The organism is Streptomyces sp. ISL-10 (assembly GCF_018614575.1).
Classification (GTDB): Bacteria; Actinomycetota; Actinomycetes; order Streptomycetales; family Streptomycetaceae; genus Streptomyces.
Map to the genome: position 1 here is coordinate 1 of NZ_JAGGOJ010000014.1, position 114,615 is coordinate 114,615.

Consider the following 114,615-nt stretch of genomic DNA (forward strand, 5'->3'; position numbering starts at 1 on the left):
AGCAGGGCTGTCTGGCGAGCTTCAGCACCCGGCACGCAACCGTGACGGGCACCCCGTCCCCGGCCAGCTCCTTCACGAGCGGGTAGATCCTTTTCCCGGCAGATGCGCCTGCGACAGATAGGCCGCGGCCCGCCGCAGGACCTCGTTCTCCTGCTCCAGCAACTTGATCCGCCGACGCGCTTCCCGAAGCTCGGCGCTCTCCTGGCTGGTCGATCCGGGCTTGGTTCCGTCGTCGATCTCTACGCGACGCATCCACTTCCACAACGTCATCGGATGGACCCCGAAGTCGGTGGCCACCTGCTCGACCGTCACACCCCGCCCGCGGTTCCTCGCGACCCGCACGACCTCCTGGCGGAACTCCTCCGGATAAGGCTTGGGCACAGCGACATCCTTCCCACCCACCCCACAGGGCAAGCCAGTTCAGATGTCACCCGATCGTGCGGCAGACCCGTCGATCTCAGCGCTCAACTCATCCAGCTGCTGCTGGCTCACAGGCGGGGGCAGCAACTCCGGTCTCAGGTCCACAGCCCGGATTATGCCGGGCAGGCGTCACCATGCTGGGCGAAAGACAGCCCGCCCTTCGCTCGCAAGTCCGCGATACTCGGCCCATGGCACTGACACAGCAACTTGCGCGGGTGACACCTCAGTACCTGACTCAGTGCCGTGCAGCTGCGGCGATGTCGTCAGACGGCAACCCAGACTGGGATCCGCCTGAGGAAGACGCCGTGGACCTCGACTGGGCGATCTGGGGCCTGATCTGGTTCTGCCAGCGCATGCAGATCGAGGAGCAGTGCATCCAGAACCTTCAACGGAGCATCTCGGGGGATTCGGGTGACGATGTCGAGTTCCTGGATCATCCCGAGGTCTACGACGGCTTTGACGCCCCTCCCGCTCTCATCGCTCCTGCAGCCGTGGCAGAAGTGGCCCGCGACCTCGCCGCTATGGACATAGATGACATGCTCAGCCACCTGCCGGCAGACAGCTTCGCGGCGGCCGAAGCCTGCGGCTTCCGAGGGTTCAACGGGCACCCACGCACGTATCTCGTTGAGCATTTCGCACTGCTGCAGAGCTTCTATCGGGTTGCTAGCCAGCGTGGGCTGGCGGTTGTGGCCTGGATCGACTGAGCACCGATCCGCCACTCGCGGTCGAGCAGCAGTGAGCCAGTACCAAGGCAACTCAGCAGGACGTCAGCCAGGTCCCGAGCCATGGCCACCGGGAACCCGCAACAGGTATCCATGTCAGACCCGCCTGCGACACTGCGGCACATGTCTCTCGCCGATCTCAGTCTTGACCAGTGGCGTTCCTTCGACCTTCTTACCGCACGTCGCGTCGCCGAGAAGGCGGCGGCCCGAGTCGATGGCCGTGTGACCGTCGTCGAAACCATTGAGCACCTCGGCGCCCCGCTGCACCGCGTCCGCATCGAGCGGAACGCCCAGGAATTCGCGCTCATACCCGGTGGCGCAGTGACACTCGGATTCGACCTCGACGCCTGGCAGCCGACGCCCGAGCAGACCGCCGACTACCAGGAGAGCCTGGACCAGGGATACGGCTACGGACCCGATCTTCGAGCCCACCTTGCACAATTGCTCAGTCCACGCCGGAGCGTCGTTCTGGCCGCGGTGCTCATGGCCGTGGAGGACGAGAACCTGACCGAGCCCCCTGCCGACATGTCGGCTGTCCTCGCGGCCCGCGGCCTACGGATGCCGACCTCCGACGAGTGGGAGCACGCCTGCGGAGTCGGCGCGGACACGCTGTTCCGGTGGGGCGACACGTGCCCCATGGACCGCATCCCGTACGGGGACCGAACCGGCCCGCACACTCAGCCGAACGCCTTCGGCCTGCGCATCGCCTATGACACCTACCGCTCGGAGCTGACGAGCGACGTCACCGCGGTCCACGGCGGAGACGGCGGTGAGTCGGTGTGCGGTGGATACGGCACGCTGCTGGCCTGGCTGCCCCTGGCCACCGCGAACCGTAACCCCTTCATGGCCGAGTTCGTGTACGGCCCGGACGGCGAGGACATGTACGAGGATTCCTCCACTCGGCCTGTGCTGACGCTCTGATCCTCAGGGCACGCTTCTGGGCCACAGCTGGGCCACACGCCCTGGTCAGAAGCGGGGCACGAGCGAGAAACCGTGAGACAGTTCGAATGCGAGAGGGGTACCCGGAAGCTCCGGGCACCCCTTCTCACCTGGCCTTACGTGGCCTGCACGCGGTGGGTGTGGGATTTGAACCCACGGTGACTCGCGCCACGACGGTTTTCAAGAGGGTCGCGGTCAAGCGGCAGACACTGCTCTGACCTGCAAGGACGCGCGCCAAGCCAGCTAGTGGCGAAGTGCTGTCCCGCCGGTGGCCCACAAAGCGCCAGATTGGCTTGTCCCAGTACCGTTCCGAGCGCACTGAACCCCTACGCGCCGAGTGCACACCCACGACCTGTGTGGCATGTCCACCCCATGTAGCAACCCATCGCTTTCCCGTCCAGTGGGCCGCTCATCGGGACGGACTTAGAGCAGACCCTCGGCTGGGTGTGGCATCGGCACGTAGGCTGGATGGGTGCCCGATCAGTCCCGTGTACAAAGCAACGTGAGACGTGCAAGCCCGTACTCGACGGGCGGTGGCGGCACCGTTCTGGAGCACCGTTACGGCGCGCTATTGCTGAGTCATCTACTCACCGCGGACCCTGTGACCGAGCTCGGAGACGACGTCACCCCTCACGAGATCGGCTTCCAGGCGAGTGCCTATAGCGCCGTGGACGACCTGGTGCTGAGCGGACGTTCGGTGGATGGGACTCAGTGCCAGGTTTCGATCGGCGTCCGCAGGGACCCCTCGTTTGTGGCCAGCGACCAGGCGTCAGTCGAGCTGATTGGCTCCTACCTCCGGGTGATGCACGACCATGCGCAGGAAGTCGACGAAGGTCGATGGCGACTTGCCCTCGTCGTGGCGAGCCCGAACCCTCATGTACGACAGCTTCGAGAACTCGCTGGCATCGCTAGGGACACCTTGGATGAGAAGCAGTTTCGCTCGGAGGTTTCCCGCGCCGAACGGACAAATCGAGGTGTACGAGAGCGACTACGCCACTTCGACGCCGTCGTCGCTTCGGCCGCGATGGGCGCTGGCGCCAAGATGAATGGGATGCCCACTGCCGAGTTGACCTGGCGTCTTCTCGGCGCATTGCGAATGCGGGAGGTGCGTCTCGAAGGCATAGATGAGACGGATCGCACGATCACGGTGGGTCGGCTCCGGAGCGTTGTCGAGGCAGGCACGGCTGACGCTGCAGACCGACTGTTCAGCCGGCTATGCGAGCTCGTAGGCCGATATGCTCCAGCGGCTGCGACAAAAACTGCCAATTCTCTGCGACGGGACTTAGTCGGCTTCGCCCTCACCGAGCGTTCCGCGGAAGGCGATGACACCGAAGACTTGGACACGGCGGGGCCGCATCCTCCTGTAGTCCGCTCCGACTACCTATCTCAGGTTCGCCGCATCGCTCCAGGACGGTTGCTCTCGCGGGAGAAAGAGCTGTCCGAACTGGAACGCTTTTGCACTGATCCCGGGTTCGAGCCATACCTGTGGTTGCGGGCGCAGGCATGGGCTGGCAAATCGGCCCTGATGTCGACCTTCGTGCTAGATCCGCCGTCTGGAGTGAGGGTGGTGTCGTTCTTCGTCACTGCCCGTTGGGCCGGGCAGGCTGACAGTACGGCGTTCACCGAGGTAGTTCTCGAGCAGGCATTAGAACTGCTCGGTGAGACCATGCCGATGATGCTCACCGACGCCACACGAGAGGCACATCTTTTGGGGGCCCTCGAGCGTACGGCCGAACTCTGCCGGCGTAGAGGCGAGCGCCTGGTTCTGGTCGTGGACGGGCTAGACGAGGACTGCGGAGTGACCACAGGCGCGGATGCGCACAGCATCGCCGCGATCCTGCCAGCGAATCCCCCATCTGGCATGCGCGTGATCGTCGCGGGCCGGCCCAATCCGCCGATTCCCACGGACGTCCCTGACAACCACCCGCTGCGTCGGCCGAGCATCGTACGGAAACTGACAGCTTCCCCCCACGCCGAGGTAGTCCGTCAGGACGCCGAGCGCGAACTCAAGAGGCTTCTGCGCGGAAGCACGATTGAGAAGGACCTGCTCGGTCTACTGACTGCAGCCGGTGGAGGCCTTTCCGAAGCTGACCTCGCGCAGCTAACAGGGGTACCAGAGTGGGAGATTGAGAGTCTGCTGGGTGCGGTGTCCGGTCGCACCTTCACACCTCGGGCCGGACGCTGGCGGTCGCAGGTGGCAGTCTACGTCCTCAGTCACGAAGAGATTCAGCAACAGGCGCTGCGTTTTCTCGGAGAGACCTGTGTGGCGGAGTACCGCGAGAGGATCCACGCCTGGGCCGATGGGTATCGCGCGGACAAGTGGCCGATTGGCACGCCCGAGTACCTCCTTCGCGGGTACTTCAAACTCCTCCACGTCGCAGGGGACCGTTGCCGCATGCTGAAGTGCGCGACGGATCCCGATCGACACCGACGCATGCTCGACATCATCGGCGGCGACAGCATCGCGCTCGCCGAGATCGCGGCTACTCAGGAGGCCCTGTCCGACACACCCACTCCGGACCTGGTGGCGTTGGGCCGACTCGCCGTTCACCGTGTCAAACTCACAGAGCGAAACGACCACATCCCCACCTACCTTCCCGTGATCTGGGCCCAACTAGGCAGGCACAGCCGTGCCGAGGCCTTGGCCCGCTCGATTACGACACCGGCTCGACAGGTACGAGCCCTCGCATCCGTGGCGCGCCACATGGCAGAGGTCGGTGATTTGAAGCGCGCCAAGACCGTGGCCGAACAAGCTGAGCGGAGCATTCTCGCCATTGCGGACAGTGACGCGGAGGCACACGCGTACGCAGTGGTCGCCCGTGCCATGGCTCGTACCGGGGACGCGTATCGCGCGCAATTGCTTGTGGAGCGTGCAGAGGAGGCAGCCCATTCGCTAGGGGACGGGCCACAGCGGGCACAAGCGCTTGCCGCTGTCGCACGTGCTGCCGCAGCGGCGGGAGACATAGGGCATGCCCTTACCCTTGCGAAGTCCCTCAAGCGTTGGTCCGAGCGTGCCCAAGCCCTCTCTGCAGTGGCGATGGAGGTCGCGAGCTCTGGTGATTGGCGTCGCGGCCGATCCATAGCACGCTCAGTCAGCCCACAATCAGATCGGGCACATGCGCTCGCTGTCGTAGCGCGGGCGGCAGATGTGGCTGGCGCCCGACGCGCTGCCCTCACCATCGCTGGCCAAGCTGAAACTCTCGCATTGTCCATCCGAAACCCAGGCCGCCGAGCCTGGATCCTCGCCGCAGTCGCACGCGAGGCAGCGGAAGCGGGGAAGAGCAAGAGGGCAATGGAGCTTTTGCAAGAGGCCGAACGAGCAGGTCGCGCCGTGACACGGACATCCGTGAGAGGCGATGCCCTCATCGCGATCGCCAAAGTGATGGCTCTCTCTGGTACGCCAGACCGTGCGGAGGACCTCGCGCGCAACTTCGACAACCCCAACAGTCGGGCGAAGGCATTGGCAGTCGTCGCATCTGGCCTCGCAGCAAGCGGTGAAGCACATCGAGCCGAGGAACTCGCCAACGAGGCAGAATCGACGGCACGGACTGTTAGCAGCGTTCACCGCGTCGGCCGGGACCACGCAGTTCTAGCACAGGCCACAGCCTCTATCGGCGATCTCCGTCGAGCCCAGGAGATCGCCCGCGCTATTTCTGACGTGCCTCAGCGGGACCGTACGTTGACGGTCGTCGCGGAAGCCATCGCGCAATCTGGTGACCTGGCCTGGGCCGAAGACGTCGCCTCCTCCATCACGAATGCGGCGCAGCGGTCGACAGCGCTGCTGCGGATCGTCAAGGCGGGCGTTACTCACGACAACACGGCACGGGCTGAAGAGCTCGCGAGTTCGATCAAGGACCCGGACCACAAGGGTAAAGCTGCGGCCTTGCTGCTCCGAGCGAATGGAAGTGTAGGTGACCGCGTTGGGGATCGAAACGGGGCTGACGCTACTCCCCTAGAGCGTTCCCAGTCGGCACAGTCGCGGGAACCGAGACGCTCAATACCGGACTGTGCCGAGTCGGCGCCACCGCTCTCCTCGAACAACGCCCATCTGCAGGCCAAAGACCTGATCGACGTCACTCGCCCGGCCGCGGATGAGGGAGACGTCGAAAGGGCCAGACGGGAGATTGAATCTATTCCCGTTCCCGCGCTCCGGGTGAGGGCTCTGGTCGACCTAGCCACAGCGTTGGCCAAGACAGGAGACATACAGCGCGCTGGGGAGTTCATCGACCGTGCCATGGCCACAGTCAACTCACTCCCCAATGTCACTAGCCGAGACCAAACGATCACAGGCATCGCTCACCAGCTGTCCGTTGCGGGCAGCCCTGATCGGGCGGAACCACTCGTCCGCTCAATCACCAATCCAGCACTTCGCCAGAGGGCTTTGGGCCGCGTCGCCTCAGCCGTGGCAAGGTCCGGTCACCTCGCCAGAGCAGAACAAATCGCTCGTACGATCTCAGATGGCCCCCGGAGGGCTAAGACGCTGGCCACTGTTGCACAGTTCGCAGCAGATTCCGGTGCTTTGGACCAGGCGGAGCGCATCGCCCAGTCGATCGCCGACCCCGTCCGGCGAGCGCGCGCCCTTGGCTCTGTCGCTCGTGCTTACGCTGGTGATGGCGACCTCCAACGCGCCACGGACGTCGCCGTCTCGATTGCCGATCCCGCCGAATGCGCAAAGACCCTGACAGCACTAGCGATCGACTTTGACCCCGACAGATCCAAAATGTTACTCGCGCAGGCCCTGTCTATCGGTCACTGGAGCATCTGTCTGCCGGCACTGGTGCGTATCGAACCAAAGGTCATCACCGCCGTAGGCGAGGAGTTCCTGCACGCACACAATCAGGAGGAAAGGCCTCTTGGGGCTGCTGGCCTGAGCGGAGGACCTCCCGGCGATCGATGAGAGGATCCCCGCCATGGCAAGGGGATCGGCTCCGCGTGCTCCATTTCCTGGCCTGAGACCCGCGTCGAGCCAGGAGACCAATCGAGTAGCGCGCCAAATTGACAGCCAATTCTTCGCATGTGACGCTGGAAGAGCGGGTTGTGGGTTGTGGATTGTGGAGACCTCAACCGGAGGTTGCGGTGGCTGCGTTCAGTAGATCTTATGTGAGCTGGGTATACAACGAGACCTCGGATTGGGCCACTTGGGAACCCGGCGACCCTGTAAATGTTGGGGACATCGGCTACTTCGACCGTTCATTGAAGTTCACTCAAGCCGACACGGCTGCCCGCCTGCTTGGTAACCCTCCGGACGTCTATCAACGTCACAGAGTCGGTCGTCGTCTGCATTACAGTTCACGCTATTTTTCCGTTACTTCGAAGGTTGGTGTTGGCGCTCCGGGGATGGCAGCCGCCGAGGTTACCTTTGTCTTGAAGAGGGGAGAAGGGCATGTCCTACAGATCGGCAAGGGAATATGCGAGGGGCTTAAAAACGAAAGGGAGCTGCTAGAGGCAGCGAAGCGGGCGCTGATCGCCGAAGACTGGTGTCTTTCCTGGATTTTGATCTGCGAGCGCACCGTGGTTGACGGTGGCTTCGCCGTAGCGTGTAGGGGCCAAGGTGCGAGCTTCACAATGGGCGCCAACGTGGAGCCGCAAGCTCTCTCGCATGGTGTGCTGGCTCAAGTAGGGCTACATATGCTGAGGAGCGACGGTCACGTTAATCACTGGGAATTTGACACGGATAGCACGCCAACGTTTGACCGCGTATGGAGAGTGCGACCGAGACTCATCGATAGGCTGTATGGGGACAGCGCCGAGTGGGTCCAGCCAGATGAGGTCTATTACAGGCCGGGGCGTTCCTCCACGACTCCTGCAAATATCGAGGCTATGAAGCTTAGAGAGTTGTTCGAGAGTGGTTTCTCCGTCGCTTCCCTCTAATCGATCACCGGTCACGCTCGCCGGTACTCCCCGGACCATTAGTGGACGTACGCGGGAACAGCCTTGTGGAGATCAGAACGCGGCAGCCTCGCGTGCGGGGTAGGGATCTGGCATTGGATGCGCTCAGCCGACTTGGAGACCTAGTGGGCCAAGTTCATAGGGTCGCCAACATCTCCATCAAGGGGCGTCGCAGCGCAGGTGTAGCCGCAATCGTTGCGGCTGACATGACGTCATGCGGCGAGCCATCGACGTCCATCACCACGGCGCCGGCTTCCCTCGCAATGGCCACGCCCGCCGCCATGTCCCACGGGTGATTGCTCAGCGCGATGCTGCAGTCGACCTTGCCGGATGCCACCCACACCAAGTCGACCGCCGCCGAGCCGAACATCCGGACGCGCAGAACGCTCTCCGCCAGACAGGCAGTGAGCGCGAGTCGGCGGGCGTTCCTCTCCTGGGCGCGCTCGCCGACGGCGTAGTCGCCGATGGCCACGATGGCCTCGTTCAGCGCCGTTGTCACGCGGGGACGGATCCGGTCGTCGCCGCAGTACGCACCGTGACCCTCCGCCGCGCGGTACCGCTGGCCCAGGAACGGCAAGTCGATGACCCCTAGCACCGAGCGGTTGTCCGCGATCAGCCCGAGGGATACCCCGCAGAGCGGGATGCCGTTGACGAGGTTCGCCGTCCCGTCGACCGGATCAAGTGCCCACGTAAGCGCACCGCCGGCGCCCACTCCCCCGCTCTCCTCGCCGAGGAAGCCGATCTCCGGGGTCTCCTTCTGCAGGAAGGTGCGGACGCGATCCTCTACGGCGAAGTCGATCTCGGACACCATGTCCCGGTCGCCCTTGGCCTGCACCGCCCCCACAGCCATGTCGGTGACGAGCGCCGACGCCTGGTCCAGCGCCGCGCAGGCCACACCCAGGAGCGATCGCAGGTCAGTCATTCAGTTCTCGCCTCTCCCACAGCGTGGTGAAGATCTGGTCGAACGTCGGATAGAGCCCGCCGGCGACCCGGCGCTTCCGGACGAGCAAGGTGGGCGAGTCGACACCGCGAGTCTGCGGCAAGTACGGCTGAGCCACACACAGCTGCCCGTCGATCAAGGTGATGTTGAACCGTATGGGCTCGTCATAGACCCCGAACTCGATCCGCTGTGCGGCCTCCGGACTGACCCGCTCCACGACGCGCTCCTGCAGGATGGTCAGGTTCATCGCGGTCAGCGCGGACAGCCGGCCTTCGGGATAGCCCTCTTCGCGCTCGCGCTCCGCGATGAAGTGGCCGTACGGCTTGAGGAAAAGCGCCTTCAGGGTCGTGCCGTCCTCGACGATCTGCCGGAGCCTGGCCTCGGAGTACGACTGGCACAGGAGGTTGAGCGACAGCCCGGACATCCGGATGTCCTTGGCTTCGTCCAGGAGCTCGGAGGCAGAGACCTTGGCCTGGAACTCGGACCGGCTCGCGTAGACCCCGGCGAGGTCGGCGAACTGGTCGCCGACGATCTGCGTGAGTGCGTCGCGCGGCTCGCCGTCGGTCAGGCCGGGCGCGGACTGCCGCACGATCAGCTCTGCCGCGACCAGGACGTCACCAGGCGGCGTCGCGGTGATCTCCCAGGACTCCAGGGCCTCGGGGCTCACGTTCCAGTCGAGCATCGTGGACAGCAGTTCGGCGAACTCCCCAGGGCTCAGCCCCTTCGCGGCGCGGGCTGCGGCCAGCTGGTTGCGTGCTAATTCTGCGAGATCGGGGCGGTAGGACGCCCTGCCGTGCAGCGATACGACCGTGCCGGACTCTCTCGGGCGTTCCATATCCCCTCCACGTGCGGCTCAGCCGCCAACAGCCCTGCGTGCCTGGTCAGATGACGCCTCAGTCTTCAGCGGCGCCTTGTCGCGTGGGTACGGCTGACCCACACGCCCGTACAACTCGATCAACTGTGCCTGAAGGACGGCCACTGATCGGCGCAGTTCCGCCATCTCTTCCCGCAGTTCCTCCAGGGCGGCGACATCAGTAGGCGCTGACAACCCGGCCACACGGGTTTCGAGCTGCTGGTAGCCCTGGGTGAGTTCATCGAGCGACATGCGCTCCGCGGCTGATTCCTCCGGAGTCGCTCGGACGTACACCGCCTTGCCGGCCTGCCCGTAGACGAGACCTTCGTCCCGCAAGATCTTGAGAGCGTCCCGCACCACGGTCGTGGAGACGTCGTGCATCTTCATCAGCTGCGACGCAGACGGAAGAGCCGCACCTACGGGCAGATCACCCCGGGCGATCTGCGAGCGCAGCTCATTCGCAAGCCGCTTGTACGCGGGGCCCACCTGTGTCTCAGCCACTCCGACTTCCTCCCGCTTGCACCTGCTGCACCAGCCACAGCTAGTGCAGCACACCCGTAGAGGGCCGAGCCAGGCGGCCACGGACGTCTTTCGCGGAAACCGTTGACAACCTCATGCACTAGGTGGAACCTAATGCATGAGGTTGCGACGGAGTGAGACACCCCGAGCCACCTCGACACGACAACGGCCCCGGCAGATCCAGGTCCGGAAGGTGCGCCAACACCTGCCGATCCCCTGCCGAGGCCAGCGCATCGCCCTTTGTCAGAAGGAGTTCAACGATGCTCAACCAGCGTACTTCCGCGGCATTATCAACCGCGACCGTCTCCCCCGACCGGGATGAGCGCGTCCAGTACGTCGCCGGCCTCCGCGGCCTGGCGGACTGGCTGGAGCGCTCAGACGCCCCGGTCCCGGCCGGTCAGCGGCTCCTGCTACCGCTGCACTCGAACGCCGCCGTCGAGATCTTCGCTGCCGAGCACGACCTGGTGGTCGTGTACGACGGCGAGAGCAACGCCAGCGCCGACCTTCAGTTCGGCGGGATCGTCTATCACGCCTACGGCTACGTCGACTTCGATGAACACTGCGCCCGCGCGAACGAGCGGCAGGCGCAGGCCTGGGCGTCCGAGCACGGCCTGGTGTTGCGTCCTGCAGACGAGGGGGCGTGATGGCCATCTCGCCGTTCTATGACCATCGGCCTGTGTGTCGCCGGGCCGCCTGCCCGTGCTGCCGCCGCCCCGTGCCGGTCTCCCGCTACCACACCGCCCGTGAGCTGTGCGGACATTGCGGCCACGAGTGGGCCCAGGCCTCCCGGATCGAGCGGGCGGAGGTGTGCTGATGGCTCGCCGATACCTGCGCGGCATCGCCAATCCGCACCGCGCGCCGCTCCGCCTGGCCCTCGATGAGCACGTTCCTGCCGCCAATCCGTTGAGCGGAGCTGCGTGCACGGGGACGGACACGGAGGCGTTCTTCGACGGAACGTCGTCGGGGACCGAGCTCGCGAAGCGCACGTGCATGGGTTGCCCGGTACGTACGAAGTGCCTGGAGCTAGCGCTGGAGCGCGGTGAGGGGTTCGGCATCTTCGGCGGGCTGACCGCTGATGAGCGCCGGGCGCTGCGCCGGAGGGAGGCGCGGGCCGCATGACGTATCCGACTCCTCCCCAGCCGCAGCCAGGTGAGCCGTACGTCCTCACTGATGCCTTCGGACGCACATTCATCTCGTCGGCGCCGCCGGCCTCTGGCATGGTCCCGCTCCAGACACCGGTCGCCCCGGTCCAGCACTGCGTTCACGACCAGGCCCCGCTCCCGGCCCCGCAGCGCTCCGGCCTCTCGCCCGTGGCACTGGTCGCCGTCGGCGCGGGCGGTGCGCTCGTGGTCGGCACGGTCCTGGTGGCGCTGCTGCTATCGGTCGCCGTCGCTGCGCTGGCGCTGACCGTGTGCGCAGTGGTGCTGCGCTCGATGGTCAACAGCCAGGAGCCCCGCGGCCGATACCGCCGCTGACGCCCTCCCTTCTCTCTTCCCCGGCTACCGGTCCGTACCGGCTCTGCTCCGCGCTGCCCACGTGTGCGGCCGGCAGCCGCCAACCTCGGAGGTTCGCTCCATGTCCGACCGGACGCTTCCCACCGCCGCCAAGCCCGCGGTCACCTCGCTGACCCGCACAAACGGCCAGCTGCGCCGCCAGCTCGCCGCCCTGCGCCACGACTACACCGAGCTGCTGGCCGCCGCTCGCGCCGCGGTCAACGCGCACTACGACGGTGCCCCGCTCCCGCTCACCGTCCTTATCGACACCCTCGACCAGCTCGGTGCTCTCCCGGAGTTCACGCCGCAGATCACCGACGACGGGCTGGCCGCCCTCGCGGCCGCCGACGTCCCGCTGACCGGGAGGCGGGTGGCATGAGCGCACGTCCCCGCTGCCCGATGTGCGGCTGGCACCCCGTCCACCGCAACCAGCGCGCCGCCCGCCGGGCCGCCCGCACCCACACCTGCCACCCCGCCGAGATCCGGAAGGGAGTCCTGCGATGACAGAGCCGATCACCGTCCCCGAGCAGGACAGCGTCGTGGGCCGACTCCGGGACCTGGCTGCCCGCAGCCGCGAAGCCACCGAGCTCGACTGGGTGCGCGAGCGGAAGGACCGGCACGAACGCGAGCGCCAGGAGGCCGTACGCGGGGCCGACTGGTACGTCCGCAACCACTTCCCAAGCACGTTCGCCCTGGTCCTGACCGCCACATCGTGGCAGGGCTACCCCCGCCTGGACGACACGGAGACGGAGGCGCTGACCTCCATACCACCGGCCGCAGTTGCCCATCTGGGCGAAGGCGTGTGGATCCACCACACCCGGCGCCGGTTCGGAGGGGGCATGGCAACGCTGCTCATCGCGTGCGTCTGCGGCAACTATCGCGAGGCTGCTGTCGACGACGACTACGCGCTGGCCCGAGAGATGGACTACCTCGCCGACACCCACGACGTGTGCCTGGGCACCTGCACCCCGAGCCGCCCGGCCACGGACGGAGAGGACTGGTGACCATGTCCGCTCCTCAGCCGCCCCCGCTGCCCGAGTCCGTGGTCCTCCCAGACCTGCCGGTCATCCGCCGACGGGCCTACCTCGCGGTCTGCGCCCAGGTGCCCGGCTTGTTCTCCGAGCGCTGGCACGTCTGGCACGCGAGCGGCGCCTACGTCGGGTTCTGTACCGCCCCCGAGTTGATCGACCTCACGATCGCCCAGCACGACCGGTAGCCCCGCTCTTCCCGCCCCGCGCCCCGGCCTCAACGCGCCCGCACCGGGCGGGACCCCAACCGCCTCCCGTACTTCCTGGTTGAAGGAGTCCCTTCCCGTGAACGCCCACATGCTCGCTGCCTCCACCGCGAGCGGTTCCTCGCCCGTGGTGACCGTCTCGGTCCTCCTGGTCCTGATCGCGGCCGGCGTCGTGATGTGCACCTACATCGGCCACCGCTGGTCCACGCTGATCGTCGGCATTCTGATCGGCCTGTACCTGTCCGGCACCGTCGCCGACACCGCCAAGTCCGTGGTCTCTCAGGTCCTCACCGCCACCGCCAACGGCATCTCCAGCGCGGTCGGGTGAGCGCCGTGACCACTCACATCAACGACACTCCCGCCGAGGAACTGCCGGTACGCCGTGACTGGCTGCTGTACGCCGGGATGGGCGCCGTCGGCGCAGCCGCCGCGGCTTCCTCGTACGCGGCGCTGCAGGACCTCGCCGTACGAACCGGCTGGTGGATGCAGCTGTCCTGGCTGCTCCCGCTGACCATCGACGCCTACGCGATGACCGCGGTCCGCGTCTGGCTGGGCAAGTCAACCCGCAACGACCAAGCCCGTGCCTGGGCCAAGGCCAACGCGATCGGCGCCATCGTCCTGTCGGTCGCCGGGAACGCCGTCGACCACGCGATCGCCGCCCGCGTCATCCCGGTCGGCTGGCCGCTGATCGTCGCCGTCTCGGCAGTCCCGCCGATCGTGCTCGGGCTGCTGGTTCACATGGCGCACCTGCGCACCCTGCCGCCCACGACGCAGACAGATAGCAGCACCCCCGCCGTGCCGGAGGGTCAGCAGCCCCCGCCGCCTGCCGAGGAAGCACCCCTGCCGCCGGTGCCGCCCAAACCCCCTGCCGCACCTAGCAACCGGCAGTCCCACCGCCGGGCGAAGGGCACACCCAAGCGGCAGGAGCTGCCGCCCGGCAAGACCGACCAGGAACTGATCGACGCCGCGCGCGAGCGGATCGCCGCCGGACAGGAACCGTCCGCCACCTGGCTGATCAAGACCTACGGCGTCGGCACCAGCCGCGCCGCCCGGATCCGCGACGCCGCCCTGCAGAGCACCCCGGCGACTGCCGAGCCTGCACCCGAATCCGTACTCGCCCTCTCGGGTGCCACAGAACTGGAGTCCACACCGTGACCAATCCCTTGCCGCATGCCCTGGCGGCCCTGCCGTTACTGGGCTGGTTCATCCACAGCCTGTGGCTGTCGCGCCGCCTGTCTGCCGCCCGGCGCGACCCGCTCACCGGACTGGCCACCCGGGCCGCCTTCACTGCTCGCGCCCATCGCGCGCTCCGCCGTCCCGGCGCCAGCGTGCTGCTGCTCGACCTGGACCGGTTCAAGCAGGTCAACGACACCTTCGGGCACGCCGCCGGCGATGCCCTCCTCACCGCCGTCGGCGAGCGCCTGGCGCAGTGGAGCGCCGACCACGACGGGTTCGCCGGACGGCTCGGTGGCGACGAGTTCGCCGCGGTCGTCCACGTCGACGATGAGCGTGCGAGCGCCCACCTCGCCGACCTCTCCCGGCGCCTCTCCGAGCCCGTCCAGCTCGGGCACCGCGCGGTGGTCCCGCGAGCCTCCATCGGCATCTGCCGCCCCACGGACCGGCCCAGCGCCCCGCTGAGCAAGCGCCTGCGCGCCGCCGACGAGGCCATGTACACCGCCAAGTCCCTCGGCAGCTGGTGGCGTCCCGCCTCGGGCCACAACACCTACGCCACCGCCAATGGCCGGCGCGTCGGCCGACCCGGCACCCGTCACGCCGCACCCACCCCGTGAAAGGACCCCGTCCCATGGCCAACCGCACCCGTGCCCGCAACGCGAAGATGCCGCCGGGAACCACCGCGATACGCATCCCGCGCCAGCGCCGCCGCGGCTTCGGCCGCCGACCGGAGCCGATCATCCTGGTCGTCCCCGAGCAGCCGTTGCTGGCGGCCCGCGCCGCGTACGCGGTCGGCGGCTGGATGTGGGACCGGCGCCGCGCTTGGGCGCCGACCGGGATAGCCGTCGCCGCGTTCGTCACGGCCGCGATCGTCCATGTCCTGGCCTGGTGGACCGGGCTGGTTCTCGCGCCTGCCACGGCGGCCCCGCTGGTCTGGCTGTGGTGGACCTACCAGCACCGCCCCGCCGAGGAGCCGTCCGTACGGCGCTGGCGCCGCGGCCTCGCGCTCCTCGGCGTCGCCTCCACCGCCTGGGCCGCGCTCGCCCTCGCCTTCGGCCCCACCGCCGGCCCTCTCGAACTCCTGTGGCTGGTCAACGCGATCGCCGCGCAGGTCCTGTGGCTGCAGGTTCGCCGTACCTCCCCCGATCCGATTGAGGAGATCCGCTGATGTCGTCCTTCACCCCGCCCCCGAGCAGCGGCAACGGGTCCGGAGCCCCTCAGAGCAGTCCGACCGCCAACGGCGCCGGAGCACGGTCCTGGTTCGGTGGCGGCCCCGGACCTGACGACCCGCAGAACACGGGCGGCAACAGCCGTACGCGGACGACGAACCGGACCCGCACCCGCGAGTACCACTTCCACGTCCACGACGGCTCCGCCCGCAACGGCCAGGCCGGCCCCCGTGGCAGCAACCAGGGCGGCCAGCAGTTCACCGGTCGTGGCAACGGTGCTCGCCACGGCGGACACAGCCCGCTCGCGGACCCGGAGTTCTTCTCCAACGCCGACATCCGCAACTACTGCGAGAACGGCCGGGGCCTCTTCCTGCAGTTCGCCTTCGAACTCGCCAACGCCGCCGAGATGCTCAACGCCGTGCTCAAGGAGGTCCCGGACCCCGACGGTCGCGCATTCGGCTCGCGGATGAGGGCTCGCAGGGTCTCCCGGAAGCTCAAGAAGGCCGCTGACGACGCCCGCGACACCGCCAAGAACATGGCCGCCACCTACGCCGCGTTCCAGCGCGAGTTCGACCCCGAACTCGCGCCGTACCGAAGCCGCCAGCGCCACACCGGCCGCCGCTTCGACTTCACCAGCTGACCCAGCCCGACGAGGAGGACCCGGCCGTGTCCCAGCCCACCCCCGAGCAGCGCTATGAAGAGCAGCTGCGCGCCGCGCAGGGCAGCGGCGGCATCGTCGAATACCTGCTCCACCGTGCCAAGCCGCATCTGCCCCCGTGGCTCGCCGGGATCGGGATCGGCCTGGCCTCCCTGCCCGCCCACTACTACTGGTCGGGCAACGCTGCCGCGACCGCCGGCCTCACGCTCGCCTCCGTCGCGCTCACCGGTACGACCTGGTGGGCGGGCAAGGCCACGACTGCCCAGCGCCGCCTCCACTCCGCGATCACGGTCGCCGCGGCCTCCAGCTGGTTCACGGCAGCCGCTATCGCCGGGCCCGACGCCGGCCCCCTGCCCGGCCTGTACTTCATCGGCGCCCCCGCACTCGCTCTGTCCTGGAACATCCGCCAGATACTGCGCCGCAATCCCGAAGGCGCCGCCAGCGCTGACGGCGGGCTGCTGGAAAAGGTCGGCCTTGCCAAGGCCCAGATCACCCGCTCAACCGTGTCCCCGAACAAGGCCACCTTCGACCTGCAGCTGCCCCGCGGCGAACTCACCCAGGACGACGCGAGCAAAGCCCTTCCCCTGCTCGCCAGCGCCCTGGACGTCTCCAAGAACGCCGTCCGGCTCACCCACGACCCGGACTCCGCCTCCCGCGTCCAGCTCACCGTCGTCCCGCACGACCTCCTCAAGAACACCGTCCCCTGCCCCGGCCCGTCCCACCCCAGCGGCTCCATCGCCGACCCCGTCCACGTCGGGATCTACGAGGACGGCACCGAGGCCGTCATGTACTTCCCCGGCGACCCGAAGGCCGGCCGCAATGCCATGCACCTGCTCGTCATGGGGATGACCGGCTCTGGCAAGTCCGAAGGCGGACTCACCGCCCTGGCGGAGATACTCACCCGCCGCGACGTGATCGTCTGGGCATCCGATCCTGCCAAGGCCGACCAGACCCTGGGCCCGCTACTCCCCGCGATCGACTGGGCCGCGCTCGACATGAAGTCGACCAAGGCCATGATCGAGGCCCTCAACGCGGTCATCCCGGCCCGAACCCGCTGGCTCGCCAAGTACGGCTATAAGCAGTGGGAGCCGGCCTGCGCCAAGACCCAAGCCGACGGCTCCCCCGGCATGTCCTACCTCATCGGCTGGTTCGAGGAAGCCGCCAAGACCATCCGCGAGACCGACGACGACGTCTTCACCGGCATCGCACAGGAAGCCCGCTCCGCTGGCGTCTCCCTCGTGGTGTCCATGCAGCGCGCCTCTGGCAACCAGGTCTCCACCGACACCCGCGCCTCCCTCGGCTCCAGCTGGGTCTACGGCCTGCGCAACGACCGCGACGCCACCTTCGCCCTGGACGACGACGTCCTGGACGCTGGCGCCGCCCCGCACGCCTGGAAGGACAAGAAGCCCGGCTACTGCTACCTGGTCGCCAACGGCATCCCCGAGACCTTCTGGGCCACCCCTGCCCGCTCCTACCTCACCGCCCGCGAATACCTCGACTGGGTCGTCCTCGCCTTCGCCGCGACCCGCTCCACCGGCGACCCCGTCACCGCAGAGGCCGCCGCCAAGGCCGCCGGACGCCTCTACGCCAAGCGCACCCGCTACCCCGTCCCCGGAACCAAAGACCCCCAGCCCGCGGAGACCGCCATGATCGACCCCGGCCCATACGACCAGGACCTCGACGCCGAGAACTTCGACGACCAGGGCCAGGGCAGCCCCGACACGGACAACGACTACGACGAGGACCTGGACGACATCGACCCCGAGGCCGAACTCCCCGAGCCGAGCGGCGTGATCCAGCTCGCCGAACGTCCCGCCGCCAAGCAGAAGGTCGACCTCACCCCAGCCCAGGCCCGCCAGGCCATGGAACAGATGCTCGACGAGTTCGAGGCCGAGGGCCGCACCATCGTCCGTCCCTCCGACTTCATGGAGCACTGCGACCGTCACGGCCGCTCCCGCCCCTGGGTCTCCAGCCAGGTCGCCAACTTCGTCATGACCGGCCGCCTCGCCGAAACCAGCGAGACCGGCGTCTACCGCATCGTCCGTGAAGACGAAGCCGCCTGACGGCCCTGACGCGTCGGAAGCGTCTGACAGCCCTGACGGCAGCGGCCCCAAACGCACAGGTCATACGTGCGCGCGACCCCCGTCAGACGCGTCTGACGCCGCTTGGCTGACGCCCCTGACGCCCAGCAGCGGGCAGCCGAACGCCGAGGGTTTCTGGACTTTCTGGACCGCCCTACGCGTGCGCGCGCGTCATGCGCGAACGCCATCGCCAGGGCAGCGCGACGCCAGGGGTGTCACAGATTTCGCCCGCGGACGTACCTACACGCAGAGGCATTGATCAAGACGGCTCCGAGACGACCTGACACAGCACGACCAGGGAAAGGCCCAGCACCCAGTGACCGAACAGCCGCACGGCGAGTACGGCAACGTCCGCTCTCTGCACACCAAAGCTGACGACCTCGCAGGTTCCCCACCGAACGATATGGATGCCGAGCAGGCCGCTCTGGGCGCCATGCTCCTGCCCAGTCCCACGTTTGACGCCTTCGCCGAAGTCACCGGGTTCATCGACCCCGATGACTACTACAGGCCGGCCCACGCCACCATCCACGCCGCGATCGTCGACATGCGCAACAGCGGGCGCCCGATCGACGTCATCACGGTCACGAACTACCTGGAAAAGGCAGGACACCTCAACCGGGTGGGCGGCGCAACCTACCTCCACACCCTCGTTCAGGCCGTGCCGACCGCAGCAAATGGTGGCTACTACGCGGAGATCGTCGCGGAGAAGGCCGCGGAACGCAGACTCATCGAGACCGCCACCCGCACGATGGCGCGGGCTCAGAGCGGCAGCAGCAGCGCCGGACAGATCGCCGCCGACGCCGAGCGGGAGCTCGCCGAGCTGCGCGACACCCAGAAGTGGCCCGACCCGATCCCTCTCGGCACCCATGGTCCGCTTCCGACGTTCCCCGTCGGTGCCCTGCCGCCATGGGTTGCTGAGCACGTCGCAGCGGTAGCCGAGTTCACCCAGACTCCGCCGGACCTCGCCGCCACCATGGGCCTGGCCGCGCTCTCCACGGCTGCGGGCGGACGCGTGCACGTCCAGGTCCGGCCGGGCTGGACCGAGCAGACGAACCTCTACCTGGTCTGCGCTATGCCCCCGGCCTCCCGCAAGTCCGATGTCTTCGCTGCGATGACCGCGCCGGTCTACGAGGTCGAGAAGCAGCTACAGGAGGAATCCCGTGCCTCCCGCATCGAGGCCCAGACCGCCAAAGACGCCGCGGAAGCCGAGGCCGAAGCCCTCATGGCCAAGGCGCGCAAACCTGGCGACGGCATCGACCGCACCGCCCTCGTCGCCGAAGCCTCCGGGGCTCGCATGCTCGCTGACGAGATCCATGTCCCGCCGGTCCCTCGGCTCACGGTGTCCGGCGACATCACCCCCGAACCGCTCGCCCAGCAACTCGCCGTACACCGCTGCCTCGCGGCGCTCTCGCCCGAAGGCGACCTGTTCGACATCATCGCCGGCCGCTACAGCGCCAAGCCCAACCTCGGCGTCTTCCTCCAGGCCCACAAGGGCGAGCGACTGCAGACCGACCGCATCACCCGCGAACAGCCCTCTGTCGACAAACCCGCGCTCACCATCGGTGTCACGCCGCAACCCGCCGTCCTGCAGGACCTCGCCGACGCACACGGCGCCCGCGACCGGGGCCTGCTCGCCCGATTCCTATTCGCCCTGCCGGCCTCGAATCTCGGTTACCGCAAGACCCGCACCGCCCCCGTCCCCGAGCCCGTCGCTCAGCAGTACAGCAATCGCCTCGCAAGCCTCCTGCTTACTCTTTACGCCCTTCCCGAGCCCGTGACCGTGCCCATGTCAGCGCAGGCCGATCACGCTATCGAGAGGCTGCAGGAGGAACTCGAGGCCTCGCTTCGCCCCGAACAGCGGCTCTCCCACCTCCTCGACTGGGCGGGCAAGTGGGTCGGTGCCACCGCCCGCGTCGCCGCACTCCTCCACCTCGGTGACCACGTCGGCTCCGATACCTGGGGCCGTCCCGTGGGCGAAGAGGCAGTCACCCGTGCTGCCGAGATCACCCGCTACTACACCGACCATGCTCTGGCCGTCTTTGACCTCATCGGCTCCGACCCTGCCACGGAAGCCGCGCAGACCATCCTCGACTGGCTCCGCCGGCCCAAGGCCGACGGCACCTGGCGCACCGCCATCAAGCGCCGCGACGCCGTCGCAGCCTCCCGCCGCTTCCGCACCGTCGCCCAGGTCGAGCCCGCCCTCGCGCTCCTCGAATCTCACGGCTACCTCCGCGCCGACGAACCGACGAAGACCGGTCAGCCCTGGCGCCCGCCCACGGCTACGTACCGTGTCCACCCCTCCCTCCACTCCTCTGAGGGCGGTTCCGATGGCCGCTAACCGTCAGCAACGTCAGCAGAAGTCGCCGACCAGCGAGAACACCTGGGGACGGGGAGTCAGCAAGTGTCAGCAACGTCAGCAGAAGTACCAGCTTTCGCTGACGCTGCTGACGCCCGCTGACAGCAGTCAGCGCACCAAGGCTGCAGGTAGACGACTTCTGCTGACGTTGCTGACACCTTCCGGCCCTGGCCCTCGGCCGCCGCCTGGCCGCTCACGCTCCGCGCACAACGCCCATCGGCCGAAACCGCCCCTTGGAGTCCCTGCCATGCGAATCCGCCTCCACGGCACCGAACTCGAATGCCTCCATACGGCCCAACAGCTCGCGAGCGTGCTGGACGTCCTCGACACCAGCCAGCCCTACCCCGACCGACCGCCCAGCCGCCTCGTACGGCACTACCTCACCGTCGCCACGCCCATCGACAACTCGCAGATCTCCAAGGGGGACTGATCGCCTTGCGCCGAGAACCTCACATGAAGCTCGCCGACGTCCTGGACGAACTCGGCATGTCCCGTGCCGCCTTCTATCGCATGCGCGCCCGCGGCCAGTCCCCCAAGTGCCTCAAGCTCCCCAACGGCCAGCTCCGCTTCCGCCGCGCCGACTTCGAGAAGTGGCTCAACGATTTGGAGGAGGAACCCACTTGCTGACGTACGACGTAGAGATCTGGAGCATCAGAGAGCGGAAGGGACGCGCCAAGCCGTTTGAGCTCCGCTGGAGGACCGAGAATCAGCCCCACTCCAAGAGCTACAGGACCAAGGCCCAAGCCGACGGACGGCGGGCACAGCTGCTGAGGGCGCTCAACAAGCGCGAGCAGTTCGACGTCGACACCGGCCTGCCCGCCACCGAGCTGGCAGCGCTCAACTCACCTACGTGGTACGAGCACGCCCTCGCTTACGCCCTCATGAAGTGGCCGAAGGCTGCGGCAAAGCATCGCGCTGGAATCAGCGAGGGCCTTGCTGTCGCCACCCCTGCATTCGTCACGTCCGACCGCGGTGCCCCTGATTCAAAGACCCTTCGCACCGCGCTGCACTCATGGGCCTTCCGTATGGCTCGAACGCCCGACGGAAGGTGGGCGTCACGTAGCGAGGTCGAAGCCATGCCGGAAGAGATCGCCCAGGCGTTGACCTGGCTCTCCAAGCACTCCATAAAGGTTCGGGAGGCGGCCAAACCGGAGCACCTTCGCAAGGCGCTCGAGGCCTTGTCGATCAAGGTGAACGGCGAACCCGCGGCCGACAACACCTTTCTGAGAAAGCGTTCCGTGTTGAGCAACGCTCTCAAGTACGCGGTCGAGCGAGGCCACCTGGACTTCCATCCCCTGCCACGGGTCGACTGGGCACCTCCCGCAACTGACGACGAAGTGGACTTCCGCTACGTCCCCAACCCACGGCAGGCTCGCGGCCTGATCGGCGCTGTGAGGGCGCAGGGCCCTCGCGGGGAGCATCTTGAAGCCTTCTTCGGCTGCTTCTACTACGCGGCCATGCGTCCAGGCGAGATCGCCTCGCTCAAGGACACCGACTGCGTCCTCCCCAGCGAGGTGGATGCAGATGCCTGGGGTGAGCTGATCCTGGAAGAGAGTCGTCCCGAAGTAGGTGCTGGCTGGACAGACGACGGGAGCTCGTATGAGCAGCGAGGACTGAAACGCCGAGCCAGGGGAGCTACTCGCACTGTGCCGATCCCTCCCGTTCTCGTGAAGATGATCCGTGATCACAGGGAGAAGTACGGCATAGCAGACGATGGCAGGCTCTTTCGCGCCGCCCGAGGTGGCCGGGTACGGTCCACCGAATACTCCGAGCTCTGGGATGCAGCCCGTGGAATAGCCCTAACTCCGGCTGAAGCACGGACGCCGCTCGCAGACGTCCCATACTCGCTTCGACATGCAGGCATCTCGCTCTGGATCAAGGCAGGCGTTGACCCTGCCGAAGTAGCACGCCGAGCGGGCCACAGCCTGGCCGTCCTATACCGCTTCTACGCCAGGCTGCTGCGTGGCCAGCAGGGCCGAGCCAACGAATTGATCGCCAAAGAGCTCGAGCGATGACGCTGCCTGCAGCTGCACAGGTCGTGAACACCACTCAGAAGTGGGACTGATGCCCGATCGATCGGCGGCGCACCCCTGCCCTTGGTAGCGTCACCATAAGCGCATGTAAGTTCGATTTTGAGCTGCAGGAAGGCGGTTGACGTCATGTGGGATTGCTGCGAAAATTTCAGCCATGAACCCACAGTCGTGGCTCGACGCATTTGTGCAGCGCAATGTGGTGGACCTGGCGCGGATGCGCGAGTACTGCGAACAGGGCCTCGCTCAGGCCATGGTGCCGGAGCGCAAGAAGCGGCCGCGGCCGACCTCTATCCAGGGGGCCGTTGTCGCGATGGATATGAGGGACCGCGTACTGCTCGCGGCGGAGAACCCCGTCTTCCAGTCAGGCAGATTCAGGCTGGTCCCCCGCCCCAATCGCTCCGTGTGCCTGGTGGAGAAGGCGACTGGCATCGAGGTTCGTGTCCGCAAGATCCACGAATCGCCGGCGCTCGACCGGTCGATCTACACGAAGCCGGACGTACATCAGCCTATGATCTTCGATCCGGCAGGGGACACCCTTGGGCCAGGACTGACGCCCGTCCTAGTGTGGTGTATCGATCAGAGCGACCTGCTGAGCGACTTCCGTGCAGTGATCGTGGACAATCTCGACGAGCTGCAACGCTCGCCTATGGTGGTCTGCGCCTCTGCCGAGGTGCCTCCGCTTGCGACGCTGAAGGGTGTGGTCGGAACGGCTGCCTCCAGTGCGCCGAAGGACGACTTCGACGACCTGGTGGAGCCCCGGCGGCCTCTCAGGGCCGACGGAACGGGAGACGCGCCACCACAGGCATAGGCCCGACGAGGAACGTGATGGAGATGGGTTGCTGTGGCTGACACGATCGCCGTCTACGGACACCGCGTCCGCCAGGCGCGGACCATCCGCCACAGCCCCATCAAGCCGCTCGCAGGGCTGCTAGACATCTCGCCATCCGCGTGGACAGCGTTGGAGCGCTCGACGACAACAGACATGCCACGGATGCGGCTGAGGATGTTGGCGACGCGGCTGCAGTTCCCCATGGAGTTCTTCCTCCAGCCGCCGGGTCTTCCCATCCACCGGGGCTCGCTCCTCTTCCGGGCCAAGAAGTCGATCAAAGCGGCCCAGGTGGACGCTCTCACGACGTTCTCAGAGATGAGCGCAGAGCTCTTGGCGTCTCTTGGTGAACATGCCACCCAGCCACCCCTGCGGTTGCCTACGTCACTGCGGCCGGGAATCACGCCGGAAGAAGCCGCTCGACAGACACGCCACGCCCTTGACGTCGCGGAAGATGAGCCGATCGGACACGTGACCCACGCCCTAGAGCGCGCTGGCGTGCCGATCGTGGTTGCAGACGTGGACATGCCTGACGCTAAGCACGACGCCTTCTCCGTCTGGGCCGGCGACTTCCACGAGCAGCCACTCGTCGTGGCGAGGCCAGTCAACTCGTGGGAACGCACTCGGTGGTCAATTGCCCACGAAGCCGGTCACCTTGCACTCCACCGCGGAACCGCCGGTGAGGTGGACGAGGAAGAGGCCAACCGATTCGCTAACGAGTTCCTCCTGCCAGCAGCAATGCTGCGGGAGGAGTGGCCCACTGCTGTGACGCTCACATCGCTAATGCCTCTGAAGCAGCGGTGGCAGATGTCGTTGGCGTCCCTGATCGTTCACGGCAAGAACCAAGGGTTGATCGAGGCCGACCGCGCTGCCGGTCTGTTCAAGCAGCTCTCAGCACGACGCGACCCAACCACAGGGGTTACTTGGCGAGTACAGGAGCCAGGTTGGGCGGACCAAGAGCCCGAACGCCCAAGACTCTTGACGGTTATGGCCGAGCGAGGACTGGGCCGCCGAGCCACGCCTGAGCTGTTCTCGAGCCTTACTGGCGGCTGGGCAGTGGACCTCATGGAACAGGTGGTGTCTGGGCAGCGGGAGGCCCCGGCCGTGGTCCAAGAGCAAGCACGCACGGCGGTCTCAGCTCTCCCCGGGAACGTGGTGGAACTTCGAAGGGCATAGTCCCTTCGGGTGCTATCCCCAGCCAGACTCTGCACATGACCCCAGAGACTGGCGTGATCATCGGTGCTGCAATCGCTGCAGTGGCCGGCGTGGTCGGCTCCCTGATCGGACTTGCCAACGCCCGGACTGCTGCACGCGCGCAGATCGCCGTTGTTGAGCTGCAGGCTGCAGCGCACCTCCACACTGAAGCCACTGCTAAGCGTCGCGAAGCCTACGCGGCAGTTGGAGCCGCAGTCGAAGCGTCCCGGCGGCAGTTCTCGGAAATGGTTCGGATCATCCAGACGAGCCGCCGCGATCCGAACGATCGCGAACGCCTTGGTCAGCGGTACGACGCTGCGGAAGCAGAGCGCGATGCTCGCATCCAGGAGCTGCATAACGCTGAGTGGACTCTTCGGCTGATGCTCCCTGCAGAGGAGCAGGCTGCGCTCACAACACTGCTCAACGCGGTGTACACGGCCACCTCGGCTCTAGACGAGTGGGGTGGCTGGGTCTTCGCCGATCACTCCCCTGAGGCCACGAGGGCGGCCTATGTGGAGTACTCCAAGGCGATGTCGACGCTGCACACCGAGCTGATGGAATTCGCGGCGAGAGTGCACTCCCTGCTGTTCGCTACGCCAGCGCAGTCAGTCAGCGGGCTGTCACAGAGACTTCGCCTCCGCCGAGGGCGCCCGAGCTAGCCTCGCGGGCTTGGCCCGCCACTGGCCCACACGCCCTGATCAGGGGCGGGGCACACGCGAGAAAGCGTGAGACAGTTCGAATATAAGAGGGGTGCCGCCGGCTTGGCGGCACCCCTTCTCACCTGGCCTTATGTGCCATACGCGGTGGGTGTGGGATTTGAACCCACGGTGACATCGCTGCCACGACGGTTTTCAAGACCGTTCCCTTAGGCCGCTCGGGCAACCCACCCAGCACCCCGGGCGCCTGTCCCGGAGCGGCTACAGACTACCGGGCGGTGCCCATTGGGTGCAGCAGCGTTCCGAGTCGTGAAGGGCCGGTCAGCTGTCACCCTCGCGTTCGCCCAGGGTCAGCTCGGCCGTCCGCTCCTTGCCGTCGCGCTCGTACGTCAGCGTGACCTTGTCGCCCGGCTTGTGGTTCCAGATCTCGCTGATCAGTGTCGGGCCGCTGTCGATCGTCTTGCCGTTGAAGCCGATGATCACGTCGCCCGGCCGCAGACCCGCCTTCGCCGCAGGGCCGTTGGAGGGCACTGCCGCCGTGCCGCCCGCGCCCTCGGTGGCGATCTTGGCACCCGTGCCGTCACCCGCCATGTCGACCGTCGCACCGATCACCGCGTACACCGGGCGGCCGGTCTTGATCAGCTGCTCGGCCACCGTCTTAGCCTGGTTGATCGGGATCGCGAAACCGAGGCCGATCGAACCGGCCTGGGACTGGCCCAGGCCGCTGCCCGCCGACTGGATGGCCGAGTTGATGCCGATGACCGCACCGTTGGAATCCAGCAGCGGACCGCCCGAGTTGCCCGGGTTGATCGAGGCGTCGGTCTGCAACGCGCTCATGTACGAGTTCTTGCCGCTTGAGCCGTCGCCGGACGCGACCGGGCGGTTCTTGGCGCTGATGATGCCCGTGGTGACCGTGTTGGACAGGCCGAAGGGGGCGCCGATCGCGATGGTCGAGTCGCCGACCACGACCTTGTCCGAGTTCCCGAGGGGCAGCGGGGCCAGACCGGCAGGGGCGTTCTTCAGCTTCAGGACGGCGACGTCGTAACCGTGGGCCCGGCCGACGACCTCGGCGTCGTACTTCTTGCCGTTGGAGAACAGCACCGACAGCGTGCCGCCGTCGGCCGCGGAGGCCACGACGTGGTTGTTGGTGAGGATGTGGCCTTCCTTGTCATAGACGAAGCCCGTGCCCGTACCCGCCTCGCCTCCGCCGTCGGGGCTGTCCATGTCGCCGCTGCCCGCCTTGGCTTCGATGGTCACCACGCTCGGCAGTGCCTTGCCCGCGACCGCCGCCACCGTGCCGGGGTCGCGCTTGAGGTCCTGCGGCGAGACGGCGGAAACCGTGGTGGAACCGGCGTCGTCGTCGTTGCGTTCCGCTGCCCAGTAGCCGATGCCGCCTCCGACACCGCCCGCCACCAGCGCCGCGACAAGCACGGCCGCGACGAGTCCGCCCGTCCGCTTGCGCCGGGGCTGGGCCGGCGGGACCGGTGCTCCCCATGCGGGACTTCCGTAGGTGGGGGCGACGGGCGGGGGCGGCCACCCGGCGCCGGGGTGCTGCGATGCGGCCGGATCCGGCTGGGAGGAGTGCCAGGGTCGCTCGGCCGCGGCCGCGGCCGTTGTCGTCGGCTCGGGGGGCTCGGAGGGCTCCGGAGATCCAGCCGCCTCGGCGGCCCCAGGCGCAGGGGATTGCGCGGGAGAAGAAGGGGATCCGTCGGCGGGGGAGGGGCCCGGCCCGGGCGGAGGACCCTCGGGAGCGGTGCCCGGCCGAGGAGGTACGGACGGGGCGGCCGGAACCGCGTTGCCCTCGTTCTCGGTGCTCACAGCTCTGTCTCCTCAGATTCCACGTCGTCGTCGGTTCGTTCCGCTTCGTCGGCACGATCCGTCCGCAGACAGCTTTTCCCACAGCACGTCAGGCCACTGTAAGCAGGAGCTGTGCGTATTCCGGCAATCCTTTACTTCCGGCGAAACGGACGCATCCCCGGGCGTCCGACCGGGCTGTGCCGGCGCTGCCGGCTCCGGACGTCCAGGACAGCCGAAGGCGGCCGGGAACGATACGTTCCGCCGCCCTCCTGCATCCGTGTGCCCCCTCCCGATGACACCATGACGCGGTGACCCAAGCACGGCAGCAACACATCCAGGTCGTCGCCCACCGAGGCGCCTCCGAGGACGCCCCCGAGCACACGCTGGCCGCCTACCGCAAGGCGATCGAGGACGGCGCGGACGCCCTCGAGTGCGATGTGCGGCTCACCGCCGACGGCCATCTCGTCTGCGTACACGACCGCCGCGTCAACCGTACGTCCAACGGCCGCGGCGCGGTCTCCGCCCTGGAACTGGCAGATCTTGCCGCCCTCGACTTCGGCTCCTGGAAGGACGCACCGGAGAGCCCGGACTGGAAAGACCCGTCCCTGACCTCGGTCCTGACCCTGGAACGCTTGCTGGAACTGGTCGCCGACTCGGGACGCCCCATCGAGCTCGCCATCGAGACCAAGCACCCCACCCGCTGGGCCGGCCAGGTCGAGGAGCGGCTGCTGAAGCTGCTCGGGCGCTTCGGCCTTGACTCGCCGCCGTCGGCCGAGGAGTCCAGAGTGCGGGTCATGAGCTTCTCCGCCCGCTCCCTGCACCGGATCGCTGTGGGCGCGCCCGCCCTGCCCACCGTGTATCTGACGCAGTTCATGACTCCGCGGCTACGGGACGGACGGCTGCCCGGCGGGGCGCGGATCGCGGGCCCCGGCATCCGGCTCGTGCGCAGCCATCCCGGTTATGTCGCCCGGCTCCAGGAGGCGGGCCACGGTGTCCATGTGTGGACCGTGAACGAACCCGAGGACGTCGAACTCTGCATCCGCCTGGGGGTGGACGCGATCATCACCAATCGCCCCAAACAGGTTCTTTCCCAACTGGGCCGCCCCTGACCGTAGTCACAGGGCGTGCCCCGGCGCGTTCCGTGCGTATTCGGTGTGTCGAGTGCGTCACTCGTCCATGGTTGGCCGGTTTCCGGTCCAGTCCATTGGGGCATTCACACCGTGGCGTGGGGCAAAGGAGGTCTCGGGGGTGGCGTTTGTGGTGGCACAGGAGGTGCCCACGTCGTCGAGCATGGCCGTACCCCATGGCCCTGCGGGCGTGGGCGAGGCTCGACACAGGATGCGTGAGCAGCTGAACCACAGCGGCGTATCCGAAGCGGTCGTCGACGATGCAGTTCTGATCCTGTCCGAACTTCTCAGCAACGCGTGTCGCCACGGCAGGCCCCTGGGCCGCGCCGATGTGGGCGACGGCGACGTCCGCGCCGCCTGGCGCGTGGACGATGCGGGCGGGCTCACGGTCGAGGTGACGGACGGAGGCGGTCCGACCCGCCCGGTTCCGGCCACGCCCTCGGTCACCGCACGCGGCGGCCGCGGGCTGAACATCATCAGGGCACTGGCCCAGGAGTGGGGCGTGCGGGACGGCGTGGGCGGTGAGGTCACCGTGTGGGTGATCGTCACCAAAGGCCACCGCCGCGAGGATTTCGCTACACGCATCGCGGGCCCGTCCTTCGAATTCGCCGACGTCTTCGACGAGCTGGACTGATCCGGCGCCTTCCGTGATCCGGACCGACGCGACGCCACGCGTCCGGTCCGTCCGGGCCTCGCGTCCCGACCCGACGCAGCCCGCCTGGGCCTCCCGTCCGAACCGACCCGGGCCGCACATCCGGACCGGACCCTGCGCCGCGCTCCCACCGACCAGGCCGCACATCCGGACCCAACGCACAGCCCCGTATCGGGCCATCCGTCACCTCTCCTTCCGCCACGCCGTCGGCCCGAGGCGCGGCACCGCTCCCCCACAGCCCCGGCAGACGGCTAGGCTCGCGCCCGACACAGCACCGCCGCATCGGGAGAAAGCCGCACCATGGCCAAGAAGCGCCCCCAGACCAAGGCGACGAACCCTCGGACCAAGGCCGGGGCCACAGGCGTCGACGAGCCCGTGCCGGTCGTGGGCGCGCGTGAGCCCTGCCCCTGTGGCTCGGGCCGCCGCTACAAGGCCTGTCACGGCCGGGCCGCCGCGCACGCCGTGACCGAACTCGTCCAGCGCCCCTTCGAGGGCCTGCCGGGCGAGTGCGACTGGGTGGCCCTGCGCGAGCTGGTGCCCGCCGCCACCGTCGAGCTGTCCCTGAAGGGCGGGCTTCCGGAGGGCGTGCCGTCCGTGACGCTCGCGACCGTCCTGCCGATGGCCTGGCCCGCGCTGCGCCGCGACGACGGCTCCGTGCTGCTCGGCCTGCAGAACGACACGCCGTCCGGCGACCTCAGCCGCGACCTCGCCGGCACCCTGCAGCGGGCATTCGCCGCCGAGCCCGGCACGCCCGTCACTGCGAGCGACCAGGCGTCAGACGTACGGCTGCAGGATCTGCTCGACCTGGACGCCGCCTTCGAGCCGGCCGTCCACTCCGGCTTCGAGTTCTGGGTTCCGGGTTCGGCCGAGCAGGCCTCCCCTGATGTGGCCGCCTCCCTCGAGCGTGCGAACGCCGCGGCGATCCCGACCGCGAAGCTGTCCGGGGTCGACGCCGCCTACTGGTGCGAGACACCCGAGAAGAACCACCTGCGCTGGGTCATGCCGCACCCCGAGGAGCGGCTGCTCGACGCCCTGGCCCGGCTGCACGCCGCGGGTGCCTCCTCGCTCGGCGAGGGCACCCGTCTGGTCGGGTCCTTCCGTGCCCACGGGCTGATGGTGCCGGTCTGGGACCTGCCGCGATCCATGGGCGCCGAGGACTGCGAGAAGCCCGCCGCCGAGTTCGCGGAGCGCCTCGCGTCCGCCCTGGAGGTCGATACTCCGCTTACTCCGGAGGAGCGCCGGGCCCGCGGCGGTCTCACCAACCGCCAGGTCACCCTCAGCTGAGAGTGACGAATACTCCGGAACTTCGGGTGACTCCAGTCACAACTCGCTCTATCGACAGGTAAATCCCTGTCCGAATAACAGAGATCGAATTTGCGAACCGCAGATCTCTTGTTACCGTTCTAGAAGCCCGGTCGCTGGTGCATCCCCCGTCGCCAGCGACCGGGCGCTTCTATTTCCGGAGCGTTCGGTTCCTCAACGACCCATCCCTATACGGGAGTTGCTCCCGGACCGCAGCAGCAGCGGCGCGTCGGCGCCGGCCCATGCGGCGGCGAACTCCGCGATGGCGAAGTAGTGCGACGGCGTACCCAGCGAACCTTCCCGAGGAGTTTCGCACGTGCCCGGCTCGTCGCCCCCCTCGACCCGGCAGTTCGTCTGCCAGGTGCGCCCGCCGGGGCCCATCAAGGTCAACACGGACGTCAATTCCTCACCCGTCGCATTGCGGTAATACGTACGCGCCCAGGTCTCCCCGCCCCCGCTCAGGACGCACGTCTGCGCCACGACTCTGTCCGGGGAGGCGAGTTCCGGCCCACATCGCTCGGAGGCGTGCGGTGGGACCTGCTCGCCGACTCCAGTACCATGCGCCCCTTCGTGCCCGGCCGCCCCGTCGGCTGCACCGAGCCCCGAGAGCAGGTCCGCCGCGGATCCGGCGGCCCCGTCCCCGGCTCCGCCGGTCCTGCGGCCCTCCCCGCCGGACGACCGTGATCCGGCGCCTGGGACGCCGGCCGTTCCGGCCGACGCGGCGAGCGGGAACAGCGTGGCGACGGCCACCACAGCGGCGAGCCCGATCATGCGGAGATTCATGGGCCACCTGCCGACTGCGCGCGAATTACGGACGGTTGCGGCGAAGGTATCCACGAAATGCGCGCGCCCAGATCGGCGCGCGCCCAATTCCGTGACTAGTCGGCCCGGCTCCTACCCGTACGAGTGACGCAGCGGGCCGCGCCGCACCTCGGAGACCGGTCATCCGGCACGCGGGCCCGCCCGCGACGAACGCCTCGTGCCGAGGACCGGACGTCAGTAGGCGAGCCGGCTGCCCTCGCCCGCCTCCGGCGGGTACAGCCCGCTGTCGGGTGCGCTGCTCGCACTCGCCTCGACCAGCGCGTCCACCACCGCCTCCACGTCCGGCAGCCAGGGCGCGGCCGACCCCGGCAGCGGCGCCCGCTCCCAGCGCGCCTGCCCGGTCCCCGTCTCCGAGGGCGGCAGCACCAGATAGCCGCCCTCGCCGTGAAACCGCAGCGAACTGGGCACGCAGTCCTTGACGAAGAGCAGCTCGCCGAGTTGCTCCAAGCTGTACGGGGCGACCAGCAGCGACCACCGGGTGGGCGTGGCGACGACGGGGCCGAGGCGCATGTCCATGCCGTCGAGCACGGCCAGCGCCCGGGCCGCTGCGACGGCGGGCAGGCTCAGTGCGCAGGGCGCACGGCCGCCGGTGGCCAGCACGACGGGTGCGGTGGGCCGGTTGGTCCACCACCAGCGAATCATCTGCTCGTCGGTGGTGGCCGCCAGGAGTCCTGGGTCGAAGGGGTGCGCGCCGGGGACGACGCACTCCGGGTCGGGGCAGGCGCAGCCGCGCCCGCGGTCACCGCCGCTTCTTCCGGAGGCTTCCGGGGAGCCGCCCACCGCGGTCGTCGTTCCCACACCGGGAAGCACGGGCCAGCCCCACTCGGCGGCGCAGGTGAGGGCCGCTGCGAGTGGGAGCGGCCCCTTCTTGCGCCGGTACCGAAGCCTGCGTCGCCTTCCGAGGATCTCGCGCATGAGCGCTCGTTCCTTTCCGTTGAACGCCGGGTCCACATCACAACACGTGTGCATGACTTCACTGTGCGTACAAATGCGTACTGATCGGCGCGTCACCGCCCGTGCCACTGGCATGGGCGCCCCCTCGGTGCCTGCGGCAGGATCGCCGCCCGAGGGCCGAACGTCGGCTGTAGTCCATTAAACGCATGGCGAGGGGTGGCGCGCGCCTGGCGCTTGCTGTCCCGCTCTGAACTTCCCCGCCACTCGAGGATGGGGCGCGGCCCTTTGGCTTTGAGACGCTCGGGCCCGCTGCCAGGTTCCGGGGGCGGTCCAACTGCCCCTGGCCATCACCGTCTACGTACACGTACCCAGCACGCTTGCAATGACGCTCTCCCTGGAGTCTGCACCCCGGGGCCCCCTGCCGAACGCCCTCAGTCGACCGCAGACATCCGCCATCGGGTGCTTTTTTCAGCCAAGTTAACAGTCCTGCAGACACCATCAATCCCACCGGGACAATGCTGGACATCACCTTGCGTGTGCGTGTAGATGTGGATGCATGGGTAGCGGCGCAGATGGACATGGGGGTTTGCGATGCTATTGAGCGAAACACACCTGCCGGAAAGCCGGCAGCCGTGAGCGCCCCGCACCTGCCGAAAGTGGCCGGAATCGATTCAACGGTCCCCGCGCCGACTCATAATCCTGCTCCGCTGCCCCCCGTACATGCCGCACCGCCCGCGCCTGGTGCGGTGATCCAGGACCGGCTGGCCGGCTGGGTCTCCGACCTCACCACCCTCCATGAGCTCACCGAGCGTCTGATCAGGACCTCCACGCTCGACGACGCGCTCGACGAACTGCTGAGTGCGGGTGCCGCACTGGTCGGAGCCCGCCGCGGGATGGTCGTCCTCGAACCGCCCGGCGACCCCGCGCGCGACGGCGCGTTCAGCGCCGGAAGCGGTCCGGCGCGCACCAGGGGCCTCGGCCTCAGCCACGCCGACCTCGGCCACATCGAGACCGTGCCGCGCGAGGTCACGGCGTACGGCTCGATCCTGGACGGTCGTCACCACGGCACCGTCCACGGTCCCCCCGCCGCCGTTCCCGGACCGGTCGCCCACCCCGATCTGCTCGCCGACGACTCGCTGCATCCGCTGCACCGCGAGGTCGCCGTCCGCCTCGGCTACGCCGCGAGTTACACATCGCCGCTGTCCACCGAGGAGTCCGGCACGCTCGGCGCGGCCGTCTGGTTCTACGACGAACCGGCCTCCCCCGTCGAGCGCCAGATCCATCTCGCGGGCCTCTACATGCGCTACGCGACCGAGCACCTCGCCCGCCTGCTGGAGCTGGAGCGCGCCCGCGCCACCGCCCTGACCGTGGCCGAGGAACTGCTGCCCAGCCGGCTGCCCCGGGTGCCCGGTGTGCAGCTCGCGGCGCGGCACCGGAGCGGACCACGCGGCGGCGGCGACTGGTTCGACGCGCTGCCGCTGCCCGAAGGCGCGCTCGGGCTGGCGGTCGGATCGGTCAGCGGATCGGGCCCCAGCGCGCTCGCCGCGATGGGCCGGCTGCGCGCCTCCCTGCGGGCGTACGCCGTGATGGAGGGCGAGGACCCGGTCGCGGTCCTCTCCGATCTGGAACTGCTGCTGCGCCTGACCGAGCCCGCGCGCACCGCGACGGCCCTGTTCGCGTACGCCGAACCGGCCTCCCGCAAGATCGTCCTGGCCGGGGCGGGACACACCCCGCCGCTGGTGATCGGGGAGCGCCGCACGGAGTTCGTCGAGACCTCGCTGTCGGCGCCGCTGGGCATGCTCGCCTGCTGGGAGGCGCCCAGTGTGGAGCTGTCAACGCAGCCTGGAGAAACGGTGCTGCTGTACACCGACGGGCTGCTCCGGCGCACCGGCGACCCCATGGACCGGGCGTTCGCACGGCTGCACTCGGCCGCGGTGAGCGTGCCGAAAGCGGCCAGGAACGATCCCGCGGCGATCGCCGACCACGTGCTCCACACCATGCTGCCGCAGGGACTGGACCAGGCGGACGACGGCGAGGACGTCGTCCTGCTGGCTGCCCGTTTCGACTGATTCACCACTTCTCACAGGACCGCTCCGCCGCTCTTCCCCTCGCACATACGATGGAGACGCCCCTCCCGCCCGAACGGCGGCCGGGGCCCATTCTCGTATCGCGAAGGCCGACAGGCCCAGGAGGCAGACGTGGCGGAGGAACTCACCCCGGAGACCCCGGAAGAGGACGAGCAGCCGGTCAAGCAGCGCAAGAACGGCCTGTACCCGGGTGTGTCCGACGAGCTGGCCGAGAACATGACGACCGGCTGGGCCGACACCGAGCTGCGCGATCTCGAGCCCATCGCGCAGGCCGCGCAGACCGCCGCCCGCCGTGCGGCGCTCTCGGCGCGCTTCCCCGGCGAGCGCCTGGTGATCCCCGCGGGCAACCTCAAGACCCGCTCGAACGACACCGAGTACAGCTTCCGCGCCTCCACCGAGTACGCGTACCTGACCGGCGACCAGACGGAGGACGGCGTCCTCGTCCTCGAGCCCAGGGGTGACGGCCACGTCGCCACCGTGTACGTGCTGCCGCGCTCCAACCGGGAGAACGGTGAGTTCTGGCTGTCCGGACAGGGCGAGCTGTGGGTCGGCCGCCGCCACTCGCCGGCCGAGGCCGAGCAGTTGCTCGGCATCCCCGCCGCGGACGTGCGCGAGCTGCCCGAGAAGCTGCGCGAGGCGACCGGTCCCGTCCGTGTCGTCCGCGGTCACGACGCCGGCATCGAGGCCGCCCTCACCGACAAGGTGACCGCCGAGCGCGACGAGGAACTGCGCGTCCACCTCTCCGAGGCACGTGTCGTCAAGGACGACTTCGAGATCGCTGAGCTGCAGAAGGCGTGCGACGCGACCACCCGCGGTTTCGAGGACGTCGTCAAGGTCCTGGACAAGGCCGAGGCGACCAGCGAGCGCTACATCGAGGGCACGTTCTTCCTGCGCGCCCGTGTCGAGGGCAACGACGTCGGCTACGGCTCCATCTGCGCCGCCGGTCCCCACGCCACCACCCTCCACTGGGTCCGCAACGACGGCCCCGTCCGCTCGGGCGACCTGCTCCTTCTCGACGCCGGTGTGGAGACCACCACCCTCTACACCGCCGACGTCACCCGCACCCTGCCCATCAGCGGCCGATACACCGTCCTCCAGCGCAAGATCTACGACGCGGTCTACGAGGCCCAGGAAGCCGGCATCGCAGCAGTGAAGCCGGGTGCCAAGTACCGCGACTTCCACGACGCCGCCCAGCGCGTCCTCGCCGAGAAGCTCGTCGAATGGGGGCTCGTCGAAGGCCCCGTCGAGCGCGTCCTCGAGCTCGGCCTCCAGCGCCGCTGGACCCTCCACGGCACCGGCCACATGCTCGGCATGGACGTCCACGACTGCGCCGCCGCCCGCACCGAGACCTACGTCGACGGCACGCTGGAGCCGGGCATGTGCCTGACCGTCGAGCCCGGACTGTACTTCCAGGCCGACGACCTGACCGTGCCCGAGGAGTACCGGGGCATCGGCGTCCGCATCGAGGACGACATCCTCGTCACCGAGGACGGAAACCGGAACCTCTCCGCCGCGCTGCCGCGCCAGGCCGACGAGGTCGAGGCCTGGATGGCCGCCCTGCGCCAGGGCTGAACCGGTACCGACGACGAGGGCGCGCCGCTCAGGAGACTCCGAGCAGCGCGCCCTCGCGCCATTTGAGGATCTTGTCGAAGCTGACCACCGCGCCCCGCCCCGGTCGGCTGCGGACATGGACGTGGTCGGCGAGCTGCTCGATCAGACAGAGCCCCCGGCCGCTCTCCGCGGACGACGGTGCGGTGTGCCCGCACAGCGAGCCGCGCCGCGGGACGAAGCCGGGCCCCGAATCCGCCACCTCGATACGGCACTTCTCGCCGTCCAGGTACGCCGTCACCCGGTATCCCCCCGACGCGCCGTGTGCGTCCGCGCCGCCACCATGCTCCACGGCGTTCGCACACGCCTCGGTGAGGGCCACCGACAGGTCGTAGGAGATGTCCGGGTCGACGCCCGCGGTCTCCATCGTGCCGAGCAGCAGCCGGCGGGCGAGCGGCACGCTCGCAGCCTCACGCCGCAGATGGAGGGACCACCAGATGCTCATGCTCCAGCCTCCTGGCCGCGGCTCGACATACCGATACGTATTGCCCGTGAGCACGCTCCGTAAGCACACGGTCGCTGTGGCGGCCCTCGTTCGGCGGATGCGGAGGCGCGTTCCCCGGTGTATGTCGGCAGCCCGGGCCGAAAAGGGGATCTTCCGGACCTGCCGTACGGGCGCGAACGGCGCAGTGCGATGATGACCCGGCCATGTCGTCCACGCATCACGCACGCGCCGGAGCCGGTCTGCGGCTGCTGAGGGCCGCGGTGTTCACCGCGGTCTGCGTCGTGCTGTCCGGGACCGGACATGTGCTGGCCGCCTGCGAGGGCGTTCCGCTGTGGACGCTCGCGCTCGGGAGCGCCGGGATCTTCGCGCTGGTCGTGCCGTTCACGGGACGGCAGCGTTCGCTGCCGTCCATCGCGGCCGTACTGACCGCCGGACAGCTCGGGCTGCACTCGCTGTTCGGCATCGGACAGAGCCGGCTGCACCTGGCACAGACCGCCGACGACGCGCTGATCAGGACGGCCGCCAAGCTGATCTGCGGCGCGGGGGCCGCCTCGCTCAGCGCCACCGACGCGCGGCGCATCCTCACCATGGCCGGCATCGACCCGGCCGCGCACACCGCTCACGCGCATGTCGCCGCGGCGGCGACGGCGGGCCCCGAGATGCCCTCGCCGGCCATGGTGCTCGGCCACCTGCTGGCCGGTGTCGCGACCGGGCTGCTGCTGCGGCGCGGGGACGCGGCACTGCTGCGGCTGATGCTGCTGTCCGCCGACTCCGCGCATGAGGTCGCCGAGACGGCGCGGCTGCGCGCCCTGCGGGCGGCCGTCGTACTCGTAGGGGCCCTGCATGCCGGTCTGCCCGGCACGCCGGCGCACCTGCCCCGCCCGGCGGCGCACATGGCAGGGCCGCCTCCGCCGACGGCCGGCGAGGTTCTCCAGCACACGGTGATCAGGCGCGGGCCACCGCGCGTATTGGTGCTCAACGCCTAGTCGCGGCTCGCTCGACGGGAGCGGAGCCGCCGTGTCCGCGCACGCCGGTGCGCCGGGGCACCCTCGTCTCTCCTTCACCGTGGAGTCTTTGCCAGCATGAACGTCTACCGCGTTGCCGCCGCTGCCGTCGCCGCCGCCACATCCGTCGTCGCCCTCTCGGGCGCCGCCTTCGCGCACGTCGGCGTGCAGCCGCAGGGCGAGGCCGCCAAGGGCGGCTACGCCACCGTCAACGTCAAGGTCCCCAACGAGCGCGACAACGCCTCGACCGTCAAGGTGGAGGTCGCCATGCCCTCCGAGCACCCGCTGGCGTCCGTGATGCCGCAGCCGGTGCCCGGCTGGAAGGTCGAGGTCACCAGGGCCGAGCTCGACAAGCCGCTGGAGGTGCACGGCAAGCAGATCACCGAGGCCGTCTCCAAGGTCACCTGGACCGCCGACGGCTCGAAGATCGGCCCCGGCCAGTTCCAGCAGTTCCCCCTCTCCCTCGGCCGGCTGCCCGAGGACACCGACCGTATGGTCTTCAAGGCGATCCAGACCTACGACAACAAGGAGGTCGTGCGCTGGATCGAGGAGCCGAAGGAAGGCGGCGAGGAGCCCGAGTCCCCCGCTCCCGTGCTGAAGCTCTCCGCCGCGGCCGACGACCACCACGGCGGGGGCGCGGCAGGCGCCGCCGAAGACAGCAGGAACGGCGGCCACGACAAGGCGGCCTCGCACACCGAGGCCGCGGCCTCCTCCTCCGACGGCAGTGACTCCACGGCCCGCGTCCTGGGGGTCGTCGGCATCGTCGTCGGCGTCGCGGGCGTGGCCTTCGGGGTCCTGGCCGGCCGCCGCCGCAGCTCCTGAAGCCCCCGATCCACCACGTCTGGAAACTGAACACCATGCGTAACAAGACCCCGCTCGCGGCCGCCCTCGTCGTGGCCGCCGGGCTCTCCCTGTCCGCCTGCGCAACCGCTGACGAACAAGCGGCGGCAAAGCCCGACTTCGACATCTCGGCGCAGAAGAAGACCGAGGCCGCGACGGTGCTCGAAGAGCCGAAGACCAAGCCGGACCTCGTCCTGACCGACACCCGCGGCGAGAGGTTCGACCTGCGGGAGCGGACCAAGGGCAAGCCGACGCTGATCTACTTCGGCTACACCCACTGTCCCGACGTCTGCCCGCTGACGATGAGCAACATCGCCATCGCCAGGAAGCAGCTGCCCAAGGCCGATCAGGACAAGCTCCAGGTCGTGTTCGTCACCACCGACCCGGAGCGGGACACCTCCGCCGAACTCGCCAAGTGGCTGCCGAGCGCGGGTGATCCGTCCTTCATCGGGCTGACCGGCGACTTCCCCGCCATCCAGGCGGGCGCACGCGCGATCGGCATCGGCATCGACCCGCCGAAGAAGGAGAAGGACGGCACCGTCGTCTCCATGCACGGCGCCCAGGTCATCGCGTTCTCGCCGAAGACCGACAAGGGATACGTCCTGTACGGCGAGGACACCACGGCCGACGACTGGGCCAAGGACCTGCCGAAGTTGATCAAGGGGGAGACCCCGTGATCCGCCGGCGTACTCCGCTCGCCGTCGCCGTCGCCGTGGGAGCCTGCCTGACGCTCGCGGGCTGCTCGGCGGACGACGGCCCGGAGTTGACGGTCAGCGGCGCCTTCATGCCGCAGCCCGTCGACGACATGGCCGCCGGGTTCCTCACCGTCGAGAACAGCGGCGCCACGGCGGACAAGCTCACCTCGGTCACCAGCGACATCGCGGACGACGTGACCATCCACGAGTCGAGGAACCAGAGGATGCGGCAGGTGACGTCGTTCGACATTCCCGCCGACGGCACGCTCGCTCTCGAACGCGGCGGCAGCCACATCATGTTCATGGCGCTGAAGCAGCGGCCGAAGCAGGGCGACACAGTCGCGGTCGAGCTGCACTTCGAGAAGTCGGACCCGATCACGGTGGAGGTCCCCGTCAAGGAGACCGCCTACCGCCCGCAGAAGCACTGAGCAGTGAGGGACTGATCGCATGATGACAGCCACCGCCCCGCGCTTCGGCCCGTCCCGGCTGCGGCTGCTGCTCACGGCGGCCGTGCTCGTCGGCACGCTCATCGGCGCACTGCTCGCCGCGGCGGGCCCGGCCGCGGCGCATGCCGCGCTGCTCGCGAGCGATCCGAAGGACGGGGCGGTGGTGCCCACCGCGCCCAAGGAGGTCACGCTCACCTTCTCCGAGCAGATCGCCATGGGCGACGACTCGATCCGCGTGCTCGAACCCAGCGGAAAGCGCGCCGACACCGCCGAGGTCCGCGACCTGGGCTCCGGCGGCAGCGTCCGCTACGGCGTCGCCCTGCACGCGGGCCTGCCCAACGGCACGTACACCGTGGCCTGGCAGGCGGTCTCGGCGGACAGCCACCCCGTCGCCGGAGCCTTCACCTTCTCCATCGGCACACCGTCGAAGACCACGGTCGCGCTGCCCGACCAGGAGGCCGGCGGCGGAGCCGTCGGCGTGCTGTACGGGATCGCGCGTTACGCCTCGTACGCGGGCTTCGTCCTGCTCACCGGCGGCGCGGCCTTCGTGCTCCTGTGCTGGCGGCGCGGTGCGTCCGTACGGCCCGTGCAGCGGCTGGTCGCCCACGGCTGGGTGACACTCACCGCGGCCACCCTGGCGATGCTGCTGCTGCGGTCCCCCTACACCGGGTCGGGCGCACTCGCGGACGTGCTCGACCTCGGCCGGCTGGGGGACGTGCTGGAGACCAAGACCGGAGCCGCGCTCGTCTCCCGGCTGCTGCTGCTCGGCGCCGCCGCGCTCTTCGTCGCGGTGCTGTTCGGCGCGTACGCCCGCTCGTTGCCCACGGCCGGTCTGCCCGAGGGCGCGTCCCCTGAGGACGAGGAGTCGAAGGCGGACGAGGACAAACGCAAGGACCTCACCTTCGGGCTCGCCATGGGCGGCACCGTCGTCGCGGCCGGGATCGCCGCGACGTGGGCGCTGTCGGAGCACGCCTCCACCGGCCTCCAGCCGGGGCTCGCCATGCCCGTGGACGTCCTGCACCTGCTGGCCGTCGCGGTCTGGCTCGGCGGCCTGGCCACCCTGCTGACCGCGCTGTACCGCGGGCCGGCCGTGGAGCGCGCGGCCGTGCAGCGGTTCTCCACGGCCGCGTTCTTCAGCGTGGTCGTGCTGGCCGTGACCGGGCTCTACCAGTCGTGGCGGCAGGTCGGCTCGTGGTCGGCGCTCACCGGGACGCGGTACGGCGGGCTGCTGCTGCTCAAGATCGGCCTCGTGGCGGTGCTGGTCGCCGTCGCATGGATCTCGCGGCGCTGGACCGCGCGCCTGTCGGAGGTCAGGGAGGCTGCCGCAGAAGCGGACCAGGCGGCCACGGAGTCCGTCCGGGAAGCGGACGGCGAAGCTCCGGCCGACCCGGTCCGCGCCGCTCAACTCGCCCGTCAGAAGGCCGCCGTGGCCACCGCCGAGCGCCGACGCACCAGGGACTCCGACGCGGAACGCTCCGGACTGCGCCGTACGGTCCTGGCCGAGGCGGCCGTCGCGGTCGTGCTGCTGGGCGTGACGACCGTGCTCACCTCGACCGAACCGGGGCGCACGCAGGAGGCGGCCGCGCGCGGCGGCGAGCAGTCGTCCGCTCCCGCGCCCACCGGGCCCGCCGAGATCGAGGTCCCCTTCGACACCGGCGGCGAGCAGGGCCAGGGCACCGTACGGCTCAGCCTCGACCCCGCGCGGCCCGGTGCGAACGAGATGCATGTGTGGACTGAGACGCCGGACGGCAAGCCGCTGGACGCCCCCGAGCTGAAGGTGTCCTTCACGCTGGAGGCGAAGGAGATCGGTCCGCTGCCGATCACTCCCGACCGTGTGGCGGCGGGACACTGGAGCGCGAGTGCGGTCCAGATCCCCATGCCGGGCAGCTGGCGGGTCAAGGTGACCGTGCGGACCTCCGACATCGACCAGACCACCGTCGACAAGAACATCGAGATCGGCTGAACACCAGTGAGCAACAACGAGATCTCCAGACGCCGGCTGCTCGGCACCGCCGGCGCCGCGGGCGCGACCGGGCTGATGCTCGGCACCGCCGGCGGCGCGGCCGCGTACGCCGCCTCCTCCGACGCCCCGACGCCACTGACCGCGGTCGGCGCCACAGGTATCGCCTTCCACGGCACGCATCAGGCGGGGATCACCGATCCGCAGCAGGCCCACGGGCATCTGGTCGCCTTCGACCTGGCGCCCGGCGCGGGGCGCAAGGAGGCGGCCGCGCTGATGCGGCGCTGGTCGGCCCTGGCGGCGGACCTGATGGCAGGGCGGTCGGCAGCGGACGGTGACACGGGCATCGCGCTCGATGCCGGGCCGTCGTCGCTGACCGTCACCTTCGGGTTCGGCCGCACCTTCTTCGACCGTACGTCTCTGGTCGCCGAGCGCCCCGCCGAGCTGGACCCATTGCCTGCCTTCTCCTCCGACCAACTCGATCCCCGGCGCTCCGACGGTGATTTGTGGGTGCAGGTAGGCGCGGACGACGCGCTCGTCGCCTTCCACGCGCTGCGCGCGCTCCAGAAGGCGGCGGGCGAAGCGGCTCGCGTGCGCTGGCAGATGAACGGCTTCAACCGTTCCCCGGGCGCGACCGCCGCACCGATGACCGCGCGCAACCTGATGGGCCAGGTCGACGGCACGGGCAACCCGAAGCCGTCCGAACCGGACTTCCAGCAGCGCGTCTTCGTGCCGCCGACGACGAAGCACACCTGGATGGCGGGCGGTTCGTACGCCGTCGTGCGCCGCATCCGGATGCTGCTCGACGACTGGGAGAAGCTTCCGCTGAAGAAGCAGGAGCAGGTCATCGGGCGCCGCAAATCCGACGGCGCCCCGCTGACGGGGGGCACGGAGACGACCGAGCCCGCCCTCGACGAGACCGGTCCTGACGGCAGGCTCGTGATCCCCGAGAACGCGCACGCGCGGATCTCCGCGCCCGAGCAGAACGGCGGCGCCGCGATGCTGCGGCGGCCCTTCTCCTTCCACGACGGGATCGACACCGACGGCACGCCCGACGCGGGACTGCTCTTCGTCTGCTGGCAGGCCGATCCGCTGCGCGGCTTCGTGCCGGTGCAGCGCAAGCTCGACCGGGGCGACGCGCTGTCGGCATTCATCCGGCACGAGGCGAGTGGGCTGTTCGCGGTGCCGGGCGGTCCGGCGAAGGGCGAGTACGTGGGGCAGCGGCTGCTAGAGAGCTGAGCCGCGCGGCGGGCCGTCGCGGGGCCCGCCCGGGCCGCCCGGACCGGGGACGGCACGGCGGACCGGCCCGCCGTGCTCAGCGGCGCATTAGGGTGACGGTATGTCGGCCACGCGCTACACGTACCTCGGTCCCCAGGGCACCTTCACGGAGGCCGCCCTGCGCACCCTCCCGGAAGCCGCGACCAGGGAACTCGTCCCGATGGTCTCGGTACCCGCCGCACTCGACGCCGTACGGGCCGGTGAGGCCGCGGCGGCACTCGTGCCGATCGAGAACTCCGTGGAGGGCGGTGTCACGGCCACCCTCGACGAACTGGCGTCGGGCGAGCCGCTGATGATCTACCGCGAGGTCGTCCTGCCCATCGCCTTCGCGCTGCTGGTGCGCCCGGGGACGAAGCTCTCGGAGATCAAGACGGTGACGGGCCACCCGGTGGCCCAGCCGCAGGTGCGCAACTGGCTGCGCGCCCACCTGCCGGACGCGGTGTGGGAGTCGGCGGCGTCGAACGCGGACGGGGCGCGGCTCGTGCAGGAGGGTCGGTTCGACGCCGCCTTCGCGGGCGAGTTCGCGGCTGCGACGTACGGGCTCGAAGCGCTGGTCACCGAGATCCACGACGCCCAGAACGCCGAGACGCGGTTCGTGCTGGTGGGCCGGCCCGCCAGGCCCGCGGCCCCGACCGGCGCGGACAAGACATCCGTGGTCATCTGGCAGCGCGAGGACCATCCGGGCGCCCTGATGGAGCTGCTCCAGGAATTCGCCGTGCGTGGCGTCAACCTGATGCTGCTCCAGTCTCGTCCCACGAGCGCGGGAATCGGGAACTACTGCTTCGCCGTCGACGCCGAGGGCCATGTCTCGGAGCGCCGGGTGGGCGAGGCGCTCATGGGCCTGAAGCGGATCTGCCAGCAGGTGCGGTTCCTCGGCTCCTACCCCCGGGCGAGGGTGGCGCCGGAAGAGGTACGGACGCTGCGTGCGGGGACGTCGGACGCCGAGTTCACCGCCGCGTCCGACTGGCTGGCGCGCTGCCAGGACGGCCGCGCCCAGGACTGAGCCCGGGTCCACTGCGGCGTTTCCGGGCGGAGCCGCGCTAGGGCCGCGGTCCTACCTGCAGATTTTCGTTGTCCACAGAACTTATCCACAGGTTCGCTTCTCGCCCTGGGGACAAGTCGACAACGCAAGGCCACATCATCGACAAATCAACCCAGGGCCCCCAGTTCCCTCCACAGAACGACACGTCGGACTCTGTCACCTCAATTCCCTTGATCAACTCTTTGGAACGAGGAATTCCCACCCGAATGAGTGCGTCAGGGCGGTTTGGGTGGCGAATCCTCGGGTGCCCCCACGCCTTTCGTAATGATCAATTGCATAGTCCACAGACTCTTCGCACACCCTGTGGATAACCGGGATTGATCATGCTCCCCTGTGGACAAGCGGTCCAGAATCCGGACGGGGCCGGGGCGGCGCGGTCAAGCCGCCTCCCGTCGCGCTGCCCCTTTTCGGCGTAAAGCACTGACACAATTGACGCGCGCGGCACGGAATTGCCCCCGCCTTTCTTAATTCCGGCAATTCGGGCAAAGTGTCACGCAAGGTCATATCGGGTGGGGTGGCCCGAGTCGGCACCGGTAGCCTGGTGGGGTGATTGACCTTCGCCTGCTCCGTGAGGACCCCGACCGTGTTCGCGCCTCCCAGCGCGCCCGTGGAGAGGATGTCGACCTTGTCGACGCCCTCCTCTCCGCCGATGAGCGGCGAAGGTCCTCGGGCCTCCGCTTCGACGAGCTGCGCTCCGAGCAGAAGTCGCTCGGCAAGCTCATCCCCAAGGCCTCTCCCGAGGAGCGCGCCGAGCTCCTGAAGAAGGCCGAACAGCTCAAGGCCGACGTCAAGGCCGCCGAGGCCGCGCAGAACGACGCCGACGAGGAGACCAGGCGGCTCCTGCTCCAGCTCGGCAACATCGTCCACCCGGATGTTCCGGTCGGCGGCGAGGAGGACTTCGTCGTCCTGGAGACGCACGGCACGATCCGCGACTTCGCCGCCGAGGGCTTCGAGCCCAAGGACCACCTGGAGCTCGGCGAGGCGCTCGGCGCCATCGACGTCGAGCGCGGTGCCAAGGTCTCGGGCTCGCGCTTCTACTACCTGACCGGTGTGGGCGCCCTTCTGGAGCTCGCCCTCGTCAACGCCGCTATCGCCCAGGCGACCGAGGCCGGCTTCATCCCGATGCTCACCCCCGCGCTGGTCCGCCCGCGCGCCATGGAGGGCACCGGCTTCCTCGGCCAGGCCGCGGAGAACGTGTACCACCTGGAGAAGGACGACTACTACCTCGTCGGCACCTCCGAGGTCCCGCTCGCCGCGTACCACATGGACGAGATCATCGACGGCGACAAGCTGCCGCTGCGGTACGCGGGCTTCTCGCCCTGCTTCCGCCGGGAGGCCGGCACGTACGGCAAGGACACCCGCGGCATCTTCCGGGTCCACCAGTTCGACAAGGTCGAGATGTTCTCGTACGTCGCCCCCGAGGATGCCGAGGCCGAGCACAAGAGGCTGCTGGACTGGGAGAAGCAGTGGCTGACCGCCCTGGAGCTGCCGTTCCAGGTGATCGACGTCGCCACCGGTGACCTGGGCTCGTCGGCCTCGCGCAAGTACGACTGCGAGGCGTGGATCCCGACCCAGGGCAAATACCGCGAGCTCACCTCGGCGTCGAACTGCGACGGCTTCCAGGCCCGCCGCCTGTCCGTCCGGATGCGCGACGGCAAGAAGGTGCAGCCGCTGGCGACGCTGAACGGCACGCTGTGCGCCGTTCCGCGCACGATTGTGGCGATCCTCGAGAACCACCAGCTGGCCGACGGTTCGGTCCACGTCCCCGAGGTCCTGCGTCCCTACCTCGGCGGCCGCGAGGTGCTGGAGCCGATCTCCAGGTGAGTCCCGCCCCCTTCCCGTACAAGCTCGTCGCGACGGACCTCGACGGCACGCTGCTGCGTGACGACGACACCGTCTCGGAGCGCACGCGTGACGCACTCGCCGCGGCCACCGCGGCGGGTGCCGCGCACATCATCGTGACCGGGCGCGCGGTGCCGTGGACGCGGCACATCCTGGACGACCTCGGCTACCACGGCCTGGCCGTGTGCGGGCAGGGGGCGCAGGTCTACCACGCCGGAGAGCACCGGCTGCTGACGTCGGTCACCCTGGACCGGCAGCTGGCCGGGCTCGCGCTCTCCAAGATCGAGGCGGAGGTCGGACCGCTGCTGCTGGCGGCGAGCCGGGACGGGCTCGACGGCGACGTGCTGATCGGCGAGGGCTACCGGGTGCTGGAAGGCCCGCTGCCGTACGTGCCGATGAAGGACCCGGCCGATCTGTGGGCCGCTCCGCTGAACAAGGTCTACATCCAGCATCCGACGCTGGACGACGACGAACTGGCCACGATCGCGAGAACGATGGTCGGCAGCCTCGTGGACGTGGTGATGGCCGGCGCCGGAGTCGTCGAGATCCTGCCGCTGGGCCTGAGCAAGGCCACCGGCCTGTCGCTGGCCGCGCGGCGGCTGGGTCTGCGGGCGTCGGACACGATCGCGTTCGGCGACATGCCGAACGACATCCCGATGTTCGGGTGGGCCGCCCACGGCGTGGCGATGGCGAACGCGCACGACGAACTGAAGGCCGTGGCCCACGAGATCACGGCGTCGAACGAGCACGACGGCATCGCGGTGGTCCTGGAGCACCTGCTCCACGGGTGACGGGCCTGTTCGGCAGCTGACGGCCCAGGACGCGCGGATCGGATGCGCGCCGGGACGTGGCGCAGCGTCGGCCGCTCGGTGACAGGGAGTGTCCGGGAGGGGGGCGGCCCGCGCGGATGCGCGCTCGAAGCGGCCGCCCCCTGGGCAGCCGCTCCGGCGGCCGTACGGAGTGTGATGACTACTCCGTGGCCTGCCCGGCGTCGCCCCGACGGGAGCACAACGGACCAAGGCTCGAACTCCCGGTCATTCGCCGCGCTCCTCTCCCGGTCGGTGGCACCGGCTCCTCGCACTGATGTGCTGTACCGGCTCCATCACTGTGCCCTGCACGGGGATTCGGTGCCACCGAATATCGGTGTGGTGGTGGGCGCGTGCGGGCCCCGGCCGCATCGGCCGGGGCCCGCACGCCGTCGGGGCGCGACCGCCGTGAGGGCGCGACCGCCGTGAGGGCCCGACCGCCGGGGTGTCTACCTGCCGCTCACTCCTCGCCGGCCAGCTTGAGGACCCGCAGCTTCTGGCCCGCGTACCACGTCGCCGCCACGGTCACCCCCACCAGCAGCGCCACCGCGGCGGGCAGACCGACGTCCGAACCGATCATGCCCTCGCCGCCGATCCTCTCGGCGAGCGACAGCGACCACTGCTGGACACTGAGCGTCCGCGCTCCTGGCACCAGGCTGCCGAACAGGGTCTCCCAGACCAGGGCGTAGACGAGGCCGATGACGACCGCGTGCCGGCTGACCGTGCCGAGGAGCAGGAACAGGGCGCTGTACGCGATGGAGGAGACCAGCGCGGCGACGGTGCAGGCGATGGCGATCTGCTGTCCGTTGCCGTTCAGGATGAAGCCGGCGACGAACGTGGGCACGGCCGAGAAGGCCATCGTCACAGCGATCGCCACGATCAGCTTGGTGAAGATGATCGTGGGCCGCTTCACCGGCTTGGCGAGCAGGTAGACGATCGAACCGTCGTCGATCTCGGGCCCGATCGCGCCCGTGCCCGCGATCACTCCGATCAGCGGCACCATCGTGGCGAGGGCGAACCCGCTCAGCACATCGGCGGCCACCTGGTCGTCCGCGCCGTTGAAGGCCCGTACGGCGACGGCGATCAGCAGCAGCAGACCGGGCAGCACGAACAGGATGGCGGCGCGGCGCCTGCCGAGCACGGCCCGATAGGTGAGCCGGGCGACTGTGGGGTTGTACATGGACGTCACAGCTCCTTTCAGGCCGCTACGAGGTAGGAGAAGACGGATTCGAGGGACTCGTCGGACGGAGAGACCGTGAGAAGCCGGATGGAGTGCTCGCGGGCGACCTTCGGCAGCAGCTCGGTGAACCGGCCGAAGTCGACGGCCTGGATGCGCAGCGCCCCCTCGGCGAGGTCGACCTCGATGCCGGAGGTGGACGGGTCGGCGATCAGGGCAGCGGCGAGCGCCCGGTCGTCGCTGGAGCGCACGAGGTAGCGGTGCGGACGGTCCGTCATCAGGCGGCGGATCCGGCGGAAGTCGCCGCCCGCCGCGTGCCGGCCGGCGACGATCACCTCGATGTGGGAGGCCAGTTGCTCGACCTCCTCCAGGATGTGCGAGGAGAACAGCACCGTGCGGCCGTCCGCGCCCATGTGCCGCAGCAGCTCCATCAGCTGCATGCGCTGGCGCGGGTCCATGCCGTTGAACGGTTCGTCGAGCAGGAGCACGGAAGGGTCGTGGACCAGCGCGGAGGCCATCTTCACCCGCTGCCGCATCCCCTTGCTGTACGTCGCGATCTTGCGGTCCTGGGCGTACGCCATCTCGACCGTGGCGAGCGCGCGTGCGGCCTCCCGATCGCCCAGCCCGTGCAGTTCGGCGTTGGCGACGACGAACTCGCGGCCGGTGAGGAAGTCGTACATCGCCTCCCGTTCGGGAACGACGCCGATCTGCCGGTAGACCGCCTCATTGCGCCAGATCGGGCGGCCGTCGAGCGTGACGGAACCGGTGGAGGGGGCGAGGAAGCCGCCCATCATGTTGATGAGGGTGGACTTCCCCGCGCCGTTGGGGCCGAGGAGACCCGTGACACCCGGACCGATCTCCATGGTGACGTCGTTGACGGCCACCACGTTGCCGAACCAGCGCGACGCGTGCTCGATGTGAAGAGTGCTCATGAGCGCAGCCCATTCCTTGGAAGGGTGGTGGTGGGCTGGGGGTACCACCCAGCGGTAGCTGGGGGAGGGTGGGCGGTCACAGGCCGACCTTCCGGTAGCGGCGCATCAGCACGGCGTAGGAGCCGGTGACGAGCGCGAGGACGACGAGGAGATAGACGACGCCGGCACCCGCACCCGGGCCCTGGCCGCCCGGGAAGGCGGACGTGGCACCGAGGAATGCGGTCTGCGCCCCATCGATGAGCGTGACCGGCGAGAACAGGCCCAGCCACTGGACGGCCCCGGGCGAACCGGTCTCCCAGGCGATGGCCTGGACCGTGGACACGGCCCCGTACGTGATGGTGAGCGTGGCGATCACGGCGGCGACGCCGAAGCCGCGGCGCGGTGTGAAGGCGGCGAGCACCAGGCCGATGCCGCCGAAGAGGACGGAGAGGAGAGCGACGGAGACCATGCCCTGCGCGAAGCCCTTCGTCTGGTCGGCGAAGTCGAACTTCGCCAGCAACGCCCCCAGATAGAGGATGACCAGCGGCGCGCCAGTGAGGACGAAGAGTGCCGAGGCCATCGCCGCGAACTTGGCGAGCACGTAGTCGACGCGTTCGATCGGACGCGAGAAGTACAGCGGGACCGATTTGAAGCGCAGATCGCGCGAGACGGACTGCGGTGCCTGCGCCGCCAGGAACAGGGCGATCAGCGCCTGCATGATGATCGCGTACCGGGTGTACTCCACCGGCAGGTCCTTCATCGTGGGCACCGAGATCGCCACTGCCACCATGATCGCCGCGACGGCGCACATGATGCCCAGCAGGATCATCGGCAGCACCTTGGACTTGGCCGAGCGGCCGAGACCGTAGGCGCCGCGCAGCGACTGGGAGTAGAGCGAGCGGCGCGCGTAGGCACGGCCGAGACGGGGGCCGTCGTAGGTGCGGTACCCGATGTTGTGGATCCGCGTGGTCTCCGCGGCTCCGGGGGTCTGCGTGCTCACCGGGCCTGCACCTCCTCGGTCCGTGCGGCCGTCTCCGGGCGGAAGACCTCCGCGATGTGGTGACGGCGCTGTTCCATCCGGACGAGACCGAGGCCGAGGTCGGCGACCGTGTCCCGGACGATGTCGTAGGTCTCCTCGCCGGCCGTCTCCAGCAGCAGGATGTGGCCCGCACCGGGCAGGCCCTCCTCCGTCCCCTCCTGCAGTGCGACACCGGCCGCGGCGAGCGCCTTCCGGAGCGCGGCGGTGCCGTCCGGGTGCGCCTCCGAGTCGGTGACCTCCACCGCGAGGGTGGCCGTGGTCTGGGTGAAGTCCTTGGTGGAGCTGGAGCGCAGCAGGGCGCCGCCGTCGATGACGACGACGTGGTCGCAGGTGCGCTCCAGTTCGCCGAGCAGGTGGGAGGTGACGAGGACCGAGATGCCGAAGTCGGTGTGGACCCGGCGGATCAGGCCGAGCATCTCGTCGCGTCCGACCGGGTCCAGTCCGTTGGTCGGCTCGTCGAGGAGGACCAGCCGCGGATCGTGGACGAGGGCCTGCGCGAGCTTCACGCGCTGCTTCATACCGGTCGAGTAGCCGCCGATGGGGCGGTAGCGCTCCTCGTACAGACCGACATGGCGCAGGGTGTCGGCGGTGCGCTCGCGGGCGGCCGTCGGCGGCAGGCCGGACATGCGCGCCATGTGCACGACGAACTCGGTGGCCGAGACGTCGGGCGGCAGGCAGTCGTGCTCGGGCATGTAGCCGACGCGCTCGCGGATCTGCGCTCCGCTCGTGGCCACATCGAGGCCGAGCACGGCGGCCCGGCCCTCGGTGGCGGGGGACAGACCCAGCAGGATCTTGATCAACGTGGACTTGCCGGCTCCGTTGGCGCCCACCAGGCCGGTCACACCGGGGCCGATGTCCAACGAGAGCCGGTCAAGCGCGGTCACCCTGGGGAACCGCTTGCTCAGGCTTTCGGTCGCGATCACAGTCACGCTTCGACGGTAGTGGCGCCCGCCACACCCGGCGTCAGCCTCGCGGCCCGATGTGCATCAGACTCGAGAGGTACGGACCCGTAGGGGCGATGCGACCTGAGGAAGACCTGCCGTCGGGGACAGCTGCGCTCGGGGGTGGCGATCTGCGCCGGTGCCGACGGGGACGGGTGGCGATACCGGTGCCGCCAGAGGTGGGCGCCGGTGCCGTCGGGGACGGGTGGCGATACCGGTGCCGCCAGAGGTGGGTGCCGGCGCCGTCGGGGACGGGTGCCGGTTGCTCCCGGCGCCGTCAGGGACCGATGCCGGTGCCGTGCGGGCGAGGACATGTGCGCCGAGGCCGTGGAGCTCGGTGTGCCGGTACCGATCACGGGGTGCGGGGACGCGTTACTGATGCTCAGGTCGCAAGGGCTGGCGATTGCCGCCGAGTTGCACGCCGCGGGTGTTCACCTGGCCGCAATCTCCGGTCGCCCACTGGTGCTTCGTGGTCCGGCCGAGCACATCGCCGCCGTTTTATGGGAGTTCACGGCCGAGCATGCCTTCACCGTCATCCGGGAAGGAGGAGGCCCACGGACACCGATGCGGCACAAGCGGCCGCGCCGGGCCGGGGGCTGCGCCCGCTCGCACAGCAGGACAGTCGACGCCGAACTGACCGGACTGCTAGGAGCGTTCGTCATACGGCAACTCCCTCGGCACCTGTCGGCCCGCCGCATCCCGCCTGCCGGAAAGGAGCATCCACCTCGTACCGCTGTCTGCGGACAACGGACGGTGTCCGCAGGCTGGTCGGTGAGGAGAAGGGTGCGGCATTCGTCGCCGGTGCCGCCGAACGCGGAGTGCACGCCGACAGGTTGGATGCCATTGCGGCAACCCACAAGGAGAGCGAGCGGTTTGATCAAATGGGGGGAACGACATAGGAGTTGTCCACAGGGTGGTCAAATTGCCTGTGGATAAGCCGAGTTGGTTGTGGATCAAACATCCGGGTCCATAATTTTTTCAGTGGCGTGGGCGACATCCGCGGGGCACGCTGGAGAGATGAATGCAGGACCAACGGGTGCCTCCCCGGACGACCGGCGCACCGTGAAGGTGTCGAAGTACCTCTCGAGGCATCTGCGGCACCAGCCCGACCGGATCGGCATCACCCTCGACGCGAACGGCTGGGTGTCGATCGACGAGCTGATGCGTGCGTCAGCGGCGCACGGCTTCCGCTTCAGCCGAGCCGAGCTGGACCGTGTCGTGGCCGTCAACGACAAGAAGCGGTTCACCATCGACGGATCCCGTATCCGCGCCAACCAGGGCCACACCGTGGCGGTGGACCTCGACCTCCCGCCCGCCGAACCGCCCGAGTACCTCTACCACGGGACCGTCTCCCGCAGCCTGGACGCGATCCGCGCCGAGGGACTGCGCCCGATGACCCGCCACGACGTCCACCTCTCGCCCGACCGGGAGACCGCCACCCGCGTCGGCGCCCGCCGCGGGCGGCCCGTGGTGCTGTCCGTGCACGCCGGCGCGCTGCACCGCGCTGGCCACGTCTTCCGGGTCAGCGCCAACGGCGTGTGGCTGACGGCCTCGGTGCCCCCGGAGTTCATCCGCTTCCCGGGGGCGTAGCAGCCGTCCCCCGCGCGGAGCGGGGACGGCAGGCAGCGCCTCAGCCCCGGGCCACACCCGCGGCACGGCGACGGCAGCCCCTCAGCACCGGCCACCTCCCGCTCACCGGCCCCTGTGGCGCGCGTCAGCGGCGGAGCTGCGCCGGCGCCTCCGTGACGATCTGCTCGAAGACCGCCTGGTCGGCGGCGAAGTCCGAGTCGGGGATCGGCGCGTGGACCACGATCTCGCTGAAGCCGAGCGCGAAGTGCCTCCCCGCGAAGTCGACGAACGCGTCCAGCGACTCCAGCGGGCGCCCGCGGTCGGGGGTGAACCCGGTCAGCAGGATCTTCTCCAGGTCCGCCTCGTCCCGGCCGATGTCGGCGCAGGCCTTGGACAGCTTGTCCAGCTGCCCTCGGATGGCCTCGCGCGACTGCTCGGGCGTGCCCGTCTCGTTCACCTTCGGGTCGCCGGTCGTCACCCAGGCCTGCCCGTACCCGGCCGCCAGCTTCAGCCCGCGCGGCCCGGTCGCCGCGATGGCGAACGGCAGCCGCGGGCGCTGGACGCACCCGGGGATGTTGCGGGCCTCGACCGCCGAGTAGAAGGTCCCCTCGTGCGTGACGGCCCCCTCGGTCAGCAGCCTGTCGAGCAGTGGCACGAACTCGGCGAACCGGTCGGCCCGCTCCCGCGCGGTCCATGGCTCCTGCCCGAGCGCGGTGGCGTCGAAGCCGATGCCGCCCGCGCCGATGCCGAGCGTGATCCGCCCGCCGGAGATGTCGTCCAGCGAGATCAGTTCCTTGGCCAGGGTCACCGGGTGCCGGAAGTTGGGCGAGGTCACGAGCGTGCCCAGCCGCAGCCGCTCGGTCGCGGCGGCGGCCGCTGTCAGCGTCGGTACGGCGCCGTACCAGGGCCCGTCCCGGAACGTCCGCCACGACAGGTGATCGTAGGTGTACGCGGCGTGGAAACCGAGCTGCTCGGCGCGCAGCCACTGGTCGCGGCCGCCGTCATGCCAGGGTCGGACAGGAAGAATCACGGTACTCAGACGCATGCCGTCGAGCGTACGTGGCACAGAGCGGAGTCGTACCGACGTACGGCTCAGCCCCGGCCGCCGTGCCGCTCAGCACGAGCCGCCGTACCGCACCGTATTCGGCCGCTGCACCGCCTCCTTTCCGGCCACCGTGCCGGCCCGCACTCAGATGTGCGCCCTCTCGCACGCCCGTGCAACACGTACGGGAGAATGTCCCAGTGACCTCAGCTACCGATCCCCGCCACCTGCCCGCCACGCCCCGGCTGATCGCCACGGACCTCGACGGCACCCTGCTGCGGGACGACAAGTCCGTCTCCGAGCGGACGATCGCCGCACTCGCCGCCGCCGAGGAGGCCGGGGTGGAGGTCTTCTTCGTCACCGGCCGCCCGGCCCGCTGGATGGACGTCGTGAGCGACCACGTCCACGGCCATGGCCTGGCGATCTGCGCCAACGGCGCGGCCGTGGTGGACCTGCACGCCGGTGGGCGGCTGCTCAAGGTCCGTGACCTGCCTCGGGCGAACGCTCTCCAGGTCGTGACCGCGCTGCGGGCCGCGGCCCCCGGCACGTCGTTCGCCGTGGAAATGACCACCGGCATCCACTACGAGCCGGACTACCCGCCCTTCCAGCTCGACCCGGGCGCGACCGTGGCCGCCGCCGAGAAGCTGCTCCACGAGGCACAGCCGGGGGAGGGCGCCCCCGTGATCAAGCTGCTGGCGCACCATTCCGAGCTCACGCCCGACGGCTTTCTGACTCTCGCCCGCTCCATCACCGCGGACCTCGCCTCCGTCACCCGTTCCAGCCCGACCGCGCTGCTGGAGATCAGCGGCCTCGGAGTGAGCAAGGCCAGCACGCTCGCCCTGTGCTGCGCGGAGCGCGGCATCTCCGCCGACGAGGTCGTGGCCTTCGGGGACATGCCCAACGACGTGGAGATGCTGACCTGGGCCGGCACCTCGTACGCGATGGGCAACGCCCATCCGGACGTCGTCGCCGCCGCCTCCGGGCGGACCGTCGCCAACAACGAGGACGGCGTCGCGGTGATCATCGAGGAGATCCTCACCCGCCGCCTCCAGGCGGGCTGATCCGGCGGAGGGCACCGGGCGGCCCGGCTACAGCTGGACGCCGTGCTCCTGCAGCCAGGCCACCGGATCGACCCCCGACCCCAGATAGGGCGTGAGCCGCACCTCGAAATGCAGGTGCGGGCCGGTCGAATTGCCCGTCGTGCCGGCCTGGCCGATCCACTGCCCGGTGCGCACCTGCTCACCCTGGTCCACGCTCACGCCCGCGAGATGCGCGTACTGCGAGTAGTAGCCGCCGGGGTGCTGGACGACGATCTCGATGCCGAAGCCGCCGCCGCACGACACCGAGACCACCCGGCCCGCACCGACGGAACGCACCGGCGCGCCGATGTCCACGGCGAAGTCCTGTCCGGTATGCCGTCGCGCCCAACGCTCACCGGTGCTGTTGAACCCGGCGGACAGGCTGTAGCGCTCGACGGGCGTGACCCACTCCGGCCCCGCCGGTTCGGCGGGCTGCTCCAGTCGTACGGCCCCCGCGCACTTGCCCGCCGCCACGCTGCTGTCCGCCTCGCTCTGCAGCTTCCACTGCGCGGTCTCCAGCTTCGTCTCGATACCGCGCTTGACCACCGCGAGCCGTTCCTTGCGCACCGCGAGGTTCCGCCAGGCCGCCCGCGCCTTCTCCTCGGCCCGCGCGAGTTGTCCCTCGGCCCGCCGCGCCTGCTCCAGCAGCCGCTTCACCGCCCGTTCCGCCTGTGCCGCGAGGAGGTAGCCGCGCAGCAGGGTGTCGGGGCTGTCGGCGAGCAGCAGCCGAGCCGTGTTGGCGAGCGAACCGCCGGTGCGGTACTGCTCGCGCGCGACGCCGCCGATGGAGTCGTGGATCGCGCCGAGCCGGGCCCTGTGCTCGCTCAGCCTGGACTGGAACTGCTCGGCCGTGACCCGCTGGGCGTCCGCCGCCCGCCTGCCCCGCTCGTACTCGTCGGTGGCCTTGGCCGCATCCGCGTAGAGCCGCGCCACCTCGACGGCGGTGGGCAGCTCGGGCTGGTCGGCCCCTGCCGCGGGAGCGGCGGGCTCGTCGGCCCCGCCGGCAGGGGGCGCGGGCTCATCGGCCCCGACCGCAGGGGGCACGGGCTCATCGGCCCCGACCGCAGGGGGCGCCTCTCCGGGCGGCGGCTCCGCCGCGGGGAACGGCGTGAAGGGCGGGTCGGCCGCGGGGAACGGCGTGAAGAACGGGTCCGCCGCAGGGAACGTGAAAGGCGGGTCCGCCGCAGGGAACGGCGTGAAGGGCGCGTCCGCCGCAGGAAACGGGGCGGGCGCGTCCGACAGGATGGCCGGCGGCTCCGGCTCCTCGGACGCCACGGCGGATGCCGGCGCACCGAGGAGCGTGCACAGCACCACCGGAACGATCAACAGCCGGTCACGGTGTCTCAAGCGCATTCCGCATCGTTACCCGGCTCCGCCGCCGAGCCGGGCATCGGTGCGGTGTCGTACGGCCACCTGGCCCAGCAAGCACCGCAGCGCGGGCTACAACCACCCGCCGAACGGGCCTGCGGCGGTACCCGGCCCTCGCCAAGAGCCCTTCAGCCGCGCGTCCCCGGAACACGGTCGTGCTCGCGCCTCCGGACCGATGCCCGATCCGCTGCTGCTCGATCCGCCCAGCTACTCGGCCCGCCGCCCCGGATTCAATGAGCCATGCCTGAGGCAGAAAGTCGGGCGCTGTGGGCGTCGGTGGCCGTCTCCCGCTCCAGCATCGACCGCAGCGGCCCCTCGATCAGCGCGAGTTCGTCGTACTGACCCCGCTGCACGACGCGCCCTGCCTCCAGCACCACGACCTCGTCGACGGCTTCAAGACCGCGCAGGCGATGGGTGATCAGCACGGTCGCCGGGCCCGCGCCGCTCCGTTTCTCCGCCGCTGCCAGCAGGTCGGCGGTGAGCGCGTCGGCGGTCGCCAGGTCGAGATGCTCGGCCGGCTCGTCCAGGACGAGCACCGGGAAGTCCGCGAGCAGGGCCCGGGCCAGGGCGAGCCGCTGCCGCTGACCGCCGGAGAGCCGGGCACCGTGCTCGCCGACGAGCGTGTCGAGCCCTTCGGGCAGCGCGTCGGCCCAGTCCAGCAGCCGCGCCTCGGCCAGCGCCCGCCTGAGGTCGTCCTCCGTGGCCTCCGGCCGCGCCAGGCGCAGGTTCTCCCGCAGTGAGCTGTCGAAGAGATGGGCGTCCTGAGCGCACAGGCCCACGAAGCGCCGTACCGCGTCACCGTCCAGCGCCTCCGCGGGAACACCTCCGAGGGTGTACGTCCCCGAGCCCGCGTCGAGGAAACGGAGCAGCACCTGGGCGAGGGTGGTCTTCCCCGACCCGGACGCGCCGACGACGGCCACCCGCCTGCCCGCCGTGAGCGTCAGGTCGACGCCGCTCAGCGCGTCCGCCTCCTGGCCGCCGTACCGGGCACCGATCCCGCGCAGTTCCAGCGGGAAGGCGGTGGCGGGCGGTGCCGCCGGGTGCCGCGGCTCGTGGACGGGCACGGGCGCGTCCAGCACTTCGTGCACCCGCTCGGCACTGCGCTCCACCCGTCGGCGGTACTGCACGGCGAGCGGCAGTCCGGTGACCGTCTCGAAGGCGGCGAGCGGCGTGAGGACGACGACGGCCAGGCAGACGCCGGTGAGCCGGCCGTCGTGCACCGCCTGGATGCCGACGAGCGCGGCGCCCACCACCGTCAGTCCGCAGATCAGCGAGGAGAGCCCACCGCCGAGCGCCGTGGCGGCCGCACCCCGCGCGGCAATACGGGTCAGCTTCCGGTCCGCGTCGCGTGCCGTCTCCAGCCGCTGCGGCAGTGCCCCGGCGACGCTCAGTTCGGCCGTTCCCCGCAGCAGGTCGGTCACCATGGTGGCGAGTGCTCCGCGTGCGGGTGCGAGCTGCCGCTCGGCCCGGCGGGCGACGGATCCGCTGAGCAGCGGCACGCCGACACCAGCGGCCAGCAGGCCGGCGGCGAGCACGGCGCCCGCTGCGGGCAGCAGCCAGGCGGTGAAGGCGACGGAGGCCGCGCCGACGACGATGGCCGCACCGGCGGGGAGCATCCAGCGCAACCAGTAGTCCTGGAGTGCGTCCACATCGGCGACCAGCCGCGAGAGCAGGTCCCCGCGCCGGGTCCGGCGCAGCCCCGCGGGCGCGATCCGCTCCAGCCTGCGGTAGACCGCGACCCGTGTCTCGGCCAGCATGCGTAGCACCGCGTCGTGCGAGACGAGCCGCTCCGCGTAGCGGAAGACGGCCCGCCCGATGCCGAAGGCCCGGGTCGCCGTCACGGCGACCATCAGGTACAGCACCGGCGGTTGCTCGGACGCCCGGGAGATCAGCCATCCCGAAACGGCCATCAGCCCGACCGCCGATCCGAGGGCGAGGCTGCCGTGCAGCAGCGCCAGCGCGAGCCGGCCGCGCAGCCCGTCCGCCGCCGCACGGACCCGCAGCAGCTCGGACCGTACGCCGCCGGGCGCGGAAGCCCGCGCACCGGAAGGCTCCCCATCGGCGCACTCCTCCGGCCGAACCGCCGCGGCCGCCTGAACCGGGGCGGCGGCGGGGCCGGGCGTCCGAGCGGGTGCGGAATCGGCGGCGCGGGTGAGCGTGACCACCCGGTCCGCCACTGCGAGCAGTGCCGGGCGGTGGACGACCAGCAGGACCGTGCGCCCCTGCGCCAGCCGGCCCACGGCCTCGACGATGCCCGCCTCCGTCGCGCCGTCGAGCGCGGCGGTCGGCTCGTCGAGCAGCAGCACCGGCCGGTCGGCGAGGAACGCCCGTGCGAGGGCGAGCCGTTGCCGCTGCCCCGCGGACAACCCCGAGCCGTCCTCACCGAGCACGGTCTCCTCGCCCTGGGGAAGCGCGGCGACGAAGTCGTACGCCCCCGCCTCCCGCAGCGCGGCGCACACCGCCGCGTCGTCCGCGTCCGGTCGGGCCAGCCGTACGTTGTCCGCGATCGTCCCGGCGAAGAGGTACGGGCGCTGCGGCACCCAGGCGATCTGCTGCCGCCAGAGCCCCGAGTCGATGGCGGTGAGATCGGTGCCGCCGATCCGCACCTGTCCTTCGGCCGGTTCCACGAACTCCATCAGCACATCGAGCAGCGTCGACTTCCCGACGCCGCTCTCCCCGACCAGGGCCACCGTCTCGCCGGGCTCCACGACCAGCGAGGCCGAGGAGGGAGCAGCCTCGTCGCGTCCGGGGCGGCGTACCGTCACCCGGTCGAACTCCAGCCGGAGCTCGTCGGGGACCCGCCCGCCGCCGGTGCGCCTCGGCTCGGTGCCCAGCACCTCGAAGATCTCCTCGGCGGCCGCAAGCCCCTCGGCCGCCGCGTGGTACTGCGCGCCGACCTGGCGCAGCGGCAGATAGGCCTCGGGGGCGAGGACCAGGATCACCAGGCCCGTGTACAGATCGAGTTCGCCGTGAACCAGACGCATGCCGATGCTGACGGCCACCAGCGCCACCGACAGCGTCGACAGCAACTCGAGCGCGAAGGACGACAGGAACGCGATCCGCAGCGTGCGGACCGTCGCCTGCCGGTACTGCGTGGTGATCGAACGGATCGACTCCGCCTGGGACTTCGCCCGGCCGAACACCTTGAGCGTCGGCAGGCCGGCCACGACGTCCAGGAAGTGTCCGGAGAGCCGGGACAGCAGCCGCCACTGACGGTCCATCCGGGACTGAGTGGCCCAGCCGATGAGCACCATGAAGAGAGGGATCAGGGGCAGCGTCACCACGATGATCGCGGCGGACACCCAGTCCTCGGTCACGATCCGGGCCAGCACCGCCACCGGGACCACGACCGCGAGCCCCAGCTGAGGAAGGTAGCGCGAGAAGTAGTCGTCCAGCGCATCGATGCCGCGGGTCGCCAGCGTCACCAGAGCCCCGGTGCCGGCCCCGGCCGGAGCGGCGCCTGCCACCCGGCCGGGGCCCAGCTCGGCCGCCCTCGCCAGCAGCCGGCCGCGCAGCTCGGACTTGACCGCCGCACTCGCCCGGTGGGCCGCCAGCTCGGTCAGCCAGGCGACGAGTGCCCGGCCGACAGCGACGGCCGCCAGCAGCACCAGCGGCATCGACAGCCCCGGCACGGTCAGCCCCCGCTGGAAGGCCCCGACCACCACCTCGGCGATGAGCATCGCCTGCGTGATGACGAGCAGCGCGCCGACGAGGCCGAGGACGACCACCGCGGCCAGGAACAGGCGCGTGGCGCGGGCGTACCGCAGCAGACGCGGGTCGATCGGTTTCACGTGAAACATCCCTCGCTAGTGCGAGTCGGCCAGGTGCTGCGTGCCGATCCGCTTACGGAACACCCAGTACGTCCAGCCCTGGTAGAGCAGCACCAGCGGGGTGGCGATCGCCGCCAGCCAGGTCATGATCTTCAGGGTGTACGGGCTCGACGAGGCGTTCGTGACGGTCAGGCTCCAGGTGTCGTCCAGCGTGGAGGGCATGACGTTCGGGAAGAGCGTCAGGAACAGCATCGCCACGGCCGCCGCGACGGTCACTCCCGACAGAGCGAAAGACCAGCCCTCGCGCCCGGCCTTGATGGCGGCGACCGCACCGACCAGCGCGGCCACGGCGATCGCCATGGCGATGAGGCTGCTCACGTCACCGCGCGACGCCTGCGTCCACGCCAGGAAGCCCAGCGCCAGCGCGGCCGTGACCGGTCCCAGCTTCAGCGCCAGGGCCCTGGCCTGTACCCGGATGTCCCCCACCGTCTTCAGCGCGGCGAAGACCGTGCCGTGGAAGGTGAACAGTGCCAGCGTCACGACCCCGCCCAGGAGGGCGTACGGATTGAGCAGGTCGAGGAACCCGCCCACGTATTCCTTGTGCTCGTCGATCTCGACCCCGCGCACGATGTTGCCGAACGCCACGCCCCACAGCACGGCGGGCAGCAACGACGTCCAGAAGATCGCGTGTTCCCAGTTGGTCTGCCAGCGCTCCTCGTCCCGCTTGTGCCGGTACTCGAAGGCGACGCCGCGCACGATCAGGCACACCAGGATGAGCAGCAGCGGCAGATAGAGGCCGGAGAACAGGGTGGCGTACCAGTCGGGGAAGGCGGCGAAGGTCGCACCGACCGCGGTCAGCAGCCACACCTCGTTGCCGTCCCAGACGGGCCCGATGGTGTTGATCAGCACCCGCCGCTCGGCCCGGTCCCGGGCGAGCAGTTTCGTGAGGACACCGACCCCGAAGTCGAAGCCCTCCAGGAAGAAGTAGCCGATCCACAGAACGGCGATGAGTACGAACCAAACGTTGTGGAGTTCCATGCCCCAACAGCTCCTCAGCGGTCTCAGTACGGGGACGGTCTCAGTACGAGAAGGCCATCGGCCGGTCGGCGTCGCGGTCGTCGCCGCCGATCCGGGTGGGCGGGTTGAGGTCGGCCTCCGTCAGTTCGGGCGGCCCCGCCTTGACGTACTTCACGAGCAGCTTGACCTCGATCACGGCGAGCACCGCGTAGAGCAGGGTGAAGACGGTCATCGAGGTGATGACCTCCGCCTGTGACACCCCAGGGGAGACCGCGTCCCGGGTCTGCATCACGCCGTAGACGACCCAGGGCTGCCGGCCCATCTCGGTGAAGATCCAGCCCCAGGAGTTGGCGATCAGGGGGAACCCCATCGTCCAGAGCGCCAGGAGCCAGTACAGCCGGGTGAGCCTTGCCCCGAGCGGCTTTCGCAGGAGTACCAGGTGCGGCACCTCGTCTTCCCCGGTCCGCAGGGCGGCCGGCAGCAGGAACTTCCTCCGTGTGAGCCACAGTCCCAGCAGGCCGAGGGAGAAGGAGGCCATACCGAAGCCGATCATCCAGCGGAAGCCCCAGTAGGCGACGGGGACGATGGGCTTGTAGTCACCGGGGCCGAACTTCTCCTGCAGCGCCTTGTTGGTGTCGTTGATGCCGGGCACGTACGAGTCGAAGTCGCTGTGGGCGAGGAAGGACAGCAGTCCGGGTATCTCCAGGGCGACCTTGTTGTGCCCCTTGTCGACGTCCCCGTAGGCGAACACGGAGAAGGGCGCCGGCTCCTCGCCGTCCCACAATGCCTCGGCTGCGGCCATCTTCATCGGCTGCTGCTCGTACATGACCTTGCCGAGGGTGTCCCCGCTGACCGCGGTGAGCACGCCGCCGACCGCCAGGGTGACCAGGCCGAGCCGGAGCGAGGTCCGCATCACCGGGATGTGCTTCTTGCGCATCAGGTGGAAGGCGGCGATGCCGACCATGAAGGCCCCGCCTGTCAGGAAGGCCGCCGAGAAGCTGTGGAAGACCTGGTTGAGCGTGGTGTTCTGGCTCAGGACAGCCCAGAAGTCGGTCAGCTCGGCGCGGCCCTTCTCCTCGTTGATCCGGTAGCCGACGGGGTGCTGCATCCAGGAGTTGGCCGCGAGGATGAAGTACGCCGACAGCAGCGTGCCGATTGAGACCATCCAGATGCACGCCAGATGGATCTTCTTGGGCAGCTTGTCCCACCCGAAGATCCACAGGCCGATGAACGTCGACTCGAAGAAGAACGCGATCAGTGCCTCGAAGGCGAGCGGCGCGCCGAAGATGTCGCCGACGAAGCGCGAGTAGTCGGACCAGTTCATGCCGAACTGGAACTCCTGCACGATCCCGGTCACCACACCCATGGCGATGTTGATCAGGAACAGCTTCCCCCAGAACTTGGTGGCTCTGAGGTACTTCTCCTTCTCCGTGCGGACCCAGGCCGTCTGCAGGCCGGCCGTGAGCGCGGCAAGCGAGATCGTGAGGGGCACGAAGAGGAAGTGGTAGACGGTGGTGATGCCGAACTGCCAGCGCGCCAAGGTCTCGGGCGCCAGCGCCAGGTTCAGGTCCACGTCGTCTCTCCTTACATCGGCGTGGTCACCGGTCGCCTGCCATTCCCTCCCATGAGGGACCAAACCAGGCGAGCTTGTGAACGCGTTCACATTCACAAGCCATTATGGCTGAAACGAAATCCGTAGCCTCCACCGGGGCCCCTCCAGACACCCTCTTCCCAAAATTTTCAACACATTGTTGAATTTGAGGCATGCAGATACGCATCTCATGGCCGACCGGGCAGCTGACCGCCACGATCGACGACACCCCCACGAGCAAGGCGCTCATGGGGGTTCTGCCGTTCTCCGCCACGGCACTGATCTGGGGGGAAGAGGTCTACTTCGAGACACCCGTCTCCCGCGGCCCGGAACCGGACGCCCGCCAGGTCGTGGAGCCGGGCACGGTCGCCTTCTGGACCGACGGCGACGCCCTGGCCCTGCCCTACGGCCCGACGCCGATCTCCCGCGGCTGGGGGTCTCCCCGAACGGAGTTTGGGGGAGAGTGCCGCCTCGCGAGCCCGTGCAACATCCTCGGACGCATCGACGGCGACCCGCGCCGGCTCGCGTCCGTACGCGCTGGAGACCCGATCCGCGTGGAGCCGGTCACCCCCGACCGGGCCTGACGTCGCCACGGGCCGGTCCCGAGCCGGCCAGGAGGGACGGACCGGTCCGGAGGCGGGAGCAGGTTCAGACGTAGCCGGTCGACAGGGACGGAACCGCTTCAGGCAGACGCGCGGAAGGCCTCCGCGGTGTGCAGGAACAGGTCGTTCGCCTCGCACTCACCGATGGTCACCCGCACGCCCTCGCCCGCGAACGGCCGCACCACGACGCCCGCCTTCTCACAGGCGGCCGCGAAGTCGATCGTGCGCTCACCGAGCCGCAGCCACACGAAATTGGCCTGCGTCTCCGGGACGGTCCAGCCCTGCTTGACCAGGGCCTCGTGGACCCGGTTGCGCTCGCACACCAGCGAGCCGACCCGCCCCAGCAGCTCGTCCTCCGCCTGCAGCGAGGCCACCGCCGCGTCCTGCGCGAGCTGCGAGACGCCGAACGGCACCGCCGTCTTGCGCAGGGCGGCGGCCACCGGCTCATGGGCGATCGCGAAACCCACCCGCAGCCCGGCGAGGCCGTACGCCTTCGAGAAGGTGCGCAGCACCGCCACATTGGGGCGGTCGCGGTAGATCTCGATGCCGTCGGGGACGTCCGCGTCGCGGATGAACTCGCGGTACGCCTCGTCCAGCACCACCAGCACATCCGACGGCACCCGGTCCAGGAAGCGCTCCAGCTGCGCCCGGCGCACCACGGTGCCGGTCGGGTTGTTGGGGTTGCAGACGAAGATCAGCCGGGTCCGGTCGGTGATCGCGTCCGCCATCGCGTCCAGGTCGTGCACCTCACCCGCGGTCAGCGGCACCTGCACGGACGTTGCCCCGCTGATCTGTGTGATGATCGGGTACGCCTCGAAAGAGCGCCACGCGTAGATCACTTCGTCGCCGGGGCCTGAGGTGGACTGGAGCAGCGACTGGGCGACGCCCACCGAGCCGGTGCCGGTCGCCACATGCGACGCGGGCACCCCGAACCGCTCGGCGAGCTCATTGACAAGGCCGGTACAGGCCATGTCGGGGTAGCGATTGAAGTTCTGCGCCGCGGCCACGGCGGTCTCCATGACACCGGGCAGCGGCGGATAAGGGTTCTCGTTGGAGGAGAGCTTGAAGGCGACCGGGCCGCCGGCCGCCGCGGGCTTGCCCGGCTTGTAGGTGGGGATGCCGTCCAGCTCGGCGCGCAGCTTGGGGCTCGTCTCGCTCACCGCAGGTCCTCCTCGATCATCCATGTGGGTACCGCATCAATACTCCTCACCTTATGAGGATTCCCAGCTGCTGCGAATGGCCGCAGCCAAGGAAAGGGGGAGTGCTCCGACCTGGCGCGCGCCGGTGGCTCACGCCGTGGCGCGCGTCCCTCGTAATGGTGAGTTGAGACCTCTTCGCAACATGGGCCCCCCGACAGGCCCATACGGCCGGATAACCGATACATCGAGCCAAGTAGCCCCAACTCCCTGGATTTCTATGAGGCTTGAGCGTTAATGATCATGCAGAAACGTGCCTGTCAACGCCTGCATATGCGACCGGCCAGACCCACCGCGCGAGCCCTACTATCGGCTCGCCATGACAGCAGCAGGGAAGCACCAGGTGAGCCGGACGGACACATCCCGCCGAGGCAGTCGGCAAGGCAGAGCGGGCATCCGGGACGTCGCCGCCGCAGCCGGAGTCTCCATCACGACTGTCTCCGACGCGCTCAACGGGAAGGGCCGGCTTCCGGACGCCACCCGCCGGCACGTCCGCGAGGTCGCCGACCGGCTGGGCTACCGCCCTTCCGCCGCGGCCCGCACGCTGAGAACCGGGAAATCGGGCTTAATCGGCCTGACCGTGACGACGTACGGGGACGAACCCTTCACCTTCACGGAATTCGCGTACTTCGCGGAGATGGCGAGAGCCGCGACCTCCGCCGCGCTCGCCCGCGGCTACGCCCTCGTCATCCTCCCCTCCACCTCCCGCCATGACGTCTGGTCGAACGTCGCACTCGACGGCACCGTCGTCATCGACCCCTCCGACCACGATCCCGTCGTGACCGAGCTGGTGCGCCAGGGCCTGCCCGTCGTCTCCGACGGACGCCCCGCCGGCACCCTCCCGGTCACCGCCTGGGTCGACAACGACCACGAAGCCGCCGTACTGGACCTGCTCGACCATCTCGCCGCCGCCGGCGCCCGCCGGATCGGCCTGCTCACGGGCACCACCACCGACACCTACACCCGGCTGTCGACCACCGCGTACCTCAACTGGTGCGAACGCGTCCGCCAGGACCCGGTCTACGAGTCCTACCCCGCGCACGACCCGTGCGCGGGCGCCGTCGCCGCCGACCGCCTGCTCGCCCGGCCCGACCGGCCCGACGCCGTCTACGGCCTCTTCGACCCCAACGGCACCGATCTGCTGGCCGCGGCACGGCGCTACGGCCTGCGCGTCCCCGACGACCTGCTGCTCGTGTGCTGCAGCGAGTCCACCGTGTACGCCACCACGGAACCGCCGATCACCACCCTCTCGCTCAAGCCCCGCCGGATCGGCACAGCCGTGGTCCAGCTCCTGATCGACGCCATCGAGGGAATCGACGAGGACCGGCCGGTCGAGCAGGTGATACCGACCGAACTGATCGTCAGGACGTCCTCACAGCGCCGCCCTCCGCGCACCACGGTCAGCCCGCCACGGTCCCCGGCGAAGGACTAGACCAACCCAATGTGGGGCAAAAAGGGCCGATGAACCGGGGGTGCGTAAGGATTCACCACCCCTGGTGCGTCACACACCGCCGGGCTCATTCCTATGATGGGCGAACGACACCGCGGACCACCCCGACCAGGCTGGGCCGAGAGGTGAACGGCGGCGCGACGGTGGTGGAGGGGTCGATGACTCAGGGGGCCGGTCAAGGACCCGTGGTGCGGACGGCGACGCTGCGCGATTTCCGCGTTCCGCCGTACGCGCAGGTTCCCGTTCAGTCGCAGTCCGTGGACCCCGGCCGATCCGGCCACCCCGGCAACGCGTTTCCCGAGGGCGAGCCGCCGGAGGGCTACACCCCCACCGCGCGCGACCTGCCCGTGATCACCCGCGGCGGACCGGGCGACACCGTGCAGGTCACGGTCGCCGTGGACGACCGCCCGGCACCCGACGGCCTCGGTCCGCTCTATGTCGTCGGCGACGTCCACGGTTACCTCGACGAACTCGTCGCCGCGCTCACCGAGAAGGGCCTCATCGACTCCGAGGGCCGCTGGTCCGCGGGCAATGCCCGGCTCTGGTTCCTCGGCGACTTCACCGACCGCGGTCCCGACGGCATCGGCGTCATCGACCTCGTCATGCGGCTGTCCGCCGAGGCCGCGGCCGCCGGCGGCTACTGCAAGGCGCTCATGGGCAACCACGAGCTGCTGCTGATCGGCGCCAAGCGCTTCGGGGACACCCCCGTCAACTCCGGGGCGGGTACCGCCACCTTCCAGGCGGCATGGCTCCTCAACGGCGGCCAGAAGTACGACATGGACCGCCTGCAGGAGGTCCACCTGCAGTGGATGTCACGGCTGGACGCGATCGTGGAGGAGGACAGCCATCTGCTGCTCCACTCCGACACGACCGCCTACCTCGATTACGGCTCGACCATCGAGGACGTCAACGACGCCGTACACGCGATCCTCACCCGTAACGACGCCGACGAGTGCTGGGACCTCTTCCGCAAGTTCACCAAGCGCTTCGCCTTCCGCGACGAGGGCGGCCCGCAGGCCGTGCGTGAACTGCTGTCCGCATACGGCGGAAAGCGCGTGGTGCACGGCCACAGCCCGATCCCGTACCTGCTCGGCGAGGTCGGCACCGAGGACGGCGAGGACGACGACCGCCCGGTCGTCGAAGGCCCGCATGTGTACGCGGACAACCTGGCCATCGCCATGGACGGCGGAGTGACCATGGCCGGAAAGCTTCTCGTCCAGCAACTCCCGCTGCGTGGCTGACCCGGCCGACGGCAGGCGATTTACGGAAACCCCCTGTCACGCCGTGCCGTAACCGCTCTACCATCGGCTTATCCGTAGCAGGCTCTCCTCCGTTTCCGCCCAACTGCCCGGCACCCTCGGGCGATCCGGCCCTACGGAGCATCGGGGGATGCACATGAACAGCGCTCCGCACCTGCTGAACGAGGACCGCGCCGAGTTCGAGCGAGTCCTCGACGACGCACTGCGCGACGCCCGCGACCGTCCGGATCCGGCCGCCGCGGAAGCGCGCCTGAGCACGGAACAGCTGCGCACCATGGCCCTCAACGCGACGGCGCTGATCACCACGTCCGCCGCCGACGAGTACGAGCACTTTGTGAAGGTCCGCGCGGAGATGCGCGCGCCCGACGCCGCGGCCGAGCGCGGCTCCGTGCTCGCGCCGCCGGTCGGCGAGGTGGCTGAGACGGGTGCCGGATTCGCGGCCGTCATCGCCGTCCTGGCGCCGCTCCTCGCGGGCACGGCCGCGGCGATCTTCCTGGTCGTCGGCTACCTCATCAAGATGGTGAGCCCCACCCCGTCCTTCGCCGACACGCTGGTCCGCACCGGATGGGTCTTCGGGGCGATCACGGCCGCCGCCATGCTGATGGCGGCCGTCGCCCTGCTGCTGACCGCCCTGCGCAACGGCGCGAGCCATGTCGCGGACGGCCGGTCGGCGGACGACCTCCCGGAGGAGGTCCGGATCGCCAAGGAGGCCTGGTGCGAGGCCCTGCGGGAACGGGGCATCCTCCCCTTCCTGCGCGCTGCCCTGGCCGAACCGGCCACTGCGGCGTCACCCGCCGATCCCCCGCGCCCCGTGAGCCGCATCCCGAAGATCGGCTACAGCGGACCGGACTTCTCCAGCCCGGCCGAGGGACGGGTCTCGGGCCGGCGTCCGACCTTCACCAGCCCGGACTTCTCCAGCCCCGACTTCGGCGGCCCCGAACACCAGCCGGACTGACCGCCGACGCGCGTGCTCACAGACACTGCCTTGAAGACGCCGGCGTCCCCCGGAACGTGCGCCGGGGGGACGCCGAGACACCGGACGATCAGTCCGCGATCGGCAGATAGACCCGGTTGCCCGCCGCGGCGAACTCCCTGGACTTCTCCGCCATGCCCTCCTCGATGTCCTCCTGGCTGTCGCCGTGCTGACGGCGGATGTCCTGGGAGATCTTCATCGAGCAGAACTTCGGACCGCACATCGAGCAGAAGTGCGCGGTCTTCGCCGGCTCGGCCGGCAGCGTCTCGTCGTGGAACTCCCGTGCCGTGTCCGGGTCGAGCGCCAGGTTGAACTGGTCCTCCCACCGGAACTCGAAGCGGGCGTCGGACAGCGCGTCATCCCACTCCTGGGCGCCCGGGTGGCCCTTGGCCAGGTCCGCCGCATGGGCCGCGATCTTGTAGGTGATCACGCCGGTCTTCACGTCGTCGCGGTTCGGCAGGCCCAGGTGCTCCTTGGGCGTCACGTAGCAGAGCATGGCCGTGCCCCACCACGCGATCATCGCCGCGCCGATGCCCGAGGTGATGTGGTCGTACGCCGGGGCCACGTCCGTCGTCAGCGGGCCGAGCGTGTAGAACGGCGCCTCCTCGCAGATCTCCTGCTGGAGGTCGATGTTCTCCTTGATCTTGTGCATCGGGACATGGCCCGGTCCCTCGATCATGGTCTGCACGTTGTGCCGCTTCGCGATCCGGTTGAGCTCACCCAGCGTGCGCAGCTCCGCGAACTGCGCCTCGTCGTTGGCGTCCGCGATCGACCCGGGCCGCAGGCCGTCCCCGAGCGAGTACGTCACGTCGTACGCGGCGAGGATCTCGCAGAGCTCCTCGAAGTTCTCGTACAGGAACGACTCCTTGTGGTGCGCCAGGCACCACGCCGCCATGATCGAGCCGCCGCGCGAGACGATGCCCGTCTTCCGGCGCGCGGTCAGCGGGACGTATCGCAGCAGCACACCGGCGTGCACCGTCATGTAGTCGACGCCCTGCTCGGCCTGCTCGATGACCGTGTCCTTGTAGACCTCCCAGGTCAGCTCCTCGGCCTTGCCGTCGACCTTCTCCAGCGCCTGGTAGAGGGGCACGGTGCCGATCGGCACGGGGGAGTTGCGCAGGACCCACTCGCGGGTGGTGTGGATGTTGCGGCCCGTCGACAGGTCCATGACCGTGTCGGCGCCCCAGCGGGTGGCCCAGGTCATCTTCTCCACCTCCTCCTCGATGGAGGAAGTGACCGCGGAGTTGCCGATGTTGGCGTTGACCTTCACCAGGAACCGCTTGCCGATGATCATCGGCTCGATCTCGGGGTGGTTGACGTTGGCCGGCAGGACGGCCCGGCCCGCCGCGATCTCCTCCCGCACCACCTCGGGCGAGACGTTCTCGCGGATGGCGACGTACTCCATCTCCGGCGTGATCTCGCCCCGGCGGGCGTACGCCAGCTGCGTCACCGCCTGCCCGTCCCGGCCCCGGCGCGGCTGGCGCGGGCGGCCGGGGAAGACGGCGTCGAGGTTGCGCAGTCCCCCGCGCGGCGACGTGTGCTTGATCCCGTCGTCCTCGGGCCGGACCGGGCGGCCCGCATACTCCTCGGTGTCGCCGCGCCCGACGATCCAGTTCTCCCGCAGCGGCGGCAGACCGCGCCGTACGTCGGTCTCGACGCCGGGATCCGTGTACGGCCCCGACGTGTCGTACAACGTCACGTCCTTGCCGTTGGTGAGGTGCACCTTGCGCACCGGCACCCGGAGGTCGGGGCGGGAACCCTCGACGTACCCCTTGTGCCAGCCGATGGACTTCCCGGCCTCGTCGTTCTGGTTCGAGGCAGGCGTGCGTGCGTCCGATACGGTCATGAGACCTACTCCCTACGCCGGCATTACCCGGTAACAGGTTCGGCGGTCGACGCAGCTGTCCCGTACAGATGTACGGAGGTCAGCGCCCTCTCAGCCCGGTGCTCCGAGCTCCCGCGTGTGCAAAGGTGCCACCACGCTAGCGTCATGTCTGGCGTGCTGAACAGAGGCCCCCTCTCGTTCTTGCGATGATCTGTAGGTGACCTCATCACCGCAGCGTCCCGATCCGCAGGGCCCCGCCACCGCCCATGTGCACAGTCATGGGCCCGCCGCGCCCGTCTCCCAGCACCTCCGCAAGGTCATCGCGGCGGTGCTCATTCCCTTCGCGACGGCCGTCCTCGTCGGCCTTGCCGTGCTGTGGCCGGGCGGGACGCCCGGCCATGAGCGCTCCGGCGTGGGCTTCGACCGCCAGACCGAGCAGGGCAGGGTGGTGAGCGTCGAGAAGGTCGACTGCAAGGACGTCAACGCCGGCCAGGTCCCGCCGACCGGCGACACCTCCACACCCGAGGGACGCGAGGCGGTCAACGCGCAGCGGGGCGACTGCGGAAAGGCCACCATCGAGGTCACCACCGGCAAGGACAAGGGCCGCACCTTCGTCGAGATCGTCCAGCCCGACGCGCCACGACAGCTGCGGGAGGGTCAGGGTGTCGTGGTGGCGTACGCCCCGGACGCGCCTCGCGATCTGCAGTACTCGGTGACCGATGTGGACCGCGAGTTCCCGATGGCCCTGCTGGCGGGCATCTTCGCCCTGGCGGTCGTCCTGGTGGGGCGGATGCGCGGCGTGATGGCGCTGATCGCGCTCACCGTCTCCTTCGCCGTGCTGACGCTGTTCATCCTGCCCGCGATCCTGCAGGGATCGAATCCGCTGATCGTGGCGGTGGTCGGGGCGAGCGCGATCATGCTCATCGCGCTCTACTCGTGCCACGGCATCACCGCGCGGACCTCGGTCGCCGTGCTGGGCACGCTGATCTCGCTGCTGCTCATCGGTCTGCTCGGCTCGCTGTTCATCGGCTGGGCCAGCCTCAGCGGCAACACCGACGACAACACCGGCCTGATCAAGGGGCTCTACCCGAACATCGACATGAGCGGCCTGCTGCTCGCCGGAGTCATCATCGGTTCGCTCGGTGTGCTCGACGACGTCACGGTGACCCAGACCTCGGCGGTCTGGGAACTGCACCAGGCCGACCCGGACATGGGGCCGCGCGCCCTCTACCGCTCCGCCATCCGGATCGGCCGCGACCACATCGCCTCGGTCGTCAACACCCTCGTGCTCGCCTACGCGGGCGCGGCACTGCCGCTGCTGCTGCTCTTCTCGATCGCCCAGTCCAGCGTGGGCACCGTGGCCAACAGCGAGCTGGTGGCGGAGGAGATCGTCCGGACCCTGGTGGGCTCGATCGGCCTCGTGGCCTCCGTACCGGTGACCACCGTGCTCGCCACTCTGGTCGTCTCGGCGGACCGGCCGGGCCGTCCCGCCGCCGAGGCGGCCGCGCCCGCGCGGGGCACCCGGGGCAGGCGCCGCAAGAAGTGACGGGCACGCGCCGCAGGAGTCACCCGACAGCTCCAGGTGTGGGCCGGTGGTGACCAGCCGTCAACCGGCGTTCTCCTCCGCGAGGATGCGCCCGAGCGCCTCCTCCAGACTGACCTCGAAATCGCCGAGCACGAGCTCCTGACCGAGCGGAACCAGCTTGTCCGTACGGTCCAGGAAGGCGACGAGCGGCGGAGCACCGACACGGAACAGCGCGGAGTCGCTCCCGACGCGCAGTCGGATGTGAACGTCCGACAGCGCGTCGGGCCGGGTCGGCGCGATGTGCACATCGCCGTCCCCACTCGGCGCGTTGATCCCGTCGAGCAGCAGTTCCCGACCAAAAGCCCAGGTCACGGGCGCGTCACCGGGAAGGTGGAAGGTCATCCGCACCGCATACGGGTCCGAAGTCTCGTAGCGCAGCTCCACGGGGATCCGGAAGGAGAGCTCTTGGGAAACGAGAAAACTCATCAGAACCTCGGCCTGGACCGACTCGCGCATCACGTACCTCGCAGTAGATGAAGCAATGAATGAACCGTGCTGACGACATGAAGAAAACGGCCGGGAACGATCTCTGCCGACTCTCTGGGCCTTCAGGACGCCATCGTGCTGGAAGCGCCAGCAGATCACAAGGAGTGATATTTCAGATACTGATAGAGAACGCAAGCGCCGCCATCAGGCTGCCGACCCCAGCGCTCAGCTGTTCAACTGCAGGTCCCAGCCTGGCCGCTTGGTGAGCAGGGAGGGAAATGGCCATCGCCGCAGCTATGTCACCCGCAGTGATCGGAATAGCCGCGCAGACCGTGCCGGCGGCGTACTCCTGACGTTCGACGACCGGCTCCATACGCCCGAGGGAGCCGAGCCGCTCCAGCAGCGCGTCCCGGTCACGGACCGAGTAGGGCGTCACCTGCTGCACCGGGTGGCGGTCGAGGTGGTCGCGGCGGGCGTCCTCATCGAGCCGGCTGAGCAGGCACTGTCCGATCGCGTGGGCGTGCCCCGTCTCCGGGAAGTCGGCCCATTCCCGGACGGCCGGGGCGTACGGAGCGTCCGCCACGGCGACGAGCTCGATTTCACCCTCGCGGTAGACGGCGAAGTAGACGGCGACGCCGATCGCGTCCCGCCAGTGCGTCAGCGAGTCCTCGACTGTGCTGCGACGCATCTGCACATGTCCGCTCCTGGCCAGCCGGCCGACCGCGTCCCCGAGCGTGAACACGCCTTTGTCGCGGCGGAGATAGTCCTCGTGCGTCAGTGTGCGCAGCAGGTGATAGGCGGTGGGCAGCGGAATGCCTGCCTCACGCGCGAGCTGCTTCGCAGGGGCTCCGTCCTCATGCGCACCCGCCGCCTCCAGCAGCCTCAACGCACGCTGCACCGAGCCGATCAGGGTAGGGACAGCGGCATTCGTAGCCCCGGCCAAAGGTCACCCCCAGGCGTGGTGACGGGCAGCGCGCCCGCCCGCGGGGGCCGCCCCCGCGCGGCCGCCGCGACCCGGTGCCCTGAACAGCCGGCCTGAACAGTCGATCAGCTCCGAGACACCATGGAGCGCTGATCAACGCACCGGTGCGCAGGATTTTCCGAGGGGGCGGCAGAGAGCTGCCACTCTAATGGCAGCCCCGGCCGGAGGCGGGCTTTGTCCGTGCCGTTCCCCCGGCCGGGCTAACGGGCCTCCGGCGGCCGCTCACCAGTCCTTGCTCGAGGAGCTGGAGGACGTCATGAACTTCCGTACGAGGAAGATCAGTCCACCGACCAGCGCGACGAACAGCAGCACCTTGAAGAGCACTCCGATCACAAAGCCGATGATGCTGGTGATGAGACCGCCGAACACGGCCAGGGCGATGACAGGCACCGCGATCCACTTCACCCACCAGGGCATCCCCGCGAACATCTGCCGCACGGCCATCGTCCCTACCTCGTTTCTCCGACTGCGTGCTGTCGATGCTAGGCGGCGGACCAGGGCGTGCGGGGGCCTGCGAGCCCTTGAAGTCCCCTGAGTGAACCCCTAGGGACCGTGCGGTGGCCGGCTCAGCTCTCAGGCGGAGAGAAGACCACCATGACCCGAAGATCCTCGCTGATGTGGTGGAACTTGTGCGGCACCCCGGCCGGCACATAGACGACGCTGCCCCGCCCGACCTGGGTCGTCTCCATGCCCACCGTGATCGAGGCCCGGCCGCTGACCACGAAGTAGACCTCGTCCTGGTTGTGGGGCAGCTGCGGGTCGACCTGGCCGGCGTCCAGCGCGTACAGGCCGACCGACATGTTCCGCTCGCGCAGGAACTGCAGATACGCACCGTCGTTCGCGGCGCGTTCCGCCTCCAGCTCGTCCAGTCGGAATGCCTTCATCCGCCCGCCCCTGCACTTGGTCCGACACGTCTGCCACGATCAGACACATGATGAATTTCCTAGTCAAGACGATCGCCAACGCAGCGGCTCTGCTGGTGGCCATCTGGCTCCTGCAGGACATCACCCTCACCGGTGACAGCACCGGCAAGAAGGCGTGGACACTGATCCTGGTGGCGCTGATCTTCGGCCTGGTGAACTTCCTGGTCAAGCCCCTGGTGAAGCTGCTCACGCTGCCGTTGTTCATCCTCACGCTCGGCCTGATCACCCTGGTCGTCAACGCGCTGATGCTGCTGCTCACCTCGTGGCTCGCCGACGCGCTGGACCTGAATTTCCACGTCGAGGGCTTCTGGACGGCCGTGCTGGGCGGTCTCATCATCTCCGTCGTCTCGTGGGCGCTGAACGTCGTCCTGCCCGACAAGGACTGAGCACGGTGTGAGGATCGACGTCGCAGCACACACGGTTGAGGAGCGAGCGGTATGACGGGTACTCCCCGAGGAGACGGCACGCGGGCGGTACGGGCGGGGCTGCCCGATCCGGTGAAGTACGAACCGGCCCTGCCCGGTCCCGTCTTCGCGGCCCACTTCCATCTGCCCGGTGAGCCCACCGGCCCCTACACCTACGGCCGCGACGAGAACCCGACCTGGACGCACCTGGAGCGCGCGATCGGGGAGCTGGAGGCCCCGGGCGAGGCCGTCGAAACAGTCGCCTTCTCCTCCGGGATGGCCGCGATCTCCGCCGTGCTCATGTCGCAGCTGCGGTCCGGCGACGCGGTGGTCCTGCCCGACGACGGCTACCAGGCACTGCCCCTGGTGCGCGAGCAGCTCGAGGCGTACGGCATCGAGGTGCGCACCGCCCCGACCGGCGGCGACACACAGCTGTCCGTCCTCGACGGGGCACGGCTGCTGTGGATCGAGACGCCGTCCAACCCGGGTCTCGACGTGTGCGACGTGCGACGCCTGGCCGAGGCCGCGCACGCGGCGGGCGCGCTCGTCGCCGTCGACAACACGCTCGCCACCCCGCTCGGACAGCGGCCCCTGGACCTCGGCGCCGACTTCTCGGTGGCCAGCGACACCAAGGGCATGACGGGGCACGGCGACATCCTGCTCGGTCATGTGACCTGCCGCGACACCGCGCTCGCGGCGGGCGTGCGGCGCTGGCGGAAGATCGTCGGCGCGATTCCCGGGCCGATGGAGGCGTGGCTCGCGCACCGCTCGCTCGCCACCCTGCAACTGCGGGCCGACCGGCAGTGTGCGAACGCCCTGGCGCTCGCGCGGGCCCTGGGCGAACGGCCGGAGGTGACCGGTCTGCGCTACCCGGGACTGCCCACCGACCCCTCGCACCCGATCGCGTCCCGGCAGATGCGGCGCTTCGGGTGCGTGGTCTCCTTCGTCCTGCCCGACCAGGCGCACGCGGAGCGCTTCCTGGACGGGCTGCGGCTCGTAGACGACGCCACCAGCTTCGGCGGCGTGCGTTCCACCGCCGAGCGGCGGGGGCGCTGGGGCGGGGACGCCGTCTCCGAGGGCTTCGTGCGCTTCTCCGCCGGGGCGGAGGACGCGGAGGACCTGGTGGCCGACGTGCTGCGCGCCCTCGACGAGGCCACTGAGGCGGCAGAGGAGGCAAGAACCGCGGCCGGGCGCTGACGGCGCTCCGCACGACAACCTCGAAAGGGCCGCGGGTGACCGGGCAGCTCGTGCGAACGGTCCGAGCCTCCCCCCTCGCGGCTCGGACCGTCCTGGCTCCTACGCGCGAAGAGCCGTGTGACCAAGGCTAGTTGACTCTGCGTCAGTGTCCAATCACAGTAGCGACAGCGGCCTATCGACTTATTTATGGTTGGGCGGGTTCGGGCGCAACGTCGGACCGGGAGGGACATGGCATGGATCTGGCCCTGCTGCGCACATTCGTCACGGTGCACCGGGCCGGCTCCTTCACCCGCGCAGCGGCGCTGCTCGGCCTGTCCCAGCCGGCCGTCACCGGCCAGATACGCACGCTCGAACGGCAGCTGGGCCGACCCCTGTTCCTGCGTCAGGCCCGCGGTGTCACCCCGACCACCATCGGTGACGAGCTCGCCCACCGTGCGGCCCCGCACCTGGACGCGCTCGCGGAGATAGCGGAGGCGGGACTCGACGACGAATCCGCTCTCCGGACGCTCCACCTCGCCGGCCCGCCCGAGTTCACCGCCCTGCGCGCCCTGCCCGCCCTCACCCGGCTGATCGGCCGGGGCCTTGCCCTGCGCGCCTCGTTCGGCAACGCCGAGGAGACGCTCGAAGGGCTCGCCGCCGGACGTCACGACGTCGCCATCGCCACCGCACGGCCCCGTGGACGGCTGCTCAGCGCGACCACCCTGTGCGACGAGGAGCACGTCCTCGTCGCCGCACCGCGCTGGGCGGCCCACCTCGGGCCGGACGTGCTCCGCAAGGGCCATGTCGTTCTCGAACGGCTGCCGGTGGTGGAGGTCCACGAGTCCCTGCCTCTCGTCTCCCGCTACTGGCACGCCGTCTTCGACTCCCGCCCGGCCGCCGCCGGCGCCGTCATCGCACCCGATCTGCGCGCCGTCCTGGAAGCCACCGCCTGCGGCGCGGGACTCGCCGTGCTGCCGCGCTACCTGTGCGAGGAAGCGCTGGGCCAGGGCCGCGTCGTCGCTCTCCTCGACCCGCCCGTCCCGCCACTGCGCACGTACTTCCTCGTCATCCGCACCGGGACCCTCGCCCAACCCCATGTCGCACAGGCGCACGCGGAGCTGCTGCGCGCCGCGGAAGGCTGGTGAGACGTGGACACAGGAGGGGCGCCGGGAGTTTCAGAAGCCGCGACTTGGGCCACTCTCTTGCCATGACCGAACGACCAGTGGTCAAGCGCACCGCACGTGCCATTCTGCTCGACGGGAACGACCTCGTCCTGATCAAGCGCACCAAGCCCGGTGTCGACCCCTACTGGCTCACGCCGGGCGGCGGGGTAGAGCCGGAGGACGCCACCGTCGTCGACGCACTCCACCGTGAGGTCCACGAAGAACTCGGCGCCAAGATCACCGATGTGGTGCCCTGCTTCGTCGACACGGTCGAGCACATCGCCGACGGTGGTGTGACCGGCGTGAAGGTGCAGCACTTCTTCGTCTGCCGCCTTGAATCCATGGACCCCTCCCTGCGGCACGGCCCGGAGATCGACGAGCCCTGCGGGGAGTACGAGATCGTGCGCGTCCCCTTCAGCAGGGTCGGGATCGCCGCTGTCCATCTCGTGCCGCTGTCCCTGCGCCACTACCTGGACGGCAACATCGAAGGCGTACGCGCGATGCACGCGCCCGACCTGGGCTGACGCCGACGACGGGCACCCGGAGCGGCTCCTAGTCGGCCGCCGCCACGAGCTCCTCCAGGGAGTCGTGCCGGATCCGGTCGAACGGAATCCCGATCCCGCGCAGTGCGTGCACACCGCTGCGGATCATGCCGGGCGGCCCCGAGAGGTACGCGTCGAACCCGTGCCACGGCCCGTACCGGCCGAGATCCCGCACCGCCGACGGGAACTGCGCCTGGTCGTCGACCACCGGGCGGACCGACAGCCAGGGATGCGCCTGCTGCAGCCTGAGCATGGTGTCGATGTCGTACAGGTCGTGGTCGGAGCGCGCCCCGTAGAAGACCTCGACCGTGCGCCTATCGCCGTGGGTGGCCACATCCTCGACGAGCGCCTTGATGGGCGCTATGCCGGTGCCGCCGCCGAGGCAGAGGAGACCGTTGTCGGTGGTGTGGTCCACCGTCATCGACCCCGCGGGCGGACCGAGCCGCAGGACGTCACCGGGGCGGGCGTGGTGCACCAGCGCGTTCGAGACCCAGCCCGCCGGCACGGCCTTGATGTGGAAGGACAGCAGCCCGTCGGCCCGGGGCGCACCGGCGAACGAGTAGTGCCGCCAGATCCTCGGCCACCAGGGAGTCTCCAGGCTCGTGTACTGCCCGGCGAGGAACCTGTACGGCTGGTCGGGGCGGACCGTGACGATCGCGATGTCCGGGGTACGCAGCTCGTGCGAGACGACTTCGGCGTCCCACCACGCGGGCGCGTGCCGCTCGTCCTCGGCCGCCGCGTCGATCATGATCTGCGAGATCGTGGTGTAGGTACGGATCCAGGCGGCCTCGGTCTCGGCGTCCCAGGTGGTCGTGGCGTACTTCGTCAGCGCCCCGACCAGAGCCTCGCCGACGGCCGGATAGTGCGCGGGCTGCGTGCCGTACTTGCGGTGGCCCCGGCCGAGATGGCGCAGGTAGTCGGTCAGCACCGCCGCGTTGTCCATGTGCTCGGCCGCGGTCAGCAGTGCCTTGAGCAGCCGGTCGCGCTGGGAGTCCATGGCGACGGGGAACAGGGACCGCAGCTCGGGGTGACGGATGAAGAGCAGGGCGTAGAAGTACGAGGTGACCTGGTCGGCCACGGGTCCGATCTCTGCCATGGTCCGCCGCACCAGTACCGCGTCGGGGGACGCGGGAGACGCGGAGGGCGCGGAGGGTGCGGAGTCACCGGTCGGGTCGGAGGGTGGGGTCTCGCGGGCGGGGGTTCCGGGGGACGGGTCCGATGCCTCGGGAGCGCTGTGGGGCCGTTCCGGGAACGGGCTCTCGCCGTGTTCCGGGGTGCCGTGGGACGGGCCGGAGAACTCCGTCTGCCTGGGCAGGGGGCCGCTGCCGCGCGGATGGGGCACCGAGGGCTCGAACGTCTCGGCGTGGGCGTGGGGCGCCCGTGCGGTCGGCTCGCTCTCATGGTCCGGGAGAGGTGTGGTGTGCTCGGGCGACGCCGGCTCAGGTGCGCCTCCCGGAGCGGCCGGGGCGTGGCGGTCGGATGCGGAGGGATCGGCGGCCGTGTCCGCGACCGCCTCCCGGGCGGCCGGTTCGGCGACGGCGTCCGGTTCCGCGGAAGCGGTCGGCCGCTCCGCGTGTGCCGTCTCGGGCTCGGGGACGGGTGTCGTCGGGATGTCGCGTACGACGGACAACTGCGGTCGGTTGCGGCGCGACGAGCCGGAACCGACCGGGCGTATCGCCGACACAGACCGCGTCGGCAGAGCTGCCGGGCGGCCGTGCTCGCTGCCCTCTGTCCGGCCGCTCTGACCTCCGTGCCCGCCTTCTCCGGTCTCCGAGCGATCGTCCGAACCTGCGGCCCCGGACGTCCCGCCTGGCCGGGCCGGCTTCCGGCGAGGCGTGAACCAACCGCCTCCGCCGCTTTCGCCTGACGCGCCGTTGTCGGACGACGTGGTGGCCCGAGCTTCCATGGTCTGCCTCGCCTCGAACATCTCTCGGTCGGTTCACGCACGTCCGTCTCTCGGAACGTGCCGCACTTACCTGCGCTGTCTCAGCATCGCCGCCGGCTCATCGCCGCCGCGGCCGTGCTGTGCATCAGGACGACTTACCTCCGATGAAGACTCTGCCTGAACGCCCGCCGTCGCAGCATGGCAGCCGATTCCCCGGATCGGCACAAAGAGCCGAAAGTCCGGGCAGCCCAACCCCTTTTCGCATTAGGCTCCCTTGCTCCATGTCCCCGCACCGGATCGTGCCGAGCTCCTGAACTGCTCGTGCGCTCGGGCCGGTCCCAGGCCCCGCGAAGACGGTGTGCGTACAGCTGCCTCATGATCGGCTCGAGCAAAGGGTGGTCGGCATGCGCCACCACCGCTGTGGGCACAGCTGAGGATCTCCGCGTCCGACATGGAACCACCGTATGCATGACACCCGTCCAGGCCAACCCCGGACTCTGCACAGACCCGGTCCGTGATCTTCACCGTCGCAAGGCCCGGCATACCTCCCGTTCACCCGTGTACGCCGACGCCAGTACGGACACTTACTCCCGCTGTCAGACGACCGGCCACCCTTCTGCCCGGCACCGTGTTTCACGTGAAACCACTCAAGCGCCCCGCCCGCCGGGCAATACTCGTCGTCCATGTCGCCGCCTCCGCGGGCTGGCTCGGGCTCACCCTCGGTCTGCTCGCGCTTGCACTCACCGCCTGGACCACGGGCTCTGCCCCGGCGGTCGAGGCCTCCTACCGCTCCATGAAGGTCTTCACGGACTGGTTGCTCCTGCCCCTCGCCTTCCTCACGCTGCTCAGCGGCCTCGTTCTGTCACTCGGCACGAAGTGGGGCCTCGCACGGCACTGGTGGATCGCCATCAAGTTCTGGCTGACGCTGGCGACCATCACCGCTTCCGTCTTCGCTCTGCGGCCGGGCGTCAACGACGCCGCCGACAGCGTCGCTTCGGGCACCGTGGTCGTGGACCCCCGGGATCTCGTCATGGGCCCCGCCGTGTCACTGACCGCCTATCTCTTCATGACCGTGGTCTCCGTGCTCAAGCCGTGGGGGCTCACCCGGCGCGGCCGCCGTCTGCGGGTTGCGGTCTCTGCGCCCAAATCGGTGGACGGACGATCCGCTCGTCAGACAGCCTGACCCCATGTCGACTCCGCTCTCCGAGCTGCCCATCAGGCGTCTGACCATCGACGACCTCGTCTCCTGTGCCGATCTCTCGGAAGACCGCGGCTGGCCACGCGAGGATCACAAATGGGGCCTGCTGCTGACAGCCGGCACGGGGTACGGGGTCGACGATCCGGCGGGCAAGGGACTGGTAGCCGCTTGCGTCCTGACGTCCTACGGCACCGGGCTCGCGGCGATCGGCATGGTGCTGGTCGCGGAGCGGTTCGCGCGTCAGGGAGTCGGGCGCCGGCTGATGAAGCATGTCCTGGCGGAGGCCGGGGGCACTCCCCTGACCCTCCATGCCACGCCCAACGGGCAGCCGCTGTACGAAGAGCTGGGCTTCGCCACCACCGGCCGGGCGGAGATGGTCCGGGGCCACTTCACCGCCACGGACCCGGCGACCGGAGTGCCGATCCGCCCGGCGACGGCGGAGGACATGGCCGCAGTGGTGCGCCTGGACGCCGAGGTCTTCGGCGTGGACCGCACCCATATGATCACTCGCCTGCCGGCCTTCGCCGACCAGCTCCTGGTGGCCGAACAGGACGGCGTACTGACGGGATACGCAGCCGCCTGGCCGAACATGGCCACGCATGTCGTCGGCCCTCTCATCGCCAAGGACACCGAGACGGCGAAGGCACTGATCACCTCTCTGGCGTCGAACACGGACCGTCCGCTGCGCACTGACATCGACGTGCGCCACGAGGAACTGCTCGCCTGGGTGAAGTCACAGGGCCTTGAACCGATCGCCTTCAACACGGTGATGACCTACGCCGTCCCGGCGCTGCCGGGCGACTGGACCCGCCGATTCGCACCTCTGACAGTCGCGGCGGGCTGAGGGTCCGATCCCCGGGCCCGTCCGGGCGTTCCCGCGTCCGCCCACCGCGGTACCGGCAAGCGGCCGGGAAACTCCTCGATGGATGAGCTCCTCAGCGGACGAGCTGGGCCACGCGGTCGTCGGCCGTCGCCTCGGCGGCGGCCTGCTTGTCACGCCGTTCGAGCGCCGCGGAAAGAAAAGCGAGGACCAGCGCCGAGGCCGCGAGGGCCGCGCCGACCCAGTTGGGAGCGGTCAGCCCCATGCCGGCGGCGATCACCATGCCGCCCAGCCAGGCCGCAAGGGCGTTGCCGAGGTTGAAGGCGCCGATGTTGACCGCGGAGGCCAGCGTGGGCGCGCCGTGCGCGTGGTCCAGGACGCGCTTCTGCAGCGGAGGCACCGTGGCGAAGCCCAGTGCGCCGATCAGCACGATCGACACCACCGCGAGGACCTTGTGGTGTGCGGTGACCGTGAACAGGGCGAGCACGAGTGCGAGCGCGGTCAGGGTGACATACAGCAGCGGCATCAGTCGCCTGTCGGCGTAACGGCCGCCGATCAGGTTGCCCCCGACCATGCCGGCACCGAACAGAACCAGCAGCCAGGTCACGGAGGAGTCGGCGAATCCGGCGACCTCGGTCATCATCGGGCTGATGTAGGTGATCGCGGCGAACACTCCGCCGAAGCCGAGCACCGTCATCGCCATGGCCAGCAGCACCTGGGCGTTCTTGAAGGCGGCGAGCTCATGGCGCAGCCGCACGCCCTGCGGCTTGGGCATCTCGGGCACCAGCTTGGCGACACCGGCCAGACCCAGGACACCGAGCCCGGCGACGATGAAGAAGGTGGCGCGCCAGCCGGCGGTCTGTCCGATGAAGGTGCCCAGTGGGACTCCGACGACATTGGCGACGGTCAGACCGGTGAACATCATGGCGATGGCGCCCGCCTTCTTCTCCGGCGACACCAGCTCGGCGGCGACGACGGAGCCGATGCCGAAGAAGGCACCGTGCGCGAGGGAGGCGACCACGCGTCCCGCGAGCATCACGGAGAAGTCCGGGGCAAGGGCGGAGAGCAGGTTGCCTGCGATGAAGAGACCCATCAGCAGCATCAGCATCCGCTTGCGCGACACGCGGGTACCGAGGGCGGTCATCAGAGGGGCGCCCAGCACCACGCCCAGGGCGTAGCCGGTGACCAGGAGGCCGGCCGTCGGGATCGTGACACCGAAGTCGGCGGCGACCTCGGGCAGCAGCCCCATGATCACGAATTCGGTGGTGCCGATCCCGAAGGCTCCGACCGCAAGGGCAAGAAGCGCGAGAGGCATGGAGAACCTTCCAGAGATTGCGAGTGCGCTTTACGTGCGTCCACAATAATTGCACGCGCTTGATAATTGCAAGCGCGGGCAATTGCATCGATCGTCTACTCTGATAGCAAGCCGCGCCGGCACCGAGGAGGAGACACATGACAGCGATCGACCCCGCCCTCACCGCCCTCGCCCAGGGCTGGTGCGCCCTCTCGCTGTTGCACGGAAAGATCGAGGCGCACATCGAGCGGGCGCTGGAGTCCCGGCACGGGCTGAGCATGCGCGAGTTCTCGCTGCTGGACGTGCTCAGCCGGCAGCACAGCGGCCCCGGCGGACATCTGCAGATGAAGCAGGTCGCCGACGCGGTCGTCCTCAGCCAGAGTGCGACGACCCGGCTGGTCACGCGGCTTGAGGACCGCGGTCTGCTGACCCGCTATCTGTGCGACACCGATCGCCGAGGCATCTACACCGATGTCACGGAGGCCGGCCTGGCACTGCTGGCCGAGGCCCGCCCCACCAATGACACAGCGCTGCGCGAGGCTCTCGACGAGGCCGCCAAGAACCCCGAGCTCGCCCCTCTCGTCAAGACCGTCGAAGAGCTCCGGGTCCCCGCGTAGTCTGCGGATCATGAGTGAATTGCACATACGCCCCGCGGTCGCCGACGACATCCCGGCGATCGTGGCCCTGCTCGCCGATGACCCGCTCGGCGCCCAGCGTGAATCACCTGACGACCTCTCGCCGTACACGGCGGCGTTCGAGCGGCTGGCCGCAGACCCCCACCAGCACCCGACCGTCGCCGTATGCGACGGTCGGATCGTCGGCACACTGCAGCTGACGATCATCCCCGGCCTCTCCCGGCGCGGCGCCACCCGCTCGATCATCGAGGCCGTCCGGATCCATGCCGACGAACGCGGCATCGGACTGGGCACTCAGCTCATCAAGTGGGCCGTGGAGGAGTCCCGCAGCCTGGGCTGCCAACTGGTGCAGCTCACGTCGGACGCGACCCGGCCCGATGCCCATCGCTTCTACCAGCGTCTCGGCTTCGAGCCCTCCCACGTAGGGTTCAAGCTCAGTCTCTGAGCTTCCGGCTGACCCTCTGAGCACAGCAGGCCCTCGTCGGCCCGCAATGTCAACGGGCCGGACCGTCCTGGGATGAGCCGGCCCGTTTCAAGGGTGGAACCCGACCTGTTTCACGTGAAACACGGAGCAGTCAGAGGCCGCGCCAGCCGGCTTCGGCCACGCCTCCGGGCACCGCATCACCCGGCTCATAGGGCTCGCGGGTGAACACGAACGACCCCAGGTCCAGGTGGCTCACGGAGCCGTCCTCACGACGCACCACCTTGAGCGTCTCGCCCGCGTAGTAACCGTCGAGCCCCGTCCACTCACCATCGCGACCGGCGACGAAGCGCGACCTCCTGCCTCCACCGCGCAGAGGCTCCAACTCCACGCCCCGATCGGCGACAAGACGCAACCCGTACGCATATGTCCCCCAGTACCAGGGGCCTGTGAGGTCCAACAGTTCCTGGTCGGCCTCGGGAAGCGGTCGCCACGGCTCGGGGATCCTCGGCTCGGCATCCGCCACGATGCGCACGAGATCCGCGGCGACCGTGCCGGTCAGCGGCCCGGACGTCACATTGCTCAGCGCCACAGCGGCGACCCCGTCCTCCACGCTCATCCACAGCCCGGCGAGAAACCCGGGCAGCGAGCCCGAGTGCCCCACCAGCGTGCGCTGCTCGTTTCGGACGATCTGCATCCCCAGGCCGTAGGAACTGTTCCAGTCCCCGGCTTCAGCGGGCACCGAGGGAGTACGCATCTCTCGCACGGAAGCGGCGCCCAGCACCCGGTCGTCGCCTTCGGCGAGGAACCAGGCGAACCGGCAGAGGTCTGTCGCGGTCGACCACAACTGTCCGGCGGGAGCCATGAGCCCGAGGTCCTCGACCGGCTCGGGCAGCAGAACGTCGGCCCAGGGATGCACGGCCCAACCTCCGGCATGCGGGGCCCGGGGTTGTGTGCTGGTCCGGCTCAGTCCGAGCGGATCGAGGATCTCCCTCTGGAGAGCCTCCTCCCACGGGACACCGCGGACCGCCTCGACGAGCGAACCGAGAAGCGTGTAGCCGGGGTTGGAGTAATGGTGCCTGCGGCCGGGCGGATGCATGCGCGTCTGCTCGCCCAGGACATCGGCGAGTTCGGGCCGCAGCACGCCGGGAGTCCGTTCCCACCAGGGGGCCGGGGACTCGGCGCTCAAACCGGCGCTGTGCCCAAGAAGCTGAGCGACGGTCACTTCACCGACACCCGTGCCCGACAAGTGCTTCTCCAGCGGGTCACTCAGATCGAGCAGCCCCTCGTCACGCAGACGCATCACGAGGACGGCGGTGAACGTCTTGGTGATCGACCCGATGCGGTACTGCGTATCGGCGTCGGGTGCGTGACCGTCGATCGAACTGCGACCGCCCGTCCACACCAGACGGCCGTCCCTCAGTACCGCCCCGACGAACGAAGGCGTGCGTCCCTCACTCTGCGCCACGGCGATGCGGTGCAGGAGAGCCCTGCGGGTGGCGGGGAGCAGCTCTTCCCAGGATGAAGTCATGGGGCAGGTCTATCGGTGCACGCGCGCTCCGTCGAACCGATTAACAGCGGGCCAAGCCGGCAGAGCCGATGGCTGCGGTCCGAGCCCCGCCCGGAGCGGCACCGGGGGTCACCGACGGGACCCCGCTGCGGTGCCTTCCGGAGGATTTGTAGGATCTCTCGGCTCATGGCATGAGGCAGCCCGCTGACCTGGTGCTGTGCGACCAGTCTCACCGTGTGACATAGAAGATCCGTCTCACGAGGGTGGCCATTTCCTCAGCGCAGACGGCAGACTCCGGCGGTGACCTCGAACTCCCCGCGCCCCGCTCGACACGAACCCCTTCCCGCCGACCCTGATCTCTATCCGGATCTCGCGGCTGCTGGCAGTCTGGCCGCGGCCCTGGCACTGGCTGCTGCCGAGCAGGGGCTCGATCTGGGTGCGGTGCTGAGCAACGATTCGGACCCGCTGCGGACGGTCGGCGTCACCAGCACAACCCCTGGCCGGGAACCCTGCTGGATCTTCATCGGATCGCAGAGCCGTTGGTTCAACATCAACGGCCCATGCCAAGGCGTTCAGCTGCTCTCGGGCTCGACTTCCGATCTGGGCGAGCTAGCCCGGGCTGCGGCAGGTTGGCGTGACGGGGCCAGGCTCCGCGAGATCCAGGATGATGCTGCCTTCATTGAGGTGAGCGAGCTGACCGAAGCGCATGAACTCGGTCCGGCCGAGGCAGTCACCGTGAAGTGGCGACTTCTCTTGGAAGGCTTGCACCAGGACGCCGATCGACTCGACCTCGCCCGCCAGACACTGGCGCTCGCCGAGGCTGCGTCTGCCGAACCGAAGCTGCGGCAGTTGTATCCGTTCACCAGCCACTGGTCGCTGCACTTCACGACCTGCACCGGGTTCCCGTACTCATGGGACGTGCCGTTCATCGATCCGCTGAGCGACGGTCGATATCGCGTCTGCGGTCCTTCTCGTGGAACGGTCATCGGTGAAGGCGACACCGCGGCAGCAGCCATCGCCATGGTGGTGGGCGCGCTTCCGGCGAACTGCGGGCCTGCTGTCGCAGGCACTGCAAACGATCAGCGTCAGGGCTGACTCGCGATCTGACCCTGCATGGTACTGATGGCCGCGATGACCTTCTCGCCGAAGGGAGTCAGCTTCATGGCCCGGCCGCGTTCCGCGCGTTCAAGCAGTGCCTTTCCGAGGTCCCGTTCGAGGCGGTTGATCTGGATCACCAGGGCTGACTGGTGGATGCCGAGATCTCGGGCTGCTTCGGTGAGGGTGGGATAGGACTGGGCTGCCAGTAAGCGCGAGAGTCGTTGCCGCGCGTATGGGCCGGTGATGGCTTCGCGGAGGATGGCGGGAAGAGCCTCGGCTTCGTCGGCGGTGCGGAGGACGGTCTGGTGGCTGGCTCCGCCGCGTGGCCGGAGAGGGATGTTGTGGGTGTAGGCCCAGCGGGCCATGTTCGCAGTGCTCATGCCAGCTTCTCGGGCGAGGTCCGGAAGGGTTCGGCGACGATGGACGTACTGCTCGATGAGCCATTCCCGGTCGACAGCGCCGCGGCGCCTGTAGTCCTGTGGACCCTCACGGAGAGGGACGCCGTAGTCCCTGGCGAGGTCGGTCAGCACGCTGCGGGAGAAGCCGGTGAGGGTGGCGATCTGCTGGAGGGACCGGTGTTCGTCGAGGTAGAGCTGGGTGAAGCGCTCTTCCGGGATGGTTTGCCGGGCTTGCTGCCGGATGCAGCCGGTGGCCCTGGCGGTGTTCTTCGTCAGCGGGGGTGCGGGGGCTGGGTGTTCGTCGAGGACATGACGGATGGCCTCGACGGTCGTGCCCAGGACATGGGCGGCGTGCTGAACGGGGTGCTGGCGATGGCGGACGAGCTGGTGCAGGCGGGGTAGGTCGACGTGTGCCGGGTCGGGGCCGGGAAGGGAGAGCCCTGCCAGGTGGCGGGCGGCTGCCAGGTCACGGGCTCGTCGTGAATGTGGTGTGAGGCCAGGAAGGTGAGGGCTTCCTGCTGGAGGGCGTGTGCGAGTTCGGGGGTCTGAAGCGCGGTGAACCGCAAGGACGTCGCCCGGAACTCTGCCCTGTCGAGCCCGCCCAGGTCGTCGGGGACAGATTCGGCGGGCAGGCCGCTGAGAGAGGTCGCCCCTTACGTCACCCGGAAGAGTGAACGCTCCGAGCTGCGAGTCTCATGATGGCTGCATAAATGCCATCCATATGCAGCTGGCGCTGAGATTATGAAGCTGGATTTGAGACCCTACAAATTCCTGGTCACGTCTGGGCCATGTCCACGAAGCGGGAGTAGTGCCCCTGGAACGCCACCGTGATCGTGGCCGTCGGACCGTTACGGTGCTTCGCCACGATCAGGTCCGCCTCGCCCGCGCGCGGGGACTCCTTCTCGTACGCGTCCTCGCGGTGCAGCAGGATGACCATGTCGGCATCCTGCTCGATCGAACCTGATTCACGCAGGTCCGAGACCATGGGTTTCTTGTCCGTACGCTGCTCGGGGCCACGGTTCAGCTGGGAGAGCGCGATCACGGGGAGCTCCAGCTCCTTGGCGAGGAGCTTGAGGTTTCGCGACATGTCCGAGACCTCCTGCTGCCGGCTCTCGGCACGCTTGGAGCCACCCGACTGCATCAGCTGGAGGTAGTCGATGACCACCAGCTTCAGGTCGTTGCGCTGCTTCAGCCGACGGCACTTCGCGCGGATCTCCATCATCGAGAGATTCGGCGAGTCGTCGATGTAGAGCGGGGCCTGGGAGACGTCGGGCATCCGGCGCGCCAACCGGGTCCAGTCCTCGTCCGTCATCGTCCCGGAGCGCATGTGGTGCAGCGCCACACGCGCCTCGGCCGACAGCAGACGCATCGCGATCTCGTTGCGCCCCATCTCAAGGGAGAAGATCACGCTGGGCAGGTTGTTCTTGATCGACGCGGCCCGCGCGAAGTCAAGGGCCAGAGTCGACTTGCCCATTGCGGGACGGGCGGCGATGACGATCATCTGGCCGGGGTGCAGGCCGTTCGTCAGGGAGTCGAAGTCGGTGAAGCCCGTCGGCACACCGGTCATCTCGCCGCTGCGCGAGCCGATCGCCTCGATCTCGTCGAGGGCGCCCTCCATGATGTCGCCGAGCGGCAGGTAGTCCTCACTCGTCCGCTGTTCGGTGACGGCGTAGATCTCGGCCTGAGCGGAGTTGACGATCTCGTCGACGTCGCCGTCCGCCGCATATCCCATCTGCGTGATCTTGGTGCCGGCCTCCACGAGCCTGCGCAGCACCGCGCGCTCATGGACGATCTCCGCGTAGTACGACGCGTTGGCGGCCGTCGGCACCGACTGGACCAGCGTATGCAGATAAGAGGCCCCGCCGACCCGGGTGATCTCACCACGCTTGACGAGCTCGGCCGCGACCGTGATCGGGTCGGCCGGCTCTCCCTTGGCATAGAGATCGAGGATGGCCTGGAAGACGGTCTCGTGGGCCGGCCGGTAGAAGTCGTGGCCCTTGATGATCTCGACGACATCGGCGATGGCGTCCTTGGACAGCAGCATGCCGCCGAGAACGGACTGCTCGGCGTCGAGGTCCTGCGGAGGCACGCGCTCGAAGCCGGGACCGCTGTCCCAGCCGGTGCTGTCCCGGCCGCGGTCGTGCTGGTCGTCACGGCGGCTGTCACTGCCACGGCGGCGAGATGCGGGGAGACGGTCACCCGGACTGTCGGCCGCCCACGGGTCGTCCAAGGGCTCGGAAATGCTCACCCGCGGCCACCTCCTCCGTCCGCTCCGCGGACCTTTGCCGTGGCCTCTTTCTACGGCACGACACTGACAAAACGGGTCGCCTGACTCCGCTTGCGGCGAGTCGGGCGACGGTCCACGGTAGGCCCGGCGGCACCGTCAGCCAATCTGGTTATCCACAGGCGGTGTGGACGAACGACCAGATGCTGTGGAGAACTCTGCGGAACCTGTGCACGGACCGGGGGACAGCACTGTGGATAAACTCATACCGACCTCACCACGCGGCCTCTGAGCTGCGACTTTTCCGTCCACCGGCTGTGGGGGAGAAAAACTTTGCCGTGCGGATCAAGATCAGAACAAACAGCACACAGGGCGGCGCGACAAGCGTCATGAAGTAAGGGACACAATCACATTGCATCTCTTACCTGTGGAAGATTAGATTGACGCCATGACACAGGCCCCAGCGACCACCGAGGCGCGCCGTCGACGCCACGACCGAGAGATCATCGCGCTCGCCGTCCCCGCCTTCGGCGCACTGGTCGCCGAGCCTCTGTTCGTGATGGTCGACAGCGCCATTGTCGGTCACCTCGGCACACCGCAACTGGCAGGTCTCGGCGTCGCGGCGGCCCTGCTCATGACGGCCGTGAGTGTCTTCGTCTTCCTCGCTTACGCCACCACCGCCGCCGTGGCCCGCAGGGTGGGCGCGGGCGACCTCCAGTCGGCCATCCGCCAGGGCATGGACGGCATCTGGCTCGCCCTCTTCCTCGGCATCGCCGTCATCGCCGTGACCCTTCCCACCGCTCCCTGGCTCATCGACCTCTTCGGCGCATCGGACACCGCTGCACCGCACGCGATCACCTACCTGCGCATCTCCAGCCTCGGCATACCGGCCATGCTGATCGTGCTCGCGGCGACCGGCGTACTGCGTGGCCTCCAGGACACACGCACACCTCTCTACGTGGCCATCGGCGGATTCATGGCCAACGCCGCCCTCAACGCAGGGCTCGTCTACGGCGCCGGGCTCGGTATCGCGGGCTCCGCCTGGGGCACCGTAGCCGCCCAGTGCGGCATGACGATCGCCTATCTCGTCGTCGTCGTGCGCGGCGCCCGCAAGCACGGCTCCTCGCTGCGCCCCGACGCGGCCGGGATCAGGGCGAGCGCCCAGGCCGGAGTCCCCCTGCTGGTCCGTACGCTCTCGCTGCGTGCCGTCCTGATGATCGCCACCGCCGTGGCAGCCCGGCTGGGCGACACGGACATCGCGGCGCACCAGATCGTTCTGTCTCTCTGGAGCCTGCTGGCCTTCGCCCTCGACGCGATCGCCATCGCCGGCCAGGCCATCATCGGACGCTACCTCGGTGCGAATGATGCCGAGGGAGCCAGGCAGGCATGCCGTCGCATGGTGCAGTGGGGTGTCGCCGCGGGTGTGGTCCTCGGAGTCCTGGTCGTGGCCTCCCGCCCGCTGTTCATCCCCTTGTTCACCGCGGACCAGGCGGTACAGGACACGCTCCTCCCCGCACTTCTGGTCATCGCGGTGTCCCAGCCGATCGCGGGAGTCGTCTTCGTACTGGACGGCGTGCTGATGGGCGCGGGGGACGGCCCCTATCTCGCCCGGGCGATGCTCGTCACCCTCGCCGCGTTCGCTCCGGTCGCCCTGTTGGTCCCCACATTCGGCGGCGGCCTGACGGCACTGTGGTGGGCCATGACCCTGATGATGACCGTGCGACTGCTGACCCTGTGGTGGCGGGCACGGTCCGGCCGTTGGCTCGTGACAGGCGCGACCCGCTGACGTTTCACGTGAAACTTCCGCACGAGACGTGACGCCCGAAGCAGGACGACCGCAGGACCGGTGACACTCACAGCACCCACAACACCCGCGGTCCTCGTGACACCGTGCACGAACACGGACCCCACACCACCACCCCATCGCAGGGAAAAGCAGAAGGGCCGCACCCCGAGGGGTGCGGCCCTTCCTACTGCTCAGTCGAGCGCGCTGCTCAGGCGGCGACGACCTCGACGCCAAGCTGCGCGGCAACCTCGGGGTGCAGACGCACGGACACCTGGTGCGAGCCCAGGGTCTTGATCGGCGCACCGAGCTCGACGCGACGCTTGTCGACCTCCGGGCCACCGGCAGCCTTGATCGCCGAGGCGATGTCGGCCGGGGTGACGGAGCCGAAGAGGCGGCCGGCGTCGCCGGAGCGAACAGCCAGACGCACCTTCACGGCCTCGAGCTGACCCTTGACAGAGTTGGCCTGCTCGATGGTCGCGATCTCGTGGATCTTGCGGGCGCGGCGGATCTGCGCCACGTCCTTCTCGCCACCCTTGGTCCAGCGGATCGCGAAACCGCGCGGGACCAGGTAGTTGCGAGCGTAGCCGTCCTTGACGTCGACGACGTCGCCGGCGGCACCGAGGCCGGAGACCTCGTGGGTGAGGATGATCTTCATATCTCGGTCACCCTTCCCTTATCGCGCGGTGGACGTGTAGGGCAGCAGCGCCATCTCACGGCTGTTCTTGACGGCCGTGGCGACGTCACGCTGGTGCTGCGTGCAGTTGCCGGTCACGCGGCGGGCACGGATCTTGCCACGGTCGGAAATGAACTTCCGCAGCATGTTCGTGTCCTTGTAGTCCACGTATGCGGTCTTGTCCTTGCAGAACGCGCAGACCTTCTTCTTAGGCTTGCGCACAGGCGGCTTCGCCATGGTGATTCTCCTGTGTGATCAAGAAGTGGGGGTACGAGCCGCCCTTAGAAGGGAGGCTCGTCCGAGTAGCCGCCGCCGGAACCGCCGGAGCTTCCGCCCCAGCCACCCCCGCCGCCCTGCTGGCCGCCGCCGGCCGGCTCGCTGGTGGCCCAGGGGTCGGCGGGTGCACCGCCGCCCCCCTGCTGCTGACCACCGCCGGGGCCGCCGCCCCAGCTGCCGCCGCCCTGCTGGCCGCCGCCGTACCCGCCCTGGCCGCCGCGACCGGTGGTCTTGGTGACCTTGGCCGTGGCGTTCTTGAGGCTGGGGCCGACTTCCTCGACATCCAGCTCGTAGACCGTGCGCTTGACGCCCTCGCGGTCCTCGTAGGACCGCTGCTTCAGACGGCCCTGCACGACGACGCGCATGCCGCGCTGAAGCGACTCGGCGACGTTCTCCGCCGCCTGCCGCCAGACCGAGCAGGTGAGGAACAGGCTCTCGCCGTCCTTCCACTCATTGGTCTGCCGGTCGAAGGTGCGGGGAGTGGACGCGACGCGGAACTTCGCGACCGCCGCACCGGACGGGGTGAAGCGCAGCTCGGGGTCGTCGACGAGATTGCCGACGACCGTGATGACGGTCTCGCCTGCCATGGGGGAACCTCTCGGCGGGGATTGCTTCTGGCTGCTTGCTGCTACTCGAACCCGATGACCTCTGAGCTAGAAGCTCAGTGGATCTCGGGACGGAGGACCTTGGTCCGGAGGACCGACTCGTTCAGGTTCATCTGGCGGTCGAGCTCCTTGACGACCGCAGGCTCGGCCTGCAGGTCGATGACCGAGTAGATGCCCTCGGGCTTCTTCTTGATCTCGTAAGCGAGACGACGACGGCCCCAGGTGTCGACCTTCTCCACCTTTCCGTTGCCCTCACGGACGACGGAGAGGAAGTTCTCGATCAGCGGGGAGACAGCGCGCTCCTCGAGATCGGGGTCGAGGATGACCATCACCTCGTAGTGACGCATGTGGAACCCACCTCCTTTGGACTCAGCGGCCACGGTCGTTCCGTGGCAGGAGGGTCGTGATGCGTGAGCAACGGTATCCGCCGCCACTGACAATCCCCCTCGACGAGGGGTGATCGCGTCCTGGCCTGGGCAGACACCGGTGCAGACCGTACAGACTACCCGCAGACCGGCTTCCGGTTGAAATCCGGCGGCGGATGGCCGCAATCTGTACGCATCGGGTGCGCGCGGCGCTACGATGCGCCGCCTTCCGGCACAGCCAGGAGGTGCCTCATGGCACATGCAATGCGACGACGGTCCCCCGCCTCTCTCCTCGCCACGGACGGCAAGCCTCATCCGCTTCAGGACACCCTGATGGCGGTCACTCTGGCCCTCGGCGCCATCGCATTCGTCTCGGCGATGTTCCACCACCTCCACCTGCTGAGCTCATGGACCGGCCTGGTGGGCATCTTCACGGGCGGGTACGGACAGTTCATCTCGGCGACCACCCGTGAGCGCTTCCTGCTGATCATCGGGCTGGGGGCATCGGCTGTGGGCTTCTTCCTCGGCATGGCCCACGGCGGACTCTTCGGCGGGGTCCTCGGTTAGAACACGCCGCATAGGGAGCGGGCCGCGTCCGGCCCGCTCCTGCGTACAGCCATTCGGGCCGCTTCCTGAGCGCAGTAGGCTTCGGCGCGAGAGCCGGAGCCCCTGTACCCATGGGGACACACCTGCCGAGGAGCGCCCCGCATGAGCCTGACCCTGAGGACCATCAGCCGTGAGCAGCATCTGGCGTACATCCAGAGCCTGCCCTCGGCCAGTCACTGCCAGGTCCCGGCGTGGGCGGACGTGAAGACCGAGTGGCGCTCGGAGAACCTGGGCTGGTTCGACAAGAACGGCGACCTCGTCGGCGCGGGCCTGGTGCTCTACCGGCAGCTGCCCAAGATCAAGCGGTATCTCGCGTACCTCCCCGAGGGGCCGGTCATCAACTGGTACGCCCCGAACCTGGACGACTGGCTGCAGCCCATGCTGGCGCACCTGAAGAACCAGGGCGCCTTCTCCGTGAAGATGGGCCCGCCCGTCGTCATCCGCCGCTGGGACGCCCCCGCGATCAAGGCGGGCATCCAGGACCCGGACGTCAAGCGGCTGCGTGACGTGGAGGCCACCCACATCGAGCCGCGTGCCTTCGAGGTCGCCGACCGGCTGCGCAAGATGGGCTGGCAGCAGGGCGAGGACGGCGGCGCGGGCTTCGGCGACGTACAGCCGCGGTACGTCTATCAGGTGCCGCTGGCCAACCGGTCGCTGGACGATGTTCTGAAGGGCTTCAACCAGCTGTGGCGCCGCAACATCAAGAAGGCCGAGAAGGCCGGTGTCGAGGTCGTCCAGGGCCGCTACGAGGACCTCGCCGAATGGCAGCGCCTGTACGAGATCACGGCGGAGCGGGACCGCTTCCGGCCGCGCCCGCTGTCGTACTTCCAGCGCATGTGGACCGTCCTGAACAACGAGGACCCCAACCGCATGCGGCTGTACTTCGCACGGCACAACGGCGTGAACCTTTCGGCGGCGACCATGCTCGTCGTCGGCGGACACGTCTGGTACTCCTATGGCGCCTCGGACAACATCGGCCGCGAGGTCCGGCCCTCGAACGCGATGCAGTGGCGGATGCTGCGCGACGCCTACGCCATGGGCGCGACGGTCTACGACCTGCGGGGCATCAGCGACTCGCTCGACGAGACGGATCACCTGTTCGGCCTGATCCAGTTCAAGGTCGGCACCGGCGGCGAGGCTGTCGAGTACGTCGGTGAGTGGGACTTCCCGCTCAACAAGCTGCTCCACAAGGCGCTGGACATCTATATGTCGCGCCGCTGAGGACGCCGCGGACCGCTCCGGCGGTGCGAACAACTCCGTAGTCTGTGAAGTCTCGTACCTGTCTTCGATACACCGCAGCCACCAGAAAGGTTCCGGGCCGGTCATGGCGCTCTCCCTCTACGTAGACACCGCGCGCTGGCGGGCGCACCAGAAGTCCGTGATCGACCAGTTCCCCGGCCTCGTACCTGTCTGCAAGGGCAACGGCTACGGCTTCGGCCACGAGCGGCTCTCCGACGAGGCCGCGCGCTTCGGAGCCGACATGCTGGCGGTCGGCACGACCTACGAGGCGGCGCGGATCAAGGACTGGTTCGGGGGCGACCTGCTGGTCCTCACGCCGTTCCGGCGCGGTGAGGAGCCCGTGCCGCTGCCGGACCGCGTGATCCGCTCGGTGTCCTCGGTGGACGGTGTGCACGCCCTGGTGGGTGCGCGGGTCGTCATCGAGTGCATGAGCTCGATGAAGCGTCACGGCATCACCGAGCAGGAGCTCGGACAGCTGCACGCCGCGATCGAGGACGTGCGGCTGGAGGGCTTCGCGCTGCATCTGCCGCTCGACCGCACGGACGGCTCGGACGCCGTCGAGGAGGTCATCGGCTGGATGGACCGGCTGCGCGCCGCCCGACTGCCGCTGCACTCCATGTTCGTCAGCCACCTGCGCGCGGACGAACAGGCGCGGCTGCAGCAGCAGTTCCCGCAGACCCGGTTCCGGGCGCGGATCGGCACCCGTCTGTGGCTCGGCGACCACGAGGCGACGGAGTACCGCGGAGCGGTCCTGGACGTGACCCGGGTGTCCAAGGGGGACCGTTTCGGCTACCGGCAGCAGAAGGCCGCGTCCGACGGCTGGCTGGTCGTCGTCGCCGGCGGCACGTCGCACGGCGTGGGGCTGGAGGCCCCCAAGGCCATGCACGGGGTGATGCCGCGTGCCAAGGGCGTGGCCCGCGCCGGTCTGGCGACGGTGAACCGCAACCTGTCGCCCTTCGTGTGGGCGGGCAAGCAGCGCTGGTTCGCGGAACCGCCGCACATGCAGGTGTCGATCCTGTTCGTGCCCTCGGACGCCGAGGAGCCCAGGGTCGGCGACGAGCTGGTCGCCCACCTGCGGCACACCACCACCCAGTTCGACCGCATCGTCGACCGCTAGGACAGGCCCTGCTGCCCGGCATTCGCCGGCGCTCGCAGCGGCGCCGTCACGCGGGCGGCTGCGGCCCCGTGCTCTGCGCCGTACCGGCCGGAGTGCCCCATTCCACGCGAGGTCCCTCCACGGCGGGCGCGGCATGCCGCCGCGGCCGCGCCGCCCGCCCCAGGACGAACACGTCCCCGGCCCCGTCGAGCACTCCGCCCGACGGATCGTCCGACCCGTCCGTTCGCACCACGTCGCGGTCCGGCATGAGGATGTCCCGCACGATGACGGCGCACAGGTAGAGCGTGCCCAGCAGGTGCACGGCGATGGCGACCTGGTAGCCCTCGGGCGGCAGCCCCTGGTGCTTCTCGCTGGTCGTGTACGCCAGATACATCCAGATCCCGAGGAAGTACAGGACCTCGCAGGCCTGCCAGACGAGGAAGTCCCGCCAGCGCGGCCGGGCCAGCGCGGCGAGCGGAATCAGCCACAGCACGTACTGCGGTGAGTAGACCTTGTTGGTGAGGACGAACACCGCGACGACCAGGAACGCGAGCTGCGCGAACCGGGGGCGGCGCGGCGCGGTCAGCGTGAGCAGGGCGATGCCGGCGCACGCGAGGAGCGTCAGCACCATCGCGTACGTGTTGACCGTCTCCGCCTCGATCGACTCACCGGTGCGCTGGGTGATGATCAGCCAGAACGAACCGAAGTCGACCGGCCGCTCCTGGCTGAAGGCGTAGAACTTCTTCCACCCCTCCGGTGCGAGCAGCATGACCGGGACGTTGACCACGAGCCACGCCGCCACCGCCCCGAAGGCCGCCGTGAGGAACGCCCGCCACCTGCCCGCGCGCCAGCAGAGCACCAGCAGCGGCCCGAGCAGCAGGAACGGGTAGAACTTGGCGGCCGTCGCCAGTCCGATGAGGATGCCGGCGGCGAGCACCCGGCTGCGCGACCACATCAGCATCGCCGAGGCGGTGAGGGCCACGGCCAGCAGGTCCCAGTTGATCGTCGCCGTCAGCGCGAAGGCGGGGGCCAGGGCGACGAGCAGCGCGTCCCAGGGCCGGCGGCGGTGCGTGCGCGTGACGCAGACGGCGATGACCGCGGCGCAGACCATCAGCATGCCCGCGTTGATCATCCAGTACAGCTGCTCGCGCTGCATCATGTCGTCACCGGCGAGGCCCAGCCAGGAGGCGACGTCGGCGACCCAGGACGCGACCTGCATGAACAGGCCGGTGAGCACCGGGTACTCGAGGTACTCCATGTCGCCGGGCAGCCGGTCGAAATAGGGAATGCGCCCGTCGGCGAATCCGCGGCCGAGATACAGATGCGGGATGTCCGAGTAGCAGGCGTGTGTGTACTGCGAACTGGTGCCCCTGAACCAGGCCCAGTTGTAGCAGGGCAGCTTCTGCACCATGCCGAGCGCGAACATGCCGATGGCCACCAGGGCAATGACGCGTACGGGCGTGAGAGGACCGTTGCCGCCGCGCTGTGCCCAGCGGCCCGCCGGGCCGCCGATCAGCTCGCTGCCGGCCGCGGCGATCCTGTCGCGCCGGGTGGGGCGCACATCAGGACTGTCCCGCCGTGCGGGCAGTCCACCGCGGCGGTCCTCGTTCACGCTCGTCTCTTCTGCGCTGGGCATGGTGCACATCCTGCCGTAAGGGTCGGTGCACGGAGAGGGCCGCCGTCCCTGGCGGGCACAGGCGCGGGGCGCTGCGCATGCCGGGTACGGCGGCCCTCGGGCGTTGCCGGACCTACGAGCAGGGGCTATTCGGTGCCGTCGGAGCCTCCGATGAAGCCTCCGCCGTTACCGCCGCCGTTGCCGTTGGCTCCTCCGCTGTCGGTGCCCGGTGACATCGAGGGACTTGAGGTGATCCCGCCGTTGTCGCCGCCCTGGTCGGTGCCGCTGTTGGCGCCGCCGGTGGGCTCGCAGGTCCAGTCCTCCCACGGGTTGCAGGACGCCGAGGGCTCGGGGCTCGTCGAGGGGCTCTCCGAGGGGCTCGAGGAGGGGGACTGGGACGGGCTCGAGGACGGCGTGTTGCTGGGCGTCGGCTTGGGACTGACGGCGCCGCCGCCCCAGACGGCCTCACCGTCGAGCTCCTCCGGCTCGTCGAACTCGATGACCTTGGCTTTCTTGAGCGCCTCGGACATGTACGTCTGCCAGATCTGGGACGGGAAGGACGAACCGTGGATCGTGTCCCGGCCACCGGTGCCGTACATCTTCTCGAACACGCGCTTCTTGCCGCTCTTCTCGTCGTCGTCGAGGCGGTACATGTCGATGGCGGTCGACAGCTGCGGGGTGTAGCCGACGAACCACGCGGACTTGTTGTCGTCGGTGGTACCGGTCTTGCCGGCGACCTGACGGCCGGGGAGGCGCGCGTTCTTACCCGTGCCGTCCTCGTCGTCGACGACGTCGCGGAGCACATCCGTCACATTGGTGGCGACGGCCTTGGTGAAGACCGTATCGACCTCCTCCTCGTGCTTGTAGATCGTCTGGCCCCTGTGCTCGACGGAGGTCACGGAGTACGGGTCGCGCTGCTTTCCGTTGGCCGCGAAGGTGCCGTAGGCGCCGGCCATACGGATGGCGCTGGGGTCCGAGATACCGAGGGAGAACGAGGGGACGTTCGACTTGACCAGGCTGGATTCGAGCAGACCTGCGTCGACGGCCGCCTGACGAACCTGCGGGATGCCGACGTCCATGCCGAGCTGCACGAACGGTGAGTTGGCCGAGTGGATCATGGCCTCGCGCAGGCTGATGTTCTTGAACGACTCGTCACCGTCGTTGCGCTGGAGCCACTCCTGGCCCTTCTCGTTGCGCCAGATCGAGCCGTCGTAGTTCTTGATCTTGAGCTTGTTGGCACCGTTGTACCGGCTCTTGTCCGGGTCGACGATGGTGCGCTCATCGCGCCCCTGCTCGGAGCCGAGGTCGGGGTCGCGTACGCCGTCCCGCATCGCGGCGGCCAGGACGAAGGGCTTGAACGTCGATCCGACCTGGGCACCGGTCGCGTCGGCGTTGTTGGTGAAGTGCTTCGTCGCGTCCGCGCCGCCGTAGATCGCAACGATCTTCCCGGTCCCCGGCTCCACGGATGCGCCGCCGAACTGGACGTGGGTGTCCGTCTTCGGCCGCTCCTCGGGGTCGATGTGCTTCTTGTAGATCTCTTTGATGGAGGCCTCGAGAGCGTTGACCTTCGTCTTGTCGAAGGTCGTGTGGATCTCGTAGCCGCCCTGCGCCAGCTTCTTCTCGGTCATCCCCTCGTATTTGTTGAGGAAGTTGGCCTTGGCCAGGTCCACCAGGTAGCCGATCTGCCCACTGAGCTGGGCGTTCTTCTTCGGCTTCTGCGGATTGGGGAACTCCGTGTACTTGGCGCGCTCCTCTGCCTCGAGGTGGCCGTCCTTGACCATCTCGTCGAGGATCCAGCGCCAGCGCTTCTCGGCTCGGTCCCTGTTGGCCGCCGGCTTCGCCCTTGAGTCGATCTCCGTGGCACCCGCCGGGTCGTAGTACGTCGCGCCCTTGAGGAGCGTGGCGAGGAACGCGCACTCGCTCGCGTTCAGCTTCTCGGCGTCCTTGTTGTAGTACGTGCGGGCCGCGGCCTGGATGCCGTAGGCACCCCGCCCGTAGTACGAGGTGTTCAGGTAGCCCTTCATGATGTCGGGCTTGTCCATCTCGCTGTCGATCTTGATGGAGATGAACAGCTCCTGGAACTTGCGGCTCAGGGTCTGGTTCTGGTCATCCAGCCGCGCGTTCTTCACGTACTGCTGGGTGATGGTGGAGCCACCCTGGGTCTCCTGGCCCTTGGCCATGTTGAACAGAGCACGAGCGATACCCATCGGGTCGATGCCCGAGTCCTGCTCGAACGTCTTGTTCTCCGCGGAGATCACGGCGTCCTGCATCGCCCGCGGGATCTGGTCGATGCCGACGATCTGGCGGTTGATCTCGCCACCCGTGGCGGCCATCTGGGAGCCGTCGGCCCAGTAGTAGACGTTGTTCTGGGCCGTGGCCGCCTCCGCCTCCTTGGGGATGACGACCATGCTGTACGCGATGGCCGCAGCCACGGTCAGCAGCCCGAGGAAGCCGATGCACAGCCCCGCGACGAGCTTCCACGACGGCACCCAGCGCCGCCATCCGTACTTGTTGTGGCGCGGGTAGTCGATCAGCCGCTTCTTGCCGGGAGCCCCTCCGGCTCCGGCACGTCGCCCGCCGCCGGCAGCGGCGGCCTCCGGGGCGCCACGCCTGCGACTGCCGCCCCGCTGGGCAGCGCGCCGGGCCTCGGCCCGGCTGCCGTAGGCGCGCTCTTCGCCGTGGGACGCGGGGGCTGACGGGGCAGCCCGATCATGTGCTCCGCGGCGGCCGGAAGGCTGGGCGGCGCGTCGGGCCGCGGCGCGTCCGCCACCCTGCGGCTGTGGCGGTTTGCGTCGGTGCTCGCTCATCGAACGACTACTCCTCGGGCAGGCGAGACGCCTGGAAGCGGCAGTTGAGTTCCGGTCCCCCCGAAATGGATACGGACCAGCTCCCTGGCAGAGCTCATCCGCGGTGCATCCACGGCGATGACGCGCAGGGGCGTCACATGGTTCCCAGTGGTCTGCATGCCGCACAGACTACGCACGGTCAAAACCCCCGAGCGCTGAAGTTCACCCCATATCAGGCAACTGACCACCACCGAATTGATGATGTGACGCCGCTCACGATGACCCCTCTTGTCGCATGCGGAGGTCCGCTCTATCGTGCTGATGTATCGAGTCGATACATCAGCACGACACATCGGATGTGCATACGGGCACCGACGGGCAAGGGAGGCGGCAGTGAGCAGACGCTCAGGCATCCTTGAGTTCGCCGTCCTCGGTCTGCTCCGCGAAGCCCCGATGCACGGGTACGAGCTGCGCAAGCGGCTCAACACCTCGCTGGGAATCTTCCGGGCCTTCAGCTACGGAACCCTCTACCCCTGCCTCAAGACGCTGGTCGCCAACGGCTGGTTGATCGAGGAACCGGGAAACGCACCCGAGGACGCCCTCGCCGCATCACTGGCGGGGCGCCGCGCCAAGATCGTCTATCGGCTGACGGCGGAAGGCAAGGAGCACTTCGAGGAGCTGCTCTCGCACACCGGCCCCGACACCTGGGAGGACGAGCACTTCGCAGCGCGTTTCGCCTTCTTCGGGCAGACGGAGCGCGAGGTGCGGATGCGGGTCCTGGAGGGTCGCCGCAGCCGGCTGGAGGAGCGCCTGGAGAAAATGCGCGCCTCTCTCGCCCGCACCCGTGAGCGCCTCGACGACTACACGCTCGAACTGCAGCGGCACGGCATGGAGTCCGTGGAGCGCGAAGTGCGCTGGCTGAACGAGCTGATCGAGAGCGAGCGGGCAGGGCGGGATCAGCGACGGCCCTCCCCCGAGAGCACCGCTCAGCAGGACAACACATCAGGAGCGACGGGCGGCCTGCCCCGGCGTCAGGGCAGCGAGTCTTCCGGAGGGACACCTCCCAACGGCTCCACCCCGCCGGATCCGTCCGACGACACCGCCAAGTGAGGCCCTGCGCTCCGCAGGGTTTCATCCGGAATACCGAGATCACACAGGGAGCAACCGGAATGGGTTCGGTTCGCGTAGCCATCGTCGGCGTGGGCAACTGCGCCGCCTCGCTGGTGCAGGGCGTCGAGTACTACAAGGACGCCGACCCGGCCGGCAAGGTGCCGGGTCTGATGCACGTCCAGTTCGGCGACTACCACGTGCGTGACGTCGAGTTCGTTGCCGCCTTCGACGTGGACGCCAAGAAGGTCGGCCTCGACCTGGCCGACGCCATCGGCGCCAGCGAGAACAACACCATCAAGATCTGCGACGTGCCGTCCACCGGCGTCACCGTGCAGCGCGGCCACACCCTGGACGGTCTGGGCAAGTACTACCGTCAGACCATCGAGGAGTCTCCCGAGGCCCCGGTCGACATCGTCCAGGTCCTCAAGGACAAGCAGGTCGACGTCCTGGTCTGCTACCTGCCCGTCGGTTCCGAGGACGCTGCGAAGTACTACGCGCAGTGCGCCATCGACGCCAAGGTCGGCTTCGTCAACGCCCTCCCGGTGTTCATCGCCGGCACCAAGGAGTGGGCGGACAAGTTCACCGAGGCCGGTGTCCCGATCGTCGGCGACGACATCAAGTCGCAGGTCGGCGCCACCATCACCCACCGTGTGATGGCGAAGCTCTTCGAGGACCGGGGCGTCATCCTGGACCGCACGATGCAGCTGAACGTCGGCGGCAACATGGACTTCAAGAACATGCTCGAGCGCGAGCGTCTGGAGTCCAAGAAGATCTCGAAGACGCAGGCCGTCACCTCGCAGATCCCGGACCGCGACATGGGCGAGAAGAACGTCCACATCGGTCCGTCGGACTACGTGGCCTGGCTGGACGACCGCAAGTGGGCATACGTCCGCCTGGAGGGTCGTGCCTTCGGTGACGTCCCGCTGAACCTGGAGTACAAGCTCGAGGTGTGGGACTCGCCGAACTCCGCGGGTGTCATCATCGATGCCCTGCGCGCCGCGAAGATCGCCAAGGACCGCGGTATCGGCGGTCCGATCCTCTCCGCGTCCTCGTACTTCATGAAGTCGCCGCCGGTCCAGTACTTCGACGACCAGGCGCGGGAGAGCGTCGAGAAGTTCATCAAGGGCGAGGTCGAGCGCTAAGCGTTCGACCTGTCCGATCGAGGAGGGTCCCCGGGTCATCGGCCCGGGGACCCTCCTCGTATGTGACGCTTGCTCACATGTCCGCTGTACGTGATCTGCGCGTACTACTGCGCCTGTCCGACTTCCGCCGACTGCTGGCCGTCCGACTGCTCTCCCAGGCGGCCGACGGCGTCTATCAGGTCGCGCTCGCCGCGTACGTGGTCTTCTCACCCGAGAGGCAGACCTCCCCGGCGGCCATCGCCTCCGCCATGGCCGTCCTGCTGCTCCCGTACTCCTTCGTCGGCCCCTTCGCCGGTGTACTTCTCGATCGCTGGCAGCGCCGACAGGTCCTTCTCCACGGCAACCTCCTGCGCGCCGTCCTCGCCGGCGGTACGGCGCTGCTGATCCTGTTCTCGGTGCCGGACTGGCTCCTCTACGCCTCCGCGTTGTCCGTCACGGCCGTCAACCGGTTCGTCCTGGCCGGACTGTCGGCCGCCCTGCCCCGGGTGGTCGACGCCGACCGCCTCGTCATGGCCAACTCCGTCTCGCCCACCGCAGGCACCCTGGCCGCCACCGCCGGCGGCGGGCTGGCCTTCCTGGTCCGTCTCGTCGCCGCCGAGTCCGATGCCGTGGTGGTGCTACTCGGGGCGGTGCTCTATCTCTGCTCCGCCGTGGCGTCGCTGCGCATGGCGCGTGAACTGCTCGGCCCCGACCCGGAGCTCGTGCAGCCCCGTCTGCTCGTGGCGATCGCCTCCACGGCACGTGGGCTGATGGGCGGGCTGCGGCATCTCGCACAGCGCCCTCCGGCGGCTCATGCGCTGGCAGCCATGACGCTGATGCGGTTCTGCTACGGGGCGCTCACCGTGATGGTGCTGATGCTGTGCCGGTACGCCTGGTCCGAAACCGAATCGGACGGGCTTGCCCTCCTCGGCCTGGCACTCGCCTTCTCGGGCGCGGGGTTCTTCGCCGCTGCTGTGCTGTCACCCTCGGGCGTCGGACGTCTCGGCCGGTACGGCTGGATGGTGGCCTGTGCCGCGACGGCGGCCCTCCTGGAACCGGCGCTAGGCCTGCCGTTCAGGCCCGGGCCGATGCTGGCCGCCGCCTTCGTTCTGGGGCTCGTCACCCAAGGGGCGAAGATCGCGACGGACACGATCGTCCAGACCACCACGGACGACTCCTTCCGCGGCCGGATCTTCGCTCTCTACGACATGCTGTTCAATGTGGGCTTCGTCGGAGCGGCCGGTCTCGCGGCACTCATGCTGCCCCCGGACGGCAGATCGGCTCCGCTGGTCGGGTTGGTCGCGGCGGTCTATGCGGTGGTCGCGGTGGCGCTGGCCCGCGGGAAGCGTTCCGGGGAGATGCCATAAAGCCGCCGGGGCGATGTTTCACGTGAAACACCGCCCCGCCGCAGTCGTCCCAGGCGCATGTTTCACGTGAAACATCGCACCCGTTGCTCGCTCAGCCCTGAGCCGCCCACCACTCCTTGAGCGCGGCAACAGCGGCATCGTGCTCCATCGGCCCGTTCTCCAGACGCAAATCGAGGAGGAACGCATACGCCTTGCCGATGACCGGACCCGGCCCCACGCCCAGGACCTCCTGGATCTGGTTGCCGTTGAGGTCCGGCCGGATCGCGTCCAGCTCCTCCTGCTCCTGCAACTGGCCAATGCGCTCTTCCAGCCCGTCGTACGCCCGGGAGAGCGCAGTGGCCTTCCGCTTGTTCCGGGTCGTGCAGTCCGAGCGCGTCAGCTTGTGCAGCCGGGTCAGCAGCGGCCCGGCGTCCCGCACATAGCGCCGCACCGCCGAATCCGTCCACTCGCCGGTGCCGTAGCCGTGGAAACGCAGATGCAGCTCGACGAGCCTCGCGACGTCCTTGACCATCTCGTTCGAGTACTTGAGCGCCGCCATCCGCTTCTTGACCATCTTCGCTCCCACCACCTCGTGGTGATGGAAGGAGACGCGCCCGTCCTTCTCGAACCGCCGCGTCCTCGGCTTTCCGATGTCGTGGAGCAGAGCAGCGAGCCTCAGCACCAGGTCCGGACCGTCGTCCTCGAGGTCGATGGCCTGGTCGAGCACAGTGAGCGAGTGCTCGTACACATCCTTGTGGCGGTGGTGCTCATCACTTTCGAGACGCAGCGCAGGCAGCTCGGGCATCACATACTCGGCGATCCCGGTGTCCACGAGCAGCCCCAGACCCTTGCAGGGCTGCGCGGACAGCAGCAGCTTGTTCAGTTCGTCGCGCACACGTTCAGCGGAGACGATCTCGATGCGCTGGGCCATCGCCCTCATGGCGGCCACCACCTCGGGCGCCACCTCGAAATCGAGCTGAGCCGCGAACCGGGCGGCGCGCATCATGCGCAGCGGATCGTCCGAGAAGGACTCCTCGGGGGTGCCGGGCGTCCTGAGCACGCGCGCCGCGAGGTCCCCAAGGCCTCCGTGCGGGTCGATGAACACCTTCTCCGGAAGGGCCACGGCCATGGCGTTCACCGTGAAGTCCCGACGGACGAGGTCCTCCTCGATGGAGTCGCCGTAGGACACCTCGGGTTTGCGCGACGTCCGGTCATAGGCCTCCGAACGGTAGGTGGTCACCTCGATCTGGAAGCGCTGCACCTCGTCCCCGACCCGGCCTTCCTTCTGCGCGCCGACCGTGCCGAAGGCGATGCCGACGTCCCAGACCGAGTCCGCCCACGGCCGGATGATCTTCAGTACGTCCTCGGGCCGAGCGTCCGTCGTGAAGTCGAGATCGTTGCCGAGCCGGCCGAGAAGTGCGTCACGTACCGACCCTCCGACCAGGGCGAGACTGAACCCGGCCTCCTGGAAACGGCGGGCAAGATCGTCGGCGACCGGTGACACCCGCAGCAATTCGCTCACCGCGCGGCGTTGCACCTGGTTCAGGGCGTTGGGGTTGTCTTCATTGGCGTTCGGCACAACAGAAAAGGGTACGTGCCCGGGCCGACCGGAGCGCCCCGGTTTACGGCGACCCCGGAAGACCCTTGCGATCTTGTGATGCACTCCGCGGCACTTCGACACAGCGGGCCTCGTTACCATGCCTGGACGCAAGAACCAGAGAACCACCACCGGCAAGCAGACGACGAGGGACGGGCGAGCGCGTGGCCGAGGCGGCAGACTTCCAGGGGATGCGTACTTCTCCTGCCCGCCGGTGGCTGCGTCGCTCAGCCTCCCTGCTCACCGGCGTACCTCTCGTGGCCGGGCTGCTCGGCGGCCCCGCGGCGCCGGCGGCGCATGCCGCGGAGGACGCCACCGGGTCGCGGACGGTCGATGTGTCTCTCGACACGTTCACGCCCTCGGCGCCGGGCAAGAAGGACACGATCGTCATCTCCGGCACGGTAATCAACGAGGGCAAGCAGACGATCACGGACGCACACGTCGATCTGCGAGTGGGGCAGAAGCTGTCCGGTCGGACCTCCATCGACCGTGCCGCGGAGCGCACCGGTTACTACCCAGGCCTCGACGGCCCGGAGATCGATGACAAGTACGCGGTCGAGATCCCACGGCTCGCCTCCGGCATCAGCCATGACTTCCGGCTCTCCGTCCCCGCCGACGAGCTCGACCTCGACGAGGACGGCGGCGTCTACCAGCTCGGGGTCTCGCTCTCCGGGCAGACCGCGAGCCTGCCGTTCGACCAGGTGCTGGGCATCGAGCGCACCTTCCTGCCGTGGCAACCCGAGGCGGCGGAGAAGAAGACGCGTCTGACCTACCTGTGGCCGCTGATCTCCTCCACCCATCTCACGTCCGAGACGGGCTCCGACGAGCAGCAGACGCCCGTCTTCGAGGACGAGTCGCTGGCAGCCGAGCTGTCCACCGGTGGCCGCCTCGATCAGCTCGTCTCCCTCGGCAGGGAACTGCCGGTCACCTGGGTGATCGACCCCGACCTGCTGGCCACCGTTGACGCCATGACGCGGGACTACCAGGTCAAGAAGGGGAACACCACGGTCCCCGGCAAGAACCAGGCCGTGGCCAAGCGCTGGCTGAGCGATCTCGAAGCGGCGGTGAAGGACCGCAAGGTCGTCGCCCTGCCGTTCGCCGATCCCGATCTGGCCTCCTTGGCCCACCGCGGCAAATCCGTCTCCGGCTCCCTCAGCCATCTGAAGCCGGCCACCGAGGTCGCCGCGATCACGGTGGAAACCGTCCTCCATGTGAAGGCGTCGACCGATTTCGCCTGGCCCGTGGAGGGGGCGATCGACTCCTCGATCGTCGATGTGGCCACGTCGGCCGGTGCGCACAAGGTGATCGCCCGTAGCGACAGCCTCCAGGACAGCCTGGGCTACACGCCCACCGCGGCCCGGCCCATCGGCGGCGGCACGACCGCGGTCGTCACCGACTCACGGCTCTCCAAGGCGTTCCAGGGCGACATGACCCGGTCGGACACCTCCACACTCGCCGTCCAGGAGTTTCTCGCCCAGTCACTCGCCGTGCTGCATCAGGCCCCAGCCAAGCAGCGCAGCATCGTCGTCGCCCCCCAGCGTGTGCCCACGGCCGTCCAGGCCCAGTCCATGGCTCGTGCCCTCCAGGCCCTCGGCACCCAGCGATGGACCCAGCCGCTGGACCTGGTCGCCGCCGCGGACGCGAAGCCGGACGCAGACGCCAACACCAAGGTGCCCAGCACTTCCCAGTACCCGGGCAAGCTCCGCAAGCAGGAGCTGCCCGTCGAGGCGTTCCAGGACGTCAGGGGCACTCAGGAAGGCCTCGACATGTTCGAGGGCATCCTCACCCAGGCCGACCGGGTGAACACGCCCTTCGGCAGGGCCATAGACCGCGAGCTGTCGGCCTCCTGGCGGGGCAACCCCGCGGCGGCCCAGCAGTACCGCAACGGCGTGCGGAGCTATCTGCGGGACCTCACGGAAGAGGTCCAGCTGATCGAGAAGTCGGATGTGACTCTCTCCGGCCGCAGCGCCACGATTCCGGTCACCGTGCAGAACGAGCTGGTCCAGGGCATCGACCATCTGGTGCTCCGGCTCACCTCGCACAACCCGACGCGTCTGAACCTCGACGGCGACAAGGGCATCGCCGAGCAGCGGGTCCAGATCGACGGCGGCCACAGCCAGACGGTGAAGTTCCCCGCGACGGCCAATGTCAACGGTCAGGTCCAGATGACCGCGCAGCTCTACACGCAGGACGGCAAGCTGTACGGCCAGGCCATGGACTTCACGGTGAAGGTCTCCGAGATCACACCGACGGTCATGCTGGTGATCGCGGGCGGCGTTCTGCTTCTCGTGCTCGCCGGCATCAGGATGTACACCCAGCGCAAGCGCGCCGGCGCCGACGAGACGGCGGCTGCGGAGGCCGAGGAAGCGTCGAACGACGACGACACCGCCCGGGACGGGGCGGAAGGCACGCGGCGTGACATCGACGGCCCGGATCGCGGGCAGGCGAGTGACCTCGGACCGGAAACCCGACCCGAAAGCGGCGACCCGTCGGGCGCTGGTGAGAAGGTGGACCGTTGAGCGATGTGGTGGCCGGTCGGCCGGGGACGATGAGGTGGGGTAGTGATGAACGCGCCGTACGACGGTGACCGCGGCCAAGGCACGGGTGAAGACCCGGCCGGCCAGGTCCCGCCGCCGCATCAGCCCGCTCCCGATCAGTTTCCCCAGGATCCCTACGTCCAGGACGCCTACGCCCCCGACCCCTTCCAGTCGCAGGACCTCTCGGCCCAGGACCCGGTGGCCGAGGCGCTCTACGACCGGTCGGCGCACCCCCCACCGCCTCCGGGCACCTACCCGGAACCGCAGCCGCTCTACCAGCAGCCTCCTGCCTCCGCGTACGCCCCCGACCCCCGCGTCTGGGCCCAGACGCCGCCGCCCGAGCCGGAGGGGCCCTTGCGCCATCTCCCCTACGGGGACGCGGCCCGGACCACCGAGTTCACCGGCGTGGACGATCTCGTCACCCGCGCCGGCGACAACACCCCGGAACCCGACGCATTCGCCCACCTCTTCCGGGACCAGCAGACCTCGGCGCAACCGGCTCCGGCACCCGAACCCGTGCCCGCGGCGCCCGCGCCGAAGAAGCCGGCCGGGAAGGCCTCGGGTCTGCTGAGGTCCAGCGCTGTGATGGCGGCCGGCACGCTGGTCTCCCGTCTCACCGGCTTTGTCCGCAGCCTGGTGATCACCGCGGCGCTGGGTGCGGCTTTTCTGGGTGACACATACACGGTCGCGTACACCCTGCCGACGATGATCTACATCCTCACCGTCGGCGGCGGGCTGAACTCTGTCTTCGTGCCGCAACTGGTGCGGGCGATGAAAAACGACGAGGACGGCGGCGAGGCCTACGCCAACCGCCTGCTCACCCTGGTGATGGTGGCGCTGGGCGCCATCGTCGCCCTTGCCGTGTTCGCCGCGCCGCTGCTGATCCGGCTGATGTCGGACACCATCGCGAGCGACCAGGCGGCCAACAGTGTCGCCGTCACCTTCGCCCGCTACTGCCTGCCCACGATCTTCTTCATGGGCATCCATGTGGTCATGGGCCAAATCCTCAATGCCCGTGGGAAGTTCGGCGCGATGATGTGGACCCCGGTCCTCAACAACATCGTCATGATCACCACGTTCGGCCTCTTCATCTGGGTGTACGGCACCTCCGCCGAATCACAGATGGGTGTGCAGACGATCCCGCCGGAAGGCGTCCGTCTCCTCGGCATCGGAACCCTGCTCGGACTTGTCGTCCAAGCTCTGGCGATGATTCCGTACCTGCGTGAGACTGGCTTCCGCTTCCGCCCGCGGTTCGACTGGAAGGGCCACGGCCTGGGAAAGACGGTGAAGCTGGCCAAGTGGACGGTGCTCTTCGTCCTCGCCAACCAGGCCGGTGTGCTCGTCGTCACCCAGCTCGCCACCGCGGCCGGTGAGGCCTCGGGTAAGCAGGGGGCGGGCTTCATCGCCTACACCAACGCCCAGCTCATCTGGGGCATGCCCCAGGCCATCATCACCGTCTCCGTGATGGCCGCCCTCCTGCCACGCATCTCCCGCGCCGCCCACGACGACGATCCGGGTGCCGTACGGGACGACATCTCCCAGGGGCTGCGCAACTCCGCGGTCGCCATCGTCCCGGTCTCCTTCGCGTTCCTCGCGCTGGGCGTCCCGATGTCCACGCTGCTCTTCGCGTCGAGCGGCCAGGAGGCCGCCCGGGGCATGGGCTTCATCCTGATGGCCTTCGGTCTCGGCCTCATCCCCTACTCCGTGCAGTACGTCGTGCTCCGTGGCTTCTACGCGTACGAGGACACCCGGACCCCGTTCTACAACACGGTCATCGTCGCCGCGGTCAACGCCGGTGCCTCCACGCTGTGTTACGTGCTGCTCCCGGCCCAATGGGCCGTTGTCGGCATGGGCGCCTCCTACGGATTCGCCTACGCGGTGGGTGTCGGAGTCGCCTGGCGACGGCTCAAGAAGCGCCTCGGCGGCGATCTGGACGGCCCGCATGTGATGCGGACCTACGCACGGCTCTGCATGGCCTCCGTACCGGCCGCGATCGCGGGCGGTACAGCCGCCTTCGGCGTCATCAGGGCACTGGGCAGCGGCGCGGGCGGCTCAGTGGTGGCACTGGTCGTCGGCGGAGCCGTACTGCTGGGCGTCTTCTTCGTCGCGGCGAAGAGGATGCGCATCGCGGAACTCAACGCCATGGTCGGCATGGTCCGAGGACGTCTCGGTCGCTAGGACGGACCGACCCTGGCACAACCATCGTCGGACGTCGCGTGTCGTGCATAGCGTCCGACTGTGGGCACAATTGGCATGGCGTTTGGATACGGCGCAACGGATGGGGAGGCAGGAACGACGGTGGCGGAACGTAGCACGGCTGCCGTCGACGTGGCCGACAACGGCGGGGACGAACCGCTGACCGCACAAGCGGGCAAGGCCACGACCGACGGGGCGGCAGAATCCCAGAAGACTGCGGAGACGACCGCACCGGAAGACGGCGAGGCGAAGACCGGAACAAAGAGCGCGGCGAAGGGCGGGGAGCTCTCCCACTCGACACCTGAACTGCACAGCGGCCACAAACTCGCCAGACGCTACCGCCTGGAGGAGTGCGTCACCCGTCTGGACGGTTTCAGCAGTTGGCGTGCCGTCGACGAGAAACTGCGCCGGGCCGTAGGCGTCCACCTCCTGCCCGCCGACCACCCCAGGGCTCGCTCCGTTCTCGCGGCCGCCCGCTCATCGGCCCTTCTCGGCGACCCGCGGTTCGTCCAGGTCCTCGACGCCGTCGAGGAGAACGACCTCGTCTACGTCGTCCACGAATGGCTCCCCGACGCCGTCGAGCTGACCACGCTGCTGGCCGCCGGCCCTCTGGAACCCCACGACGCCTACCAGCTCGTCGAGCAGGTGTCGTTGGCCATGGCCGCGGCCCACCGCGAGGGGCTCGCCCATCTCCGGCTCACCCCCGGCGCAGTTCTGCGGACGTCCACCGGGCAGTACCGCATCCGCGGCCTGGCGGTGAACGCAGCTCTGCGCGGCATCTCCGCCGAGCGCCCTCAGCGCACCGACACCGAGGCGATCGGCGCCCTACTGTACGCCGCGCTCACCCAGCGCTGGCCGTACGAGAACGATGCGTACGGCCTCTCCGGGCTCCCCAAGGGTGTCGGTCTTGTCGCACCCGACCAAGTGCGCGCCGGCATCCATCGCGGACTGTCGGAACTGGCCATGCGCGCTCTCGTCAACGACGGCGCCACCGCATCCCGCCAGGAGCCGCCGTGCACCACGCCGGACGAACTGGCGAAGGCGGTCGCCGCGATGCCGCGCATCCGGCCGCCGGAGCCTGCGTTCACCGCGCCGCCGGAGTACCAGCGCACCACCTATCAGCAGGGCAACTACGGCCGCCCGGCCTCCCGGCCGGGCATGGGCGTCACCCAGGCGGCGCCCACACCGCCCGCCCCGCTCGAGAGCCGTACCGGCAAGGCACTGAAGTGGGCCGTGTCCGCGCTCCTCATCGCGGCGCTGGGCCTCGGCAGCTGGCAGGTGGCCGACAAGCTGCTGGGCCAGGAGAACGGCGCCAAGGAACCCAAGACCTCGGAGACGTCCATCACGGGCGGCGAGAACGAGAAGCCCAAGGCTCCCATCCCCCTTGCCGTCCAGTCGGCACAGGAGTACGCCCCGGACGGCGCTCCCCAGAACGCGGGGAACGTCGGTGCCGCCCATGACGGCGACAGCACGACGTACTGGCGGACCAAGAGCTACTTCGACGGACCGGAATTCGCTCCCTCGGTGAAGCAGGGTGTGGGCATTGTCTTCGACCTGGGTTCTGAGAAGGACGTCTCCAACGCGTCCATAGCGTTGCGCTACAGCGGAGATCACACCACGATCAGCCTCTACGCCGCTGATTCCCTGTCGCCGTCCGGCCCGGTGGCCTCCATGACACAGATCGCCGCCGGACAGACCAGTGGATCGGCACTCACGTTGACGGCCAAGAAGCCGGTGACAAGCCGTTATGTCCTGCTCTGGATGACCGCGATGCCGCACTCGTCGAACGACGAGTACAGCGGCACCGGTTACAAGCAAGGCATCACGGACGTCACGTTCACCGGCTGACGGAGAACGAAGCGGGGAGGGGGCTCACCGTTGGACGACGCCACACTCGGCGACGCGAGCGACCAGGATCTTCTGGCCCGCCATGTCGCCGGGGACCCCGATGCCTTCGGTGAGCTCGTGCGGCGCCACCGCGACCGGCTGTGGGCGGTGGCGCTGCGCACCCTGGGGGACAGGGAGGAGGCCGCGGACGCCGTCCAGGACGCCCTCGTCTCCGCCTTCCGCGCCGCCCACACCTTCCGCGGCCAGTCCGCCGTCACCACTTGGCTGCACCGCATCACCGTGAACGCCTGCCTCGACCGGGCCCGCAAAGCGGCCTCCCGCAAGACTTCTCCCGTCGACGACACCGAACGACTGGAACAGCTGCTGGAGCCCCATGAGTCCGCCGAGGCGCCCGCCGAGCGCCACGACCTCCATCGCGAGCTCCTGGCCGCACTGGCCAAGCTGCCACCGGATCAGCGGGCCGCACTCGTGCTGGTGGACATGCAGGGCTACCCCGTCGCCGAAGCCGCGCGAGTCCTCGACGTACCCACCGGAACGATCAAGAGCCGGTGTGCCCGGGGACGAGCCCGACTGCTGCCCATGCTCACCCACCTCCGTGCGGAGAGCGGGGATGACCCCGACGTCAGCGAGGAAAGGAACCGGACGCCGGGGAAATCCGTCCCACCGGAGTCGGGAGCAAGAAGGACCGGGCCGAACGGCCCAGCGGCTGTGAAGGGCGGAGGTGGGCGCGCGTGACATCGAGCGACAGGTCCGGCACCACACAGCACCCGGACGTCTCAGAGATCTCCGACCTCAGCGAAGGTCTTCTTCCTCCCTCCCGCGCGGCCGACGTGCGCCACCACCTCGAAGACTGCCCCTTGTGCGCAGACGTCCTGAGCTCGCTGGAAGAGATCCGGGGGCTCCTGGGGACCATCCCGGGCGCAGCGCGCATGCCCGCCGACATCGCCGGCCGGATCGATGCCGCCCTGGCGGCGGAGGCGGTCCTCGCTGCCAGCGCGCCTGCCGATGCCGCCCATGTTTCACGTGAAACACCGACGCCGCCCGAGTCCACGACGGACACGAACCCTCCTGCCGCGGACCGGCCCGCGGGGCGCTCGCGTGGCTCGACCGGCCCCGGCCGCAACCGTAGGACCCGCCGTCGGCGGGTGGCCGTGCTCGGCGCCGTCTTCAGCGCTGCTGCCGTCGGGGTCAGCGTCCTGATCCTCCAGTCCGTGCAGACGCAATCGGGGAGCGATTCCGGTACCTCAAAGGAGGCCAGCGTCAGCGCCGACACCGGAGAGTTCTCGGGGGCGTCGATCCAGGACCGCGTGCAAACGCTGCTCGCGGCCGCCTCCCAGGCCGAGCCGAGGATCGAGAGGGCACCCTCGCTCGACGCCGAGACCTCCACGGTCTCGCCCAAGAGCTCGCCGGAAACCTCGGTGCCGTCATGCATCCAGCAGGGCACCGGCCGGTCGGACCGCCCCCTCGCCTTCGAGCAGGGCCGATACGCGGGCGTCGACGCCTACCTCGTCGTGATAGCGCACCCCACCGACGCAACGCGGGTCCAGGCGTATGTCGTCGATGCGGCGTGCGTCGGCAACACCGCCGCGGGTGCGGGGACGCTGTTGCACACGGAGACCTACCCTCACCACTGAACACCTTGCCTGTGCCGCTTCGACGTCCCGGGAATGCAAGCCCCGTAGGATCCGTTGGGTGGGGTGAGACCTTGTAACCCGCCCCGTAGGCAGTTGGCAGTCTGCAGAGACGAGGAAAATACCCGTGAGCGACGTCCGCAACGTGATCATCATCGGCTCCGGGCCCGCGGGCTACACGGCCGCGCTCTACACCGCGCGCGCTTCGTTGCAGCCGCTGGTGTTCGAGGGTGCCGTCACCGCCGGTGGCGCACTGATGAACACGACCGATGTGGAGAACTTCCCCGGCTTCCGCGACGGCATCATGGGTCCGGATCTGATGGACAACATGCGCGCCCAGGCCGAGCGCTTCGGTGCCGAACTCGTTCCCGACGATGTCGTGGCCGTCGATCTCACGGGCGAGATCAAGACCGTCACGGACACCGCCGGAACCGTGCACCGCGCGAAGGCCGTGATCGTCACCACCGGCTCGCAGCACCGCAAGCTGGGTCTGCCGAACGAGGACGCTCTCTCCGGACGTGGCGTCTCCTGGTGCGCCACGTGTGACGGGTTCTTCTTCAAGGACCAGGACATCGCCGTCGTCGGCGGTGGCGACACCGCCATGGAGGAGGCCACCTTCCTTTCGCGCTTCGCCAGGTCCGTCACGATCGTCCACCGTCGTGACACGCTGCGCGCCTCCAAGGCGATGCAGGAGCGCGCCTTCGCCGACCCGAAGATTTCGTTCGCCTGGAACAGCGAGGTCGCGGAGATCCACGGCGACCCGAAGCTCACCGGTCTGACCCTGCGCAACACCAAGACGGGCGAGACCTCGCCGCTCGCCGTGACCGGCCTGTTCATCGCCGTGGGCCACGACCCGCGCACCGAGCTGTTCAAGGGACAGCTCGAGCTCGATGACGAGGGCTACCTCAAGGTCGACGCGCCCTCCACGCGCACCAACCTTCCGGGTGTCTTCGCCGCGGGCGACGTCGTCGACCACACCTACCGTCAGGCCATCACGGCCGCCGGCACCGGCTGCTCCGCCGCCCTGGACGCCGAGCGCTTCCTCGCCGCCCTCTCGGACAGTGAGAAGGTCGCCGAGCCCGAGAAGACCCCCGTGGTCTGACCTGAGAACCGCACTCCCCCTACACCCCGCAAAGAAGTAAGGAGGACGCCGTGGCCGGCGACCTGAAGAACGTGACCGACGACTCTTTCGAAGAGGACGTCCTCAAGAGCGACAAGCCCGTACTGGTGGACTTCTGGGCCGCCTGGTGCGGCCCCTGCCGCCAGATCGCGCCGTCGCTTGAGGCCATCGCGGCTGAGCACGGCGACAAGATCCAGGTCGTGAAGCTCAACATCGACGAGAACCCGGCCACCGCGGCGAAGTACGGCGTCATGTCCATCCCGACACTGAACGTCTACCAGAACGGCGAGGTCGCCAAGACCATCGTCGGCGCCAAGCCGAAGGCCGCGATCATCCGCGACCTCGAGGGCTTCATCGGCGAGTAGTCATCGCCTCGATGTTTCACGTGAAACGTCGCATGGGCTCATCCCCACCTCGGGGATGAGCCCATTTCTCTTGCCGACGTCACCAGGGGGCCTGTCGGCCTCACAACGGTCGCAGCGCCGGCTCCTTCTGGACCGCGCCCAGCAACCGGTCCAGAGCCAGCTCAACGTCTTCCTTCCAGGAGAGCGTCGTCCGAAGCTCCAGCCGCAGCCGGGGGTGTGTCGGATGCGGTCGAACCGTCTTGAAGCCCACGGCGAGCAGATGGTCTGCGGGCAGTACGCATGCTGGCTCCTTCCAGCGAGCGTCCCCGAATGCCTCGATCGCCCGAAAGCCCCGCCGCAGCAAATCCTTGGCGACGGTCTGCACAATCACCCGCCCCAGTCCCTGGCCCTGATAGCCGGGCATCACCCAGGCGGTGATGAGCTGCACCGCGTCCGCGGCGACCGGACTCGTGGGAAAGGCCATCGAGCGGGGCACATAGGCAGGTGGTGCGTAGAGAACGAAGCCCACCGGAACATCATCGACATAGACGACGCGGCCGCACGAGCCCCAGTCGAGGAGGACGGCCGAGATCCAGGCTTCCTTCTCGAGCTCCGGCGTCCCCGCCTTTACCGCTGCCTCGCCGCTGACCGGGTCGAGTTCCCAGAAGACACACGCACGACAGCGCTGGGGAAGGTCCGAAAGGTTGTCCAGCGTGAGCGGTACGACTCGACGCCCCATGGAGGCTCCTCCTCACTGCCCTGATGCGCCGCGCTCCGCGCGGCAGCCAGCGCGCTCCGCTCCAGAAGCAGGCTGCTGACGAATCCGCCTACTGCCCCAAGTCCCAGACCTGCTGTCACCAGTTGGCTGCGGCTCACCGCTCGCATGGCCCCCGCCCTCCCTCTGAGGTGGCTCAAGGTGGATGCGTCATACCAGAACGCATCGTATCCACCCAGCCCCGGCACGGATACCGCACCACGGCAAAGGGCGGGTCGTGTTCCCTGAACCGGAACACGCCCCGCCCTGCCGTTGGCGGCGAACGAAAGCCTCAGACGTCTACGCCCTCGGCAGGCTCGTCGCTCAACCCGTTCTCCAGGACTCGCCCCTCACCAGGGGCCAGCGTGCCCAGGATCCTCTCCAGATCGTCTATCGACGCGAACTCGACGACGATCTTCCCCTTCTTGTGCCCGAGGTCGACCTTCACCCGCGTCTCGAAGCGGTCCGAGAGCCGGGAGGCAAGATCACTGAGTGCGGGGGACAGCCGGTTCCCCGCTCGCGGGCCCTTCGGCTTGGGCGTGCTCTTGAGCCCCGAGTTGAGCAGAGTGACGATCTCCTCGACCGCCCGCACCGAGAGCCCCTCGGCCACGATGCGATGGGCCAGCCGGTCCTGCTCGTCCGAATCATCGACGGAGAGCAGCGCACGCG

Annotated in this window: 106 protein-coding genes, 1 tRNA gene and 1 riboswitch (1 of these 108 only partly in view); of the genes, 69 read left to right on the plus strand and 38 right to left on the minus strand. The window is 69.1% G+C overall.

Annotation, left to right across the window (positions count from 1 at the left end):
* Positions 1-72: 72 nt before the first annotated feature.
* Entirely contained in the window at positions 73-381 is a 309-nt protein-coding gene (locus J7E88_RS35965; protein WP_308307530.1) for a transposase, read from the minus strand.
* Positions 382-608: 227 nt separating this feature from the next.
* Here J7E88_RS35965 and J7E88_RS17905 point away from each other — a divergent pair, with 227 nt between their 5' ends.
* From J7E88_RS17905 to J7E88_RS17920, 4 genes are all read left to right on the plus strand, one after another.
* The gene (locus J7E88_RS17905; RefSeq protein WP_215182212.1) at positions 609-1,124 is read left to right on the plus strand and encodes a DUF1877 family protein; all 516 of its coding nucleotides are present in this window, start codon (positions 609-611) and stop codon (positions 1,122-1,124) included.
* Positions 1,125-1,265: 141 nt separating this feature from the next.
* Positions 1,266-2,063: a hypothetical protein gene (locus J7E88_RS17910; RefSeq protein WP_215182213.1), complete on the plus strand. Its 798-nt coding sequence runs from the start codon at positions 1,266-1,268 to the stop codon at positions 2,061-2,063.
* Positions 2,064-2,553: 490 nt separating this feature from the next.
* Positions 2,554-6,978 carry a hypothetical protein gene (locus tag J7E88_RS17915; RefSeq protein ID WP_215182215.1) on the plus strand — a complete coding sequence of 1,475 codons (4,425 nt, stop codon included), beginning with the start codon at positions 2,554-2,556 and terminating at the stop codon, positions 6,976-6,978.
* Between the two features lie 119 nt (positions 6,979-7,097).
* Entirely contained in the window at positions 7,098-7,952 is an 855-nt protein-coding gene (locus J7E88_RS17920) for a hypothetical protein (RefSeq protein ID WP_215182217.1), read from the plus strand.
* Positions 7,953-8,106: 154 nt separating this feature from the next.
* On the opposite strand, the gene J7E88_RS17925 is transcribed toward J7E88_RS17920, so the two are convergent.
* The 3 genes from J7E88_RS17925 to J7E88_RS17935 are packed head-to-tail and all read right to left on the minus strand — an operon-like array spanning position 8,107 to position 10,264.
* Complete coding sequence (locus tag J7E88_RS17925; protein WP_215182219.1) at positions 8,107-8,892, minus strand: inositol monophosphatase family protein; 786 nt, start codon at positions 8,890-8,892, stop codon at positions 8,107-8,109.
* Complete coding sequence (locus tag J7E88_RS17930; RefSeq protein WP_215182221.1) at positions 8,885-9,745, minus strand: DUF5919 domain-containing protein; 861 nt, start codon at positions 9,743-9,745, stop codon at positions 8,885-8,887. Before J7E88_RS17930 ends, J7E88_RS17925 begins: the two co-directional genes overlap by 8 nt.
* 18 nt (positions 9,746-9,763) lie before the next feature.
* Entirely contained in the window at positions 9,764-10,264 is a 501-nt protein-coding gene (locus J7E88_RS17935) for a GntR family transcriptional regulator (RefSeq protein ID WP_215182223.1), read from the minus strand.
* 278 nt (positions 10,265-10,542) lie between these two features.
* On the opposite strand from J7E88_RS17935, the gene J7E88_RS17940 reads away from it, so the two are divergent.
* The 20 genes from J7E88_RS17940 to J7E88_RS18030 all read left to right on the plus strand — a co-directional run bounded on the left by J7E88_RS17940 (position 10,543) and on the right by J7E88_RS18030 (position 25,158).
* Positions 10,543-10,926 (plus strand): hypothetical protein, encoded by a 384-nt coding sequence (locus J7E88_RS17940; RefSeq protein WP_215182225.1) that lies wholly within the window; start codon positions 10,543-10,545, stop codon positions 10,924-10,926.
* A gap of 169 nt (positions 10,927-11,095) precedes the next feature.
* Positions 11,096-11,401 (plus strand): WhiB family transcriptional regulator, encoded by a 306-nt coding sequence (locus J7E88_RS35970; protein WP_215182227.1) that lies wholly within the window; start codon positions 11,096-11,098, stop codon positions 11,399-11,401.
* Positions 11,398-11,757: a SpdD-like protein gene (locus J7E88_RS17950; protein WP_215182229.1), complete on the plus strand. Its 360-nt coding sequence runs from the start codon at positions 11,398-11,400 to the stop codon at positions 11,755-11,757. The genes J7E88_RS35970 and J7E88_RS17950 overlap by 4 nt, the downstream gene beginning before the upstream one ends.
* Before the next feature lie 100 nt (positions 11,758-11,857).
* The gene (locus tag J7E88_RS17955; protein WP_215182231.1) at positions 11,858-12,154 is read left to right on the plus strand and encodes a hypothetical protein; all 297 of its coding nucleotides are present in this window, start codon (positions 11,858-11,860) and stop codon (positions 12,152-12,154) included.
* Complete coding sequence (locus J7E88_RS36800) at positions 12,151-12,279, plus strand: hypothetical protein (protein WP_285427559.1); 129 nt, start codon at positions 12,151-12,153, stop codon at positions 12,277-12,279. Before J7E88_RS17955 ends, J7E88_RS36800 begins: the two co-directional genes overlap by 4 nt.
* On the plus strand, positions 12,276-12,779 hold the full coding sequence (locus J7E88_RS17960) for a hypothetical protein (protein ID WP_215182233.1): 504 nt from the start codon (positions 12,276-12,278) through the stop codon (positions 12,777-12,779). The genes J7E88_RS36800 and J7E88_RS17960 overlap by 4 nt, the downstream gene beginning before the upstream one ends.
* Before the next feature lie 2 nt (positions 12,780-12,781).
* Positions 12,782-12,991, plus strand: coding sequence for a hypothetical protein (locus tag J7E88_RS17965; RefSeq protein ID WP_215182235.1), 210 nt, complete (start codon positions 12,782-12,784; stop codon positions 12,989-12,991).
* Positions 12,992-13,088: 97 nt separating this feature from the next.
* Positions 13,089-13,337, plus strand: a complete 249-nt coding sequence (locus J7E88_RS17970) for a hypothetical protein (protein ID WP_215182237.1) — start codon at positions 13,089-13,091, stop codon at positions 13,335-13,337.
* Between the two features lie 5 nt (positions 13,338-13,342).
* A complete protein-coding gene (locus J7E88_RS17975; protein ID WP_308307533.1) occupies positions 13,343-14,164 on the plus strand; it encodes a DUF2637 domain-containing protein in 822 nt (273 codons plus the stop codon).
* Positions 14,161-14,799, plus strand: a complete 639-nt coding sequence (locus J7E88_RS17980; protein WP_308307534.1) for a GGDEF domain-containing protein — start codon at positions 14,161-14,163, stop codon at positions 14,797-14,799. Before J7E88_RS17975 ends, J7E88_RS17980 begins: the two co-directional genes overlap by 4 nt.
* Positions 14,800-14,813: 14 nt before the next feature.
* Positions 14,814-15,350, plus strand: a complete 537-nt coding sequence (locus J7E88_RS17985; RefSeq protein ID WP_215182238.1) for a hypothetical protein — start codon at positions 14,814-14,816, stop codon at positions 15,348-15,350.
* A complete protein-coding gene (gene traA / locus J7E88_RS17990) occupies positions 15,350-15,991 on the plus strand; it encodes a plasmid transfer protein TraA (RefSeq protein WP_215182240.1) in 642 nt (213 codons plus the stop codon). The genes J7E88_RS17985 and traA overlap by 1 nt, the downstream gene beginning before the upstream one ends.
* Positions 15,992-16,017: 26 nt before the next feature.
* Complete coding sequence (traB, locus tag J7E88_RS17995; protein ID WP_215182242.1) at positions 16,018-18,072, plus strand: plasmid transfer protein TraB; 2,055 nt, start codon at positions 16,018-16,020, stop codon at positions 18,070-18,072.
* Between the two features lie 334 nt (positions 18,073-18,406).
* Positions 18,407-20,428, plus strand: a complete 2,022-nt coding sequence (locus tag J7E88_RS18000) for a DUF3987 domain-containing protein (RefSeq protein ID WP_215182244.1) — start codon at positions 18,407-18,409, stop codon at positions 20,426-20,428.
* A gap of 265 nt (positions 20,429-20,693) precedes the next feature.
* Positions 20,694-20,876: a hypothetical protein gene (locus J7E88_RS18005; protein WP_215182246.1), complete on the plus strand. Its 183-nt coding sequence runs from the start codon at positions 20,694-20,696 to the stop codon at positions 20,874-20,876.
* A 23-nt stretch (positions 20,877-20,899) separates the two neighbouring features.
* A complete protein-coding gene (locus tag J7E88_RS18010; protein ID WP_215182248.1) occupies positions 20,900-21,073 on the plus strand; it encodes an AlpA family transcriptional regulator in 174 nt (57 codons plus the stop codon).
* Positions 21,067-22,461 (plus strand): site-specific integrase, encoded by a 1,395-nt coding sequence (locus J7E88_RS18015; RefSeq protein ID WP_215182250.1) that lies wholly within the window; start codon positions 21,067-21,069, stop codon positions 22,459-22,461. Before J7E88_RS18010 ends, J7E88_RS18015 begins: the two co-directional genes overlap by 7 nt.
* 172 nt (positions 22,462-22,633) lie before the next feature.
* Complete coding sequence (locus J7E88_RS18020) at positions 22,634-23,287, plus strand: hypothetical protein (protein WP_215182252.1); 654 nt, start codon at positions 22,634-22,636, stop codon at positions 23,285-23,287.
* 33 nt (positions 23,288-23,320) lie between these two features.
* Positions 23,321-24,481, plus strand: a complete 1,161-nt coding sequence (locus J7E88_RS35975; RefSeq protein WP_215182254.1) for an ImmA/IrrE family metallo-endopeptidase — start codon at positions 23,321-23,323, stop codon at positions 24,479-24,481.
* A gap of 35 nt (positions 24,482-24,516) precedes the next feature.
* On the plus strand, positions 24,517-25,158 hold the full coding sequence (locus J7E88_RS18030; protein WP_215182256.1) for a hypothetical protein: 642 nt from the start codon (positions 24,517-24,519) through the stop codon (positions 25,156-25,158).
* A 142-nt stretch (positions 25,159-25,300) separates the two neighbouring features.
* On the opposite strand, the gene J7E88_RS18035 is transcribed toward J7E88_RS18030, so the two are convergent.
* Positions 25,301-25,387 (minus strand) — tRNA-Ser (locus J7E88_RS18035).
* Positions 25,388-25,476: 89 nt separating this feature from the next.
* On the minus strand, positions 25,477-26,973 hold the full coding sequence (locus J7E88_RS18040) for a trypsin-like peptidase domain-containing protein (RefSeq protein ID WP_215182258.1): 1,497 nt from the start codon (positions 26,971-26,973) through the stop codon (positions 25,477-25,479).
* A 287-nt stretch (positions 26,974-27,260) separates the two neighbouring features.
* Here J7E88_RS18040 and J7E88_RS18045 point away from each other — a divergent pair, with 287 nt between their 5' ends.
* The 3 genes from J7E88_RS18045 (at position 27,261) to J7E88_RS18055 (ending at position 30,015) form a co-directional block, all read left to right on the plus strand.
* Positions 27,261-28,061, plus strand: a complete 801-nt coding sequence (locus tag J7E88_RS18045; protein ID WP_215182260.1) for a glycerophosphodiester phosphodiesterase — start codon at positions 27,261-27,263, stop codon at positions 28,059-28,061.
* Between the two features lie 67 nt (positions 28,062-28,128).
* A complete protein-coding gene (locus tag J7E88_RS18050) occupies positions 28,129-28,713 on the plus strand; it encodes an ATP-binding protein (RefSeq protein ID WP_251022814.1) in 585 nt (194 codons plus the stop codon).
* A gap of 318 nt (positions 28,714-29,031) precedes the next feature.
* The gene (locus J7E88_RS18055; RefSeq protein WP_215182264.1) at positions 29,032-30,015 is read left to right on the plus strand and encodes a DUF5926 family protein; all 984 of its coding nucleotides are present in this window, start codon (positions 29,032-29,034) and stop codon (positions 30,013-30,015) included.
* A gap of 192 nt (positions 30,016-30,207) precedes the next feature.
* Here the strand turns inward: J7E88_RS18055 and J7E88_RS18060 are convergent, their stop codons facing one another.
* Complete coding sequence (locus J7E88_RS18060) at positions 30,208-30,816, minus strand: hypothetical protein (protein ID WP_215182266.1); 609 nt, start codon at positions 30,814-30,816, stop codon at positions 30,208-30,210.
* Between the two features lie 213 nt (positions 30,817-31,029).
* Positions 31,030-31,770: a bifunctional DNA primase/polymerase gene (locus J7E88_RS18065; RefSeq protein ID WP_215182268.1), complete on the minus strand. Its 741-nt coding sequence runs from the start codon at positions 31,768-31,770 to the stop codon at positions 31,030-31,032.
* 494 nt (positions 31,771-32,264) lie between these two features.
* Here J7E88_RS18065 and J7E88_RS18070 point away from each other — a divergent pair, with 494 nt between their 5' ends.
* Positions 32,265-33,818: a PP2C family protein-serine/threonine phosphatase gene (locus J7E88_RS18070; protein WP_215182269.1), complete on the plus strand. Its 1,554-nt coding sequence runs from the start codon at positions 32,265-32,267 to the stop codon at positions 33,816-33,818.
* A 129-nt stretch (positions 33,819-33,947) separates the two neighbouring features.
* Positions 33,948-35,408, plus strand: coding sequence for an aminopeptidase P family protein (locus tag J7E88_RS18075; protein WP_215182271.1), 1,461 nt, complete (start codon positions 33,948-33,950; stop codon positions 35,406-35,408).
* Positions 35,409-35,436: 28 nt separating this feature from the next.
* Here the strand turns inward: J7E88_RS18075 and J7E88_RS18080 are convergent, their stop codons facing one another.
* Entirely contained in the window at positions 35,437-35,889 is a 453-nt protein-coding gene (locus J7E88_RS18080; RefSeq protein ID WP_215182273.1) for an ATP-binding protein, read from the minus strand.
* Between the two features lie 203 nt (positions 35,890-36,092).
* Here J7E88_RS18080 and J7E88_RS18085 point away from each other — a divergent pair, with 203 nt between their 5' ends.
* The 9 genes from J7E88_RS18085 (at position 36,093) to J7E88_RS18125 (ending at position 45,787) form a co-directional block, all read left to right on the plus strand.
* Positions 36,093-36,875: a hypothetical protein gene (locus J7E88_RS18085; protein WP_215182275.1), complete on the plus strand. Its 783-nt coding sequence runs from the start codon at positions 36,093-36,095 to the stop codon at positions 36,873-36,875.
* 96 nt (positions 36,876-36,971) lie between these two features.
* Positions 36,972-37,715 carry a YcnI family protein gene (locus J7E88_RS18090; RefSeq protein WP_215182277.1) on the plus strand — a complete coding sequence of 248 codons (744 nt, stop codon included), beginning with the start codon at positions 36,972-36,974 and terminating at the stop codon, positions 37,713-37,715.
* Between the two features lie 35 nt (positions 37,716-37,750).
* Entirely contained in the window at positions 37,751-38,410 is a 660-nt protein-coding gene (locus J7E88_RS18095) for an SCO family protein (protein ID WP_215182279.1), read from the plus strand.
* Positions 38,410-38,856 carry a copper chaperone PCu(A)C gene (locus J7E88_RS18100; protein WP_215182548.1) on the plus strand — a complete coding sequence of 149 codons (447 nt, stop codon included), beginning with the start codon at positions 38,410-38,412 and terminating at the stop codon, positions 38,854-38,856. Before J7E88_RS18095 ends, J7E88_RS18100 begins: the two co-directional genes overlap by 1 nt.
* 22 nt (positions 38,857-38,878) lie before the next feature.
* Positions 38,879-40,837, plus strand: a complete 1,959-nt coding sequence (locus J7E88_RS18105; RefSeq protein WP_215182550.1) for a copper resistance protein CopC — start codon at positions 38,879-38,881, stop codon at positions 40,835-40,837.
* Positions 40,838-40,843: 6 nt separating this feature from the next.
* The gene (efeB, locus tag J7E88_RS18110) at positions 40,844-42,073 is read left to right on the plus strand and encodes an iron uptake transporter deferrochelatase/peroxidase subunit (protein ID WP_215182281.1); all 1,230 of its coding nucleotides are present in this window, start codon (positions 40,844-40,846) and stop codon (positions 42,071-42,073) included.
* A 100-nt stretch (positions 42,074-42,173) separates the two neighbouring features.
* On the plus strand, positions 42,174-43,115 hold the full coding sequence (pheA, locus tag J7E88_RS18115) for a prephenate dehydratase (protein ID WP_215182283.1): 942 nt from the start codon (positions 42,174-42,176) through the stop codon (positions 43,113-43,115).
* Positions 43,116-43,700: 585 nt separating this feature from the next.
* Positions 43,701-44,978: a serine--tRNA ligase gene (serS, locus tag J7E88_RS18120; protein ID WP_215182285.1), complete on the plus strand. Its 1,278-nt coding sequence runs from the start codon at positions 43,701-43,703 to the stop codon at positions 44,976-44,978.
* Positions 44,975-45,787, plus strand: coding sequence for an HAD family hydrolase (locus J7E88_RS18125; protein WP_215182287.1), 813 nt, complete (start codon positions 44,975-44,977; stop codon positions 45,785-45,787). The genes serS and J7E88_RS18125 overlap by 4 nt, the downstream gene beginning before the upstream one ends.
* Positions 45,788-46,262: 475 nt before the next feature.
* On the opposite strand, the gene J7E88_RS18130 is transcribed toward J7E88_RS18125, so the two are convergent.
* From J7E88_RS18130 to J7E88_RS18145, 4 genes are all read right to left on the minus strand, one after another.
* Complete coding sequence (locus J7E88_RS18130; RefSeq protein ID WP_215182289.1) at positions 46,263-46,982, minus strand: ABC transporter permease; 720 nt, start codon at positions 46,980-46,982, stop codon at positions 46,263-46,265.
* Positions 46,983-46,999: 17 nt separating this feature from the next.
* The gene (locus J7E88_RS18135) at positions 47,000-47,911 is read right to left on the minus strand and encodes an ABC transporter ATP-binding protein (RefSeq protein ID WP_215182291.1); all 912 of its coding nucleotides are present in this window, start codon (positions 47,909-47,911) and stop codon (positions 47,000-47,002) included.
* Between the two features lie 76 nt (positions 47,912-47,987).
* Positions 47,988-48,890 carry an ABC transporter permease subunit gene (locus J7E88_RS18140; protein WP_215182293.1) on the minus strand — a complete coding sequence of 301 codons (903 nt, stop codon included), beginning with the start codon at positions 48,888-48,890 and terminating at the stop codon, positions 47,988-47,990.
* Positions 48,887-49,852, minus strand: a complete 966-nt coding sequence (locus J7E88_RS18145; protein WP_215182552.1) for an ABC transporter ATP-binding protein — start codon at positions 49,850-49,852, stop codon at positions 48,887-48,889. Before J7E88_RS18145 ends, J7E88_RS18140 begins: the two co-directional genes overlap by 4 nt.
* A 1,035-nt stretch (positions 49,853-50,887) precedes the next feature.
* Between J7E88_RS18145 and J7E88_RS18150 the strand changes: the two genes are divergently transcribed.
* Positions 50,888-51,460 carry an RNA 2'-phosphotransferase gene (locus J7E88_RS18150; protein WP_215182295.1) on the plus strand — a complete coding sequence of 191 codons (573 nt, stop codon included), beginning with the start codon at positions 50,888-50,890 and terminating at the stop codon, positions 51,458-51,460.
* Positions 51,461-51,584: 124 nt separating this feature from the next.
* Here the strand turns inward: J7E88_RS18150 and J7E88_RS18155 are convergent, their stop codons facing one another.
* Positions 51,585-52,484 carry an LLM class flavin-dependent oxidoreductase gene (locus tag J7E88_RS18155; protein WP_215182297.1) on the minus strand — a complete coding sequence of 300 codons (900 nt, stop codon included), beginning with the start codon at positions 52,482-52,484 and terminating at the stop codon, positions 51,585-51,587.
* Between the two features lie 197 nt (positions 52,485-52,681).
* On the opposite strand from J7E88_RS18155, the gene J7E88_RS18160 reads away from it, so the two are divergent.
* Complete coding sequence (locus J7E88_RS18160; protein ID WP_215182299.1) at positions 52,682-53,542, plus strand: Cof-type HAD-IIB family hydrolase; 861 nt, start codon at positions 52,682-52,684, stop codon at positions 53,540-53,542.
* A gap of 27 nt (positions 53,543-53,569) precedes the next feature.
* Here J7E88_RS18160 and J7E88_RS18165 read toward each other — a convergent pair whose 3' ends face one another.
* The 4 genes from J7E88_RS18165 to J7E88_RS18180 all read right to left on the minus strand — a co-directional run bounded on the left by J7E88_RS18165 (position 53,570) and on the right by J7E88_RS18180 (position 61,282).
* The gene (locus J7E88_RS18165; protein ID WP_251022815.1) at positions 53,570-54,907 is read right to left on the minus strand and encodes a peptidoglycan DD-metalloendopeptidase family protein; all 1,338 of its coding nucleotides are present in this window, start codon (positions 54,905-54,907) and stop codon (positions 53,570-53,572) included.
* A gap of 251 nt (positions 54,908-55,158) precedes the next feature.
* The gene (cydD, locus tag J7E88_RS18170; protein ID WP_215182302.1) at positions 55,159-58,719 is read right to left on the minus strand and encodes a thiol reductant ABC exporter subunit CydD; all 3,561 of its coding nucleotides are present in this window, start codon (positions 58,717-58,719) and stop codon (positions 55,159-55,161) included.
* Positions 58,720-58,734: 15 nt separating this feature from the next.
* Positions 58,735-59,736 carry a cytochrome d ubiquinol oxidase subunit II gene (gene cydB, locus J7E88_RS18175; RefSeq protein ID WP_215182304.1) on the minus strand — a complete coding sequence of 334 codons (1,002 nt, stop codon included), beginning with the start codon at positions 59,734-59,736 and terminating at the stop codon, positions 58,735-58,737.
* A 40-nt stretch (positions 59,737-59,776) separates the two neighbouring features.
* Entirely contained in the window at positions 59,777-61,282 is a 1,506-nt protein-coding gene (locus J7E88_RS18180; RefSeq protein ID WP_215182554.1) for a cytochrome ubiquinol oxidase subunit I, read from the minus strand.
* Between the two features lie 197 nt (positions 61,283-61,479).
* Here J7E88_RS18180 and J7E88_RS18185 point away from each other — a divergent pair, with 197 nt between their 5' ends.
* On the plus strand, positions 61,480-61,890 hold the full coding sequence (locus J7E88_RS18185) for a cyclophilin-like fold protein (protein ID WP_215182307.1): 411 nt from the start codon (positions 61,480-61,482) through the stop codon (positions 61,888-61,890).
* Between the two features lie 98 nt (positions 61,891-61,988).
* Here J7E88_RS18185 and hisC read toward each other — a convergent pair whose 3' ends face one another.
* Positions 61,989-63,068: a histidinol-phosphate transaminase gene (gene hisC / locus J7E88_RS18190; protein ID WP_215182309.1), complete on the minus strand. Its 1,080-nt coding sequence runs from the start codon at positions 63,066-63,068 to the stop codon at positions 61,989-61,991.
* 355 nt (positions 63,069-63,423) lie between these two features.
* Here hisC and J7E88_RS18195 point away from each other — a divergent pair, with 355 nt between their 5' ends.
* The 3 genes from J7E88_RS18195 (at position 63,424) to J7E88_RS18205 (ending at position 66,768) form a co-directional block, all read left to right on the plus strand.
* Complete coding sequence (locus J7E88_RS18195) at positions 63,424-64,536, plus strand: LacI family DNA-binding transcriptional regulator (RefSeq protein WP_215182311.1); 1,113 nt, start codon at positions 63,424-63,426, stop codon at positions 64,534-64,536.
* A 161-nt stretch (positions 64,537-64,697) separates the two neighbouring features.
* On the plus strand, positions 64,698-65,795 hold the full coding sequence (locus tag J7E88_RS18200; protein WP_374196293.1) for a metallophosphoesterase: 1,098 nt from the start codon (positions 64,698-64,700) through the stop codon (positions 65,793-65,795).
* Between the two features lie 148 nt (positions 65,796-65,943).
* Positions 65,944-66,768: a hypothetical protein gene (locus J7E88_RS18205; RefSeq protein WP_215182315.1), complete on the plus strand. Its 825-nt coding sequence runs from the start codon at positions 65,944-65,946 to the stop codon at positions 66,766-66,768.
* 88 nt (positions 66,769-66,856) lie between these two features.
* Here J7E88_RS18205 and thiC read toward each other — a convergent pair whose 3' ends face one another.
* A complete protein-coding gene (gene thiC, locus J7E88_RS18210) occupies positions 66,857-68,632 on the minus strand; it encodes a phosphomethylpyrimidine synthase ThiC (RefSeq protein WP_215182317.1) in 1,776 nt (591 codons plus the stop codon).
* Positions 68,625-68,757, minus strand: a riboswitch (TPP riboswitch). Its footprint overlaps the gene before it by 8 nt.
* 71 nt (positions 68,758-68,828) lie before the next feature.
* Here thiC and J7E88_RS18215 point away from each other — a divergent pair.
* Positions 68,829-70,157, plus strand: coding sequence for a YibE/F family protein (locus tag J7E88_RS18215; RefSeq protein ID WP_215182319.1), 1,329 nt, complete (start codon positions 68,829-68,831; stop codon positions 70,155-70,157).
* A 60-nt stretch (positions 70,158-70,217) separates the two neighbouring features.
* Here the strand turns inward: J7E88_RS18215 and J7E88_RS18220 are convergent, their stop codons facing one another.
* From J7E88_RS18220 to J7E88_RS18235, 4 genes are all read right to left on the minus strand, one after another.
* Positions 70,218-70,652 carry an SsgA family sporulation/cell division regulator gene (locus J7E88_RS18220; RefSeq protein ID WP_215182321.1) on the minus strand — a complete coding sequence of 145 codons (435 nt, stop codon included), beginning with the start codon at positions 70,650-70,652 and terminating at the stop codon, positions 70,218-70,220.
* 142 nt (positions 70,653-70,794) lie between these two features.
* On the minus strand, positions 70,795-71,565 hold the full coding sequence (locus J7E88_RS18225) for an IclR family transcriptional regulator (protein WP_215182323.1): 771 nt from the start codon (positions 71,563-71,565) through the stop codon (positions 70,795-70,797).
* A gap of 261 nt (positions 71,566-71,826) precedes the next feature.
* Positions 71,827-72,042 carry a DUF5326 family protein gene (locus J7E88_RS18230; RefSeq protein WP_215182556.1) on the minus strand — a complete coding sequence of 72 codons (216 nt, stop codon included), beginning with the start codon at positions 72,040-72,042 and terminating at the stop codon, positions 71,827-71,829.
* A gap of 128 nt (positions 72,043-72,170) precedes the next feature.
* A complete protein-coding gene (locus J7E88_RS18235) occupies positions 72,171-72,488 on the minus strand; it encodes a cupin domain-containing protein (protein WP_215182325.1) in 318 nt (105 codons plus the stop codon).
* A 47-nt stretch (positions 72,489-72,535) separates the two neighbouring features.
* On the opposite strand from J7E88_RS18235, the gene J7E88_RS18240 reads away from it, so the two are divergent.
* From J7E88_RS18240 to J7E88_RS18255, 4 genes are all read left to right on the plus strand, one after another.
* Positions 72,536-72,913: a phage holin family protein gene (locus tag J7E88_RS18240; RefSeq protein ID WP_215182327.1), complete on the plus strand. Its 378-nt coding sequence runs from the start codon at positions 72,536-72,538 to the stop codon at positions 72,911-72,913.
* Between the two features lie 51 nt (positions 72,914-72,964).
* Positions 72,965-74,128 carry a cystathionine gamma-lyase gene (locus J7E88_RS18245; protein WP_215182329.1) on the plus strand — a complete coding sequence of 388 codons (1,164 nt, stop codon included), beginning with the start codon at positions 72,965-72,967 and terminating at the stop codon, positions 74,126-74,128.
* A 233-nt stretch (positions 74,129-74,361) separates the two neighbouring features.
* The gene (locus J7E88_RS18250; protein WP_215182331.1) at positions 74,362-75,252 is read left to right on the plus strand and encodes a LysR family transcriptional regulator; all 891 of its coding nucleotides are present in this window, start codon (positions 74,362-74,364) and stop codon (positions 75,250-75,252) included.
* 62 nt (positions 75,253-75,314) lie between these two features.
* A complete protein-coding gene (locus J7E88_RS18255; protein WP_215182333.1) occupies positions 75,315-75,794 on the plus strand; it encodes an NUDIX domain-containing protein in 480 nt (159 codons plus the stop codon).
* 28 nt (positions 75,795-75,822) lie between these two features.
* Here the strand turns inward: J7E88_RS18255 and J7E88_RS18260 are convergent, their stop codons facing one another.
* Entirely contained in the window at positions 75,823-77,442 is a 1,620-nt protein-coding gene (locus J7E88_RS18260; RefSeq protein ID WP_374196292.1) for a globin domain-containing protein, read from the minus strand.
* An 892-nt stretch (positions 77,443-78,334) separates the two neighbouring features.
* Between J7E88_RS18260 and J7E88_RS18265 the strand changes: the two genes are divergently transcribed.
* Both J7E88_RS18265 and J7E88_RS18270 read left to right on the plus strand, forming a co-directional pair.
* On the plus strand, positions 78,335-78,880 hold the full coding sequence (locus tag J7E88_RS18265; protein WP_215182337.1) for a DUF2269 domain-containing protein: 546 nt from the start codon (positions 78,335-78,337) through the stop codon (positions 78,878-78,880).
* Positions 78,881-78,884: 4 nt separating this feature from the next.
* A complete protein-coding gene (locus J7E88_RS18270) occupies positions 78,885-79,739 on the plus strand; it encodes a GNAT family N-acetyltransferase (protein WP_215182339.1) in 855 nt (284 codons plus the stop codon).
* 91 nt (positions 79,740-79,830) lie between these two features.
* Here the strand turns inward: J7E88_RS18270 and J7E88_RS18275 are convergent, their stop codons facing one another.
* Complete coding sequence (locus tag J7E88_RS18275; RefSeq protein WP_215182341.1) at positions 79,831-81,030, minus strand: MFS transporter; 1,200 nt, start codon at positions 81,028-81,030, stop codon at positions 79,831-79,833.
* A 137-nt stretch (positions 81,031-81,167) separates the two neighbouring features.
* Between J7E88_RS18275 and J7E88_RS18280 the strand changes: the two genes are divergently transcribed.
* Positions 81,168-81,626, plus strand: coding sequence for a MarR family winged helix-turn-helix transcriptional regulator (locus J7E88_RS18280; RefSeq protein WP_215182343.1), 459 nt, complete (start codon positions 81,168-81,170; stop codon positions 81,624-81,626).
* Between the two features lie 10 nt (positions 81,627-81,636).
* Positions 81,637-82,089, plus strand: a complete 453-nt coding sequence (locus J7E88_RS18285) for a GNAT family N-acetyltransferase (protein ID WP_215182345.1) — start codon at positions 81,637-81,639, stop codon at positions 82,087-82,089.
* A 130-nt stretch (positions 82,090-82,219) separates the two neighbouring features.
* Here J7E88_RS18285 and J7E88_RS18290 read toward each other — a convergent pair whose 3' ends face one another.
* Entirely contained in the window at positions 82,220-83,596 is a 1,377-nt protein-coding gene (locus J7E88_RS18290; RefSeq protein ID WP_215182347.1) for a serine hydrolase, read from the minus strand.
* Positions 83,597-83,875: 279 nt separating this feature from the next.
* On the opposite strand from J7E88_RS18290, the gene J7E88_RS18295 reads away from it, so the two are divergent.
* On the plus strand, positions 83,876-84,670 hold the full coding sequence (locus J7E88_RS18295) for a DUF6193 family natural product biosynthesis protein (protein WP_215182349.1): 795 nt from the start codon (positions 83,876-83,878) through the stop codon (positions 84,668-84,670).
* Here J7E88_RS18295 and J7E88_RS35980 read toward each other — a convergent pair.
* Positions 84,661-85,053 (minus strand): LysR family transcriptional regulator, encoded by a 393-nt coding sequence (locus J7E88_RS35980; RefSeq protein WP_251022818.1) that lies wholly within the window; start codon positions 85,051-85,053, stop codon positions 84,661-84,663. The two genes, J7E88_RS18295 and J7E88_RS35980, sit on opposite strands and share 10 nt — an antisense overlap.
* A gap of 39 nt (positions 85,054-85,092) precedes the next feature.
* Between J7E88_RS35980 and J7E88_RS35985 the strand changes: the two genes are divergently transcribed.
* Positions 85,093-85,473 carry a hypothetical protein gene (locus J7E88_RS35985; RefSeq protein WP_251022819.1) on the plus strand — a complete coding sequence of 127 codons (381 nt, stop codon included), beginning with the start codon at positions 85,093-85,095 and terminating at the stop codon, positions 85,471-85,473.
* A gap of 373 nt (positions 85,474-85,846) precedes the next feature.
* Here the strand turns inward: J7E88_RS35985 and dnaB are convergent, their stop codons facing one another.
* Complete coding sequence (gene dnaB / locus J7E88_RS18305; protein ID WP_215182351.1) at positions 85,847-87,319, minus strand: replicative DNA helicase; 1,473 nt, start codon at positions 87,317-87,319, stop codon at positions 85,847-85,849.
* A 424-nt stretch (positions 87,320-87,743) separates the two neighbouring features.
* On the opposite strand from dnaB, the gene J7E88_RS18310 reads away from it, so the two are divergent.
* Entirely contained in the window at positions 87,744-89,081 is a 1,338-nt protein-coding gene (locus J7E88_RS18310; RefSeq protein ID WP_215182353.1) for an MATE family efflux transporter, read from the plus strand.
* A gap of 208 nt (positions 89,082-89,289) precedes the next feature.
* Here the strand turns inward: J7E88_RS18310 and rplI are convergent, their stop codons facing one another.
* From rplI to rpsF, 4 genes are all read right to left on the minus strand, one after another.
* A complete protein-coding gene (rplI, locus tag J7E88_RS18315; RefSeq protein ID WP_215182355.1) occupies positions 89,290-89,736 on the minus strand; it encodes a 50S ribosomal protein L9 in 447 nt (148 codons plus the stop codon).
* A gap of 18 nt (positions 89,737-89,754) precedes the next feature.
* Complete coding sequence (gene rpsR / locus J7E88_RS18320) at positions 89,755-89,991, minus strand: 30S ribosomal protein S18 (protein WP_005315025.1); 237 nt, start codon at positions 89,989-89,991, stop codon at positions 89,755-89,757.
* Between the two features lie 44 nt (positions 89,992-90,035).
* Entirely contained in the window at positions 90,036-90,617 is a 582-nt protein-coding gene (locus J7E88_RS18325) for a single-stranded DNA-binding protein (protein ID WP_215182357.1), read from the minus strand.
* A gap of 74 nt (positions 90,618-90,691) precedes the next feature.
* Positions 90,692-90,982, minus strand: a complete 291-nt coding sequence (gene rpsF, locus J7E88_RS18330; protein WP_015609864.1) for a 30S ribosomal protein S6 — start codon at positions 90,980-90,982, stop codon at positions 90,692-90,694.
* Positions 90,983-91,252: 270 nt separating this feature from the next.
* On the opposite strand from rpsF, the gene J7E88_RS18335 reads away from it, so the two are divergent.
* The 3 genes from J7E88_RS18335 to J7E88_RS18345 all read left to right on the plus strand — a co-directional run bounded on the left by J7E88_RS18335 (position 91,253) and on the right by J7E88_RS18345 (position 93,962).
* Positions 91,253-91,567 (plus strand): hypothetical protein, encoded by a 315-nt coding sequence (locus J7E88_RS18335; protein WP_215182359.1) that lies wholly within the window; start codon positions 91,253-91,255, stop codon positions 91,565-91,567.
* Between the two features lie 141 nt (positions 91,568-91,708).
* Positions 91,709-92,827 carry a peptidoglycan bridge formation glycyltransferase FemA/FemB family protein gene (locus J7E88_RS18340; RefSeq protein ID WP_215182361.1) on the plus strand — a complete coding sequence of 373 codons (1,119 nt, stop codon included), beginning with the start codon at positions 91,709-91,711 and terminating at the stop codon, positions 92,825-92,827.
* A 103-nt stretch (positions 92,828-92,930) separates the two neighbouring features.
* Positions 92,931-93,962 carry an alanine racemase gene (locus tag J7E88_RS18345; RefSeq protein WP_215182364.1) on the plus strand — a complete coding sequence of 344 codons (1,032 nt, stop codon included), beginning with the start codon at positions 92,931-92,933 and terminating at the stop codon, positions 93,960-93,962.
* A 46-nt stretch (positions 93,963-94,008) separates the two neighbouring features.
* Here J7E88_RS18345 and J7E88_RS18350 read toward each other — a convergent pair whose 3' ends face one another.
* Complete coding sequence (locus tag J7E88_RS18350) at positions 94,009-95,577, minus strand: glycosyltransferase family 87 protein (protein WP_215182366.1); 1,569 nt, start codon at positions 95,575-95,577, stop codon at positions 94,009-94,011.
* Between the two features lie 125 nt (positions 95,578-95,702).
* Positions 95,703-98,363 carry a transglycosylase domain-containing protein gene (locus tag J7E88_RS18355; protein WP_215182368.1) on the minus strand — a complete coding sequence of 887 codons (2,661 nt, stop codon included), beginning with the start codon at positions 98,361-98,363 and terminating at the stop codon, positions 95,703-95,705.
* Between the two features lie 372 nt (positions 98,364-98,735).
* Between J7E88_RS18355 and J7E88_RS18360 the strand changes: the two genes are divergently transcribed.
* From J7E88_RS18360 to J7E88_RS18370, 3 genes are all read left to right on the plus strand, one after another.
* On the plus strand, positions 98,736-99,452 hold the full coding sequence (locus J7E88_RS18360) for a PadR family transcriptional regulator (RefSeq protein ID WP_215182370.1): 717 nt from the start codon (positions 98,736-98,738) through the stop codon (positions 99,450-99,452).
* A gap of 59 nt (positions 99,453-99,511) precedes the next feature.
* Positions 99,512-100,594: an inositol-3-phosphate synthase gene (locus J7E88_RS18365; protein ID WP_215182372.1), complete on the plus strand. Its 1,083-nt coding sequence runs from the start codon at positions 99,512-99,514 to the stop codon at positions 100,592-100,594.
* A gap of 77 nt (positions 100,595-100,671) precedes the next feature.
* Positions 100,672-101,940, plus strand: coding sequence for an MFS transporter (locus tag J7E88_RS18370; protein ID WP_215182374.1), 1,269 nt, complete (start codon positions 100,672-100,674; stop codon positions 101,938-101,940).
* Positions 101,941-102,031: 91 nt separating this feature from the next.
* On the opposite strand, the gene J7E88_RS18375 is transcribed toward J7E88_RS18370, so the two are convergent.
* On the minus strand, positions 102,032-103,498 hold the full coding sequence (locus J7E88_RS18375) for a CCA tRNA nucleotidyltransferase (protein ID WP_215182376.1): 1,467 nt from the start codon (positions 103,496-103,498) through the stop codon (positions 102,032-102,034).
* A gap of 182 nt (positions 103,499-103,680) precedes the next feature.
* On the opposite strand from J7E88_RS18375, the gene J7E88_RS18380 reads away from it, so the two are divergent.
* The 7 genes from J7E88_RS18380 to trxA all read left to right on the plus strand — a co-directional run bounded on the left by J7E88_RS18380 (position 103,681) and on the right by trxA (position 113,213).
* Positions 103,681-106,035: a DUF6049 family protein gene (locus tag J7E88_RS18380; RefSeq protein WP_215182378.1), complete on the plus strand. Its 2,355-nt coding sequence runs from the start codon at positions 103,681-103,683 to the stop codon at positions 106,033-106,035.
* Between the two features lie 45 nt (positions 106,036-106,080).
* Positions 106,081-108,231, plus strand: a complete 2,151-nt coding sequence (gene murJ / locus J7E88_RS18385; RefSeq protein WP_215182380.1) for a murein biosynthesis integral membrane protein MurJ — start codon at positions 106,081-106,083, stop codon at positions 108,229-108,231.
* Between the two features lie 120 nt (positions 108,232-108,351).
* Positions 108,352-110,097, plus strand: a complete 1,746-nt coding sequence (locus J7E88_RS18390) for a protein kinase family protein (protein ID WP_215182382.1) — start codon at positions 108,352-108,354, stop codon at positions 110,095-110,097.
* Between the two features lie 30 nt (positions 110,098-110,127).
* Positions 110,128-110,832 (plus strand): RNA polymerase sigma factor SigM, encoded by a 705-nt coding sequence (gene sigM, locus J7E88_RS18395; protein ID WP_215182384.1) that lies wholly within the window; start codon positions 110,128-110,130, stop codon positions 110,830-110,832.
* Positions 110,829-111,731, plus strand: coding sequence for a hypothetical protein (locus tag J7E88_RS18400; RefSeq protein WP_215182385.1), 903 nt, complete (start codon positions 110,829-110,831; stop codon positions 111,729-111,731). Before sigM ends, J7E88_RS18400 begins: the two co-directional genes overlap by 4 nt.
* A 124-nt stretch (positions 111,732-111,855) precedes the next feature.
* Positions 111,856-112,830 (plus strand): thioredoxin-disulfide reductase, encoded by a 975-nt coding sequence (trxB, locus tag J7E88_RS18405; protein ID WP_215182387.1) that lies wholly within the window; start codon positions 111,856-111,858, stop codon positions 112,828-112,830.
* A gap of 50 nt (positions 112,831-112,880) precedes the next feature.
* On the plus strand, positions 112,881-113,213 hold the full coding sequence (gene trxA / locus J7E88_RS18410; protein WP_215182389.1) for a thioredoxin: 333 nt from the start codon (positions 112,881-112,883) through the stop codon (positions 113,211-113,213).
* A 100-nt stretch (positions 113,214-113,313) separates the two neighbouring features.
* On the opposite strand, the gene J7E88_RS18415 is transcribed toward trxA, so the two are convergent.
* Together J7E88_RS18415 and J7E88_RS18420 are read right to left on the minus strand one after the other, a co-directional pair.
* Positions 113,314-113,931 carry a GNAT family N-acetyltransferase gene (locus tag J7E88_RS18415; RefSeq protein WP_215182391.1) on the minus strand — a complete coding sequence of 206 codons (618 nt, stop codon included), beginning with the start codon at positions 113,929-113,931 and terminating at the stop codon, positions 113,314-113,316.
* Between the two features lie 307 nt (positions 113,932-114,238).
* Positions 114,239-114,615, minus strand: partial view of a ParB/RepB/Spo0J family partition protein gene (locus tag J7E88_RS18420; RefSeq protein ID WP_215182393.1) — the 3' end only. The gene runs 724 nt beyond the window's last position; 377 of the gene's 1,101 nt are visible here — the last part of the coding sequence; the start codon falls outside the window, past its right edge; its stop codon occupies positions 114,239-114,241.

Bases quoted from the DNA above. Each gene is read 5' to 3' on its own strand.
- J7E88_RS17905 (WP_215182212.1), top strand. From the start codon at position 609: ATGGCACTGACACAGCAACTTGCGCGGGTGACACCTCAGTACCTGACT.
- J7E88_RS17910 (WP_215182213.1), top strand. From the start codon at position 1,266: ATGTCTCTCGCCGATCTCAGTCTTGACCAGTGGCGTTCCTTCGACCTT.
- J7E88_RS17925 (WP_215182219.1), bottom strand. From the start codon at position 8,892: ATGACTGACCTGCGATCGCTCCTGGGTGTGGCCTGCGCGGCGCTGGAC.
- J7E88_RS17930 (WP_215182221.1), bottom strand. From the start codon at position 9,745: ATGGAACGCCCGAGAGAGTCCGGCACGGTCGTATCGCTGCACGGCAGG.
- J7E88_RS17940 (WP_215182225.1), top strand. From the start codon at position 10,543: ATGCTCAACCAGCGTACTTCCGCGGCATTATCAACCGCGACCGTCTCC.
- J7E88_RS35970 (WP_215182227.1), top strand. From the start codon at position 11,096: ATGGCTCGCCGATACCTGCGCGGCATCGCCAATCCGCACCGCGCGCCG.
- J7E88_RS17950 (WP_215182229.1), top strand. From the start codon at position 11,398: ATGACGTATCCGACTCCTCCCCAGCCGCAGCCAGGTGAGCCGTACGTC.
- J7E88_RS17955 (WP_215182231.1), top strand. From the start codon at position 11,858: ATGTCCGACCGGACGCTTCCCACCGCCGCCAAGCCCGCGGTCACCTCG.
- J7E88_RS36800 (WP_285427559.1), top strand. From the start codon at position 12,151: ATGAGCGCACGTCCCCGCTGCCCGATGTGCGGCTGGCACCCCGTCCAC.
- J7E88_RS17960 (WP_215182233.1), top strand. From the start codon at position 12,276: ATGACAGAGCCGATCACCGTCCCCGAGCAGGACAGCGTCGTGGGCCGA.
- J7E88_RS17965 (WP_215182235.1), top strand. From the start codon at position 12,782: ATGTCCGCTCCTCAGCCGCCCCCGCTGCCCGAGTCCGTGGTCCTCCCA.
- J7E88_RS17985 (WP_215182238.1), top strand. From the start codon at position 14,814: ATGGCCAACCGCACCCGTGCCCGCAACGCGAAGATGCCGCCGGGAACC.
- traA (WP_215182240.1), top strand. From the start codon at position 15,350: ATGTCGTCCTTCACCCCGCCCCCGAGCAGCGGCAACGGGTCCGGAGCC.
- J7E88_RS18005 (WP_215182246.1), top strand. From the start codon at position 20,694: ATGCGAATCCGCCTCCACGGCACCGAACTCGAATGCCTCCATACGGCC.
- J7E88_RS18010 (WP_215182248.1), top strand. From the start codon at position 20,900: ATGAAGCTCGCCGACGTCCTGGACGAACTCGGCATGTCCCGTGCCGCC.
- J7E88_RS18020 (WP_215182252.1), top strand. From the start codon at position 22,634: ATGAACCCACAGTCGTGGCTCGACGCATTTGTGCAGCGCAATGTGGTG.
- J7E88_RS18030 (WP_215182256.1), top strand. From the start codon at position 24,517: ATGACCCCAGAGACTGGCGTGATCATCGGTGCTGCAATCGCTGCAGTG.
- J7E88_RS18050 (WP_251022814.1), top strand. From the start codon at position 28,129: ATGGTTGGCCGGTTTCCGGTCCAGTCCATTGGGGCATTCACACCGTGG.
- J7E88_RS18055 (WP_215182264.1), top strand. From the start codon at position 29,032: ATGGCCAAGAAGCGCCCCCAGACCAAGGCGACGAACCCTCGGACCAAG.
- J7E88_RS18060 (WP_215182266.1), bottom strand. From the start codon at position 30,816: ATGAATCTCCGCATGATCGGGCTCGCCGCTGTGGTGGCCGTCGCCACG.
- J7E88_RS18065 (WP_215182268.1), bottom strand. From the start codon at position 31,770: ATGCGCGAGATCCTCGGAAGGCGACGCAGGCTTCGGTACCGGCGCAAG.
- J7E88_RS18070 (WP_215182269.1), top strand. From the start codon at position 32,265: ATGCTGGACATCACCTTGCGTGTGCGTGTAGATGTGGATGCATGGGTA.
- J7E88_RS18080 (WP_215182273.1), bottom strand. From the start codon at position 35,889: ATGAGCATCTGGTGGTCCCTCCATCTGCGGCGTGAGGCTGCGAGCGTG.
- J7E88_RS18085 (WP_215182275.1), top strand. From the start codon at position 36,093: ATGTCGTCCACGCATCACGCACGCGCCGGAGCCGGTCTGCGGCTGCTG.
- J7E88_RS18090 (WP_215182277.1), top strand. From the start codon at position 36,972: ATGAACGTCTACCGCGTTGCCGCCGCTGCCGTCGCCGCCGCCACATCC.
- J7E88_RS18095 (WP_215182279.1), top strand. From the start codon at position 37,751: ATGCGTAACAAGACCCCGCTCGCGGCCGCCCTCGTCGTGGCCGCCGGG.
- J7E88_RS18105 (WP_215182550.1), top strand. From the start codon at position 38,879: ATGACAGCCACCGCCCCGCGCTTCGGCCCGTCCCGGCTGCGGCTGCTG.
- pheA (WP_215182283.1), top strand. From the start codon at position 42,174: ATGTCGGCCACGCGCTACACGTACCTCGGTCCCCAGGGCACCTTCACG.
- J7E88_RS18130 (WP_215182289.1), bottom strand. From the start codon at position 46,982: ATGTACAACCCCACAGTCGCCCGGCTCACCTATCGGGCCGTGCTCGGC.
- J7E88_RS18135 (WP_215182291.1), bottom strand. From the start codon at position 47,911: ATGAGCACTCTTCACATCGAGCACGCGTCGCGCTGGTTCGGCAACGTG.
- J7E88_RS18150 (WP_215182295.1), top strand. From the start codon at position 50,888: ATGAATGCAGGACCAACGGGTGCCTCCCCGGACGACCGGCGCACCGTG.
- J7E88_RS18155 (WP_215182297.1), bottom strand. From the start codon at position 52,484: ATGCGTCTGAGTACCGTGATTCTTCCTGTCCGACCCTGGCATGACGGC.
- cydB (WP_215182304.1), bottom strand. From the start codon at position 59,736: ATGGAACTCCACAACGTTTGGTTCGTACTCATCGCCGTTCTGTGGATC.
- J7E88_RS18185 (WP_215182307.1), top strand. From the start codon at position 61,480: ATGCAGATACGCATCTCATGGCCGACCGGGCAGCTGACCGCCACGATC.
- J7E88_RS18195 (WP_215182311.1), top strand. From the start codon at position 63,424: ATGACAGCAGCAGGGAAGCACCAGGTGAGCCGGACGGACACATCCCGC.
- J7E88_RS18205 (WP_215182315.1), top strand. From the start codon at position 65,944: ATGCACATGAACAGCGCTCCGCACCTGCTGAACGAGGACCGCGCCGAG.
- thiC (WP_215182317.1), bottom strand. From the start codon at position 68,632: ATGACCGTATCGGACGCACGCACGCCTGCCTCGAACCAGAACGACGAG.
- J7E88_RS18220 (WP_215182321.1), bottom strand. From the start codon at position 70,652: ATGCGCGAGTCGGTCCAGGCCGAGGTTCTGATGAGTTTTCTCGTTTCC.
- J7E88_RS18235 (WP_215182325.1), bottom strand. From the start codon at position 72,488: ATGAAGGCATTCCGACTGGACGAGCTGGAGGCGGAACGCGCCGCGAAC.
- J7E88_RS18240 (WP_215182327.1), top strand. From the start codon at position 72,536: ATGATGAATTTCCTAGTCAAGACGATCGCCAACGCAGCGGCTCTGCTG.
- J7E88_RS18245 (WP_215182329.1), top strand. From the start codon at position 72,965: ATGACGGGTACTCCCCGAGGAGACGGCACGCGGGCGGTACGGGCGGGG.
- J7E88_RS18250 (WP_215182331.1), top strand. From the start codon at position 74,362: ATGGATCTGGCCCTGCTGCGCACATTCGTCACGGTGCACCGGGCCGGC.
- J7E88_RS18255 (WP_215182333.1), top strand. From the start codon at position 75,315: ATGACCGAACGACCAGTGGTCAAGCGCACCGCACGTGCCATTCTGCTC.
- J7E88_RS18270 (WP_215182339.1), top strand. From the start codon at position 78,885: ATGTCGACTCCGCTCTCCGAGCTGCCCATCAGGCGTCTGACCATCGAC.
- J7E88_RS18275 (WP_215182341.1), bottom strand. From the start codon at position 81,030: ATGCCTCTCGCGCTTCTTGCCCTTGCGGTCGGAGCCTTCGGGATCGGC.
- J7E88_RS18280 (WP_215182343.1), top strand. From the start codon at position 81,168: ATGACAGCGATCGACCCCGCCCTCACCGCCCTCGCCCAGGGCTGGTGC.
- J7E88_RS18285 (WP_215182345.1), top strand. From the start codon at position 81,637: ATGAGTGAATTGCACATACGCCCCGCGGTCGCCGACGACATCCCGGCG.
- J7E88_RS18290 (WP_215182347.1), bottom strand. From the start codon at position 83,596: ATGACTTCATCCTGGGAAGAGCTGCTCCCCGCCACCCGCAGGGCTCTC.
- J7E88_RS35980 (WP_251022818.1), bottom strand. From the start codon at position 85,053: ATGAGCACTGCGAACATGGCCCGCTGGGCCTACACCCACAACATCCCT.
- J7E88_RS35985 (WP_251022819.1), top strand. From the start codon at position 85,093: ATGGACGTACTGCTCGATGAGCCATTCCCGGTCGACAGCGCCGCGGCG.
- J7E88_RS18310 (WP_215182353.1), top strand. From the start codon at position 87,744: ATGACACAGGCCCCAGCGACCACCGAGGCGCGCCGTCGACGCCACGAC.
- rplI (WP_215182355.1), bottom strand. From the start codon at position 89,736: ATGAAGATCATCCTCACCCACGAGGTCTCCGGCCTCGGTGCCGCCGGC.
- rpsR (WP_005315025.1), bottom strand. From the start codon at position 89,991: ATGGCGAAGCCGCCTGTGCGCAAGCCTAAGAAGAAGGTCTGCGCGTTC.
- J7E88_RS18325 (WP_215182357.1), bottom strand. From the start codon at position 90,617: ATGGCAGGCGAGACCGTCATCACGGTCGTCGGCAATCTCGTCGACGAC.
- rpsF (WP_015609864.1), bottom strand. From the start codon at position 90,982: ATGCGTCACTACGAGGTGATGGTCATCCTCGACCCCGATCTCGAGGAG.
- J7E88_RS18335 (WP_215182359.1), top strand. From the start codon at position 91,253: ATGGCACATGCAATGCGACGACGGTCCCCCGCCTCTCTCCTCGCCACG.
- J7E88_RS18340 (WP_215182361.1), top strand. From the start codon at position 91,709: ATGAGCCTGACCCTGAGGACCATCAGCCGTGAGCAGCATCTGGCGTAC.
- J7E88_RS18345 (WP_215182364.1), top strand. From the start codon at position 92,931: ATGGCGCTCTCCCTCTACGTAGACACCGCGCGCTGGCGGGCGCACCAG.
- J7E88_RS18350 (WP_215182366.1), bottom strand. From the start codon at position 95,577: ATGCCCAGCGCAGAAGAGACGAGCGTGAACGAGGACCGCCGCGGTGGA.
- J7E88_RS18355 (WP_215182368.1), bottom strand. From the start codon at position 98,363: ATGAGCGAGCACCGACGCAAACCGCCACAGCCGCAGGGTGGCGGACGC.
- J7E88_RS18365 (WP_215182372.1), top strand. From the start codon at position 99,512: ATGGGTTCGGTTCGCGTAGCCATCGTCGGCGTGGGCAACTGCGCCGCC.
- J7E88_RS18370 (WP_215182374.1), top strand. From the start codon at position 100,672: ATGTCCGCTGTACGTGATCTGCGCGTACTACTGCGCCTGTCCGACTTC.
- murJ (WP_215182380.1), top strand. From the start codon at position 106,081: ATGAACGCGCCGTACGACGGTGACCGCGGCCAAGGCACGGGTGAAGAC.
- J7E88_RS18415 (WP_215182391.1), bottom strand. From the start codon at position 113,931: ATGGGGCGTCGAGTCGTACCGCTCACGCTGGACAACCTTTCGGACCTT.